Here is an 81,644-nt window from a genome sequence, read left to right as displayed (position 1 = left end):
CGTCCCACGTCGAGGCCGCCGTCGGCCGCGATGGCTGCGCCCTTGAGGCCGCCACCCCAGACCACGCAGCGGGTGGCGACCGTCGTGCCGTCAGACAGGAGCGCGTGGCCGGTGCCAACCTCCTTGACGCCGGTGCCGAGGTGAAGCTCGACCCGCTTCTCGGTCAACACCTTGGAGACGTAGCCGTGAGCCTTGTCGGAGAACGGCTTGAGCAGCGCGTCACCGTAGTCGAGCAGGTGGACGTGCGCCGCGCCGGCGTCGAGGTCGCGATACTCGGCCGGCACGGTCACATTGATCATGTCGGCCAGCGCTCCGGCCACCTCCACACCAGTTGGGCCACCGCCGACGACGACGAAGTTCAGCGCGCCTCGCTGCACGAGGCTTGGGTCCCGGTCGACCTGCTCGAACAGACCCAAGACGCGTGACCGCAGCCGGTTGGCGTCGTCGAGTGAGTACAGCGGGAAGGAGTTGCCGCTGGCGCCTGGCGTACCGAAGAAGTTCGGCTGTGAACCGGCGGCCAGCACGAGCGCGTCGCCGCTCCAGGTCTGACCGTCAGCGGCGGTCACCGTCCGTGAGGCGAGGTCCACGCCCGTTATCTCGGCCAGCTTGACGTCGACGTTCTTGCTGTCGGCGAACACGGTGCGCAGCGACTGCGCGATGTCGCTCGGGGCGATCTGCGAAGTGGCCACCTGGTAGAGCATCGGCTGGAACTGGTGGTAGTTGTTGCGGTCGATCAGCGTCACGCGGACGTCGTCGCGGCCGGCCAGCCGGCGGGCGCAGCCGACACCGGCGAAGCCGCCGCCCACGACGACGACGTGCCAGCGCGGGTCGCCGATCTCACGCGACATGAGCGCGCTCGGCGCGGCGCTCGGACACGCCCAGCCGCTCCAGCAGGTGGTCGCCGACGCGCACGGCGTTGGCCATCGCCGTCAGCGCCGGGTTGACGGCGCCGATGCTCGGGAAGAAGCTCGTGTCGACGACGTAGAGGTTGTCGACCTCGTGCGCGCGGCAGTCGGTGGTCAGGACCGACGTCGCGGGATCGGTGCCGAACCGGCACGTCCCGGCCTGGTGGGCGCACCCGGCCACCGGGATCTCGTTCTTGAGGTAGGCGTGGCGGGGGAGCAGGTGGTCGTGGTGCATCCCGAGGTGCTTGAGCATCGACTTCAGCTCGTGCAGCAGCCGCTGCTTGGGCACGTCGTTGCTCGGCGCGTAGCGCAGCGCGACGCTGCCGTCCTCGCGCAGCGTCACGCGGTTGTCGGGCCGTGGCAGGTCCTCGGTCGACAGCCAGAAGTCGACGGCGTGGCGGGCGACGTGGTCGAGGGTCCACTCGGGCGCGAGCCTGGTCTGCAGCGGCTTCTCGCCGCGGTACATCTCGGCCGACGACTTGCCGACCATCTGGATGTTGCCCAGGGGGAAGTCGATGTCCTTGGTCGCGAAGTAATAGGTGTTGACCCCGAGGGTCTTCTGGAACACCGTCGGGTTGGGCTCCTTGGACAGCGCAAGGACCGCCTGGCTGTTGTGGAACATGTAGTTGCGTCCGACCTGGTCGGAGCCGTTGGCCAGGCCGCGCGGATGGCGGTCGCTGGCCGAGGCGAGCAGGAGCTTGGCGCTGTTGGCCGCGCCACACGCCACGACGACGAGGTCGCCGGTCATCGTCTCGCGGCGGCCGTTGTGCTCGACCACGACGCCGGTGACGGTGGTGCCGCGCTCGTCGGTCTCCAGGCGCAGCGCGCGGGCGCCGGTCAGCAGCGTCACGTTGTCGTGCTCGAGCGCCGGGCGCACGCCGAGGACCTCGGCGTCGGACTTGGCGTGCACCAGGCACGGGAAGCCGTCGCAGGTCGAGCAGCGCACGCAGGCGCTGTAGGGCCTGTTGCGCTCGTCGAGCATGACGCCGCACGGCGCGTGGAACGGCACGTGGCCGGCCGCCTCGAGGTCGTCGGAGAGCTGCTGGATCCGGGGCTCGTGCGAGACCGCGGGGTGGGGGTAGGGGGCGCTGGCCGGCGGCTCGGTCGGGTCCTCGCCGCGTGCGCCGTGGACGTTGTACAGATGTTCCGCGCGCGTGTAATACGGCTCGAGCTCGTCGTAGGAGATCGGCCAGGCCGGAGAGATCCCGTCGTGGTGGCGCACCTCGCCGAAGTCCTCGGCCCGCAGGCGGTACAGCGCTGCGCCGTAGAGCTTGGTCGCGCCGCCGACGAAGTAGTGGACCTGTGGCTGGAAGGGCCGGTCGCGCTCGTCGTACCACGTGTCCTGCGACACGTAGCGGTTGTCGACGAACACGTCGTGGCTCTGCCAGTTCTGCGGCTCGCGGGCCAACCAGTCGCCCCGCTCCAGCAGCAGGATGCGCTTGCCGGACGCGGCGAGCTGGCGGACGAGCGTCCCGCCGCCCGCGCCGCTGCCGATCACGATCACGTCGTAGGAGCTCATCGCAGCTCGTCCACGCGCTCGCCGACGATGATCTGCGCCGCGGCCTCGATCAGCGCCAGGTGCGAGAACGCCTGTGGGAAGTTGCCGAGGTGCCGGCCGGTGTCGGCGTCGAACTCCTCGGCGTACAGGCCGAGCGGAGAGGCGACGCGCAGCAGGCGCTCCATCAGGTCCCGTGCCCGCTGGCGCTCGCCGACGATCGCCAGCGCGGACACGAGCCAGAACGAGCAGATCAGGAACGTGCCCTCCTTGCCCGACAGGCCGTCGTCGGTCTCGCCGGTCTTGTAGCGCAGGGCGAAGCCGTGCTCGGTCAGATCGCTCTCGATCGCCAGGACGCTCGCGCGCAGCCGCTCGTCGCCGGGGGGTAAGAACCCGAAGATGGCGGCCAGCAGGGTGGAGGCGTCCAGCGCGTCGGTGTCGTAGTGCTGGCGCAACACGCCGTCGGCGGTCAGGCCGTGCTCCAAGATGTCGGCCTTGATCTCGTCGGCGGTCGCCCGCCAGGTCACGGTCAGCTCGGGGTCGCCGCGGATCTCGGCGAGCTTGGCGGCGCGGTCCATCGCGACCCAGCACATCAACTTGGACGAGACGTAGTGCTGCGGCGCGCCGCGCGCCTCCCAGATCCCCTGGTCGGGCTCGCGCCAGACGCGGATGGCGCCCTCGGCCTGAGCCTGGACGACCGGCCACAGCCGCCGCGGCAGCCGCGCGCTGCGGCGCGTGTGCAGCAGGATCGAGTCCAGCGCCGCGCCGAAGACGTCGTTCTGGCGCTGGTCGAACGCGCCGTTGCCGATGCGGACCGGACGCGCGCCGGCATAGCCCGACAGCTCGTCGCGGGTGGTCTCGGTGAGGTCGCGGCGACCGTCGATCCCGTACATGATCTGCAGCGAGCCGTCCTCGTTGCACGCCAGGTCGCCGATGAACTGCATGAACTCGTCGGCCTCCCAGTCGAGGTTGAGCCAGTGCAGCGCCTGCAGCGTGAACGTCGAATCGCGGATCCAGGTGTAGCGGTAGTCCCAGTTGCGCTCGCCGCCGGGCGTCTCGGGCAGCGAGGTGGTGCTCGCGGCGACGGTCGCGCCCGTCGGCATGTAGGTCAGGCCCTTGATCGCCAGCGCCGAGCGCTGGATGTAGGGGCGCCATGCGTGGTCGGGGACCCGGGCGCGCTCGAGCCACGTGCGCCAGAACTTCTGCGTCGTCTCCAGGCGCGCGTGCGCGTCGTCGCCGTCGACGGGCGAGGCCAGCCCTGCCGCCCACGACAGCGAGCAGAAGATCCGGTCGCCGGCCGACAGCACGTGGCGGGCGCGGACGCGGTCGCCCTCGATGCCGAGCGCCATGTCGGTGGAGAGGCGGATCGTCAGGCCGGCGCCGGTGGCGTCGGCCTGGTGGCGATCCTCGTCGGCGAGCGTCCACTCCGCGGGCACGCGCCCGTAGTCGAAGACCGGCTCGCAGACCAGCTCCACCTCGGCGGTGCCGTCGATGCACTCGATCGTGCGCACAAGCAGGTGCTCGGCGTCGTCGTCGGTCGGCGGTCGCGTGTGCGGGGTGATGGTGTCCTCGTGCAAGCGTGGCCCCATCGTCAGCGCGTCGCGCACGACGAGCCAGCCGCCCGGCACGTGCCACGTGGTGACGAGCGTGTTGGTCCCGGGCTCGTACTCGCGCGACGAGGGCACGTTGATCCCGAACGGGCCGAGCCGGAAGAAGCCCGCCTCGCGATCGAGCAGCGTGCCGAAGATGCTCGGCGCGTCGAAGCTCGGCACGCACAGCCAGTCGATCGCGCCGTCGGGCGCGACGAGCGCGCTCGTGTGGCAGTCCGACAGGAACGCGTACTCCGCGATGGGAGGAAACGGTGAGGGTGCGGCAGCGCTCTGTGGTGCTGCGTCGGACTTCGGGGTCACTGCACTCGCCATCGTGGTCTGCCTTTCGCGGGTCGCTTGCCGGAGTGTGCGTGGCAGCCACCCGTGCTCGCATCACCCGTTTGGGACGATGCCGCCGTGGGGCGCTCGGTGGTCGCATCCCTGGATGCACCGCTCCCTCCTCTCCGTCCGGAGCGCCGTCGTCGGCGTCGCCGGCCTCCTCGCCGTCGCTCTGCCGGCCCCAGCGCCGGCCGCCTCGTCACCCAAGGTCGACTACGGGCCGATCTCGCACCAGGGACTGGCGAGCGCGGGGCCGGCGTCAAACGCGCTGAAGCTCACGCTGCAGCTCGGGCTGATCGCGAACCAGTCCGGGTTGCAGTCGGCGGTCAAGGCGGCGAGCAACCCGGCGTCGTCCTCCTATGGCAAGTACCCGTCGCTGTCGACGCTGGCCTCGTCTTACGGCGCGTCGTCGTCCAAGCGCAACGCCGTCGCGAACGCGTTCAAGCGCTACGGGGTCACCGCGAAGGCCGACGTGACCCATCTGCGCATGAGCGCGACGATCTCGATCGGCAACGCGGAGCACCTGTTCGGGACCTCGTGGACGCAGTACCGCACGGGGACCGCGGGCCAGTTCGTCGTGCTGCCGACGCACACGCCCAAGCTCCCCAGCGGGTTGGCCGGCAACGTCGACACGATCGCCGGCATGCGCCTGACCGTCTCCCAGCAGGCGACGTCGTCCCGTGAGCCTGGCCCGCCCGTCGGGCCGGTGGCCCATCAGGCGCAGGCCGCCGCCTTCGGTGGGACGCCGACGCGGACCGGCACGCCCGCGACCGGCTGCCTGGCGAGCCAGTACCCGTTGCAGGCCGCCGGGACGGCCGGGCTCATGCCCAACCAGATCTTGTCGGCCTACGGGATCGCCCCGCTGCAGGCCTCGGGCCTGCTGGGCCAGGGCGTCCGGCTGGCCATCGTCGGCGAGGCGCCGACGCCGGCGGCCGACGTCAACGCCTACCGGTCGTGCTTCGGCGTGCAGGGAACGGCGCTGGCCATCCACGGCGCCGGCGCGATCCAGCCGATCCTCGAGAGCTCGCTCGACGCGATGATCGCCTCCACGGTGGCGCCGCAGCTCGCGGGCTTCGACTTGTGGGTCTCGCCGCTGAGCGAGAGCGCCGACGACGGCGACGTGCTCGGCTTCCTGACGATGCTCGCCGCACCGCTGCAGGCGACGGCGAGCGGGCACCCGCTGCCCGACGTGGTGTCGGTCTCCTATGGCGAGTGCGAGTCCACGGTCGCGCCGTACACGGCGTCGCGCACGATCGTCGAGCGCGAGCTCACGGCGATGGCCGCGCTGGGCATCACCGTGGTGGTGGCCGCGGGCGACACCGGCTCGTCGGCGTGCGCCCGTGGTGTTCCCGCCGGCCAGTTGACCAGCGCCGAGAAGCAGCCGCAGGCGTCGTGGCCGGCGACCTCGCCCTGGGTCCTGGCCGTCGGCGGCACGAACCTCACGCTCGACGCGTCCAACGCGATCGCGTCCAGCGGGCCGTGGAACGACACCGTCTACGCCGCGCCGTACACCGCGACCGCCGGCGGCGGGGGCGGGCAGAGCACGCTCAACGCCCGGCCGTGGTGGCAGACGGGCACGGCGAGCAAGCGCCGCGTCCCGGACGTCGCCGCCTTCGGCGATGCTGCGCCGGGCTACCCGATCATCTGCTCGTCGGGCGTGCAGAAGTGCGGGCCGGGGGCCCAGAGCGTCGCGTTCGTCGGCGGCACGAGCGCCGCGACGCCGCTGGTGGCCGGGATGATCGCCCTGTGGACGCAGCAGGCCCGGGCCCAGGGCCTCCCGCGCCTCGGCTTCGTCGCGCCGCTGCTCTACCTGCTCTCCCAACGCTCGCCGGGCGCGTTCCTCGACATCACGCAGGGCACCAACGCGCTGTTCGGCGGGTCGTGCTGCGCGGCGGGCGGCGGCTACGACATGGCGACCGGGCTCGGCTCGCCGCGCGCCGACCAGATCGCCGGGCTGCTCGCGACGCGTTAGCGAGTCAGGCCATCAGGCGAGCGTCACGAGGTTCACGCCGAGGCACAGGCTGCACAGCAGCGCCACGCCGAACAGCGGGAGCTGCACGCCGAGGATCCCGGCCTCGAGCTCCTCGATCCCCTGCAGGTCGGCGCTGACCGAGCGGTCGTCTGACAGCAGGCGCTCGGCGCCCCAGAGGCCGGCGACGATCCCGAGGACGGCCAGCCCGACCGCCATCCACCCGGTCCACAGCGGACCGTCGAGGATGATGAACAGCGCCACGAACACGAGGCCGCCGATCGCGGCGACGGCCTGCAGGGCCAGGCCCGGGGCGCCCGACAGGGCGCCGAGCGCCACCGGCATCGCCAGCAGCGCGATCACGATCCACACCATCAACGCAACCCATTCCATGGCGCTAGCCCCGGAGGCCCTGGAACAGGCTGCGTCCCAGAACCCAGGTCACGAGGTCGAAGAGTAGGGCCAGCCCGACGCAGATCCACTCCCAGCCGAAGACGCCGTCTGACGTCAGGGCCCACATCAACGCGTACACCATGGTCGTCCACGGCAACACGAGGAAGCCGACGACCTGGATGACCCAGCTGTCGTGAAACGCGTCGTCCATGAAGCGGCCGAAGATCCAGAACCCCAGCAGGCAGAGCCGCGGCCAGAACAACGAGCTGACGAAGAAGAACCAGCCGTACCAGTGGGTCACCAGCTCGTCGGACTGCGACCGGGGCACGTTGGCCGTGAGCGGCGTCATCGGGTTCGTCGGCATGGTCCCGGAAGGCTGGCGCCGCGCCCCCGGACGGACATCATCCGTTCCGGATGAGATCCGTCTCCATGGTGGTGCCGGCCTCCCCGCCGCGCGCTGGTCGGCCCCCTTGCCCGGCCACGTCCGGCTCAAGACAGTGGAGCGTGCCCCTTCCCCCACGGATTCAAGGTGCTCGTGTCTGGACCGTCCTCTGCTCTGCTGGTGCCCGCCGTCGTCGAGCCGCCCCGGCCCGTCACCTTCCTGGCCGTCCCGCGGCCACCGGTGCCCAAGCGCGTCGAGCCGCGCGCGCGCCTGGTGCGCCGGCTGCTGGCCACCGTCGAGACGCGTGCGGTGGTGCTGAGCGCCCCGGCCGGCTATGGCAAGACGGCGCTGCTGGAGGCGTGGGCGGCCGCGGAGCCCCGGCCCGTCGTCTGGGTCGGCGCCGGCCGCAAGGACGACGCGGTGGCTCTCGGCGTCACGGAGCTCGAGGCGGCGGTCGACGACCTGCGTGCCGCGGCCGCGCCCGCCGTGCTCATCGTCGACGACGCCGACGTGGCTGGCGGCACCATCGCCGTGCGGGCCCTTGACGCGGCCGAGCGTGGGCTGCCCGCCTGCGTCACGCTCGTGCTCTCCGGCCGCTGCGCCCCGCCCGAGGCGCTCGGACGGCTGCGGTCGGCCTGGCCGCTGCTCGAGCTGGGCGCCGACGACCTGGCGATGACCCACAACGAGGCGGCGGCGCTGCTCGCGGCGGCGGGCGTGGAGCTCGATGGCCGGGCCGTGGCCACGCTGATGACCCGGACGGAGGGCTGGCCCTCCGGTCTGCGGCTCGCGACCGTGGCGCTGAGCGCCCAGGCCGACGTCGACGCCGCCGTGGCCGGCTTCGGCGGCGGCGACCGTGTCGTCGCCGACTACCTCCGGGGCGAGGTCCTGTCGGAGGTGGTTCCCGAGCGCCTGGAGTTCCTGACCGACACGGCCGTCCTCGACACGCTTTCGGGACCCGTGTGCGACGCCGTGCTCGAGCGCCACGACTCGGGTCAGCTGTTGTTCGACCTTGGCCGCTCGGCGGCGCCGGTGCGGTCGACCGATCGCAGCGAAGAGCACTTCCGGCTGCATCCGCTCGTGGCCGACATGCTGCGGACCGAGCTGCACCGCGCGGATCCGGAGCGGGAACGCGCGCTGCACGCGCGCGCGGCGACGTACTACGAGGAGGCCGGCCAGTTCGCGACGGCGATCGACCACGCGATCGCCGGCGAGGACTACGACCGGGCGGCGCAGCTGCTGTGGGAGGTCGCGCCGAGCGCGCTGTTCGACGGCCGCTCCCACGAGCTGCGGACGTGGTTGGCCCACATCGGAGACGCGCAGATCGGACGCCGGCCCGCGCTGGCGTTGACCGCCGCGCTGACCGCCCTGGTCGACGGCGATCGGGACCAGGTCGAGCGCTGGGTGGCGGCGGCCCGCCGCGGGACCGACGCCTCCGACGTCTCGTCGCTGGCTGCCGCCGCATCGCTCCTGCGCGCCGCGGTCGCGCCCGGCGACGCGGCGGCCCTGCGCGATCGCGCTGCCGAGGCGATGGCCGTGATCCCCGAGGGCAGCTCGTGGCGTGCGGTCTGCTGTCTGCTGCGAGGGGTGGCCCACGGCCTGCTCGGCGATGAGCAAGCGGCGCAGTGCGACCTCGAGGAGGGCATCCGCCACGGCGCCGTGGTGATGCCGGCGATCGAGGCGCTGTGCTTGGCCCAGCTGGCCCTCCACGCCCTGCTCGAAGGCGATGCCGACGAGGGGGCGGTGCTGGCCGAGCGGGCCCGGACGCGCATCGACGCGCGTGGCCTCGCCGAGCCGATGGTGCGCGGGCTCGTCTGCGCGGTGTCGGCGTTCGCCCGCGCCCACCGGGGACGGGTGGAGGAGGCGCGCGCCGATGCAGCCGAAGCCTGGGGGATCTTCGGCACGCACGAGGGGCTCATGCCGTGGTACGACACCCAGGGTCGTCTCGCCCTCGCTCGTGCGCAGCTGCGCCTCAGCGACGTCACCGCGGCGCGGGTTCTCACCGCCGCGGCGGCGCGCGGCGCAGCGCGCATCCCTGACGCCGTGCGGCTGCGCGCGTGGATCGATGACGCTTGGGGCCGTGCCGACACGTTCGCCGTCCAGGCCCTTGCCGGGCCAGGTTCGCTCACGACGGCCGAGCTCCGGGTGCTGCGGTTCCTGCCGAGCCACCTGTCGTTCCGCGAGATCGCTGAGCGCCTGCAGGTGTCGGCCAACACCGTCAAGACGCAGGCCCACGCGGCGTATCGCAAGCTCGATGCGTCGTCGCGCTCGACCGCGGTGACGCGGGCCCGCGTCATCGGGCTGCTCGATCCGTGAGCGATTCACCCGCATAGGGGGATAGACGGGGCCGCGAGTCGGTCGTAGCGTCGGAATCGTGACGACGATGCGCCCCGGGTCCCGTGACAGGGGCCGGCCCGTGCGGGGGCCTTGGCCTCCGGTGTCGCCGCTCGGGCTGTCGGCGCTGATCTTGGCTGGGGCACTTGCCTCGGGGGCCGCCGTCGCGATCGCGCTCGCCGCTGCGGCCCCGGGCCGCCAGTCGACGGCCGTGCTCCTGCACGGCGCGGTCGTGGCCGTTCCGGTGGCGCTGGGCTGCGCGGCGCTGGCGCGCCGTCCCGCGGATCGCTTCGCGCTGCTCATGGTGCTGGCCGGGCTGCTCTGGTCCACGACCGCGCTGGCGGAGTCGGGCGACGCGGTGCTCTACAGCCTGGGCCGCCTGCTGGCCTGGGGCTCGGACGCGATGGTCCTGCTGCTCCTGCTGACGTTCCCGACCGGGCGGCTGCGCACCGCGCGCGAGCGGCGGCTCATGCAGGCCCTGTTCGTGCTCGTCGTCCTGGGCTTCATGTCCTCGGGGCTGTACGCGAGCGGCTACCCGTTGCCGTCGCCCTACACGTCGTGCCGCGCCGGCTGCCCGGGCAACGCCTTCAACATCGTCTCGTGGAACGGCCTCGAAGGCGTCGTGCGGCCCGTTCGCGAGGCGCTCGCCGTCCTGATCTACGGCGCCGGACTCGTGCTGCTGGTCCAACGCAGCCGGAGATCGGGCCGCCTGCTGTCGGTCGCCCTCGGCCCCGTGGTGGCGATGGCCGCGTTCCGGACGGCGGCGCTCGTCGTCTACTTCGTCGCCCGGCGCGCCGGGGTGTCGGGCGACGCGATCGACGCCATCGGCTGGGTCTACATCGCCTCGCTGCCGCTGATCGCGATCAGCTTCGCCGTCGGGATCGGGCTGCGGCGGCTCCACGTCGCCGGCGTGCTGCGACGGCTGGGGATGCGGCTGAGCGCCCACCCGTCCACGACCGATCTCAGGGACGCGCTCGCCGAGGCCCTGGAAGATCCGACCGTCCGCGTCGTCTACCGCGTCCTCGGCGACGACGACCGCTGGGTGGACGACACGGGGTGGCCGATCGCCGCGCCGGCCGCCGGTGGCGACGTCGGCCTGCTGGAGCTGCGCTCCCAGAACCAGGTCCTCGGCGCGCTGCTCTACGACGTCGGCGCGGGACCGGATCCGGCGCTGGTCGACGCGCTGGCGTCCTTTGCGGTGGTCGTGCTGGAGAACCTGCTCCTGGTCGATCGCCTGCAGACGTCGCTCAACGACCTCTCGGCGTCGCGCGGACGGATCGTGGCGGTCGCCGACGCGTCGCGTCGTGCCATCGAGCGTGACCTCCACGACGGCGCGCAGCAGCGCCTCGTCGGGCTGCGGCTCAAGTTGGCGGTGCAAAGCGACCGGTTGGTCGACAAGGCGCCGGCGGAGTCCGCCGCGCTCCGGCAGCTGGGCGGGGAGGTCGAGGAGGCGATCGACAACATCCGCGAGCTGGCGCTCGGGATCTACCCGTCGCTGCTGGCCGAGCAGGGACTGCCCGAAGCGCTGCGCTCGGCCGCCCGTCGCTCGCCGCTCTGGACGTCCGTGCGGGCCGAGGGCATCGGTCGCTTCCGCCGCGAGGTCGAGAGCACGGTGTACTTCGCCTGCCTGGAGGCGATGCAGAACGCCGTCAAGCATGCTGACGGGGCGACCGCGGTCTCGGTCGTGCTCACCATGGACAACGGCGGCGGCGACGGGCTGGCGTTCGAGGTCTGCGACGACGGGCGCGGGTTCGACCAGGCCGCCGTGCCCGCGGGCAACGGGCTGCTCAACGTGCGCGACCGCGTGGCCGCGATGGGTGGCTCGCTCCGTGTCCAGTCCACGCCGCAGGTCGGCACGGTCGTCGCCGGCGTGTTGCCGGTGCGGGATGAACCGGCGTGAGCGGGTTCGGCGTGCGACGCGGGCGCGAGTCCGATGCTGGCGTGGCGTCCGACGCTTCCAGCCCGGCCGTGCATCCGGAGGTCCTGCGTCACGCGCCGGACGGCATCGCGGTCATCTGCGCGGCGACCGGGACGTTCGTGTACACCAACGACGCGTGGACGAACGCTCTGGGCTACGCCCCCGGCGACCTGGTGGGGCGTCACGTCTCCTCGGTCAACTCCCCGAGCTTTCGCCTGCCGCAGGAGATTGCCGGTGAGATGCTCGATGTTCTTGATCGTGGAGAGATCTGGCGCGGTGAGATCGAGATGCGGCGCCGCGACGGCGTGACCGTCTGGTGGGAGCAGACGGTGGTCCGTTACGACGACGAGCAGGGACGGCCGACATGGATCGTCGTGGGCCGCGAGGCGACCGCGCGACGCGCCACGGCGATCGAGCTGGGCGCCACCGAGCGCCGGTTTCACGCCGCGTTCGACGCGCTGCCGACGGCGGCGGCGATCTGCGACGAGGACGATCGCGTGCTCGCCGTCAACGACGCGCTCGTCGCGCTGACGCGGACGGGGCGGACCGAGCTGCTGGGCCGCAGCCTGGAGGCCGTGCTGCCGCCGCTCGACGTCGACGCGGCGCGCGCGCTGGCGGCCTCCGCACGCTGTGGCGACGTCTCGCGCTACCGCTATGACGCCCAGGTCGCCGGAACTCAGGGGATAGGGGTGACGACCACGGTCGTACGGCACGTCGACGGGCGGTTCCTGGAGGCGGTCGTGCTCGTGGAGCCCGATCAGCCGTCGTCGACGTCGTAGCCGATCGCGAGGGCGAGTCGCGGCGCGACGGCGACGAGCCGCGCGAACCCGATCGCCGGCCCGACGGCCACAAGGGCGCCGACGATCTCGTCGTCGTCGGCACCGGCCGCCCGGGCGAGGTCCACGGCGAGCCGGCACGAGTCGGTGGCGGCGTCGATCGACAACAGCGCCCCGAGCCGGACCAGGCAGTGGGTCTTGAAGTCGAGGCCGACGCAGTCCCTCCGTGAGCCGGGGACGGGGGTGTCCTGCAGCACGATGCGCACGGCCTTCTCGTCGTTGAGCGCGAGGCGCCGGAGCAGGTCTTCGCTGCGCTGCACGGATCCTCCGAGCGGACGCGGGGCGGGTAGGTCCAAGTGACCGTCGCAGGCGCGGGCCAAGCGGGCATCGTCTGAACCGGGTGATGCCCCGCGGCCGCTCCGAGTGCGACGGTCGGCGGCATGGCGCACGCCCACGTGCACGTCCCGCACGAGCTGACCGAGAAGGAGGAGCGCGACGCCACGGTCTCGCGGATGGAGCGGTGGTTCGAGCTCGGCGCGGTCCTGCTGCTCTCGCTCACGACGCTGGCGACGGCGTGGAGCGGCTACCAGGCGGCGCGCTGGTCGGGCGAGCAGTCCCAGCACTACGCCCGCGCGTCGGCGACGCGCATCAAGGCCCAGCAGCAGTCCACGGCGGCGGGCCAGCTGCGCATCGACGACCTCCTGTACTTCAACGGCTGGCTCGACGCCCGCCAGGCGGGCAACACGAAGCTCGCGGCGATCTACGAACGTCGCTTCCGCCCGGCGTTCGTCCCGGCCTACCGCGCCTGGCTCGCGCAGAAGCCGTTCACGAACCCGAACGCGGTCCCCGGCCCGCTCTACATGCCGCAGTACCGGCCGGTCGAGATCGCGATCTCCAAGCGCCTGGACGCGCGGGCCGACGAGCTGTACCAGGAGGGCACCGAGGCCAAGACCAACGACGACAAGTACATCCTGTCGACGGTCTTCTTCGCTGCCGTGCTGTTCTTCGCGGGGATCTCACTGCGCCTGGAATGGCGCCCACTCCGCGGCTTCGTGCTCGGGATGGCGAGCCTGCTGCTGATCAGCGGCCTCGTGTTCGTGGGGAGCCTGCCGGTGGCGTAGGCGCCAAGGGTGCCTGCCTCCCACGCCGGCGATCCGCGCTGGCGCAGTCCCGGAGCAGCTGCGCTGGGCCTTCGCCTAGCTCCAGCGGAACCCCGGCACGCGGGCGCCCGGGATCAAGGGGCTCGGCGGTAGCCCCGCCGTCAGGTCGGGCTGGTTGTAGGGCGATGGCGCGACGTCGTTCGTGGCGTCGGGGTGAAAGAGCGAGGCCAGGAGCTCGATCTGGCCGCGCGCGGTCTCGCGCTCGCCCATGCCACCGCCGTACATGCGCACGCCGGCCTGCTCGCAATGATCGTAGATGTTCAACAACGCGCGCACGCTGCCGATCCGCGATGGCTTGATGTTGACGATCTGCGTCGTGATGTCGGCCGCCGTGGCGATCGGCGCGTCGAAGGAGACACGCGCCGCATGGGGCTTGAGCAACTCGGCCACCTCGGGCAGGTCGTGCGGGTCTTCGAGGATCGCATCCGGGAAGCGCGCGACGACCTCGCGGTACATCGCCACCAGCGCCGCTTCGTCTTCGACCTCGATCCCGTAGCGGCCCTTGAAGTCGATGACGTCGACGGCGCTCGTCGCCGCGACCTGCGCGATGAGCGACGCCGACCACGACGGCTGGGCGTCGAGCTTGAAGCGCAGGGCCGGGTAGCGCTCCAGCCGGCGACCGATCGTGTCAAACGACGGCGGGTCCTCGAGCCCGAGCGAGTTGACGAAGCGCACCGGCCTCGGTGCGCGGCCGAGGGCCTCGGCGAGCGAGAGGCCGTTCTGCGCGAGGGCGAGGTCCAGCGCGGCCGATTCGAACGCCCACCGCCGCAGCCGGCGCGCCATGTCCCACTCCGGCGGCTCGGGCCACAGATCCAGGCCGGCGACGTGGTCGCTGAACGACGCGAGCGTCCACGAGCCCCCCAGCGCCAGCGACGGCGCGAGCGCGAGAAACGCCCCGTCCTCGTCCATCATTTTGCCGCCGACCTCCTCGCCGAGCCCCTCGATCCTTCCATCGCTCAGGTGCAAGATGTAGCGGCCGTGCTCCGGCTCGCCGGGCGGCATCACGCTCTGCCAGCGATGCTCGGCGATGGTCAGGGTGAGGTCGGCGACACGGCTCCAGAGGGACTCGGACATGTCCCCAAGACCATGCCGAAACCAAGAACTCATCGGCATCGCCGCTGCACGCCATGCCAGAGATAGCATCGGCCGGGTGACCGGATCCGAGCGCGCTGTCCCTTCGTGGCTCAACACGCCACCTGACAATCGCTGGGGTTGGGAGAGCGAGGCGGTCGCTTGCGAGCGACTTGATGCAAGGGCGCTCTCGTTCGTCAGACGTTTGCTCGCCGAGTTCGGACGGCACGAGGCGACGGCGGTCTTCGTGCGCAGGCACTCACAGCCCGACGACGTCGTCATCGTCGTCGAGCAAGCCGGGATCGGGCTTGGCATCCAGCTCGACGAGGCGATCGAGGTGGTGGTCGTGTTCGATGAGCAAGACACGCACCGAGAGTTCGGCGACTGGTCTCCGACCGACGATCGCTTTGCGGCGGCGTTTCACTACGTCGTCAGCGAGTACTTCAGTGAGTGAGGAGGCGCTCACGACCCCGCGTGCGCGCGCCGTCGGGCCGCTGGTTCGAGCGCCGGGCTCTGCCAGCCTCCATCGGCCGGGTTGAGGTTGCTGCCGGGCGCGACGATCTCGTCGATGCGGTCGAGCACGTCGTCGCCGAGGACGACGTCGGCCGCGGCGAGCTGGCTCTCGAGGTGCTCCATCGTGCGCGGGCCGATGATCGGCGAGGTCACCGCAGGGTGGTTGAGCACGAAGGCGAGCGCCAATTGGATGAGCGTGATTCCGGTCTCTTCGGCCAGTTGTGCGAGCTGGTCGGCGGCGTCGAGCTTGCGCTGATTGGCAGGCAGCGACAAGTCATAGCGGTTGGTCAGTCGCTGGCGCGCCGCCGAGGTCGGGCCAGCGACGTCGGCGTCTTTGCGGTACCGGCCTGAAAGCCAACCGCCCTGCAGCGGGCTCCAGGGGATGACGGCCATGCCGAACTTCTGGGCCGTGGGCAGGACCTCGTTCTCGATACCGCGCGTCAGGATCGAGTACGGCGGTTGCTCGCTGACGAAGCGCTGCAGGTGGCGGTCACGTGCCACCCACTGCGCCTCGACGATCAGCGACGCCGGGTAGGTCGAGTGGCCGAGGTACCGCACCTTGCCCTGGCGGACGAGATCGCTCAGCGCGCCAAGGGTCTCGTCGAGATCGGTGTCGGGCGTCGGACGGTGGACCTGGTAGAGGTCGATGTAGTCGGTGCCCAGTCGGCGCAGCGAGTGCTCCACCTCCTCGACGATCCAGCGGCGCGACGTGCCGCGGCGATTGGGGTCAGCGTCCTCGCCGACCGGCATGTACAACTTGGTCGCCAGGACGACATCGTCGCGGCGGTCCTTCAGCGCCTTGCCGACGATCTCCTCCGACTCGCCGGCCGAGTAGACGTCGGCGGTGTCAATGAAGTTGATGCCGGCGTCAAGCGCGGCGTGGATGATGCGGATCGACGCGTCGTGGTCAGGCTCGCCCCAGGCGCCGAACATCATCGCGCCGAGACACAGCTTGCTGACCGAGACGCCGGTGCGGCCGAGATTGCGGTGCTCCATGATCGTGCTCCTTTGTACGAGGTGTCAGTAGAGGACTCGTTCCCGTTGCGCTAGCTTCCCCCCACGAAGCGTTCGGAACCTCTCGAAGGCCCCGCTTCATCTCCTGTTTCTTCTACCGAAGGAGATGTACCCCGTGTTCATCACGGATCTGCCTGCCACGGCTCAGAACGTCGTGGCCAATCAGGCGATCACGATCTGCTGCTCGGCTGTCGGTCCCAACTGGGAGCGCGATTTCCAGATCTGCCTCGACAACGGCATGTGGGGGTCGAAGTCAGCCACGGCTGACCGCATGAGCCACCGCGCGGTGTTCGAGGCGATCCAGCCAGGACAGCTCGGCATCGCGGTCCATGGCTTCCATTGGCAGGATCCCGCGAACCCGCCGCGCAATGCGAACGGCGCCGCGTACGGTCCGCGCGCTCCCGAGAAGGTGTTCGGGCACGCGTGCTTCACGCGCTTCGTCCTCTTTGAGGTCGACGGCCGGCCGTACCGCTCCAATCGGCCGGTGTGGAGTCGCGAGGCCGTTGACGAGTGGGATCTCCGCCTGCCGTTCAATCCGCTGCACGTGGCCGAGAACGTCAGGTTGCGGATGGACGAGATCAACCCCGCCGTCCGCGAGGGCATCCGCATGAGCGGCATCTTCGCCTCGATGCCGTATGTGATCTCGCCGGCGCTCGTCGGCATGCCTGGCAACGGGCACGATGGCGGTCTCCTGTACCCCACGACCAAGGCGACCGACGCTGTCGCGGTGAGCTTCGTGCGCGTGGAGGCGTCGCTGCTGCGCAAGAAGCTGCTGGGAGGACGCGAGTCGGCCCCGTGCGCGTTCTGCGGACGCGAGTCGCTGGACCGCGACCTTCACGTCACCCACCTCAAGCAGCGGGCGGTCTGCGGGGAGACCGAGCGTCTGGATCCGAACGTCGCGGTGCTCGGCTGCGTCGCGTGCCATCACGGCTTCGACGCTGGCGTGTTCTTCGTCGACACGAGCGGCAGGATGCGGATGAACCCGTCGGCGCCGACCAGCGAATGGCGCTCGGCGTTCTTTCAGCCGCTGGAGGACCGACCGTTCAGCGCCTGGTCGGCGCCCGTGCAGGCGTACCTGAGCTGGCATCGCACCAACGTCGCCCGGCAGTAGCCAAGCGACTACTCGTCGTCGAGCTCCGTCCACTTGGCGGCGCTGCCCCGAGCCTTCTCTGCGGGGTAGCGCCGCCCGTTGTCTGCGATCTTCCGACGCACGGCGGCCTCGACGTCGATGCCGGTGGCGTTGGCGAAGTTCAAGCACTGGATCAGCACGTCTGCGAGCTCGTCCTCAACCGCCTGCCGGCGGTCGGCGAGCACCTCCGCGCCTCCGGTCTGAGACCACAAGAACAACTCCTGCAACTCGGCGGCCTCCACGGCGATCGCGGCCGACAGGTTCTTCGGGGAGTGGAACTGCAGCCAGTCCCGAGCGTCCCGGAACAGCGCAAGTTGGCGTTGCAGCTCGACGATCGACACGCTGCCTACCGTAACCGCGCTGACGGGCCGGGAACTTTGTCGCCGCCGCCGATGAGTCTCGCCGGCTCGCGTCGTCTGGGGGACATGACCGACACCAAGCAGGCTTCCACCACCCTTTCGAACATCGGCGTCGCCATGTTCACCGTCGCCGACCAGGACGCCGCGATCGCGTTCTACACCGAGAAGCTCGGCTTCGAGCTGCGCAGCGACACGTCCTTCGGCGAGAACGGCGAGATGCGCTGGGTGGAGGTCGCTCCGCCCAGCTCACGCGCCCGTCTGGCGCTCAACCCGCCGATGCGAGACACGCCGGGCGGCGGCGGGATCGGCGTCGAGACCAGCGACGTCCTGGGCGAGCACGCGCGCCTGAAGGCCATCGGTGGCATCGACCTTGACGCCGAGCCGATGCAGACCCCCGGTGCGCCGCTCATGTTCATGCTGCGCGATCCGGACGGCAACACCGTCGTCGTGGTGGAAGCGCCGCCCGCCGCCTAGAAACCTTCCGCGGCTAGCGTAAGCACCGATGCCCCAGCTGCGCGCGATGGATGCGACCCTCGACGGCTACGCCTGGCTGCCGCGGATGATCGACAAGTCGCGCGCGGCGCGGGCGCGCACGCTCGGCGACGGCGTGCACCCGTGCCCGGTGGATCGGCGCTGCCTGGCGCTGCTGGGGATCGACTTCGCGACGTTCAGCGAGGTCGTGGCGCACGCCGCCGACGATGCGGAGGTGCTGGCCGGTCTTCGTGCCGCCGGCATCGCGTCGGCCGAGGCCGCGTGGTTTGATGCCCCGGCGTGGGAGGATGCGCTGGCGGAGATGGTCTGGCGCTCAGACGGCGAGACGATCAGCGACCGCGATGCTCGCAACATCATCATCTTGCATGCCGAGGACGCGGTGACCGTGACTTGGTCGCGGTACTCCAGCGGCGAGCGCGGGCCGGAGCTCCACCTGCACCGTGAGCACACCGACGCGTTCTATGTGCTGACCGGCGCGCTGCGGTTCGCGCTCGGTCCCGAGGGCGAGCGGATCGTTCGAGCGTCGGCCGGAACGCTGGTGTCAGCCCCGCCGGGCGTCGCTCACAGCTTCATGAACGACGAGGCCGACGACGTGACGTGGCTGAACATCCACACGCCGGACGCCGGCTTCGCGGCGTTCCTGCGGGGCGGGCGCGACGGACAGGCGCGGCCGTTTGACTCCTTCGACGTCCCGGCGCAGACCGGCGGCGATGGGGGACGGTCGGCTGACGAGGCGGTTGTCATCGCGCCTGGCGCCGACATGGGTCTGGCGTACGAGGGCCCGGATCTCCGCGTGACCGCTGACCGGTTCCGTGTGGACATCACGGTGCCCGGCGGCGCCGCGCCGGTGTCCTATTGCAGGATCTGAGCGGCGACCCCTGCGCTTGAGATCTTGCTCAGATCGACCGTTGTAGCCGTTCGCTCGTTCCGTCCCCATCCGCCCCGGCGTCGTCCGGCCACGGCGTGAACTCCCGCCCCTCAGCAACCGCCTGCACCTCGAGGCCCGTCTCGTCGAGCAGGTAGTCGTAGCCGATCGGCTGCCAGATGTTGTCGGGGTCGATGCGGCGGTAGCGCTCGCGGCGTGCGGCGCGGTCCTCCGGGTGAAGCATGCGCAAGTGATAGATGTTGAGATCGGCCTGGGGCCAGTCCTCGGGCGGCGGTGGCATCGAGGCCCAGAAGGCGTGGACGCGGCGCTCGTCGAAGTGGTGGTCGGGCGTGCAGCGAAACAGGCAGGCCTTGCGCTTGGTGGCCCAGATGCCGTCGGCGCGGTACTGGTCCGGGCTGCCCCAGAGCTCGCGGAAGTGCAACCACATGGCGTTGGCGCCGGCGTCCTGCGCGCGGCGCAGCTCGACCTCCGCGCGGGCGCGGAAGTCCTGCTCGAGGCGCTCGTCGGCGTCGAGGCCGAGCAGCCAGTCGGCTCCGTGCTTCCAGGCGGCCTCGGTCAGGGCGCGGTGGTTGCGGCCGTCCTCGAGCTCGTCCTGATCGCCATGCGCGACGGTCAGCAGCTCGAGGACCGAGGGCTGCGCGGCCACGAACTCCGCCGATCCGTCGATCGACTGGTCGTCGAGCGCGACGATGCCGTCGACGTGCGGGGCGACGTTGGCGAAGAAGTCGGGCAGGTGGTCCATCTCGTCGCGGAAGGCGACCAGGGCGATGATGCGGGGGCGTTGACGCGACGTGTCGGCCGCCGTTGATCGAGAGGCGACCGTCGCCTTGCGCGCCAGGGCAGGCCGCTCGACGTAGCGCCATGACGCGGCGGCCACGCAGATCGTCAGCACGAACGCGGTGATGGCGATGCCGGCGTCACCGAGCCCGATCGCCTCGGTCAGGATCACCTGCTGGATGACGAACCCGTACAGGTAGATGCCGTAGGAGAGGTCGCCGAACGGCGTCGGCAGCAGGCGGCGCAGCAGCCGGCTGTGGCCGACGGCCAGGACGCCGAGTGCGATCACCACCGCGGCGAGCGTCCGATTGCCCTGGAAGGTCAGCGACCCCCACGTGACCGTCGCCGCAGCGGCGATCGCGATGGCGATCAGCAGCACACGGCGGCGCCGGCCCAGGAGGCCGGCGGCAGCCACCGCGGCGCCGAGCGCGAACGGCACGGCGAACTTGGTGGCGGTGCCCCAGTCCCAGGCGGTGAAGCGCACGGGGGACGCGGCGAAGGCGTGCTGGACGCCGACGACGATCACGCCGGCGGCCACCGCGACCAGGACCGCCACGCGCGGGCGCCGCCCGAGCAGCAGCGTCCACAGCGCGAGCAGCGCGACATAGAAGACCAGCTCGTAGCGCAGGGTGTAGAGCGGCGTGTCGACCACGGGCCAGATCGAGGTGGTGAACACCCCTGGCAGATCGAGCTGGGTGTGCGAGGCGAAGATCGTCGCGTTGCCCAACACGTACTGGTAGCTCGACCAATCGCCGAGGTAGCTCCCGATCCCGACGCGCGTCACGATCATCCCGATCACGAACGTCACGCCGAGGCAGACGAGCAGCCCGGGGTAGATCCGCAGAAAGCGGGAGCGCAAGTAGCGGCGCGGGCTCGATGAGCGCTGCAGGCTGGACGTCACCAAGAAACCGCTGAGGACGAAGAACGTGATCAGGCCGCCGTCGCCAAGCGTGAGCGTCTCTCGCGTTCCCGGGATGAGCACGCTGCCGTGGCCGAGGACCGCGATCTGGTGAAACCAGAAGACGCTGAGCGCGGCCAGCAGGCGCATGGCGTCAAAGGAGTTCTCGCGGTGCCCGCGGGCATCGCCGCCGGCAGCCGCGGCGCGTGCGATCGGGCGGGCGGCCACACCGACGGCCCGCGCCCGCGCCCGCGCCCGCAGCGGCACGCCCACGGCCCGCGGCAGCGCCCGCCACAGCTCCCGCGGCCGCGACGCCGACAGCCCACGGTCCTGCAGCCAACCCGCGACGAAGACCGCCAGCGCCGCCCAGATCGCCCAGCGCAGCGACGTGTAGAGGTCGTTGCGGACGCCGAAGAGCGCGAAGGCGCAGACGGCCCAGACCGCGTAGACGCGCGCCGCGCTGCGTCGGTCCACGGCGCGCCGCCAGCCGCGGCCCAGCAGGAAGCCGAGCAACCCCATGCCGAGCCCGACCCCGGGGAGGCCGAAGTTCAGGAGCAGCTCCGCGATGGTCGAGAACCCCATCGTGTAGCCCTGGCTGGCGTACCGATGCGGGAAGTAGATCTGCGCCCACTCGCGGCCTGGTCGAGGTGCCGTCACGCCGAGCAGGTGCTCGCCCGACGGGATGATCGCCACCAGCGGCATCACGAGCGTCTTGCCGAATTGCAGCTGCTGACCGGCGGGATGTCCCGGCGGCCGTCCCAGCGCGCCGATCGTGCCGCCCACGGTCAGAAAGGTCTGCCCGAGCTCCTGGGGAAGGTCGATGACCGGGTTGACCTTGCGGTCAAACAGCACGCCGGGGACGTCGCCTGGACTGTTCACCAACCCTGAGCGCACGTTCTTGACGATCGTGCCGCCGGCGATCAGCAGCAGCGCGCCGACGAGCATCCACGCGACGCGGATGCGCCCGCCGCGCACGGTCGTGGCCGCCAGCGCGATGGCCACCGCGGTAAACGCGACCCAGCGCGAGCCGAGCGCCGCGGTGACGACGAGCGCGGGCAGCACGATGACCCCGAGGAAGACGAGCCGCCGGCGACCGGAGGGCTCCGCGAGGAGGATCGGGGCGAGCGCGCCCAGGAGCAGGACGATCCCGAGGTTGTAGAGCCGCCGCAGGCCCGAGTCCTGCAGGTAGACCCGGCCGTAGTCGCCGACGTCGTGCAACCCGCTGCTAGCCGCATAGGCCAGGACGAGCAGGCAGCCGGCGATCGCGATCGCCCAGATCAGCCGTCCGGGGCGGTGGTCGAGCAAGGGGCGCCCGCCGCGCGCGGGCGCGGTCGGCTCGCGGCCCAATCCGGCCTGCACGCCGCCGACGATCGCCAGGACCCCGACCAGCGAGGCGAAGAACGCGCCGGAGGTCGCCGTCGGCACGAAGCCGAGGTAGAGCGCCTTGCGCCCGGCGGAGGCGAGGCCGAGGAAGTACATCGGCCAGAAGGCGAAGTGCCAGGTCGCGACCGCGATCGCCACCAGCACCGGCGGTTCGAGCACCCAGCGGCCGTGGGCCCGGCGGCGCGACCAGACCAGCTGCCCCACCGCGAGGATCGCCAGCGCGGTGGCGAAGCCGCCGATCCACAGCCGGCCGTCGCTGGGGCTGTCCACGATCGCCCAGAGCACCGAGACGGCAGCTGCGGCCCACAGCAGTGGGCGCCCGGAGCGCGCTCGCCCCAAGCGATCGCTCACTGATCGCAAACGTTGACGGAATCTCATGGAAGCGGCCGGTAGAAGCGCTTGTTCGACAGTGAACCGTTCCGGCGCTGGCGCCAGCCGCGGACCACGGCGCGCACGCTTAGCGGCACGCGGCGGCGGCTTGACCGGAGCTCGTGGCCGCGGCCCTCGCGCCAGCGCGCCGCGTAGTCGCTCTGCTGTGGCGGTTCGGCAAACGGGTCCTCGTGATGAACGAGCTTCTCGGCCTGCACCAGCAGCATCATCGGGCGTCGGCCGGTCAGCGTCACCCGTTCGGCCACGGCGTCGGGGTCGACGACGGCGACCGCGCGCCGGGCCGGGCGCAGCTCGATACCGGGGTAGACGGCCTCGACGAGCGCGACGTGGTTGGCGCGAAACCCGCGTTCGGCAACGAAGACGCGGTGCATGAGCTCCGGGCTCAGCTGGTAGAAGCCGTGGCCGCAGAGGTTGTTGGCCGGCGTCGACAGGAACAGGCTGCCGCCCACGCGCAGCATGCCCATGTAGGCGCGCAGCGCGGCTGGGACGTCGAAGACGTGCTCGAGCGTCCCGCCATCGATGACCGCGTCAAAGCGCTGCGTGAGCTCGGCCGGAAGCGGGCGGTTGAGGTCGTGCAGGACCGTCGCGCCCTCGTAGTCGGAGGCATCGAGGACATCCAGCTGGATCACGCCGAGGGCCTCGCGCAGGAACGCGTCCGCGTACGCGCCGTACGGCCTGTCCGCCCATGGACCCAGAACGTCGGGACCGAACTCGTCGGCCAGCGCGCGCACATCGCGACGATGCAGCGCCAGCACCTGACGGCCGATCGTCACGACTTCCTGCAGCGGCCGGGAGGGCGGGCTCGCGTACCGCGCGCGCAGCAGCGGGCGGACGTCGTGATAGGTCAGCGCCATCGGCCGCCAGGATCGCAGCCGGCCGCGCTCCGGCGCCACGCGGTGCCGAGTTGCGCCGGCATCAGGCCGGCCAGGCGCAGGCCGCCGAGGTACAGGCCGAGCGCGGGGAGGAGGCCGACGGCGGCGGCCACCGGGCCGAGCGCCAGGAGCCCGCCGAGCACCACGATCGCCGGTGCCAGCGCGACGAGCAGCCGCAAGCCGGCGGCCGCGGCACGATCAAGGCCAAAGCCGAAGGTGGCCGAGCAGCCATGCAGCAGCAGGGCGACGAACAGCGCGAAGGCCACGTCGGTCGCCACCGCGGCGACGAGGATCCCGTGCGCGCCGAGCAATGTGACGTCGATCGCCGCGTTGACGGCCAGCGCCGCGCAGCTGGCGACGACGACCAGCCGTCCCGCTCCGGCGTAGGTGGCCGCCAGCGACAGCAGCGGGGCGGCGCCGGCGAGCAGGAGATAGGGGCTGAGCACGAGCAGGACGTCGCCTGACGGCTCATAGCGCGCGCCGAAGATCCGCACCGCGTTGGGCACGATCAGCGCCAACCACACGAGCAGGATCGCGCCCTGCGCAGTGCTGACGACTCGCACGGCGCCGACGAGCGTCGCGCGCGCCCGGGACCGCTCGGCGCGCGCCAGGCGCGGGGCGACCGACAACGCCACCGCGTAGCCGAGATAGCCCGCGACCACCAGCAGGCGGGCCGGCGCCTCGAAGAGCGCCACGTCGCGGGCGCTGCGCAACGCACCGATGAGCAGCACGTCGATCTGGGTGAAGAGCAGGAACGCGCCGTCGGCGACGGCGAGCGTCAGGCCGTAGGCCGCCAGGCTGCGGGCGGTGGCGGCCGATGGCGCGGGCAGCGGCCCGAGTCGCCGTCGCAGCAGGAAGAAGCCGAGTCCGGCGCCGACGAGAAAGCCGACCGCGCGGCCTGACATGGCGGCCGCTGCGGTCCCGCCGGCAACCGCGAAGCCGACCACGGCCAGCGTCTCGATCGCGCTTTCGCCGAGGACGAGGCCCACCATCGCGCGTGTGTCGCCGACGGCGTTCAGCCCGTGGCGGTAGAGCATGAAGATGCTCTGCGCCGCCAGCGCCACGGCGGTCGCACGCAGGACGGCTGCGAGATCGGGATGGTCATAGGCCGCGGCGATCGCGGGAGCGGCGAGCGCGAGCGCGAGCGCTACGGCGATCGAGACGCCGCCCTTGATCGCCAGCCCGGAGCTCGCGGCACGGGCGCGCTCCGCACCGGTGCTCGCGGCCGCGAGCGCGCGCGCCGTCGAGCTGGCCAGGCCCGCGTCGGCCACGACGAAGGCCACCTGGTTGATGGCGAACCCCAGCGCGAAGAGGCCGTACTGCGAGGGCTCGAGCGTCCGCACGAGGACGAGCAGCGCGACGAAGGTGAGCCCAGCGCTGCCGACCAACCCGATCAGCGCGTGCAGCGACCGGCGGGCCGTCGAGCCCGTGCCGGGGCCGAGCTCAGGGCCGACCTCGGGTTCGCTGATGGCCTGGGATGATGGGGGCATGCGAGACACGGCGCTGGTGGAGCTGTTGCGGTGTCCGGAGACCCACCAGCCCCTCGAGCCCCGCGGCGATCGGCTGCAGACGCGCGACGGGCAGCGATCGTATCCGGTGGTCGGTGGCGTCCCGGTCCTGCTGCGCTCTGACAACGTGCTGTTCGACGCCTCGGAGATCGCCGTGCGCCAGGCAGCGGAGGCCGGCGGCCCCGGCGCGGTGCTGCGGCGGACCTTCGCGCAGCTGCGCTCGCGCAACGTCGCGGCGGGCCGCAGCGCGCACCTCGTCCTCGACCAGTTGCGGCCGCAACTCGATCGCGGTGCGCGCCCGCGGTTGCTCGTGGTCGGCGGCCGCGTGGTGGGGCGCGGGATGGCGCCGCTGCTCGACCATCCCGGCCTGGATGTCGTCGAGACCGACGTCGCGCTGGGGCCGAGAACCGGTCTGGTCTGCGACGGCCACGACCTGCCGTTCGCCGATGCGAGCTTCGACGCCGTTGTCTGCCAAGCGGTGCTCGAGCACGTCATCGACCCGCCGCAGGTCGCCGCCGAGATCCGGCGTGTGCTGCGGCCCGGCGGCATCGTGCTCTCAGAGATCCCGTTCCTGCAGGGCGTGCACGAGGGCGCCTATGACTTCACGCGCTACTCGCTGCTCGGCCACCGCCTGCTGTGGCGCGACTTCGAGGAGCTCGACGCGGGCGTCGCATGCGGGCCGGGCATGGCGCTCGGCTGGGCGACGGGCTACTACCTGCGCGCGGTCGCCGGTTCCAGCCGGCCGTTGCGGGCGGTGTTCGGCGCGTTCTCTGCTGTGCTCACCGCGCTGCTGGCGCGCACCGACGGGTGGCTGGCCAAGACGCCGGGCGGGGAGGACGGCGCGTCAAGCACCTACTTCATCGGCCGGCGCGCGGAGGCGGCGGCCAGCGATCGCGAGCTGCTCGCTCGCTACAGCGGCGCGGGTCCGCGCGCGGACTGGTCGGCCAGCAGCTCCTTGTAGAGCGCACGCACCTGGCCGCCGACGGTGTCCCAGTCGAAGTGCGCGCGCCGCCGGGTCCGCGCGGCGGTCGCTCGCTCGCGCGCCGCTTCGCGATCGGTGAGGGCATCGTCGACCGCGCGCGCCAGCGCGCCTGGATCGTCGGGTGGTACGACCAGCGCGTGCACCCCGTCGGTCACCAGCTCCCGGACGCCGCCGACATCGGTGGCGACGATCGGCGTCCCGGCCTCCATGTACTCGAGGACCGCGAGCGGCAGGTTCTCGCCGCGGCTGCAGAGGACCGCCACGTCGGCGGCCGCGACGACCCGCGCGACGTCCTCGCGGCGGCCGAGGAACCGGACCCGGTCGGCGATGCCGAGCGTGGCGGCCAGCGCCTCAAGCTCGTCCTGGGTGCCGCGCGGGCGCTGCGGCGTGCCGCCGCCGAGGAGCAGCAGGCGCAGGTGCGGGCGCGACGGCGCGAGCTCGGCGACCGCGCGGATCAGCACATCTTGGGCCTTCTCGGGACGCAGCATCGCGGCCACGACGACCAGCTCTGCTTGGTCTGGCGCGGCGGCGAGCTCGGCGCGCGTGGCGTCGAGCTCCTCGCGGGTGAACGCGACGGCATGGGCGGCGTTTGGGATCACGTGGATCTTGGCCGCCGGGACGCCCTCGTGCTCAATCAGCGCAGCGCGCGACCAGGCCGACGGGACGACGATCGCGTCGGCCCACGGTCCGGCGATCCAGCGGTTGACGATCGCTTGGGCGCCCCAGCGCCGGACGCCGCCGATCCGGGCAAACGGCGTCTGCTCGTGAGCGACGACGGCCCGTACGCCGCCGAGGGCGCCCAGCGCGGGCGCCCAGAAGTTCGAGCCCCACGAGTGCGAGTGCAGGATGTCGACGTGCTCGCGCCGCAACAACGAGACCAGCGCCCGCCACTCCCAGAAGCGAGCGGTCGACGTGCGGCCCAGCCCGATCCAGCGCACGTCGGCGGCTTCGAGCTCGGCGATCGTCGCGGCGTACTTGGGATGCGTGCGGGCCGACCCATCGAGCCGGGAGCTGACGACGGTGGACCGCACCTCCGGGCCGAGGCGCATCGCGATCTCCATCGCTGCGCGTTCAGCGCCGCCGCCGGTGACGTAGTCGACGAGCGTGACGGCGGCCAGGGGCAAGGCGCCGCCAAGCTACCAGCATCGACCGGTCGCTAGGCTGCCGCGGATGACGCGGGTCGCGTACCTCGTATCGAGGTTCCCGCTCACCACCGAGACGTTCGTCGTCCGTGAGCTCGACCGGGTCGCGCAGCAGCCGGACATGGACGTGGAGCTGCTGTCGCTCTTCCCCGCCGGCGACCAGGTCGTCCACGAGGAGGCCGGCCGCTGGGTCGGCCGCGCGCGCCGCGCTTCATTGCCGCGCGGCGCCGTCGCGTTCGCCCGTGAGCTCGTCCGGGCGCCACGGCTGGCGGCGTGGATCGTCGCCCGCGTGGTCGCCGACCACATCGCCGAGCCGCGCGTCCTGGCCAAGGCGCTGGTCACCACCCTGCTGGCGTTCGATCATGCGGCGACCGTCCGCCGCCGCAAGGTGGAGCACCTCCATGCGCACTTCGCGACCTATCCCGCGCTGGCGGCCTGGGTCATCAGCGCACTGACCGGCAGCTCCTACAGCGTGACGCCGCACGCCCACGACATCTTCGTCTCGCAGCGCGGGTTGCGGACGCGGTTGGGAGACGCCGCGGCGGTGGTCGCCGTCTCGGACTACCACTGGCGGTTCTTACAGCACTTCGGAGCATCCCCCGACCGGCTTCTACGCCGGTCCTACGGCCTCGATCTCAACCGCTATGCCTTCGTGCCGCGCGAGCTGCCCGCGGCAGGGCCGGTCGACGTCCTCTGCGTGTCGAGCTTCCGCGACTACAAGGGCCAGCGAGTTCTCCTCAGCGCGCTCGCGCTCGGCGGGCCGGCGCTCGAGCGTCTGCGGGTCGAGTTCGTCGGTGCGGGACCGCTGCTGGAGTCGTGCCGCACCCAGGCGGCGGCGCTGGGCCTGCAGGACCGCTGCACCTTCTCGGGCGCCCGCGACCAGATCTATCTCCGGGGTCGGCTTGCCGAGGCGCACCTCCTGGTCCAGCCCAGCCTGGTGCAGGCCGACGGCGACACCGAGGGCCTGCCCAACACGCTGATCGAGGCCGCGGCCTGCGGGGTCACGATGGCGGGCACGCGCGTCGCTGGCGTCCAAGAGCTCGTCGAGGAGGACGTCACGGGGTTCTTGGCCGACCCTGCGTCGGCCGAGGATCTCTGCCGCGCGCTCGTCGCTGTCCTCGACCGGCAGGGCAGCGCCGCGACGATGCAGCTCGCGGCCCGTGATCGTGTGGAGGCCCGCCACGACCTCGATGCGCTGGCGAGCGCGCTGGCGGCGATGTTCAGGAGCGCGGCGCAAGCACCAGGTGCACGGTCCGCGCGCCCAGCTCCTCGAGGCTGAACGACGCAAAGCGCCGGGCAACGTGCAACTCGCGCAACGCCGCGAGATCCTTCGGCAGCCCCGGCTCCCGGACCTCCAGCAGCACCTCGAAGCCCGCCGCCTCGGCCAGCGCGCGGTACTCCGGCGCGCGCAGGCGGCTCTGCCATTGCAGCTTCGGGTTGACTATTGAGAACGCTTTATCGGAGAAGCGCAGGAAGTTGTAGGGCGAGAGCGACGGCTCGAAGTAGGAGAAGTGGTCCTTGAGGTCGACCAGGCAGCTCACGAGGCCCTCGGGCGCCAGCAGCCGGCGCATCTCCCGCAGGATCCGGACGATCTCACGCGGCGGGATGTGCTCGAGCGTCCAGGTGCTGGTGACGAGCTCGAAGCTCGCGCCGGGCAGGCCGGTCGCGGTCGCGTCGCGCGGCGCCTCGTAGCGGATGCCGAAGCGCTCCTCGAGCTCGGCGAGGTCGGTCACGGGCTCGGCGGATGGGCGGCGCAGGGGCAGCTCGGCCGCCGCCTCGAGCTCGGCGTGCCAGCTGTGGAACTTGCCCAGCGTGTCGTTGACGAGCTCCAGCGCCAGGACGGGCCGCAGGTCGATGAGGGTCTGCGCGTCGACGCCCGCGCTCCAGCGGACCATCGGCCCGAGCAGGTCGTAGCCCGCGCCGAACTCGAACGCCCGCAGGCCGGGGGTCATGAGCGCGGGCCGCAGGTCGGCCAGCACGCGCTGATGGCGAGCCTGCTCGGCGATGTGCGCGACGAAGACCTCCCCCTGGCGCGGCAGCCGCCCCGTGACCCGCCGCTGCAGCAGCGCGTTGACCCGATGGCCGCGCGGCAGCGCGCCGACGGCTTGCTGCACGAGCGCCTTGCCGACCCAGCGCGCGTCGGTGCGGACGCTCAAGCTTCGTCGCGCTCCAACGGGCGCGGCCACGCCTGCAGCGCGGCCCGTCGCGGGAGGTGCTTGGCCAGGCTGAGGAGGAAGCCCACGCCCCAGGAGACGTGCATCGTCACGTAGACCACGGGCAGGAAGGGCGTGTGGCGCCCGGCGCGCGGCGCGGCGCGGGCGGTGATCGCCGCCACGGCGGCGAGGTAGACGCCGGTCGCGGTCCGGCTCGGCCAGGAGATCAGCCGCACGGGCACGAGGCTGCCGAGCAGCGCGAGAACCACGCCGACCGACAACCACCTGCTGCGCGGCAGGCTGCTGGGGTGGCGTAGGAACGTCTTGGCCCGGTAGAAGCCGTAGCGCCCGTACTGACGTGCCAGTCCTCGCGGCGAGTTGCGCGGCACGTACTGGGCGCCCATGTCCGGGCGACAGACGATGCCGCCGCCGGTGGCCAGGATCCGCGCGGCCATCTCGGCGTCCTGGTTGACCGGCCAGCCCTCGTCCCAGCCGCCGAGGCGGTCGACGTCGGCCCGGCGCCAGACGCCGGTGAAGACGCTGGTGGTCAGCGGGAACTCGTCGTGGGCGTCGCCGTCGACCGCACCGGGCCACTTGTCGGCCTCGCCACCGCGGCCGATCCAGCTCGACAGGGCGAGCACCACGCGCTCTGACCATGGCCCGTCGCCAACGGGCAGTTGCGGGCCGGTGACCCAGACAACGCCATCGTCGTCGCCACGCTCGAGCCGGTCGACGCCGCGCTGCAGATAGCGCTCGGGGTAGACGCTGTGGGCGTCCATCCGCGCGATGTAGCGCCCGCGCGCCGCGCGCAGCCCGACGTTCAGCCCGGCCGCGGTCCGGCGTGCCGGGTTGTCGAGGACGCGGATGCGCGGGTCGGCGGCGGCAAGCTCCTCCAGGATCGCTCGGCTGGCGTCGGTCGACCGGCCGTCGACGAAGAGGAACTCCAACTGCCCGTCGAACTCCTGGCGCTGCATCGCCGCTGCGGCCGTGCGGAGATGACGCTCCTCGTTGAGGACCGGAATCAGCACCGAGACGCTCACCTCGGGCTCGGACCCGGCTCCCTCCTCACGCATCGCGGGCGACTGTAGCAATGGCGGTTCCAGCGGCTGCGTCCATCGGTCAGCCGTGCCGGGCGGCCAGCAGCGAGCGGCGAATCGTGGGGTCCAGCGGGTTGAGCGCGGCGGCCCGCGCGTAGGCCGAACGAGCGGCCTCAGTGTCCCCGCGGCGGGTCGCGAGGTCTCCGAGCAGGACGTAGGGCAGGAAGTTGTGGGGCTCCAGCGCGGTCGCTTCGAGCAGGGCGCCACGGGCGGCGCGGTAGTCGCCGGCGCGGGCCGAGGCCGCCGCCTCGACGACCAGCGCGTCGACGTCGCCGGGTCGCAGCCCGAGCGCGGCCTGACTGCGATCGATGGCCTTCTGCGGATCCTGGGGCAGCGCGTTGCGCGCGTCCTTGAGCAGGAACGTCGCCAGGGTGGTGCGCCCCACGCCGGCCGCGGCGAAGCAGACCACCACGACGACCGCGGCGGTGATGGCCAGCGGGCGCGAGGACACCGTCGCGGGGTCAGGCGCCGCGGACTCGCGGCGTGGCAGGACGATCACCGCGCTGACCAGCGCCACGCAGGTCAGGCCGGGGAGGAGGTGGAGCCAGTCGACGCTGGTCTGCAGCAGCCACCAGGTGAAGGCGCCAAGGCCGGCGACGGCCAGCAGGCGCTGACGCTCGCTCTGCGCGACCCACGCCGCGCGCCCCACGCCGACTGCCGCCGCTCCGAGCGCTGCGAGGATGAGCAGCAGGCCGACGATCCCGGTCTCCGCCGCGGTCTGAAACCACAGCGAATGCGGCTGGCGCACGTTCTCCTGGGATTGGCGCAGCTGGAACCAGGACCGCGGGTAGTTGCCGGCGCCGACGCCGTCGAGCGGGTGGTGCTTGAACGCGTCCACCGCCACTCGCCAGTAGTCATAGCGGTTGCCACTGCCGCTCAGCAGCCGTGAGTCGCCGGGCGCGTAGTTGGTGTCCAACGAGGTGAACTGATCGGCTGCGTGATCGATCCGGTCGACGGGATTGCCCACGACGGCGACGCCACCGATCAGCCCGATGAGCGCCCCGGCGCAGAGGATCGCCGCACCGGCGCGCTGGACGGTGGGCCGCTCCCACCGCGGTCGCAATATGGCGGAGGTCAGCCCGCCCCAGACGAGTCCCACCACCGCGGCAGCCAGCAGCAGCGGGATCAGCGCGTCGCGGATCTCGCCCGAGCTCGGCGGCGTGGTGATCGGCGCGGCGCCGTAGAGATCGAGGAGCGGCGCGGCCACCGCCGCCACCCCGGCGCCGATCACGACGAGCAGCCATGCCCGGCGCAGGCGACCAGGCACGAGCACGAGGACGACGACGAGGGTCCCGACCAACGCCAGCACGGCCCCGCGGCTCTGGGTCAGGAGCAGGAGGCCGAGCAGCAGGCAGGCGCCGGCCGCCCCGGCGCCGCGCAGCACCGCGACGCGGCCACGTTCGCCCCAGGCGACGCACGGCCACACCAGAAGGCCGAACGCCGCAGCCTGGCCGTTGATGTAGCCCACGGGGTAGGACAGGCGCCGGGCGAAGAACTCGTCGACGCCGTGGTCGCCGAGCAGATGGACGACGAGCACGGCCACGGCCAACAGTCCGCCCACCGTCATCCCGACGAGCACGACGGTCCGCTCGCGCTCGCTGCGTGCGAGCACCGCCACCAGGCCGACGACCATCGCGTAGAGGGCCCAGCGCTGCCCCTCGACCGCGGCCGACGCGCTCGACTCCGCCCACCAGCCCGAGGCCAGCGACCACGCTGCGAACGCGCCCAGCCCGACCACCAGGACGCGGCCCGCGCGCGGCAGCGGCTCGGAACGGAGCACGATGGCGGCGACGAGGACCACCGCGGCGACGATCGCCAGCGGACCCCAAAGTGTGACGTCGTAGAAGCTCTCCCACCCGGCGCTGACCCCGAGCGCCACCCCGAACGGCGCAAGGACCAGCGACGCGTCGCTGACACGCTGTGATCGAGCAGGATCCAGGGCGACCAGACGCACGATTCGAGAGGGCCGACCGGGAGCTGGCCGGTGACCGCGTCCGGACCCTAGCGGCCTCCGCGGTCCGGATGATGGTGGCTGCCGCCCGTTCAACCGATACGGTTGGCGGAGTTTGCTTGGCCAGGCTGCAAATATCGTCCCTCGAGCGATGCCGGAGACGTCCTGAGGGTGCAGATCGCAGGTGCTCGCCGCTGGGGCGGGTGGCTTGTCGTCGTCGTGAGCCTTGCGGGGCTCGGCGGCGTGTCCGGGACGGCTGCGGCGGCCCAGGCGCCCAGCTACCAGCCAGACAGTCCGGCGGGCACCGAGTACGCGATCCCGCTCGACGAGGCGCGCAAGACCGGCAGCGCGTCGAAGGACAGCGGTGCTCATCGCGGCTCGGCGGCGGCGCAGAACAGCGGTTCGTCGTCGTCGTCGAACACCGACGACCAGTCCGCGTTGTTCGGCGAGGGCATCGCGCCGGCCAAGAAGTCTGCTGCCGCTGCCGGCACGGCGCGCAAACCGTCCAAGACGACCGCGAAGACCACGCCTGCTGCTGCTGCTGCTGCGGCCGCGGCGCCGACGACCGGACGGCTCCGGCCGGCCGCCTCCAGCATCTCGGGCACCGCGGTCGCGCTCGGCACCGGCGGCCTCGTCCTCCTCCTCGGGGCAGCGCTGACCGGCGCCGCCGTCCTGTCGCGCCGCGTGCCCCGGAGCCGCTGATGGCGGTCTCCGAGCACGGGGTCCAGAGCCCGCCCGCGACGACGGCCGGCCAGACCAGCCGGCCCGCGATCACCTCCTGGCCCACGGCCGACGTCCTGCGGCGCCGCCTGCTGCTGGGCGCCGATGTGGTGGCGGTGCTCTGCGCCACGATGGCCACCGGCACCGCGAGTGGCAGCGCGCTCGAACGGGCCGCGGCCACGGCGATCGTGACGCTCTGCGCCGCCGGGTTTGCCAAGACGCTCGGCCTCTATGACCGCGACCACCAGTCGATGCGCCACACCACGGCCGAAGAGGTTCCCGCCCTCCTGAGTTGGACCCTGCTCGTGGTCGCCGTCGCCGTCATCGCCACGCGGATCGTCGGCGGCGGCGAGCCCTCGGTGCTGACCCTCTCCACGCTGGTCGTCGCGCTGCTTGGCGGAAGCATCGGCCTACGTGCCGCCGCGCGCGCGGCCTGGCGCCGATCCACTCCGCCGGAGCGCACGGTCATCGTCGGCACCGGACCGCTCGAGCGCGGCGTCCGGCGCAAGCTCGAGCTCTTTCCCGACATGCATCTCGAGGTTGTCGCGGTCGTCGAGACGACTGCGGCGTCCGACGCCGAGGGCCTGTTGGCCAGCATCGAGGAGACGGCCGGCGGCCAGGTGCAGCGGATCGTCATCGCCTCGACCGCCATCGACGAGTGGCTCATCCGCGAGCTCGTGCCGGCCTGCCGGGCGCGCGGCACCAAGCTCGGGATGGTCCCGCCCGCGCGCGGCATGTTCGGCACGGCCGTCCGCCTCGATCACATCGCCGAGCTCCCGGTCCTCCAGTACAACACCTGGCACGTCTCGCGGTCCACGGCGGTCGCCAAGCGAGCCATCGACATCCTCGTCGCCGCCATCGGCCTGCTGCTCGCGAGCCCACTGCTAGCCACTGTCGCGCTGGCCATCCGGCTCGATTCCCGCGGACCGGCGATCTTTCGCCAGTCGCGCGGAGGACGCGAGGGCAAGCCCTTCACCTTGCTGAAGTTCCGCACGATGGTCCGTGGCTCCGAGGAGCGGGTCGGCGAGGTCGTCGACGTCGCGGCGCTGGCCACGCCCGTGTTCAAGCTGCACGACGATCCGCGCGTGACCCGGGTCGGACGGCTGTTGCGCAAGACGAGCCTGGACGAGCTGCCGCAACTCTGGAACGTCCTGCGGGGAGACATGAGCCTCGTCGGTCCGCGCCCCGAGCAGCTCGACCTCGTCGCGCGCTACGACGCCGAGGCGCGGGCGGTCCGCCTCGTCGTCCGCCCGGGTCTGACGGGCCCGATGCAGGTCTACGGCCGCGGCCGCCTGGACTTCGAGGAGCGCCTCGCCGTCGAGCGCGAGTACGTCGAGAACCTCTCGCTCGGCCGTGACGCGCGCCTGCTGGCCTTGAGCTTCGCGGCGGTGATCCGCGGTACCGGTGCGTATTAGAACGCTCCTGGTCGTGCTGGTCGCCGGACTGTGTCTGGCGATCACGGCCACCGGCGCGGGCGCACGCGACTCGGCGAAGAAGGGGCTCTGGGCGACCTACGAGCCCAACCCCGAAGCCACCTTCCCGATCTACCGCGACCTCGGCGTCCGAACGCTCCTGCTCAGCGTCGGCTGGGATCAGGTGGCCCACGACAAGCCGGCAGACGTCCTCGACCCCAACGACTCGGCCTATCACTGGCCGGCATCGATCGATGCCGCGATCCGCCTGGCCCCGCAGTTCGGCATGCGGACCATGGTGCGTGTCATGTACACGCCGGGCTGGGCCAACGGCGAGCACGCGCCCAACGTGCCGCCGACGCACGATGCCGACTACACCAACTTCCTGCGGGCGGCGGCGCGCCGCTGGCCCCAGGTCCATCTGTGGCAGATCTGGGGCGAGCCGAACCTGAGCCGCTGGTGGGCGGCGACGCGCTTCACCGGCTACCGCCCGCCGCGCACCAAGGCCGAGCTTGCGGGTCCGCGCCGGTACGCCCGGCTGCTCGACGCGTCCTACGGTGCGCTGAAGGCCGCGTCCTCCAAGAACCTCGTGATCGGCGGCAACACGTTCACGGCCGGTGACATCCGACCCCTGTTCTGGATTCCGGCGATGAAGCTCCCCAACGGCCGGCCGCCGCGGATGGACCTCTACGGGCACAACCCCTTCACCGGCCGCAAGATCGACATGGATGCCGCATCGCTCGGCCCCGGCTATGCCGATTTCAACGACCTCGACACGCTCGGGAGCACGATCGACCGCTACCTGCGACGCGATCCCAGCAAGCCCGGCCCACGGCTGTTCCTCTCGGAGTTCACGGCGCCGACGAACGCCAACGATCAGTTCACCTTTCACTTCAGTGAAGCGGGTGCCGCGCGGCAGATCACCGACGTTCTGCGGGTCGTCCGCGCCAACAAGCGCATCGACACGCTGGGCTACTACACGCTCTACGACGCGCCGGCCCAGGCCGATGGGCATGAGGACCGTCGCGGGCTCATCGACCCGGCGGGCCGCAAGCGCCCGGCGTATGCCGCGTTCCGCGACGGATAGGGTGCGCCGTTCGCGGCCGCTGACCTGACGGGGCCCTTGTCATGCGCATCCTTCTTGGGACATATCAACTGGACGCGTGGGCTGGCAGCGAGACCTACCTGCTGACGCTCGCCGAGCAGCTCCAGCGCCTCGGGCATGACACCGCGATCTCCGCGCAGGTCCTCGGCGGGGTGGCCGACGAGGCTGCGCGCCGTGGCATCGAGGTGCGCACGGGCGCCCATCCCGGAGGTGAGCGGCCCGACGTTGTCATCGCACAGGATGCGGCGACCTCCTATGAGCTCGCGGCGGCCTTTCCGGACGTGCCGCAGCTCTACGTCGCCCACAGCGAGGTCCACGACCTCCAGACGCCGCCCCAGCTTCCCGATCTCGTCCAGACGGTCGTTGCGATGAACGGGCGCGTGGCCCGATGGGTCACGGCGACGGCGGTGAGCCCCCCGGTTGTCCGCCTCCACCAGCCGGTGGATCTGGATCGCTTCAGGCCCACGGGGGCGCTGCCGGCCCGCGCACGGCGCGCGCTGCTGCTGGGCAACTACCTGGACGGCAGCCGGCGCGATCTGGTGGTGCAGGCGTGCGCGGCGGCGGGCCTCGAGGCACAGCAGCTGGGCGCCCACGTCGGCAGTCCGACCGCCGACGCCGCCTCGGCCATTGCCGGCGCCCACGTCGTCATCGGCCAGGGCCGCGCGATCCTCGAGGCGATGGCCTGCGGCCGTGCCGCCTACGTCTTTGACCAGCGCGGCGCCGGCGGCTGGGTGACCGGCGAGTCCTACCCGGCGCTGGCAGAAGACGGCTTTGCGGGCGTGACGACCCCGGCCGCGCTCGACACGGCCGATCTGCGTGCCGACCTCGAGCGCTATGACCCCGCGATGGGCGCGGTCAACCGCGGACTGCTCAGCGCTCATCACGACGCGCGCCACCACGCCGTTGCCATCGTCGGCTTGCTGCGCGAACTGGCGCCGGCTGCGCCGCGCACCGACGTGGCGCTGCGCGAGATGAGCCGGCTGGTGCTCCTGCAATGGATGGGCTGGAGCCGGGAACAGGCATTGGTGCGCGAGAACGCGCTGCTGCGCGAGAGCCGCGATCGCGCCGAGGCCGAGTACGAGGTGCTCGCAGGCGTCCACGCCGAGACCGTCGCCGAGATGGAGCGCACGCACGAGATCGTCCGGATGCGCGACGAGGAGCTGCGCGATGCCGAGCGGCGGCTCGCGGCGGCCGACCGGCGATCCGGCGGCCTCGTGGAGTCCGTTCACCGCATCGCCGCCCGGCTGCGCCAGCGCTTGGGCTAGACCGATGACGCTTCTGAGGTTGGCGGTCGTCCGGCCATCAGCCGAGGTGCGCCTGCGCGCCGAAGGTCAGCCGCTCGGACCCGTGCATCGCGATCCGATCAACCGTGACGCGCGGGTCGGAGAACAGCGCGATGTGGACCAGGCCGCCGGCCAACGCTGACGGCGCGAGCACGAGCTGGCCGTCGCGGACCCGGACGACAGCCTTCACGCGCGCGACCTGGCCGAGCGCGTGGACGGTGGCGGTGAAGTTCACGTCGCCGCCCGCGGCTGGTCCGGGGTCGAGCCGGATCGCGTGTGGCAGCGCGGCACGGATCGCGCTGCGCGTCACCGATGCCTGTGCGGTGAGCATGCCGTGGCGCTCGTGAAGCAGGACGTGCTCCAACGCCAGCCCGTGCGAGCTCATGAGGTCGACCGTCGCATCGACGGTGCCAACGCGGCCGGTACGCGCGAGAAGATCGCCGAGCTTGCCCCGGCCTGCGCCGAGGCGGTGGATATGCACGTTGACGGTGTCCGCGTGACCGGTGAGCAGCTTCAGCGCGGGTCGCGCGGTGATCGAGACGCTCACGCCGGAGCCGTTGGTGCTCAGCTTGCCGCGCAGCCGGCGCTCGGCCAAGGAGGGCAGCAGTAGCTCCGAGGTGACGGAGACCAGGACGAGCGTCGCCACGAACCATGTGGCGAGGAGCCGTGGGCGGATGCGGAACCGCTGTCGCGGGGGTGCATCCAGCTGTGCGCCTGCGCCGTCGCTGGCGGTCTCCCTGACCGCCGCGCTCATGGGGTGCCGGTAGTGGGGGGCTGCGTGGACGAGGGCGGCTGGACCGCGGCCGGCGGTGGCGTCGTCGAGGGCGCCGGCTGTGTCGACGACGGCGCGGGGGTCGGTCGCGTGGGCGCTGGCGCCTTCTGCGTTTTCGCCGGTCGGGGTGCCGTCTTGACGCGCCCCACCGTCGTCTTCTCCGGGCGTGCCGGCGAGTCCGAGCCGAGCAACAAGACCTCCGTGCCGACGCCGAACATGAGGCCGACGACGGCGGTCAGCGCCATCATCGCGAGGAAGTGCCGGTCGACCTGAGGCCCGCGGCGCGGCGGCACGGCGGGCCTTGCACGGCCATCGCCCGTTCCCTGACGCCCCGACGGGCACTCCTCCAGCACCGCGACCTGGCCGCCCCGCCAGCCGAAGACACCCTCGGTGCCGGCGTGCGGATCGACGACGTAGGCGATCTGCCGCGGATCGGAGAAGAAGTTCTCGTGGATGAAGAGGTCGTGGCGCGACAGGAAGATCCCGAAGCCCGGATGGCTGTGGTACCAGCCGACGATCTGCTGTTCGGCGAAGCTGCGTTCGAGCTGGTCGTGGACGCTGGCCCACGCTTCGTGTGTGAACGTCACGCTGGCACGCTCCCCGCGGGCTTCGAGCGCGGCGATGGAGCCGGTGACGGTCGGGAGTTCGCCGTCGCCCAGGTGGCCGACGAGGACGCCGCCGACCTCGTGCGTCGCGTTGGCGTAGACGTGGTCGTAGATCGCCGACTTGATGCGCCGCGACAGTCCCGGGACCGTGACCCCGCCGCTGCTCATGGCGTCCCGAGCTCCGCGAGCGAGCCGAACGGGCCGCCCAGGAGGTAGTGCTGGCGCCGGGTTCCCGACCGGCCGGTGACGATGTCGCGTGGCGGCAGGCCCAGCGCCTCGGGCGTCATCGCCAGCAGCCCGGCGTCGCCGCTCGTGACGCCGTGTGCCAGCTCGGCGCGGCGCTCGCCGCCGCAGGCCGGACACACCGCCGCGCCGACGGTCAGCCCGTCGAGCGGGCGCATCACCGAGACGCTCTCGTCGCACGCCGCACAGGTCATCGCCGTCACGATCTCGCGCTCGAAGTCGAGCACCGCGTCGTCGCCGAGCCCCTCGCGCGCCTGATCCAGCAGTGCACCGAGCGTGGTTCCCGCGGGGACCTCCGATGCGCAGGTGAAGTCGTAGGTGTCGTGGCTGAGGCAGTCGTCACGCCGTGGGTAGGTCACCACATAGGAGTCGTGCGTGATCCCGTTGTAGGCGACTCCACGGCCTGCGAAGTCCGCATCGAGGCGGTCGCGGTGCAGGAGCTTGACCGCCTCCTGGACCTGCATCGCGGCGATGATGCTCGCCGACGTCGCCGTGGTCGGCACCTTGCCCTCGAGCATCTGGTCGCGGGTCAGCAGCGAGCAGGCCTTGCGTGCCGCGAGCAACTCATGATCACGCTCGCCCATGGTGCACTCGTAGCAGGCGCTGTCAGGCGGCGAAAAGACCCGCATCGTGCCGAGCAGGCCCTCGATCGCGCCGTCGATCCACGGCGTGGTGGCCTTCCAGCAGCTCTGGTTGACGTACAGCCGCGCTTCGCGGTTGTCCAGGCCGCCGATGACCAGGTCGACCTCGCGAAAGAGGCGCAGCCCGAAGGCGGTGCGTACGTCGCCGACGACGGGAACGATCCGGACGCCGGGGTTGAGCGCGGCGGCGGCGCGCGCCACGGCCGTCGCCTTCGGCGCGCCTTCGTCGCTCTCGCGCAGCAGCACGCAGCGCGACAGGTTGGAGTTCTCCACCATGTCGAGATCAACCACGACGATGGTCCCGACGCCGAGCAGCGCGAGGTTCTTGACCAGCTCGTTGCCCAGGGCCCCCGCACCGACCACCAGTACCTTGGCCGCGGCCAGCCGGTTTTGGTCCCACCACGAGATCAGCGTTTGGCGGTGATACCGGCCGTCGGTGTCGTCGAGGTCGACGACGACACGATCGCCGGCGTCGGCCGTCATCGGGCTCCGGCCGTGATCTCGGCGACGAGGCGCAGCACGTCTCCATCGGTGACACCGGCCTGCTCGAGCGTCTCGTGGTCGCCGATCTGGCGCCCGCTCTGCTTGTGATGGAACTTGTAGGAGAGCGGCTGGCCGTCAGGCCCGCTCACGGGCAGCTCGAGCAGCTCGACCAGCCTGGCGATGATGCGACCGCTTGCCACGGTCGGCGGGACGCTCGCTTCCTCGGTCTTGTTGCCGGTCGCGTCGACGACGGTGATGTCCACGGGATGTCCTTCCCTTCGGCCTTGCGGCGCTGTCGGTGCTTGCTCAGATGGTTCGCTCGGAATACGCGATCGCCGTGGCACCCACGGTGATCGTGTCTCCCGAGCGCAGGACGTGATGGCCCACCGGCGTCCCGTTGATGGCGACGGAGGCGCCCTCGTACGGCGTGATCGATCTCCGCCCGTGTCCGTCGTCTGCACGGATCACGAAGTGGAAGGGCGCGATCGCGGGATCCTTGATCAGCGTGATGCCGCACTTGGGCGAGCTGCCGACGGGCGTCTCGACCTCATAGAGGACGAACTCCTTGCCCGCCATGCCGCCGCCGACGACCCGCAGCCACGCCTCGCGCCGCAGCGTCTCGACGAGGCCGATGGCGAGGCCGTTCCCCGCGCCGATCACCACCAGGCCGAAGAGCCGGCTCATCGTCTCGGAGTGCACGTGCTCGCCGACGTACTCGAACAGCAGGCCACCGGCAGCACCACCCATGACGCCGCCCAGCGCGCCGTTGATGAGCTTCTCGCGCGCACGGACCACCGCGGCGGTCGTCGCGCCCATCCCGAGCCCGAAGATGGCCCAGCCGAGGCCGCGCGCGACGTAGAGCAGCGCGTGGCTGTTGCTCTTGATGGCCTGGATGAGCAGGGCGTGGAAGATGACGTTGGCCAAGAAGCCTGCGACGAAGCCCAGGCCCGCTCCCCACGGTCCGGCCTGGCGCAGGCGCAGCAGCAGACCCTCGCCGTCGCGTGCCTCGATCTGCTCCCAGCCGGTGTAGATCACCGCGAAGAACAGGCCGAGGACACCGACCCAGACACCAGCCTTGAAGTTCAATCCGGCTTGCGTGGTCGCGGTGCCGCCGGCGATCCCGGTGATCTCGGTGATCGCCCAGCCGGCGACGATGCCCGCGGTGGCGGCGATGAGGCTGCGGCCCTGGACGCTGCCGGGGCTGAAGCCCCCGGCCGTGAGTAGCGCAGCAGATGGTGCGCCGGCTGCCGGCGCCCGGCCTGAGGCGTTGCCGCCGACGGTGGGCAGCGCTGGTGGTGGCGCGACGGGCGTCGGTGGGGGCGCCGCCTTGGGCGGGGTCGCATCGTCCTCGTCAAACGAGACGACGAGCTTGGGACGCTCGGGCGTGGACACGATCAGCCGTCGCGACGCAGGCTGACGAGGAGCACGTCGTCGCTGGCCTCGGACTCAGGCTCGTGGACCTCGGAGAGCTCGGCGCTCGGCCACGCGGCCGGCGTCGGCATCACCACCGGCGCGGCCGCGGGCAGCGCCGCGGGCGGCGCCGCCCGGCCACCGATCGTGATCTGCACCTCCGGCGTGCCGAGCGTGACGTTCCCCAGTGGGAAGAGGTTCGCGTTCTGCGACGCCCAGCGCGCAGCGAGCGCATCGAGCGGGCTCGCCGGGTTGTAGACGCGGAACTGGATCATGTCGGCGATCTTGGCGATCGTGTCGACCAACGACTGCCCGGCGGCCCAGTGATCCTGGATGCAGTAGTAGTCGCGCACGTTGGGATGAAAGAGCGGCGTGAGCGGCGTGCAGAGTGGCTTCTCGCGGGGGTAGCCGAGCGGCAGCCGGATCTCGACGTGGTGCTCGTCGACCGGTTCGGGCTGATTGCCGTTCAAGCGCAGGCCGCGCACGCGGAACACGACGCGGTAGGCCTCCGGCGGACGATGCGGGCCAAGTGGCTCGACATGGACATGGGGATGGCCTGAGAACTCCGTGCGAACGGATTCGTAGTCGGCGGCGAGACGTCGAAGGCGGGGTGCACTCACGTGAGCTCCAGTCGAAAGATGCGACGGGCGCGTCGACCGCCGCTCCGTGGCCCGCGCAGAATAACTGACAATAGCCTGTCGGTGGGACTGATTGAATACGACTGAACGAACGTGTCGGACGATCTTGACCTTGATATCAGCCTCCGCCGGCGGCACGAGCCGGCCGATGGCGTCGTGCTGCGCAGCGACCGGCCCCAGGGCGAGGCGGCCCTGCTGTACGCGGGCCAGCGCGTGCCGCTCCGCGAAGCGGCGTTCACCATCGGGCGCGAGCCGGCGTGCGACCTCGTGCTCACCAGCGGGCTGGTGTCACCGCTGCACGCGCGCGTCGAGCGTCGCGACGGCGTCTTTCAGGTCGCCGACCTCGACTCACGGATGGGGACCTATATCAACGGTGAGCGCTTCGCCGGTGCGGCACGTCGGCTGCGCTCGGGTGACAGCATCGCGATCGGCGACGAGATCCTGCACTTCACGACGATCGAGCCCACCGGTCTGCCGCCCGTCGAGATTCTGCCGGACACCGCGACGCTGCGGATGGACCGGCCCCGCGTCGTCATCGGTCGAGCACTCGGAAACGATATCGTTCTCGACCATCCGACGGTCTCGCCCGTCCATGCCGAGATCATCGCGGGGGAGACCGGCGTCCGGCTCAAGGACATCTCGCGCGGCGGCACCGGCGTGCGCGTCAACGGCCAGCTGGTCTCGCGGATGTTCCTCAAGATCGGCGACGAGATCGCGATCGGCCCGTATCGCCTGGTGTTCGACGGGGCGCTGCTGCAGCAGCGCGCCGCCGGGCTGGGCATGCGCCTCGACGCCGAGGACATCCGCTTCGACGTGACCGGCGCCACGATCCTGCAGCCGACGAGCTTGAGCGTGCTGCCCGGTGAGCTCGTCGCGGTCATCGGTGAGAGCGGCGCCGGCAAGAGCACGTTGATGAAGTCGCTCTGCGGCGTGCAGCAGCCGACCGGTGGGCGCGTGATGCTCAACGGCGAGCCCGTCGTCGCGCGGCGTGCCGACATCGGCTATGTGCCGCAGGACGAGATTGTCCATCGGCTGCTGACCATCCGTGAGGCGCTCGGCTACGCGGCCGAGCTGCGGCTGCCACAGGACGCGACGGCGGCCGACCGGGCCGCGGCGGTCGCACGCGTGATCGAGGAGGTGGGCCTCGCCGAGCACGCCGACACTCGGATCGGCTCGCTGTCGGGCGGCCAGCGCAAGCGCGCCGGCGTCGCGGTCGAGCTGATCGACGAGCCGGGTGTCCTGTTCCTGGACGAGCCGACGACGGGTCTCGACCCAGGGCTCGAGCAGCGGATGATGCGGCTGTTTCGCTCGCTGGCCGATGCGGGCCGCCCGGTCCTGCTGGTGACGCATGCGACCGGGAGCCTGCGACTCTGCGACCAGGTGGCCGTGATGGGTCGCGGCGGCTTGCTCTGCTTCTATGGGCCGCCGTCGGAGGCGCTGGAGTTCTTCGGCGTCGAGCGCTTCGACGATCTCTACGTCGCGCTGGAAGAGGGTGGCGCCGCCCTCTGGCATGAGCGCTTCGCCGCGGAGCGAATCGCGGGCACGCCCGCCGCCGCGCCGCCCGCGCAGGCGGGCGCGCCACCGCCGCCGCGGGAGATCGGGCCGCAGGCGGCCGTGCTCGTGCGCCGCTACTCCAAGCTCTTCCTGCGCGACCGCAAGAACCTGCGCATCCTCGCGGCGCAGGTGCCGTTGCTCGCGCTGGCGACGGCGTTGCTGTTCAAGCGCGACGTCTTCCTCCGTAGTGGCGGGGAGTCCCATGCGGGCGAGTCGGCACAGCTGCTGTTTCTGCTGGTGACCGTCGCAGCGTGGTTCGGGGCGATCGCGTCGGCGCGCGAGATCATCAAGGAGCGCACCGTCGTGCAGCGCGAGCTGACGGTCGGCGTGCGACCGTCGTCCTACCTGATCTCCAAGGCGGTCCTGCTCTTCGCACTGACCGGTGTGCAGACGGTGACGATGGCGATGATCGTCCTGCTGCTGCGCCCGCTGCACGAGCCGGCCAGTGCGGCGATCACCGTGATGTTCCTCTTGGTGCTGACCGCATGGGCCGGCGTTGGCATGGGCCTGCTGGTCTCGGTCGTGGTGCGCAGCGAGGACCAGGCTTCGAGCTTCATTCCGCTGATCCTCGTGCCGCAGCTGCTGTTCGGTGGCGCGATCGTGCCGGTGCACGAGATGGGCGCGATCATGGGGCTGCTGTCGAAGGTGATCGTCGCGCAGTGGGCGTTTGCCGCGGTGGGTCATACCATCCATCTGCAGCAGCGCATCGATGAGGACGAGGTGTTCCGGCAGGCGAGTCGCTACGGCCATCACTTCTTCGGGCTACCGACCGTGGCGGGGACGTTCGTGCTCGTGCTCTTCTTGGCTGCGTTCGCGGTCGCGCTCCATCGCCGGCTGCCGGCGTTCGCCGCTGAGGGCGAGGGCTGAGCGATATCGCGCCCGGCGTAATCCGGGGCCTAGTCCTTCTTGTGGATGATGTCCTGGGCGAGCTTGGAGTCGACCGGACAGTGGGCCGTCAGATAGGTGTCGACACGCTGGAAGGCGCCTGCTGACGTCATCGAGTTGATGAGGCCCTTGCCCATCGCCAGCAGCGGGTTCGACAGCGCTTCGCCTTCTGTGTCAGCCAGCTTCTTGAAGCTGTCGCGGACCTGGACCGTGTCGGACTTGATCTCGTCGGGTGCGTGGTCGACCATGCTGTCGAAGATCGACTCCAGGTCGCCCGGCGCCTGCAACAACTTGAGGATGCCGGTGAGCGGGTCGGCCTTCATGTTGGCATCGGCATCCATGTAGCTCTGGCGGATTGGCGCGGCCTTGGAGTAGAACGCGCGGCAGTACGCCTCGGGGCTGCGGTCCTCACTCCTTGCGCAGGCTGACAGCGCGAGCGCCGAGACGCCGGTGGCGACGGCGGCCAGCAGCGCTGAGCCGAGCGTGTGCTGCGGGGGCCGGTGCAGATGAGCGGTCACGGGTCCTGATCTCTCAGTCGTCGTCGAAGTCGATGATCAGCTTGCGGGGCGCGTCAGCCGCGGGCAGCGGCGCGCGGGCGGCCGGCGGGTTGCTCGCGGCCGGAGCCGGGGCCCAGAGCGACTGCGGCTGGGCCGGGGCGGGAGGGGCAGGATGAGGAGGCGAAGGCCGAGGGGCGCTCACCGGCTGCTTGCGAAACGCCTTGTCGGGCCCTCCTGCGCCGCCGAGCTGCGGCACGACCGACATCAGGTAAGCGGCCGCTGCGATGAGGCCGAGGCAGAAGAGGCTGGCGATGATGGTGAGCGACACCCAGTAGCTGCGGTCGCGGTCGGCCGCGACCCACTCCGAAGCGGGCCGGCGCAACTGGTCTCCCAGCGCGACGCCGCCGGAGAGCAGCGAGATGATCCAGAGCGCGGTGACCATCGCTCAGGTCCCGAGACCGAAGCGCGCGCTTCGGTGCGCGACGGGCCAATGGCTGGGGAACTGGTGGCCGGCGAGCTGGTTGTCGGCCTTGCGCCAGACCAGCGGTGGCACGGAGGCGAGCTCATGCAGGCGCTTGATCTCGGCGTCCTCGCGGTCGGGCTCGTGTGCGAGGCGGAACTGGGCGGTGCGGCGGATCAGCTCGGTCGCGATCGCGGTGGCGTCGACGTCCTTGGGGAAGGTGAGCTCCAGGCGCAGGAGCTGGCCGCGCGCCTTGACGATCACCCGCAGCAGCTCCGAGCCCGACCAGCCGCTCTTGTTCTGGGCGTAGACGGCGTGGATCCAGGGGTAGCGGATCTGCCCGACGAGCATCTTGCCGCGGCGGCGGTTGGCGGCCAGCAGCTTGCTCCCGGCGTTGAGCGCGATCATCGCCACCGGGCCGCCGACCCATCCGCCGCCCTTGTCGTACTTGGTGCATGCGATGGTCAGCCGCGCGTCGGTGAGCAGGACCTGTGCACGGATATCGGCGGCGCGCAGGATCCGCTTGTTGGCCTCGCCCGCCTTGACGACGATCTCGTTGCAATGGAGGCGGCGGACATCGGCGCCGTCGCGCGGCTCGAGCAGCACCGTGTCGGTCTCCAAGCCCGGGACGGGAAGGAAGTAGCCGTCCTCGGCGTCGAAGGTGCCTTCCAGAACCTCGCGCACGCCGCAGATGGCGTAGTCGGGTGGGGGCGGGGCCGGTGCGGCGGGCGAAGGTGCGGCAGGCAGGGACGCGGCAGGCAGGGATGCGGCATGCGCCGGCTCTGCGTCGTCGAAGGTGATGACGAGCCTCGGCTTGTGCTCGGGCTCGGGAAATTCGGACATGCTGATTTCCGTCCTCTCCTCAGTATCCGGACGACTCGCAGGTGTAGCCCAGGGTCTCGGTCCTTCGTGGCCGCCACCTTGCGGCGCGTGTCGCGTTCTGCAGGTAACCCTGGTCGTAGCGCCAGCGGCTCCCGTCGCGGCGCGCCCAGGTGACGCCCTCGTAGGCGCACCGCGATGACGTCGGGCTGCGGAAGTGCATCCCGGTGACCGAGATCGTCGCGACGTCGCCGTCGATGCGATCGACCTCGACATGCAGGCCGCTGGGGTCGAGCCGGTCACGATTGACGCGCTCCTGCTCGAGCCATTTCGCATGACCCCCGTTGCCGGCCTTCCACGTCGTGTAGGTCGGGCTCAGCAGCGCCCATGCGGCGTCGAAGTCGCTGGCGACCACGTGCTGGTAGTACGCGGTCAGCACGCGCTCGATCGCGGTCTGCTCGGTCTCGGACTTCGTCTCGTCGGCGCCGGCATCGGCCGGGCGGGGCGGTGTTGCGACCGTCGTCGTGCCGGTCACCGGCGGTGCGGCGGCGGCGGTGGCGGTGATGACGGTCGTGACGACGTTGGCCACGGCATGCGAGCCACGGCTGCGGGAGAGCACGAGCGCCACCGCCGAGCCGGCGACGACGAGCGTCGCCACGATCACGGCCACGAGGAGCCCGCGGCCGCCGGGCGATCCGGAGCGCGTGGGTGGCGGCGGGGCCACGCCCGCGCCCGCGGTGGGTGCCGGCGCGACGCGCGGTGGAGGCGGCAGTGGTGGTGGCGCGGGCGCGGCGGCCCGTTGCCCGGGCGCCGCGGTACAGCCCATGATCGCGCAGCCGCCGTTGTCGGCCCAGCACTCGGCATGGTGGACGGCCGAGCATGCCGGGCACTGCGCCGCCTGGGCGCCGGCCTTGAGCGCGAAGCGGCAGAATGGGCACGCGCGCCCGGCATCGGCCGCGGTGGCCCGGCGGGCGATCGCGGTCACGCGCACGACCCCCGGAACCGCTGTTTGAGCTGCTGCTTGAGCGACCCGAGCACCGACGCCAGCGCCTGGTCGGCGTGCGCCAGGCCGGGATCGTCGCTCGGCGGCTGGGTCGCCGGATGGAACATCACGGCAAAGGCGATCCAGTGGCCGCCCGGCAGGTCGACGGCACCGATCTGCCCGGCCAGGAAGCGCCCCTGCGCGTGACCGCCCCAGCCCGCCTTGTAGGCGAGGTGCCAACAGGCGGCGCCGAACACTGCGCCCGCCCCCCACGATGGCGCGGCCGTGAGCTGCGCCTCGGCCCCGGGCTCCTGGCTGTTGCGCTTGGGCAAGCGCAATGTCGCGAGGATCTTCTTCGAGGCGGCCGTCCCGAACGCGATCTGGCCACGCAGGGCGTGGATGAAGCGGATCGCGTCCTGCACGCGCCAGTGCGTCGTGCCGAGCAGCAACGCGGGGTAGCTGGCGTCTGCGGCCGGCAGGCCCTTGTAGGTGGGGGTGATGCAGTACCGGCCGTCGGCGTTGTGCTGGGCCGGGCCAATGTCGATCGCCGCACCGACGCGGGCCAGCATCGCGCGGATGGCGGTGCCGGTGGCCGCGAGGCTGCCCCCGAGGTCGCGCTCCAACTGCACGGTCATCTCGCGCTGGGCGCAGTTGTCAGACCGCGTGAGCGCGCGCGTCAGCGGCTCCTCCACGCTGGCGGTCGACGTGCCGCGTCCCAGGCGCTCGCTGAACAGCGTCACGGCCGTGACCGCCTTGACCATGCTCCAGGGCCGCATGTCATCTGCGAGCCGCTGGCCTGCGAGCACGGGCGCGTTCCAGCCGTCCATCATCACGGCCGCTTGGACCGTGCCCGGGATGCCCTTGATGCCGGCGTTCAACGACAACTGCAGCGCTGCCGCCAGCGCGGGATCGGGCCGGGTGCCGCTGACCGTCTTGCCGACGCCGTCGCCGCCCGCCGGCGTGCCGTCGACCGGCTGCGTCGTCACCGAGGCCGCCGGAAGCGTCGCCGTCCTCGCGGGCGTCGCTGCGGAGGACGACGGCGGCACCTCGGCGACGGTCTGCACGATGGCGGCCGACACGGATGGCGGCGCGCCGCGATCGACCGCCCAGCCGAACCCGACACCCAGGAGGATCCCGAGGGTGACGGCCACCGCCGCGTAGCGGAGTCCGACGGCTGGACGGCCTGCCGGCATCAACAGCCCCAGCCGAGGAGCTGTTCGCGGCGTGGCTGCCACTGCGCGCGGCGCTGGTCGGAGATCGAGTAGCCGGGTTCATAGCGCCAGTGGTCGTTCTCGTACTTCGCCCAGGTGATGCCCTCCCACGAGGAGCAGGACGAGCGCGGCGCGCCCCAGCCCATGCCGCTGACCCTGATGGTCGCGACCCCGGAGCGCGAGTCGGTGCTCGTGACCGACACCTGCAGGCCGGACGGGTCGAGGTAGCGCGAGAGGCTGGCCTGCGCGGTCTCCCAGGCGCCGTAGCCGCCGGGCTCACGGAGCTTCTTCGCGCGGTAGCGCTCGCTCGTCAGGACCCAGGCGGCGCGGAAGTCCTGCCGCACGATCGCCTCGTGATGGGCCAGCAGCACCGACTGGATGTCGGAGGCCATCTGCGCCTCGTCCTCTTCGGGAAGGGCGCCGTTGGACGATGGCGGCTCGTCGACGGTCGTGCCGTCGGGCGGCTCCTCCTCGCCGGTGGTGGTGCCGGCCGGCGAGTCGGTCCCGACCGGCGCCTGGGCCACGACCTGGGTGACCGTGGCGGGCGAGGTGGCTGCGCCGGTCGAGTTGCCGGAGCTGACGACGAGCGCGGTGGCGCCGCCGGCGACGGCGAGCGCGAGGACCAGCACCGCGAGGATGAGCGCGGTGCTCGAGCGTCCGCGACCGGAGTCCGGCGGCGGGGGAGGCGAGGCGTAGGCGGCGGGCTGCTGCTGGACCGGCGGAGGCGGCGGCGGTGGCACAGCGGCGGGTGCCGTGGCCCCTGGCGATGCGGCTCCGGCACAGCCCATGATCGAGCAGCCACCGTTATCGATCCAGCACTCTGCGTGATGCAGCGCGCGGCAGTAGCCGCATTCGACAATGCTGGAGCCCTGCTTGAGCGCGAACCGGCAGTAGGGGCACGAGCGGCCGGCTTCGTCGACCGAGGTCGCGCGCGGCTGCTGCGCGGGGGAGGGGTGCGTCATTGTTGCGTGGTCCTCTTCGCTAGGGCAGGGGCGGTGGGATGGCACTGGGGTCGTGGACCGTGTAGGTCTTGACGGTCCGGCCGCTGTGGGTCTTGCGGCTGTGCGTCGTCACGTGCTCGGCCGGGGCGGTCGTCGCCGGTGAGGCCTTCGACGGCCCGGTGGACCGGGCCGCAGGCTGGATGACCGTCGTGGCGGCCGTGGGTCGCATGGCGTCACCGCGCAACGCGACCTCCCAGAGCGCGAAGCCGATCAGGACGCCGGCGAGGAGCAGGCCGAGGAGCGGGAGCACCGGACGGTTGTCGATGCGAGCGGGGGCCGACGCGTAGGCCGGCGCTGCCGCACGTCTCGGAGGGCCGATCGTCCCAGGGGGCGGGGACGACGGCGCCGGAAACGGCGTGGCGGCACGGCGCCGCGGCGTCACTCCCGGCCAGCTCGTCGGCCGCGTGTACCACTCGGCGACCTTGCCCGCGCTCCAGCCGAAGACGCCTTCGGTCCCGGCGACCGGGTCGACGACCCACGCGATCTGCGACGGGTCGCCGAAGAAGTTGTGGTGGATGAACAGATCCTGCTCGGAGAGGAAGATCCCATGCCCCGGATGGCTGTGGTACCAGCCGACGATCTGGTCCTGCGGGAAGCGCGCCGCCATGAAGCGGTGAACGTGCTCCCACGTGTCCTGCGTGAAGGTGAGCGTGGTCGACTGTTCGGTCGCCTCGGTCGCGGCGATCGCCCCGGTCACCAGCGGCGGTCCGCCACGGCGGCCGGTCCGGCCGACGAGCACGCCGCCGACCTCGCGGTCGGTGGCCTGGAAGACGTGCGCGTAGACCTGCTCGCGGGTCGCGCCGTCGAGGCCCGGGACCTCCATGGCCGCGTCGTCGAGCATCAGCTGCTGGCCACGAGCGTCGTGAGATCCTGGCCGGGCGTGATGCCGGCGGTACAGACCCAGTCGGCGGTGGCCGGGTCCAGCGCATCGCTGACGTTGAACGACCGGTAGGTCAGGAGGTCTACGACGCGCTCGATCAGATCCGCGAGGCTCTCGCCCGCGCTCCACGCGCCGATGCAGACGCCGCCATTGCGCTCCGGCGGCAGGATGTTCGGATGCAGCACCGGCGTCGACCAGGCGAGCACCGGTGGGCGGCGTGGATAGTCGAGGTGCAGATAGACGGTGAAGCGGTGCAGGTTGCGCACCACGAGGCCGCCGTGGGCGTCACGCGCCAGTCCCGGGGCCTGGACCATCACGTGATAGACGTCAGGCGGCAGGCCCTCCGTGCGGAAGGTGACCGTGCCGCGTTGGGCGAGATCGGACATGTGCTGCAGGTCGGCGTGGAGTCGGCGAAGGCGCGGGTTCATGAGGTGCAGGTGGTCAGCAGCTCGCGCCGACATGCGAGATCCGCCAGGCGGCGGCCGGGATCAGGTGCAGGTCGAACTGGACACTGCCCGAGCCGCCGCCCCCGATGGAGTAGGTCAGCGGCACGGTTGCGCGCGAACCGGTGAGCTCCACTGCGTCGGGGCTCAGGCCGTGCAGCGTGTAGCTGCCGGTGCCGGTGGCGAACTGCTCGGAGTAGGTCTCCAGGACGGCGGCACGTCCGCTCGTGTCGCTGCAGCCGCCGGAGCGCAGACCGTGTCGCGTGACGGACGGCACCATGATCGCCCGCAATCCGGCGATCTCATGGCCCGAGTAGGCGGCCTCGTACTCGCGCAGGACGCCGACGATCGCCTGCCGCTGTTCCGAGGGCGACGGTGCGGGCGCCGGCGACGGCCCCGGCGCCGGCGTGGGGTCGTCCGTCGTCGTGTCGGGGGGATCGGTGGGGATCGGAGCCGCGGTGGTGGCCGTCGTCGTGTCGTTGCTCTTCTGCGTCGCGACGACGGCGGCCGCGGCGCCCGCCGCAGCGAGTCCGCCGACGAGCAGGACGGCCAGCAGGGGGGTGATGCGACGGCCGGAAGACGGCTGGGACGACGGTGGCAAAGGCGGGGCTGGGGGCGGTGGCGGAGCGGCCGCGCCGAAGGCCGGTGGCGGGACGGCGGGGGATGGAGAGGTCGGCTGCCCGGCAGGCGCCGCGGAGGTCGCGTGGGAGGGCGCGGCACTGCAGCCGACGATCGCGCAGCCACGGTTGTCGCCCCAGCACTCCTCGTGGTGGATGGCGCGGCAGGCCGGGCACGAGGTGACCGGAGCGCCCTGCTTGAGCGCAAAGCGGCAGTAAGGGCAGTTGCGGCCGGTCTCCTCCGCGGTCGCCGGGCGGCTCTCTGGACGGTCCGCGGTGCTCATCGGCCAGCCCGCGACATTGGCGATCCCTCGTCAGACATCTGCATCCTTGCCATGGCGGCGGGTATCGTAGCCGCCGGCGTGGCCTACTGCACAACAACTTTGACTGACCGATGAGTGGCAAGAGACGATGACCCCAGTCGTTCGTACAGCTCTTCCCGTAGTGCTCACGTTCGTTTTTGCGTTCGGGGCGGGTGCAGCGGGCGCGGCGCTCCTTCGCGGCGACGACGGCGCAGCGCAACCGACCGGCGTCACGTCGCCGACGACGGCCGTCCCCACGACGACGATCGCGACGCCCAAGCCCATCCCGAACGCGCAACCTGCCAGGCGGCTTCTCCCGTCGCAGGCCAGATCCTCGTTTGGCAGCCTTGGTCCCGGGCTGGCGCTCGCCGTGGCGCCGGTGGGTCGTGGCTCGATCCAGGTCTTTGGCGACCGCTCCCTGCGTGCGAGCCCCGGTGGGCACGCCTGGAGCACGATGAAGATCGCGCTGGTCGCCCAGCTCGTGCTTGACCGTGGCAGGGTCTCCCGGCTCACCGCTGTGCAGCGTGGACACGCCAAAGCGGCGCTCACGGTCTCTGACAACGCGGCCGCGGCCGCCATCTTCGAGCAGCTCAAGGCCGACCACGGTGGCCTGGAGGGCGCGAGCGCGAAGGTCACGGAGCTGCTTCAGCGCGCCGGTGACGGCGCGACGCAGGTCAGCCAGACGACCGATGGCAACCCGAATGCCGTCTCTACCTACGGGCAGACCCACTGGCCGGCCTCGGCGGCGGTGCGGTTCCTGCGCGCGCTCGCCCGCGGCTGCATCCTCGGCGAAGACGGGACCCGGTACGAGCTGGGGCTGATGGCCGGCGTGCGTGAGGAGCGTGGCTGGGGCATCGGCGCAGCCGGTTACGACGGCGACATCCGGGTGGCCTTCAAGGGCGGCTGGGGGCAGGAAGCGGACAACTCCTGGCTCGTGCGCCAGCTCGGCGTCGTGGGGACCGGTCCTGGTGCCGTTGTCATCGCGATCGTGGCACGGGCGCCGTCGCTGGCGGTGGGCCAGGCACGGGTCACGGCCGCCGCGCAGTGGCTACGGGCGCACGCGGTGACGAGCGCACGCGCCGCCGCCGGCTGCGGCTGAGACATGTTCGACACACGAGCGAGGAGAAGGCGTTGAGCGCACAGCCGGTGCAGCGGATCGCGGAAGCCGAGCACGTCGGGCGTAACTGCCCGTACTGCCGCTTCACATTCAAGGAAGGTGCCCAAGCGGTCGAGTGTGGGTCCTGTCACGCACTGCACCATCTCGAGTGCTGGCAGGACAACCAGGGCTGCGCGGTGCTCGGCTGCCCGTCGGCGCCCAGCGCGCCCGGCGCCGCCCCGCCGCCTCCGCCGGCCGGCATGCCGGGTGCCCCGGTTCCGCCTCCGCCTCCGCCTCCCTACGTCGCGGCATCCGCCGGACCAAGTGGGAGCGCCCAGCCGGCACCCGCGCCGAGGATCGCGGATCTCGCCGGCCAGGTGCGCTCCTGGCTCAGCACGCCGGTCGCGGTCGCGATCGGCGAGGCCGCGCTGGTCGCCTTCGCCGTGATGGTCGTCGTGGCGCTCGCGCTCGCCCTCGTGACGCCGGACCGCTCTCTCTTCGGTATTACGGGCGCCGGCACGGGTCTGTTCAAGGAGCTGACACGCGACATCGTCGCGATGACCCAGGCGCGCTTCGGCATCTCCGGGTTTCGCTTCACGTGGCTACCCGTTGTGTTCGCACTGGTCCCGGTTCTGGGCGCCGGGATCGGCGTCCGCCGCACGGCGCGACAGCTCACTGGCCTGCCCCAGCGCCAGCAGTTGCTGGTCGCGGCTGCCACGGGTGTCCCGCTAGCCGTCTTGCTGCTGTTCGTCGCGGCCTTCGGGGACGAGTCGGATGCGGGCTTCTCCGCTGTGTCGGTGATCTTCTACGCGATCCTCTGGGGCGGCATCGGCGGCGTCGCGGGACTGGCGAGCGTGACGGGTGGCTCGATCCTGTGGGCCGGGTCCGGTGCGGTGCCACCGGTAGTGTCGCGCTGGCTGCGCATCGCCGGCGTCGCGGTGAAGCCGCTGCTCGCGCTGCTGCTCGTGGGTGCGGTGGCCGGCGTGGCGATCTGGGAAATCCAGATCCTGCGCGGTCAGCAGAGCGCGAAGCTCGGCCGCCCGGAGGTGACCGCGATCGTGGAGACGCCGTTCCTGGCCGGCGAGTTTGCCATCCAGGACGTCGGGCTCGGCGCCCTGTCGCAGTTCCGGCCGCTTGGTGGCGCGGACGCGACCGGCACGTCGATGGCGCTGCCGATCGACGACAGCCGCGATCTCAGCGCCTTCGGCCATCACTACCGGATCTTCGCCTATCGGCATGCGTATCCGATTGCGATGTACGTGGTCCTGCTGATCGTGCTGCTCGGTGCAACGCTCGTCGCGGCGCTCTTCGCCGGCTATGGCGCGGCCGTGAGCGGCGGGGCGAAGGCGCCGCTGCCGGGCGCCGCGTACGGCGCGTTCGCGGGCGTCGTGTGGGCGGCCGCGATAGCGCTGTTGCGGGCGGTCGCCGCCGTCGACACGCTGGCGGGCGACAGCCTGTTCGGTGCAGTGCTGGTGGTGGGCTGCGTGGCCGGAGCGGCCGGCGGGCTGATCGCCACCAGCCACCCGGCCGTGGAGATGGACGTGTCCGCTGAGCATTGACATGGATCTGAGCGGCCAAGAAGATGGGCGTGGTCCGGATCGCAGCGCGCACGATGGAGAGGGCATGGAAGGCGAGACGCCACCGGCGCCGAACCGCAAGATCGTCATCGAGCTCGAGGATCTCGAGGGCCCGCCAGCCGCACCGGTGACCGCGCGCGCCAGCCTCACCCTACCGCCGGCCACTCCTCCATCGGGCCCGCCGCTGCCGCCCGTCGCAGGCCTTGGTGCGGCCTCGCCGAGGCCGGCGGCGCCGCTGCAGAGCTCTCAGACCGGCTATGCCGGGCCCCCGCGGCGGCCGGCGCCGTCGGCGGGTGACTTCCTGCTGGGCTCTGCGGCCGTCCTGTGGAAGCTCGCGACCCTGGCGCTGGTCGCCCTGGCTGTCGGCGGCTACCTCTGGGGCGGCAGCAACGCTGCGCACGAGCGCTGCTTCGTGCACCGGCTGACCGGCGACAGCAGCCCCGTCAACACGTTCGCCTGTGTCGTCGAGCACTGAGGACGCAGGCGGGGTCCGCACCCGCGGCCGCAGGGCCGCTTAAGGCGGTGGCGCAGGCCGCCGATGACGCGGGTATGCCCGCGCTCGCCGACAACATCTCGATGTGGAACGAGTCCTATGACTGGTCCCAGCAGGGTGATGAGTGGTCGGATGCGTGGGGCGGGGTCGCGTATCAGTGGTGGGTGACGCTGTTCTCGCGGATCCAGGGGTTCGTTCCGGCGGGCCGGATCCTGGAGATCGCGCCTGGGTACGGGCGCTGGACGCACTTCCTGCGTGATCTGTGTGACGAGCTGGTCGGGGTCGACATCGCCGAGACCGCCGTGGCCCACTGCCGCAAGCGCTTTGCCGGCGACGAGCACGTCAGCTTCCACGTCAACAACGGCACGTCGCTGGCGATCGCCACGGATCGATCGATCGACCTGATCTTCAGCTTTGACTCCTTGGTCCATGCCGAGCACGACATCCTCGCCGGCTATCTCGAGGAGTTCGCACGGGTGCTCGCCGACGATGGCGTGGCGTTCATCCATCACTCGAACATGGGCTCCTACGAGCCGGGCTCCTACGACCCGCACAACATCCACTGGCGGGCGACCACGGTGTCGGCGGAGCTCGTCGAGCGCCTCGCGCGCTCGGTCGGGCTGCGCTGCGTCAGCCAGGAGACGGTTGCCTGGGGCAACGAGAAGCTGCTCAACGACTGCTTCTCGGTCATCACCCGCGCGGGCTCGCGCTGGGATCGCGAGAACGACACCGCCGCCAACATCGACTTCACGCGCCACGAGATGGCCACCGCGCGACGGATCTCCGCGCTGTATCCGCGGGCCCGGCCGGCGCTCGCGTTCGGCGCGCAGGAGCGCTCCGAGACGGCGCGGTCCCACACCACCGCGCTCGAACTCGCAGCCGGCGGCGACGCCGCGACCGCTCGGTCGTTGCTGCGCGACACGGTGCGCGGCCAGTTCGATCCGGAGGCGCTCAACGACCTCGCCGTGCTCGCCCACCGCTGCGGCGACTCCGATGAGGCCGTCGCGCTGTTGCAGGCCTTGATCTGCCTGCACCCCGAGCACACCGCGGCCCACGAGAACCTGGCCGCGCTGCGCGAAGCGCGCCCTGAGTGACTACGTTCCGGGTGCGAGCAGCTGGAGGCCGGCTGCCGAGGCGGCGGCACCCAGGCGGCGGTCGTAGGCGACGAACGTCGAGAGATCCGCTCGCAGCGCCAGGGCGCTAGCCAGGTGGATGGCGTCCAAGCTCCGGAGCGTTGTCTCGCCGACGTCGGCCGCCTCGGCGATCACCGCACCCGTCAGCGGAACGAGGTCCAGGCCAGCGAGCAGCGTCTTGGCCTCGGGGAGCGCGTCGGGATTGATCCGACGGCACGCCCGAACCACTTCGACCTTGGCCAGTTCGCTGCTGAGGATCGGGCTGCCTGCCTGTGTCGTGAGCCAGTCGGCGAGGGCGGCGCTCTCGGCCTCCTCGTGGAGCAACTTGAGCAGCGCTGATGAGTCGAGGTAGATCACGCGCGGTCGGCGCGCAGATCGTCCAGAACCGTTCCGCTGTCGGGGCTTGCGGATGTCGCGGGCGTGCGCTGTGGCAGCCGGAAGGAGTGTGCGGCAGGGACGAGTTGCCCGGAGGCGATGAGGCGCTCCCGGGCACTGCTCGCGGGATCGGGCGGAACGAGCAGCGCGACGAGCCGGCCTCGCTCGGTGACTTCGACGGTCTCTCCAGCCTTGACGCGGGAGAGATAGCGGGTGGCATGCTGGCGCAGTTCGCGGACCCCGATGCGTTCCATGGGGCCGAATGTAGCACATATGGTGCTACCTTGAGGATGGGTCGCGATCAGCGCTGAGGGCGACCGCTAGCGTGACGGGCGCCAGATGTCTCTCGTCGACGCCCTTCCCGCCCGGCCCAGCGCCGACTCCCTCTATGACGCCTTCACCGCGTGGGCGGCGCAGCAGGGGCTGAGCCTCTACCCCCATCAGGAGGAGGCGGCGATCGAGCTGTTCAGCGCCAACAACGTGGTGCTGGCCACGCCGACGGGCTCCGGGAAGTCGATGGTCGCGGTCGCCGCGCACTTCGCCGCGCTCGCCGAGGACCGCCCGACCTTCTACACGGCGCCGATCAAGGCGTTGGTGTCGGAGAAGTTCTTCGCGCTCTGTCAGATCTTTGGCGCGGAGAACGTCGGGATGTTGACCGGGGACGCGTCGGTCAACAGCGGTGCCCCGATCGTCTGCTGCACGGCAGAGGTGCTGGCCAACATCGCGCTGCGCGAGGGTGCCGAGGCGGACGTCGGCCAGGTCGTGATGGACGAGTTTCACTACTACGCCGACGGCCAGCGCGGCTGGGCCTGGCAGGTGCCGTTGCTCTGCCTCCCGCAAGCGCAGTTCCTGTTGATGTCGGCGACGCTGGGCGACGTCGGCGAGATCGCGACCGACCTGACGCGCAGGACGGGTCGCGAGACGGTGCTGATCGACGACGCGCAGCGGCCGGTCCCCTTGACCTACTCGTGGTCGGTGGAGCCCCTGCACGAGTTGTTGGAGGAGTTGGTCGGCGCCGATCAGGCCCCGATCTACGTGGTGCACTTCACGCAGGCCTCGGCGCTAGAGCGCGCGCAGTCGCTGCTCTCGGCCAAGCTCTGCACGCGTCAAGAGCGCGACGCCATCGCCGAGGCGATCGGCGGCTTTCGCTTCACCGCCGGCTTCGGCCGCACGCTCTCCAAGCTGGTTCGGGGCGGCATCGGCGTCCACCACGCGGGCATGCTGCCGCGCTACCGGCGGCTGATCGAGCAGCTCGCCCAGACGGGTTTGTTGAAGGTGATCTGCGGGACCGACACGCTCGGCGTCGGCATCAACGTCCCGATCAGGACCGTGGTCTTCACCGGCCTGGCGAAGTACGACGGCTCCCGCCATCGGCTGTTGAAGGCGCGGGAGTTCCATCAGATCGCCGGGCGCGCCGGTCGCGCCGGGTTCGACACGTCGGGCTACGTCGTGGTGCAGGCGCCCGAGCACGTGATCGAGCGGACGCGCGCGCTGGCCAAGGCCGGCGACGACCCCAAGAAGCGCCGCAAGGTTCAGGCCAAGAAGCCGGTCGACGGCGCGGTGAGCTGGACCGAGGAGACGTTCGAACGGCTCAAGGACGCGGCGCCCGAGGCGCTGGTGTCGCGGATGCGCGTCGATCACTCGATGATCCTCAACGTCGTCAACCAGCCGGGGAACCCGATCGCGACGATGCGGGCGTTGATGGAGGACAACCACGAGGACGAGCGCGGGCGCCGGCGGCTCTCCGAACAGGCCCAGGCGCTCGGGTCAGAGCTGGTCGACGCGGGCGTCCTGGAGTGGCTGGCAGAGCCCGACGCGGAGGGGCGCACGCTGCGGCTGGCGGTCGCGTTGCAGGAGGACTTCGCGCTCAACCAGCCGCTGGCGTCGTTCGCGCTGGTCGCCTTTGCGCTCATCGATCCGGAGTCCGAGCACCACGCGCTTGATGTGCTCTCAGTCGTCGAGGCGATCCTCGACGATCCGTTCCCCGTGTTGATGGCCCAGGCGAACAAGGAGCGCGGTGAGGCCGTCGCCCAGATGAAGGCCGAGGGGATCGAGTACGAGGAGCGGATGGAGCTGCTCGAGCAGGTCACCTACCCGATGCCGCTGGCCGAGCCGCTGCAGGACGCGCTGCGGGTCTTTCGCGAGACCCATCCGTGGGTGCGCGAGTCCGACCTCTCGCCGAAGTCGGTCGTGCGCGACATGTATGAGTGGGGGCGCACGTTCACCGAGTTCGTCGCGCACTATGGCCTGGCACGCTCAGAGGGGCTCGTGCTCCGCTATCTGAGCAACGCCTACCGAGCGCTGCGTCAGACCGTGCCCGAGCAGGTCAAGACCGATGAGCTCGACGACATCATCGAGTGGCTCGGCGAGACGGTCCGCCAGACCGACTCCAGCCTCCTGGACGAGTGGGAGGCGCTGACCGATCCGGAGTCGGTGGCTCGCGCCTCGGCGGCGATGGCGGAGAACGCAGGGCCGCCTCCACCGCGGCCGATGACCGCCAACGAGCGGACCTTCACGGTGATGATCCGCAACGCGATGTTCCAGAAGGTCATGCTCGCCTCCCGGGACCGTTACGACACGCTGGCCCAGTTGGAGGCCGCCGCAGCTGCGCTCACCGATGAAAGCGGTCCCACCCACCCCAAGGTCGCGATGGGGGAGGCCGCATGGGAGGCCGCGCTTGGCACCTATTGGGACGAGCACGAGGTGATGCGCACCGGTGCGGATGCCCGCTCGCCGCAGCTGCTGATGATCGACCGCGGGAGGGCGGGGGATGGGTTTGACGGCCCGCGGACCTGGACCGTGCGCCAGATCATCGACGACCCCGAAGGCCATCACGACTTCGCGATCGTGGCGACCGTCGACCTCGACGCCTCCGATGCGGCCGGTGAGCCGGTGATCCGCACCACCGCGTTCGGCGATCAGGCTGACCGCTTCACCGAAGCGTAGGAGCTGAATGGCTGAGCGGTGACGTTGTGGTGATGGTCCTCCACCATGCCGCCGCATGCAGAAATACGAACGGCCCCGGAGCGCATCGCTCACGTAAGCCAACGCTCCGGGACCGAACCATTCATCTCAACCGAGGTCGAGACTCGCCGGAAAGTATGTCAGAAGCAGACGAAGCTCAGGTCAGCAGACCCCGGCGCATCGCCGCTGCGACCGCAGCGGCGGGCTCGGAGACCTCGAGCTTGGCGTAGAGGCTGCGTAGATGCGTCTTGACCGTCGCCTGGCTGAGGTACAGCCCCTCGGCGATCTCGGCCACTGACTGGCCCTCGGCGATGCGCTCGAGCATCTGCTGCTCGCGGACCGTGAGCGGCGGGCTCTCGGGCAGCCGCTGGCGGCGCAGCTCGGCGGTGAGCTGCCGTCCCGCGGTCGGCGCCAGCACCAGCTCGCCGCGCATGATCCCGACGATCGCACGCCGGATCTCCGTGCTGCCGGCATCCTTGGCGCTTCCCGACGTTCACGTTGCCCGCCGGGATCGACCTGGACCAGCGCTGAGGCACGCGGCCTTCGGCCACGACTCGACGCCGCCTCCGGGCGGCGTCGAGGCCGAGGGTTCAGCCGACCTTCGTGAAGTGCCCCGCGAGTACGGTGGCTCGACCGGTGCAGGCGGCGCTGCCGTCGCTGACGCGGGTGAACGTCAGCTTCTTGCCGCTGAGCTTGAACGTGTAGGTCCCGCTCCCGGGGCAGGCGGCGGGGCCGCTCTCGTGGGCGAGCGTGAGCTTGCCGTGCGAGATGGTGTACTTGCCGTGGACGACGGCGGTGCCGTTGTCGCTCACCTTGTAGTTGCCGTGGCTGAACTTGATCGTCCACGTGCCCTTGAGCCGGCCGCCCAACGGCTTGGCGCCGATCTTCGTCTGGTAGGTGCCGCTCAGCGTTCCGGCTGCTGAGGCCACTGACGCCGCGGCCAGCATGGCGAGGAGCACGGCGACGACGGCGAAGCGCTTCATCTGCATTCGATCCCTTCGGGTTGAGCGACGAAGGGTGAGCCTACGGGCCTTAGGTGACGTCGCGCGCCGAGGGTCGCCGGCCGCGCAGCAGCAGCGTGAGGCCGACCGCGGCGAGGCCGAGGAGGCCGACCAGGGTCAGGATCCGCCCCAGCACGACCGGGAACGGGTGCGCGGCCGTCACGACGATGCGCGCGGCGCCGGGCTTGGCGTCGGAGTCGACCTGCAGGAACGCGTTGCCGAGCTGGTCGCGCGCGACGATCGAGGCGCCCTGCACCTTGATCAGCGGGTTGGACACCTTCAGGTTGCTCGCGACGTATTCGCCTGGCTGCGCGTCGACGACGGCGACGCCGCGGTCGTTGTGCTCGGCGTCGCGAGCGGAGAACAACGCGTACTCGTAGCGCTGCTGGGCCTGGAACTCGGGCACGTCGGAGTTGACGTAGTCGGCCATCCCCAGCCGCACGTCGTTGGTCAGATACGGCGCTGCGGTGTTCCACTGGGGACCGAAGGAGCCGGGCCCCCACGACTCGCGGAGTTGCGCCCCGACCTGCAGCAGGACGAGCACCAGGATCGGGAGCATGACCCAGCTCCAGCGGCGCACACCCGATCGCGAGCGGGCAAGCAGCGCCAGCGTGGCGATCAGCGCGCCGGCGACCGCGATGTTGATGTAGGACTCGAGGCGGTACGGCGCCTGGATCTGGTCGTAGGGGTGCGGCAGGCCGAGGATCCACGAGCTGTGGGTCATCAGCTGCCACATCGCGACCCCGGCGGCGAGCATGAGCACGGCCGTGCGCAGCCACTGCGACCGCCAGTGCGGGCGGACGAGCACCAGGCCGATGACGAGCCAGATGGCGGCGAGCAGGGGCAACTGCAGCGCGAGATGCGGCGAGCCCGGATCGGCGCGCGTCCGCGTCAGGGCCAGGATGTGCTGGGGTTCGACGTAGTACATCGACGTGAGCAGCAGGCCCCGGGCCATGTCGTAGTTGGTCCCGATCCACGTCTTGCCCTGATAGGCGATGGCCGGCACCATGAACCAGGCGTTGACCAGGCCCGCCGGGATGGCGACGGCCGCGATCCTCAGCAGCCCGCGGCGGTTGAACATCCTGCGGAAGGCCGGAACCAGCGCGAGGAACACCAGGCCCAGCACCGTCATCGCGGTGCTCGCCCAGGCCAGCGTGAGGCTGTGGCTGCCCGTGAAGAACAGGACGCCCACCGCCAGCGCCAGCGCCGGGAAGAACCTGAGCCGGTCCGCGCGCATGATCGAGAACCCCGCCGCGAGGACGAGCAGGAGCGCCGAGAACGCGGTGTTCTGGCCCCAGCTTCCCCAGACGTAGATCGAGGACAGGTACCACGGCGACGTGACGAAGACGATGCTCGGGATGTGGGCGGGCCACGCTCTGACCCCGGCCTGGCGTGCCATCCAGTAGAGGCCGCCGTAGGCCATCATGAACGCCCAGATCCATGATGCGACGTACGCCGCGTCGTGGCCGAGCACCAGCGCGACCGCGCCCGTGATCGTGTAGAGCGTCCCGCCGTAGAACGCGAAGTGCGGGTCAAAGACGCCCGTGCTGTTGTGGGCGAAGAACGACGGCAGGAGGTGCGCCTTCAGCGACCCCTCCTGATGCCAGACGTACCAGAGGTGCGCGAACCAGTCGTAGCCGACGAAGCCGCCTCCGCGGATCTCGCCGGCGCGACCGTCGATCATCGGATAGGTGCAGACGTAGATGACGACTGCGGCGAGCGTGAGGCCGCCGGCGACCGTGAACCAGGTCGAGGACAGCAGCGTCGACAACCGGCGCGTCCGCGCGGGTTCGCCGATGGTCGTGGGCGAGTCGGTGACGGTGGCGGACATCGTGCGACTTCGAGTCTCTCAGCGCTCACCAGAGCCGTTTGGCAGGTCTGAGACCATCGGTGCCATGAGCACCCACGTCGACACCGCCACCCTGCACCACTGGATCGACGGCGCGCCCGACGCTGCGGGCTCCGAGCGCTTCGGGGAGGTGACGGAGTCCGCTACCGGACAGGTCACGGCGCGGGTGCCGTTCGCCGGCGCGCAGACCGTCGATCGCGCGGTGCGATCGGCCGCCGCGGCCGCCGCCGCGTGGGGCCAGAGCTCGATCAGCCAGCGCAGCAAGGTGCTCTTCGCCTTCCGTGAGCTGATCCACGCCCACCGCGAGGAGCTCGCGGCGATCGTCACGCGCGAGCACGGCAAGGTGCTCGCCGACGCGCTGGGCGAGGTCCAGCGCGGCCTCGAGGTCGTCGAGTTCGCCTGCGGCGTGGGGGAGATCCTCAAGGGCGACATGACCCCCGGCGTCTCGCGTGGGGTCGACTCCTACACCTTGCGTCAGCCGGTCGGGGTGATGGCCGGCATCACGCCCTTCAACTTCCCGATCATGGTCCCAATGTGGATGCATCCGATCGCGATCGCCTGCGGCAACGCGTTCGTGCTCAAGCCGTCTGAGCAGGATCCGTCGGTCTCGCTGCGCGTCGCCGAGCTGTGGGCGCAGGCGGGCCTGCCGGACGGCGTCTTCACGGTGGTCAACGGCGACAAGGAGGCCGTCGACGCGCTGCTGACCCATCCGCAGGTCGATGCGGTCTCGTTTGTCGGCTCGACGCCGATCGCCCGCTACGTCCATGAGACCGGCAGCGCGCACGGCAAGCGCGTGCAGGCGCTCGGCGGCGCCAAGAACCACGCGGTCGTCCTGCCGGATGCCGACATGGAACTGGCCGCCGACGGCCTGGTCTCAGCCGGCTACGGCTCGGCTGGGCAACGCTGCATGGCGGTGTCGGTCGCCGTGGCGGTCGGTGACTGCGCCGATCCGCTGCTCGAGCAGATCCAGGAGCGGATCGCGGCGCTGAAGGTCGGCGACGGCACCGGCGCCGGCGTCGACATGGGGCCGTTGGTCAGCGAGCGCCATCGCGCCCGCGTGGCCGAGTACGTCGATGCCGGCGTCGCCGAAGGCGCGAAGCTGCTGGTCGACGGTCGCACGCTCACCGTCGAGGGTCGCGAGGGCGGCCACTTCCTCGGCCCGACGCTCTTTGACGACGTGCGCCCCGGTATGCGGATCTACGACGAGGAGATCTTCGGGCCGGTGCTCGTCGTCGTCCGGGCCGAGAGCTACCCCGAGGCGATCGCGCTGGTCAACGCCAACCCGTTTGGCAACGGCGCGGCGATCTTCACCAACGACGGCGGCGCCGCGCGCGCCTTCGAACAGGACGTCACCGCCGGCATGGTCGGCGTCAACGTCCCGATCCCGGTGCCGATGGCCTACCACTCCTTCGGCGGCTGGAAGGCCTCGCTCTTCGGCGACGTCCACATCCACGGCCCCGAGGGCGTGCGCTTCTGCACCCGCGCCAAGGTCGTCACGCGCCGCTGGGCGGATCCGTCGCACCGCGGCGTGGACCTGGGCTTCCCGACGGCGGGGTGAGGCGACCCCGCGCTATTTGCCGCGCTTCGCCTTGCCCGGCTTGAGCGTCACCGACGAGGTGTGGCGCACGGTCTTGTGGCCCTTGGCGGCCACCGAGACCGACACGGACACCTTGAGCTTCTTCCTGGCCTTGACCGCGGCGCGCATGAGCTTCATCCCCGCCTTGGTCAGCTTCACCTTGAACTTGTAGGTCCCGAGCTTGGCGAAGTTCTTCTTGAACGAGAAGAGCACGACCGGCTTGACCTTCTTCTTGGCCGCCGAGTCATAGCCGACCGGTGAGCCACCGCCGACGCCCTGGCCGTTGTAACCCGGGATGCCCGATGGGCTGGCGCTGCCCGAGCCGCTGTAGGCGCCCGGATAGGCGGGGTAGGTCAGCGGGATCTGCACGCTGAAGCCACCGTTGGCCAGCAGGCGCGCCATGTCGTCGCCCGTCAGGCCGCCGAGCAGGTGGCGGTCCAGTTCCGCGTAGGCCTCCTGTCCCTCAGCGGTCTTGACGGTGATCGTCTCGCCCTTGGAGGTCGTGAGCGTGAGCACGAGGCCGGGCGCCGTCGCCGTGGGGCCGGGCGTGCCGGGGGGATCCGTCGATGGCGAGCCGCCGCCGGTCCCGGTGCCGGTCGTGATGGTCCCGCCGCCTCCGCCGGGTACCGGCGCGCCGATCTCGGCGACGAACGCGCCCGAGTTCGCGGTGGTGTCCGCCGCGCCGACGGTCACCGGGAACGGCCCGCCCGCGCCGCCGGCGACGAGCACGTTGCCGTTGGGCGCCATCGCGGCGGCGTGGCCGCTGTCCTGGCCGTTGCCGCCGAGGTAGGTCGAGAAGACCAAGGAGCTGCCGTCGGCCGCGAGCTCGGACACGAACGCGTCCCCCGAGCCGCCCGCGTAGTAGTCCTGCGCGGCGTCGCCCGTGACCGGAAAGCCCTCCGCCGCCTCGCCGGTGACGTAGGCGTGACCCGCGCCGTCGACGGCGATCCCGTAGCCGTGATCGGTGTTCGAGCCGCCGAGCAGCGTTGCGTAGACGATGGCGCTCGCGCTCGGGTTGAGCTTGATCACGTAGGCGTCGTTGCCGCCGGGCGACGTGGTCTGCAGCGCGCCGGCCGTCGTCGGGAAGGGCGCCGTGCTGACCCCCGTGAGGTAGGCGTTGCCCGCCGCGTCGACGGCGATCGCCTCGCCGCTGTTGCTCGCCGTCGTGCCGCCGCCGAGGAAGGTCCGGTAGACCAGCGTGCCGCCGGAGGTGAACTTCTCCACGAACGAGTTGTTGGCGTACATCGGGCCTTGGAGGGTGGCCTGCACGACGCCGCTGGTCGTGGTCATCGCGGCCTGTGCGAGGCCGCCGACATAGACGTTGCCGCTGGGATCGATCGCGACGCCGTGGCCGACGGCGCCGGGCGTGCAGGCAAACCAGCTGAGCGCGGTGCCCGATGGCGAGATCTTGCCGGTCGCCAGGCCATCGCAGCCGTGGAAGTTGGGGAAGTTACCCGTGAAGTACGCCGAGCCGTCGGTGCCGACGGCGATGCCGTAGCTGCCGTCCTGGTCGGCGCCGCCGACCAGCGTCGAGTAGACCAGGCCCGTCCCGGACGGGTTGAGCTTGGCGACGAAGCCGTCGGCGTAGCCGGTGCCGTAGGCCGTCTGGAAGGCGCCAGCCGTGGTCGGGAAGGCGCCGGCGCCGCTGGGCGCGTTGGTCGTACCCGTGATGTAGGTGTTGCCCGCACCGTCGACGGCCAACCCATAGGCGTAGTCCTCGTGCGCGCTGCCGAGGTAGGTCGCGTACTGGACCGCGGTACCGCTCGGGTTGAGCTTCTCGACGAAGACGTCGTCGTAGCCGCCGCCGTAAGCGCTCTGGACGCTGCCGGCGGTCGTGGCCAGGTCGTCACCCTGCGCGGCGTTTCCGGCGATGTACACGTTGTTGGCGGCGTCGGCGCCGACGCCGGTGGCGATGCTCGAGTGACCGCCGCCGAAGGTCGAGAACGCGACCGAGGGATCGATGACCAGCGCCTTCGAGCGGTCATAGGAGCCGAGCGCCACGCGGATGTGACCGCGACCGACGACGAGCCGGCTCGCGACGGGCGTCTGGCCGGTGGTCCCGTCCTGGAAGGAGATCGGCGGCGCCATCCGCAGCGTCGCGCCGCCGCGGGCATGCACGATCGCCCCGCCGTGCCCGTCGCTGCGGACGCTCGTGGCGCCGGGAAGCGTGAGGTCGATCGTGCGCGGATCGGCATGGGCCGCGACGGCGAGGTCGTACTCCAGCGAGCCGTTGGTCCCGCGGAAGGCCAGGTCGATCCCCGGCCAGACACCGCGGTAGCGCACGCCGGCGAAGGTCGGCACGTCGCGCAGCCAGCGGGAGCGGTCGCCGACGAGGTAGCTCACACGGCCGGCGTGCGGGCCGACCGCGCGGGGCGTTCCGAGCGTGCCGCCCGTCGCCGCGAGCCGCACGTGGGAGAGGCGCCCTTGCGGCGAGGAGAGCGCGACGCGCACCTGGCCGCGCCCCAAGCCGACGGCAAAGCCGTCACCGTGGGCCAGGAAGTCGACGGAGCGCGGCGCCTGTCCGCGGTTGGCCTCGAAGCTCATCGCCAGCCGCGTGGGGCCCGCCGTCCGCGGAGCTGGGGCGGCGTGGCGTGGCGCCGAGGACGATCCACCGATCGCCACGGCGCACGCGCCGCCGACCGCGACGGTCGTCAGGGCGCCGAGCGCCGTCCATCCACTCATCCACCGCTGTGCGCTCACGCGGGCGATCATAGGTCCCGTTTTCCGTGCATTCGCTGCGCTTTGGGGCGGCGTACGCGGTCTTGCGTACCGAGATCGCACCCGCCCACCCGTCGCCTCCCGGGCGCTGACCTGCGAGCGTGGTGCCATGCCTCTGCACCACGCCTCGCCCGCGCCCCACGACGAGGACGCCGGCCTGGCGATCCGCCCGCAGTTCGCACCGGCGGGAGCGCCGGCGACGGTCCCCAAGCTGCGCCTGGGCGACCGCGAGCTGTCGCCCGAGGCGGCCTACCAGGTCGTCCACGACGAGCTGCTGCTCGACGGCCGCTCGCGGCTGAACCTGGCGACGTTCGTCACCACCTGGATGGAACCCCAGGCGCGCGTGCTGATCGACGAGTGCCTGGACAAGAACATGATCGACAAGGACGAGTATCCGCAGACCGCGGAGCTCGAGCGGCGCTGCGTCGCGATGCTCGCCGCGCTGTGGGGCGCCGAGGAGGCCAACGGCGACGCCACCGGCTGCTCGACCACCGGCTCCAGCGAGGCGTGCATGCTCGGCGGGCTGGCGCTGAAGTGGCGCTGGCGCGAGCGCCGCCGCACGGCAGGCCTGGCGACCGACCGCCCCAACTTGGTCATGGGCGCCAACGTCCAGGTCTGCTGGGAGAAGTTCTGCCGCTACTGGGACGTCGAGCCGCGGCTGGTGCCGGTCAGCGCGGACGCGACCCACCTGACGCCGGAGGGTGCGGTCGCCCAGTGCGACGAGAACACGATCGGCGTCGTGGCGATCCTCGGCTCGACCTTTGACGGCAGCTACGAGCCGGTGGCCGAGATCGCCGCCGCGCTCGATGCGCTGCAGGCCGAGACCGGCCTCGACGTGCCGCTGCACGTCGACGCCGCGTCGGGTGGCTTCATCGCACCGTTCCTCGACCCCGAGCTGGTCTGGGACTTCCGCCTGGCACGCGTGCAGTCGATCAACGCCTCGGGCCACAAGTACGGGCTGGTCTACCCGGGCGTCGGCTGGGCCATCTGGCGCGACAAGGCCGCGCTGCCGCAGGACCTCATCTTCGACGTCGACTACCTCGGCGGCCGGATGCCGACCTTCGCGCTGAACTTCTCCCGTGGCGGTGCGCAGGTCGCTGCGCAGTACTACAACCTGATCCGGCTCGGTCACGAGGGGTATCGCCGCGTGCAGCAGGCCTCGCGCGACACGGCGCTCTGGCTCTCCGGCGAGATCGCCAAGGTGGGGGACTACCGGTTGATCAGCGACGGCGGCGAGCTGCCCGTCTTCGCCTTTGCCCTCGCCTCCGAGGACGAGGGCTTCAGCGTCTACGACGTCTCCGAGAAGCTGCGCGCGCGAGGGTGGATCGTCCCCGCCTACCCGATGCCACCAGGCATCGAGGAGCTCGCCGTGCTCCGCGTCTGCGTCCGCAACGGCTTCTCGCGCGACCTCGCATCGATCTTCCTCGCCGATCTGCAGCACGCCACCGCGCATCTGCGCCATCGCGCGGACGGCCCGCCGCCGGATGAGGTGCGTGCGTCGTTTCATCACTGAGCATGCGGAATATGTGCGACGATGCTGTTTCCGTGGCCGACCGCAAGCACATCATTCTCGACGCGGCCATCAGCGTCATCGCGCGCAAGGGCTTGGGCGGCTTGCGGGTCGAGGAGGTCGCCGAGCGGGCCGGCGTCGCGGTCTCGTTGCTCTATTACCACTTCGACAATCGGCGCGGCCTCGTTCGCGCCACGCTCGAGCACGCCAACGAGCGCGCTGCGCAGACGATCAAGGACCTGAGCGCCGACCAGCGCACGGGCGCCGAGCTCATCATCACCATGTTGCTCGCCGAACTGGAAGACCCGGCGCAGGCCCGCGAGCTCTCGGTGCTGTGGAGCGAGGTGATGGCCTCGGCGTTCTTTGACCCGAGCCTGCGCGATCAGTTGGCCGAGGCCAGCGATCGCTGGGCCGCACTGGTCGCCGACGCGGTGTGGCGCGGCCAGGAGGACGGGTCGATCGGGGCGTTGACGGCGCCGGCGGATCTCGCCGCCCTGCTGACGTCCATGGTCGACGGCCTCAGCGCGCGCTGGCTCGCCGGCCTGATCACGCGCGAGCGGGCGCGGGAGCTGCTGGCGATGAGCGTCATGTCGATGCTGGGCATCCACCATGCCACCGTCTCCCGGCCATGAGTGGCGCCACGGCGGTCCGCGCGGTGGTCCAGGGCAAGGTCCAGGGCGTCGCGTTCCGTGACGCCGCCGTCCGGCGCGCCCGTGCGCTCGGGGTGCTCGGCTGGGTGCGCAACGACGACGACGGCACCGTGGCGGTCCACGCCGAGGGTCCGCCCGACGCGCTCGACGCCTTCACCGCGTGGCTGCACGAGGGGCCGGCGGCGGCGCGGGTGGACGGCGTTGCGATCGCCCCGGTCAAGGTCGAGGGCCACGAGCAGTTCGCGATGCGCGGTGTGAGCGCCGGCGTCTTCGTCGTCCAGGAGCACCAGGCGACCGCCCACCACTACGACCTGCGGCTGGAGGTCGACGGCATGATGCGCTCGTGGGCGGTCCCGAAGGGCCCGTCGATGGATCCCGCGGTCAAGCGCCTGGCGGTCCAGGTCGAAGACCACGGGCTCTCGCACAACGACTTCGAGGGATCGCTGGGCGACGGTGGCGTGATCATCTGGGACCGCGGCAGCTATGAGCAGGGCGGCCGGGTGCCCTGGCCCGAGGCCATCGAGCGCGGCCACGCCGTCTTCGTCTTGCACGGCGAGAAGCTCCGCGGCGGCTTCGCGTTGCAGCGCACCGGCCCACCAGACGCCGCCAAGCCGCAGTGGCTGCTGATCAAGCGTCGTGATGATGATGCGCAGCCCGGCTCCGACGTGACCGCTGAGCAGCCGCGCTCGGTGGCCAGCGGTCGCACGCTGGGAGAATCGCTGGGTCGTCCGGCCTCGAAGCGCGCGTAGAGTTGCGGTCATGAGCACCGTTGAAGCCATCGTCACCGGCGTCGACTTCGTGTCGATGCCCACGCAGGACATCGAGCGCGCCGTCGCCTTCTACGGTGAGACCCTCGGCCTGGAGCGCTCGGCGTACGTGCCGGAGCGCAACTACGCCGAGTTCGAGACCGGGACGGTGACGATCAGCGTCGTCGACCCGGTGAAGATGGGCATCGGCGCGTTCGCGCCGAACACCAGCATGCTCGCGCTCCGCGTCGAGGACGTCGCCCAGGCGCGTGCCGCGCTCGAGGCGCGCGGCGTGAGCTTCGGCGGCGACACCTTCGACACCGGCGTCTGCCACATGGGCTTCTTCGCCGACCCCGACGGCAATCCGCTGCTGCTGCACCACCGCTACGCGCCGCGGGTGCCGGAGGGCTGAGCGCCCGGCGGCGCGCGGACGCTCAGCGCCCGCGGAGCGCGCGGTCTTGCGCGTCGACTGCGCCAAGCTGCTCTTCGCCGAGCAGCGTCGGCGTGCCGAAGACGTGCGCGTGCCAGAAGACCGACGCGAGCCACTCGAGCTGGCGGGCCTGCTCGACGGCGCGATCGAGCGTCGTCGCGGTGACGACCGCGCCGTGGTTGGCCATCAGCGCGGCGGACCGGCCGGCCAGCGCGGCGGCGACACCTTCGGCCAGTTCGACCGAGCCGTAGGTCGCATAGGGCGCGACGCGCACCGGCCCGCCGAACTCGGTCGTGACGTAGTGGATCGGCGGGATCTCGTCGACGAGCGTCGAGAGCACGGTCGCGAAGTGCGAGTGGGTGTGGACGATGGCTTGGGCCTCCGGTGCCGCCGCGTAGACGGCGAGGTGCAGGGGGAGCTCGGACGAGGGCAGCGAGCTGCGCGCATGGTCGGGCGACACACGGCCATCGGCGAGCGCGGCGCAGACGCAGTCGGCGGGGTCGATGGCGTTGAGCCGACTGCCGCGCGGCGTGATCAGCAGATGCTCGCCGCGGCGGATGCCGAGGTTGCCCGAGGCACCGACGACCAGGCCGCTGCCGGCGACGTCACGTGCGGCCTCGACGAGCGCGACGCGGTCGGCGAGGGTGAACGGGTCGGGCATCACGGGATCCTCGCACGCGCGCGCGTCGATGCTGAGGTACGCACAACCGCGTACCGCAAGCCGAGCGGGCCCCGTGCGAGGCTCCGGGAAGTGGTAGGTACTGGCCATGCGACGGAGCGCGTGGTTGGTCCTAGCCCTGGCGATGCTGGTCTGGGCGCCGGGTGCTGTGGCCGCAGCACCCGCCACGCCGGAGTACTTCACCTTCCCGGCGGGCTACGGCGTCGACGACTGGGGGGTGACCTCCGACGGCGCGGGCAACGTCTGGTTCACGGCGAAGGGGCCGACGCACGCCTCGACCGCCAGCTCGACCCAGCCGACACCGTCGCTCGGGCGGCTGATCCCCGCGCAGGCCTCGCCGGGGACCAGCGACGGCATCGCCTTCTTCCCGCTGCCCGATCCGGACTCGGTCAACTGCTGCGCCAACCAGGCGCGGGGCGTCACCTTCAACCCGGTCGACGGCAAGCTCTACTACGTCCGCGACGACGGCGGCATCGGCTCGGCGCTGCCCTCCGCGCTCGTCGCCGGGACGACCAACGGCTTCAGCTCGGTGACGCTCCCGGGCAACGTGGACCTCTGGGACATCGCGCCCTCGCCCGCGGGCGGCGCGTGGTTCACCGAGCACAGCTCGAGCAACGTCAGCCCGACCTTCTACGGCGATCGCATCGGCTACTACAACGGCAGCGTCACCGAGGGCCCGAACATCGCGGCTCAGGACGGCGCCTCCGCGCTCAGCCCCACGCGCTTTCCCGCCGACCCGTCCGGCATCGGCGTCGATGCTGCAGGCCGGCCGTGGTTCGTCGAGGAGAACCCCGGCAACCCCGGGTACCGCATCGGGACCTACGGTGGCAACGGTCAGCACTACGACGAGTACCAGGTCAGCCCGTGCGAGGCCGTCTCGCCGTGCTCGGGCTCCTACACCGGCCAGGGCCTGACCGATCTCGCGATCGCCCCCGACGGCGGCGTCTGGTTCACCAACTACCTCAACAAGAAGTTCGGGCGCTTCGACCCTGGCAGTCATCAGATGGTGCAGTACACGCTGCCCTCGATCGACCCGACGCTGGCGGGCGGTCAGCCCTGGCACATCACGGCCGCGCCCGACGGCACGCTGTGGATGACCGTCCGGCCGTCGTCCTATGCCGGTCCCGGCAACGCGATCGTCCGGATCGTGCCGAGCGCCACGCCGACCGCGACCGTCACCCATCTCACGACCGACGCGTTCGCGCTGGGCATCGGCGCCGACAACGCGGGCAACATCTGGTTCGGCACCACCGACAACAAGCTGGGCCGCCTGGCCGGCGTGGTGGGCGCGACGCCCCCGCCGCCGGCCGATCCGGGGACGGGTGGTGGCGGCGGCACGACGCCCGCCGCGCCCACGCCCGCCGCGCCCGTCAACCCGCCCACGACGCCGCCGGTCGTCCTCAAGCCGGCGACCGTCGGCACCTCCAGCCTCACGCCGCCGCAGACCGACAACGGCGCGATCAACACCAACCAGATCTGCGTCGGTCCGCCCGAGGCGCGCTGCTCGCTCGTCTACCTGATCAAGGAGCACGAGTACGTCACGGGCTTCCCGTCGTCGGTCAACAAGAAGCGCAAGAAGCACCAGCCGCGCGTGCTGGGGACCAAGACCGTGACGCTGCATGGCGGGCAGAAGGCCAAGGTCACCGTCAAGCTCAACAAGCTGGGCAAGCGGATCCTCAAGGGCAAGCACAAGCTCAAGATCGACTTCAGCGCTACGCAGAAGCTCGCCAACGGCAAGACCAAGACCGTCACCAAGAAGACCCTCACCCTCCGGAGCAAGTGAACCCCATGACCCGTCGTGCCCTCGTCCTCGCCCTGCTGACCGCGTTCGCGCTGCTGGTCCCCGCCGTCGCCCTGGCGGGCGTCAAGCGCGGGTACTACATCGAGGTCTTCAGCCAGACCTACATCCAGACCAACAAGGCCGCGACGTCGATCAAGTCCTTCAGCTTCCCGTGCATGGTGAACGGCACCCAGCAGGGCGGCAGCAACATCACCAAAGGCCTCAAGCTCTCCTCGACCGGCGCGTTCTCCTACAGCGGCAAGACGACGCTGCGCAGCTCCAGCAACTCGGTGATCTCGGTCAAGATCACCGGCAAGTACGTCAACGGCAAGCTGAAGGGCACCATCAAGTACCTGACCGACGGCGTCGCCTGCGCCGACCGCAGCTACTCGGCCAAGTACTACGGCGTGAACCCGCAGGGCTGACATAGTCGGAGGCATGGACCTCCAGCTGCAGGACAAGGTCGCGGTCGTCACCGGCGCCGGCAAGGGCATCGGCCTGGCCATCACGAAGATGCTGGTCGACGAGGGTGCTTTTGTCGTGGCAGCCTCGCGCACGACAGACACCCTGGAGGGCTTGGAGCGCGTGACGCCGGTCGCGATCGACCTGATCGCGCCCGATGCGCCGGGTCGGCTGATCGCCGCGGCCGTCGAGGCCCACGGCCGCGTTGACATCCTGGTCAACAACGTTGGCGCAGTCCGCCTGCGGCTCGAGGGCTTCCTCGGCACCAGCGACGAGGAGTTCGAGTGGTCGCTGCAGATGAACTTCCTGACGGCGGTGCGCGCGACGCGCGCGGCGCTGGGGCCGATGCTCGACCAGGGCCGCGGCACGATCGTCAACACCGCGTCGGTCAACGCGTTCTACGAGCCCGACGCGGGCGTCATCGACTACGGCGCGGCGAAGGCGGCGCTGGTCAACTTCTCCAAGTCGATCGCCCAGGAGTTCGGCCCCAAGGGCATCCGCATCAACTCGGTCTCGCCCGGCCCGGTCGCGACGGACCTGTGGCTGGGGGAGGGCGGGGTGGCCGACACCGTGGCCAAGGCCAGCGGCACCGACATCGCCTCGGCGCGCGAGCAGATCGTCGCGGGCATGGGCGGCTTCCCGACCGGCCGCTTCACGACGCCTGAGGAGGTCGCGACGCTCGTCGTCATGCTCGCCTCCGAGCGCACCGCCAACGTGACGGGCTCGGAGTACGTGATCGACGGCGGGCTGATCAAGACGACCTGACCGCGGCCTCCAGGTTTCGGTCTGAGCCGCAGACGGGTATCCGGGCGCCGCAGGGTCAACGGTCGGAGGGAGCTGTCCCATGCGGTCCAAGGCGGTCGCGGCGCTCGTCGCGCTGTTGGTGCTCGTCCCCGCTGCCTCGGCGGCGGCCGGGGGTGGTCACGGCGGCGGTGGCGGCGGTGGCGATCAGCAGCAGTTGCGCCAGTACGCGCAGCGCACCTGGGCCTCTATGGCGGCGATGACCGATCCCGGGTCCGGCCTTCCGGCCGACATCCTCAACGCCGACGGCTCGACCAGCGTGCAGACGTCGACGACGAACATCGGCGCCTACATGTGGAGCGCGGTCGCCGCCCGGCGGCTGGGGATCATCGACCGGCGCGAGCTGACCGCGCGCTTGACCAAGACGATCACCACCCTGGAGGGGATGGAGCGCTTCGGCGACACCGGCCAGTTCTACAACTGGTACGACCACAGGACCGGCGCCAAGCTCACGGCCTGGCCGCCGGCCCCGACCGACGAGTTCCACCCCATCTTGAGCTCGGTCGACAACGGCTGGCTCGCGGTCGGCCTGCGGATCGTGCAGCGCTCGGTTCCGGAGCTGTCGCAGCGCGCCGGCGCGCTCTATGACGCGATGAACTTCGGCTTCTACTACCGGCCGGACGTCAACCGCGTGCTCTTCCATTACCGGCCCGATGATCCGGCCGCGTCGCCTTGTTGCTACGACACGCTGGTCAGCGAGAGTCGGATTGTCGATTACCTCGGGATCAGCAAGGGGCAACTGCCGCAGAAGGAGTACTACGGCCGGGTGCGCACCTTCCCCGAGACCTGCGACGGCGCGTTTCAGGAGGCGCGTCCGACCGGGGTGACCCGCACGTACTTCGGCGTGCCGGTCTACGAAGGAGTGTATGACTACAACAACACGACGCTCGTGCCGTCGTGGGGCGGCAGCATGTTCGAGGCGTTGATGCCCGATCTCTTCGTGCCCGAGGAGCGCTGGGCGCCGGCCAGCTGGGGGACCAACCATCCGCGGACGGTGGCGGCGCAGATTCATCATGGTCTGGTCGAGGCGGGCTATGGGTATTGGGGCTTCTCGCCGTCCAACACGCCGGAGGGCGGCTATGGGGCCTACGGGGTCGACGCGGTGGGGATGGACCCGAACGGCAACCCGTCCAACGAGGACCGCACGCTGGTCGACCACGGCTTCCCGGGGTGCCCGGACGCCAATCGTCCTGCGGTCCCGGACCCGCCGCCGTCGGCGTACACCAACGGTGTCGTCACGCCGCACGCGGCGTTCTTGGGGTTGCGGTTTGCGCCGCGCGCAGCGATCGACGACCTCGGCCGCCTCGCCCGCAACTTCCCGGACATGTACGGACCGTGGGGCTTCCGCGACAGCGTCAACGTGCAGACCGGCGTCGTGTCGGGCTCGTACCTGTCACTGGACCAGGGCATGATCATGGCCTCGCTCGGCAATGCGCTGGGCGGGGACGTGCTGCGGGATGCGTTCGCGGGTCGGGAGGAGGAGCGGGCGCTGCGGCCGGTCATTGGGATCGAGCGCTTCGGTGGCTGAGCCGCGGGGCGGGTCCCGCAGGGCGACCGCTGCCCTCGGTCGCTGCGGTGCGCTCCGGACTCTGTCGCAGGTTCGTCACGGTCCCGGGCACGTTGACCGGGACATTTCCGGTCACGTGCCCGGCTTTCGGGAGGCCTAGGTGCTTCGGACCTTGATGGCCTTGGCGTAGGCGCCGAAGAGGCGGTCCAGCGCCTGGGCCGCGAGGCGGTCGACGGTGATCTCGGCGAGGAGGTCGGGGTCGATGGGCTTGTCGACGGGCAGTCCGTCGAGGCGGTCGTTGTTGCAGCGGGCCAGGTCGTAACGACGATGGCGCAACTGCTCGATCAGATCGTCGGTGAGCGGAACCTCGAAGGTCGTCGCGTCGGCGTCGACCTTGTCGGGGTCCCAGCCGACCGCGGTGATGAGTGCTGTTGCGTCGCAGAAGCGCATCGCCAGCACGTATTGGGCTTCGGGGCCGTAGAGGAGGAAGTCCTCGAAGAGCTCGTGGCCGAGGTCCATGACCGTCTTGGCCTGGAGGCGGAGGACGTCGGCGGTCTCGCGATCGACGACGACCGTCGTGCGAGCGTGGGTACGCTGCGGGGTACTCATGGGAGGTACTACTCCTTTGGGTCATGCCCCCGGGCCGTTACAGCGGTCGCGGGGGTCTTGATTTGGTTGGAGGCGGAGCCTAGCTGGCCGGTCGGACGGAATTGGTCAGGTGCGCACTATTGGTGCAACGTCGCAATCCCGTTACATACCGACCACACCAACAACTCTGGGTGCCGACGTTTGGGTGCCCAGTGCAGGCGGGGTCGCGGCTCGCGGCGTGGGCCTGTCGTCCGCTTCGGCCCGTGCTCGGACGTCCGCGCGAGCGGTCCGGGTCGTCTCACCCTCATATGCAAGGGCCAGGCGCCCCGGAACGATCCGGGGCGCCTCACGGTGAACTATTCACCATGAAACGCCCCGCATCTCCCGCGCCCCGGCGCCCGCGGACAACAGACCAACGCCGCGAGCCACCGACCCCGCTCACTCCCCTCGATGCCAAACAGACCACGCCGCGAACCCCGACCAACGTCCGCACGGAACACCACCGACAACACGCGCCACCCAAGCGCCGCAACACCAGCGCACGCCTCGCGACCAACGCCCCACGACGTCAGTCTCAGGCGGTCCGCCACCCGAGCCGAATCACACGCTCACCGCGCCCGATTCACCTCATCCGCCACCTCCATCAGCGCCCCCTGCTCATAGAAATCCGTGGCGATCAGCGACACCGGCATCCCACGCGCCTTCTCACATTCCGCTATCCGCTTGCGCAGGAACGCGCGCGTCAGGATCGCCCCGTTGGCACTCGCCGGCGGCGGGAAGCGGTCGATCCAGTGGTTGAGCATCAAGAACGGGCTGCTCGCGGTGCCGCGGTAGCGCTTGCACTGCAGCTGTCCCGGCTGCTGGGCGCCCAGGGGCGTGTCCTGGATCCAACTGAACGCGTCGTTGAGCCAGGGGACCGTGCCGCTCGGCGTCTTCTCGGTGAAGACCACGAGGCGGTGACCGCTGGCGATGAGCTCGCCAAGCGTCGGCAGCGGCTGGTCGTGGCGCAGCGTCGCCGCGTACTGCGCCGTGTCGGTCTCGTCGAAGGACCGCTGCAGGTCGGCGTCGGTCACGTAGGACTCGAGGATCAACACCAACACGGTCGACGGGTTGGCGCGCAGATAGGTGCGCATCGTCTTCAACGTGTCGGTGAAGCGCGTGGCGCCGAGCTCGCAGACCGTGTGGCAGAGCCAGACCTCGCGCGGCCCGCGCGCGTTGCCCGACCTGCTGAGCGAGACGCCGAGGCGGTCCAGCGCGGCGATCGCCGCCGGACTCAGCTCGCGCGCGACCTTGTTGGCGTCGCGGTTCTCATCGTCGAAGTCGGTCTGGACGCGGCCGCCGCGGAGCGTCCGGCCGTAGTGCGGGTCCAACAGGAACAGGCGGATGCCGTCGGTCAGCTGGCGTCCCACCGAGCGGCGCTGGTTGGGCAGCGACCAGCCGGCGACGTCGGCGGCCGCCATCGCGTTGTGGGTTCCGGGGAAGAGGACCTCGTTGAGGCGGCGGTTGCAGAGCTGCGGCAGACCGTTGCAGCCTGCGGTCGGGGTGATGGCTGCACGCACCGGGCTGTCGTCGTGCAGGACAAGCGCGGCGGCGCCGGAGGCGGCGAGCACGGTGATCAGCGCGGTCGCGGCCGCGACCGCGACGCGACGGCGGACCGCACGCGACGGCGTGGCGGTGCCCTGTGGGGCGGCCGAGGGCGATCGCCCGAGCGCGGTCAGCAGCTCCGTGCTCCCCACCAGGACAAGCCCGGCGCCCAACATGTAGGCAATGGCCCGCAGCGCCAGGCTCGGGAAGAGGAGGACGGCGACGCCGAGCACGCCGATCGCCGCGCCGCGCAGCCCCAGTGCCCACGGCGTCTCCGGTCGCCGGGCGAGCTGCTCGAGCCGGCGCCGCACGGCGCCAGGGTCGAGCGCCGAGAGGATGCCGGCGGCCAGCAGGAAGCCGACGACCGCCCCGATCAGCAGCAGGCCGGCGAGGTCGCCGAGGAACGCGTCCCAGACGCCGCCGACCGCGGCACGTACATCGTCGGTCGGGATCTCGTTGGTGCCGTCGACCGACCCGATGACGATGGTGCGCGCGGTCGACAGCGCGATTGCGGCAACGGTCGCCACGACGCCGACCGTCAGGCCGTAGCGGGCCAGCGCGCGGCCGCGGTCGCTTGCGGTGACCAGCGCGCTGATGAGCAGGACCAGGGCGAGCGCCGGCAGGAGGATCGACCAGTGCCGCAGACGGTCGGCGGCGTTGAGCGTGTCGTCGGCGAAGGGCCGCTCGCGGAGGTCGATGAGCGTCGCGTCGGCGTGCTCGGGCAGCCTGGCGGCGACGTTCGGCGCAAGGCTGCGCACCCCGGAGAGCACGACGGTGCCGGTGTCAGCGAGGTTGAGGACGAACGCGTCGCCGCGATCGAAGAGCACATGATGGCCTTGGAGCGCGGCGGTCCGCACGATCGAGCGAAACGGCCCGGTGCCGACGACCGTCTGCACCACGCTCTCGAGCAATGGACGCGCCGACAGGAGGTCTGGTTGGCCACGCTCCAGGACACCGACAACGACCTGGCGTGCCACGACCTGCCGGACGGCCGGCTCCTCGAGCGCCGTGACCGCACGATCGGCAAACGCATCCCGGTCGGCAATCTCCGCCCGCAGATACACGGCGAAGATCGCAGCCACCGTCGCGAGCGCCGCAAGCAGCGACAGGACCACAGAGACGAGATCCCGGCCGGACCAGCGCATGGCGCAGACCCTACTGCGCCGCAGCCGACGCGCCGTGTTGGTCAGGCCGGAACAGAGACCGACGACGCGAAGACGGTCTCGCCGACCGTGTTGCCGTCGTCATCCTGCGCGATGAGGAAGACCTCGCCGGCCGACTCTGGTTCGGCTTGGGCGATCCCTGCGAGGCAGTCGAGAGCAGCAGCGCGATCATTGAACGCGTCGACGAGGTTCCCGGTGCTGTCGAAGATGGAGTAGGTCATCGCTTGCAGTGCCAAGGGTAGAGGTCAGTCGCTGACATCACCGTTACGGCGGCGGCGAACGAACGCTCGTCGTTTTGTGAGGTGCATAGCGTTACGAGACGACGAGCATCGTCGAGCAGGCAGGACGCGGCGCCTATGCGGCGCCCGGAACCGCGATGGCCGCGCGCTCCAGCGCGGCCGCGAACTGGTGCACGTCGTCCTCGGTCGTGTCCCAGGAGCACATCCAGCGGACCTCGCTGGTGGCCTCGTTCCAGGTGTAAAAGGGGAAGTCGGGGCGGACGGCGTCGGCGAGCTCCCGGGGGAGGGTCGCGAAGAGGGCGTTGGCTTGCGGCGGGCGCGTGACCCGGATGCCCGGGATCCCGGCGACGCGCTGTGCGAGCAGCAAGGCCATGGTGTTGGCGTGAGACGCCGAGCGGCTCCAGAGGTCGCCCTCGAGCATCGCGACGACCTGCGCCGAGAGGAAGCGCATCTTGGAGGACAACTGCGCATGCTGCTTGCGCATCCAGGCGAAGCCCTCGGGTGCGGGATCGCGCAGGAAGATGGTGGCCTCGACGCCGAGCGCGCCGTTCTTGGTCAACCCGAAGGAGACGGCGTCGGCGCCGATGGCGGTGGTGATGTCGCCCAGGGAGGACCCCAAAGCGACCGCCGCGTTAGCCAGGCGCGAGCCGTCGATGTGCAACAACAAGCCGTTGGCGTGGGCGACGTCGGCCAGGGCACGGAGCTCGTCGACCGCGTACACCGTGCCCAACTCGGTGGTGTTGGCCACCGAGATCACCCGCACCTGCGGCGCATGCTCATCGCCCTGGCGCGCGAGCAGCGGCTCGATCTGCGCTGGCGACAGCTTCCCGTCGGGCGTCGGCAGCGTCAGCAGCTTCACGCCGGCCATCCGCTCGGGCGCGGCCGCCTCATCGACGTGCAGGTGCGAGGTCTCAGGCGTGACCACGCACTCCCAGGACCGCGTCAGCGCGCCGAGCGACAGAACGTTGGCGGCGGTGCCGTTGAAGACCAGCCACGGTTGGGCGTGCTCACCGAAGTGCGCCCGGATCAGCTCGGTCGCGCGGGCCGTCCATGGATCGGCACCGTAGGAGACGGCGTGGTCGGCGTTGGCCTCCGCGATCGCCGCCAGGACCTCGGGGTGGGCACCGGCGTAGTTGTCGGAGGCGAACGCGCGCATGCGCTCCAGCCTAGGACGTGTGCAGGCTCAGCCGCTGCCCGTTCATCTTGCGCGCCGCATCGGAGCACAGGTAGACGAGCGCGTCGGCGATCTCGTCCACGTCGGTGAACGTCTTATAGGCCTTGTCCGGGTTCTCCGCGCGCATCTGCGGCGTGACGATCGCCTGGACGACCGCGACGTTCGCGGTGCCCTCGGTGTCGGCCAGCTCGGCGGCGAAGGTGAGCGTCCAGGCCTCGGCCGCGGCCTTGGTGGCCGCGTAGGCGCCGTTGCCGGCGACCGGCTTGCCGGCCACCGAGGAGGAGACCAGCGCGAAGCGCCCGCGCGAGCCGGCGGCCTTCAGCAGCGGCGCGAACGCGCGCGTCGTGTGCACGACGCTGTGGAAGAGCAGCGACTCCAGGAAGTCGAGGTCCTCCAAGTTGGTGTCCTCGATCGTCTGGCCGCCGCGCCAGCCGCCGACGAGGTGTAGAAGGCCGTCGACCTCGCCGAGTGCGTCGGCCCAGGCCTGCGCGCCCTCGGCGGTGATGAGATCGGCCGCGCGAGCGTCGCCGGTGATGTCGCGCACGACGTCGAGGTGGCCGTCGGTGCGGTCGGCCGCGGCAACCCAGGCGCCGGCGTCGGCCAGCGCGCGGACGACCGTCGGGCCGAGGCCGCCACCGGCGCCGGCGACCGCGATGCGGCGGCGGGCCAGGACACCCTCGGAGGTCATACGGCCACCGCGGCGGCCGGGGTGGCGCCGGTGGGCCGCGCGATCACGGGCTCCAGCTTCTGCTTGAGCGAGGTGTAGAACATGGAGAGGGGAAACTCATCTGGGTTGACGTCGTCGATGTAGCTGCGCGGATCCTCGACATCTGGGTAAGCCCGCACGGCCGCCGCCCACGTCGAGCCCGACGTCGCCGGCACGTAGCGCGCGACGAGATCATGCGCCGCGCCCCACTGCGCGAGCTTGGAGCGGTCGATGCCCTCGCGGTAGAGCGTCTCGACCTCGGCGCGCAGGCCTGCGACGCCTTCGGCGAGGCGGTCCCATTCGATGGTGAGGCGGTTGTCGGTCCAGTGCACGAAGCCGTGGCGATGCAGGTAGGCGAAGAGCAACTGCCCGCCGAGGCCATCGTAGTTGCGCACGCGGCTGCCCGTCACCGGGAAGCGGAAGATGCGGTCAAAGAGGATCGCGTACTGCACGTTGCGCGCGAAGGCCATGCCCTCGGCCTCGAGCTTGACGGCCTCGCTAAAGGCGGTCAGGTCGCAGCGCAGCTCTTCCAGCGAGTACATCCAGTACGGCATGCGCTGGCGGATCATGAAGGGGTCGAACGGCAGATCGCCGCGGCTGTGGGCGCGGTCGTGGATGAGGTCCCACATGGCGTAGGCGTCGATCGACAGCCGCTCGGAGGTGATCAGCGCAGCGGCGTCGGGCGGGAGGTTGACGCCGACGGTGTCGGCCGCGGCGCCGACGGTCCGGCGGAAGCGCTCGGACTCGCGGTCGCAGAAGATCGCGCCGAAGTGGTTCACCTCGGGCTTGACGGCGACGCTGACCGTCTCGGGGAAGAGGACCGCGCACTCGGAGTCATAGCCCGCGGTGTGATCGGTCAGCGTGACCGGGACGAACTTGGCGTTGTCATAGCGGTCGCCTTCGAGCTCGGCGAGCCAGTCCGGCCACGGCACGGCGACCAGCAGCGCCTCGAAGCGCCTGTCGCGCGAGCCGTTCTGGGTGTACATGGGGAAGAGCACGAGGTGCTCGATCCCGTCGGCGCGGTGGCGCTCCGGGCGGAAGAGCTCCAGTGAGGCGCCGAAGTCCGGCTTGGGGAAGTCGGCGGAAGCCCAGGCGCGGAGGTCGGTGACCGCCGCGGTCAGGTAGTCGGCTTGGTGGGCAAAGCGCGGCGCGAGCGCTTCGACCGCGCCGGCCATCGTCTCCACGTGCGCGCGAGCAGCGCCCTCGTCCTGCGCGGCAAGGTCGACCGAGCCGTCGGCCTCCTGCAGGACGCGCAAGGCGTCGGTGGCGTCGCGCAGCGTCGCCCACGCCAGGTCGGCCACGGCCTCCGAGCCGCTGTCGCCGGCGGCCCGCGCGAAGGCGGGCGCGGCGGCCCAGCCGACGAGGTTGGCCCACAGCGCCTCGTGACCGAGGTCGCCGAGGCAGTCGTCGCCGAAGAGGTCGGAGTCGGCGAGTGCCACGACACGGCCCGCGCTGTGGCGGACGGCCACGGCCAGCGCTGCGCCGGGCGTCGAGGCGCTCGGCGCGGTGCGCGCGAGCACCTGCACGTCGGTGCGGGCGGCGACCGTCAGCGTGCCGGCGCGATAGAAACAGACGTCAGTCACGCCGGCCAGGAGATCACCGGCCGCGCCGCGCTCGCTTCGCCCCAACTGCGCGCGCACCCATGACGGCGTCGCGTTGAGGTTGCGCTCGTAGTCCTGGACGGTGTCGTGCTCGATCGTGATGTCGAAGCGGGCGAGCAGCATGTTGAGGTTGTTGCCGTACTTGTCCTGTTCGCTCTCGCCGAGGACGATGAGCCCGCCGCCGGCGGTGACGAAGGCCTCCAGCGCGTCGAGCTCGGCGTTGGTGAGGACCGGCGAGCCCGTGCCGGTCGTCGCCTCCCACTTGGGCTCGCTGGGGTGGGCGAGGACGACGACATCGGTGCCGTCGAGGGCCGCCGCGTCGAGCGCGCCTGCGGTATGTGTGTCGACCGCGACCCTCCGTGCACGGAGGGTGTCAGCCGCGCGCGCGTACGAGACGTCGGCGGG

74 protein-coding genes and 1 pseudogene are annotated in these 81,644 nt (G+C 71.3%); 31 read left to right on the top strand and 44 right to left on the bottom strand.

Going from position 1 to position 81,644, the window contains the following annotated elements:
* From VGO10_RS06325 to VGO10_RS06315, 3 genes are all read right to left on the bottom strand, one after another.
* A partial coding sequence (locus tag VGO10_RS06325; protein ID WP_327466314.1) for an NAD(P)/FAD-dependent oxidoreductase occupies positions 1 to 848 on the bottom strand: 848 nt, incomplete at its 3' end.
* Complete coding sequence (locus tag VGO10_RS06320) at positions 838 to 2,424, bottom strand: GMC family oxidoreductase (protein WP_327466312.1); 1,587 nt, start codon at positions 2,422 to 2,424, stop codon at positions 838 to 840. The genes VGO10_RS06320 and VGO10_RS06325, both read right to left, overlap by 11 nt.
* A complete protein-coding gene (locus tag VGO10_RS06315; RefSeq protein ID WP_327466310.1) occupies positions 2,421 to 4,322 on the bottom strand; it encodes a glycoside hydrolase family 15 protein in 1,902 nt (633 codons plus the stop codon). The genes VGO10_RS06320 and VGO10_RS06315 overlap by 4 nt, the downstream gene beginning before the upstream one ends.
* 112 nt (positions 4,323 to 4,434) lie before the next feature.
* Here VGO10_RS06315 and VGO10_RS06310 point away from each other — a divergent pair, with 112 nt between their 5' ends.
* Positions 4,435 to 6,300: a S53 family peptidase gene (locus tag VGO10_RS06310; protein ID WP_327466308.1), complete on the top strand. Its 1,866-nt coding sequence runs from the start codon at positions 4,435 to 4,437 to the stop codon at positions 6,298 to 6,300.
* A gap of 12 nt (positions 6,301 to 6,312) precedes the next feature.
* On the opposite strand, the gene VGO10_RS06305 is transcribed toward VGO10_RS06310, so the two are convergent.
* Positions 6,313 to 6,690 carry a hypothetical protein gene (locus VGO10_RS06305; RefSeq protein WP_327466306.1) on the bottom strand — a complete coding sequence of 126 codons (378 nt, stop codon included), beginning with the start codon at positions 6,688 to 6,690 and terminating at the stop codon, positions 6,313 to 6,315.
* A 4-nt stretch (positions 6,691 to 6,694) separates the two neighbouring features.
* On the bottom strand, positions 6,695 to 7,054 hold the full coding sequence (locus tag VGO10_RS06300; RefSeq protein WP_327466304.1) for a hypothetical protein: 360 nt from the start codon (positions 7,052 to 7,054) through the stop codon (positions 6,695 to 6,697).
* 198 nt (positions 7,055 to 7,252) lie between these two features.
* On the opposite strand from VGO10_RS06300, the gene VGO10_RS06295 reads away from it, so the two are divergent.
* From VGO10_RS06295 to VGO10_RS06285, 3 genes are all read left to right on the top strand, one after another.
* Positions 7,253 to 9,385: a LuxR C-terminal-related transcriptional regulator gene (locus tag VGO10_RS06295; protein ID WP_327466302.1), complete on the top strand. Its 2,133-nt coding sequence runs from the start codon at positions 7,253 to 7,255 to the stop codon at positions 9,383 to 9,385.
* A gap of 121 nt (positions 9,386 to 9,506) precedes the next feature.
* A complete protein-coding gene (locus VGO10_RS06290; RefSeq protein ID WP_327466300.1) occupies positions 9,507 to 11,303 on the top strand; it encodes a sensor histidine kinase in 1,797 nt (598 codons plus the stop codon).
* A 41-nt stretch (positions 11,304 to 11,344) separates the two neighbouring features.
* On the top strand, positions 11,345 to 12,100 hold the full coding sequence (locus VGO10_RS06285) for a PAS domain-containing protein (RefSeq protein ID WP_327466298.1): 756 nt from the start codon (positions 11,345 to 11,347) through the stop codon (positions 12,098 to 12,100).
* Here VGO10_RS06285 and VGO10_RS06280 read toward each other — a convergent pair.
* Positions 12,079 to 12,417 carry a hypothetical protein gene (locus VGO10_RS06280; RefSeq protein WP_327466296.1) on the bottom strand — a complete coding sequence of 113 codons (339 nt, stop codon included), beginning with the start codon at positions 12,415 to 12,417 and terminating at the stop codon, positions 12,079 to 12,081. The two genes, VGO10_RS06285 and VGO10_RS06280, sit on opposite strands and share 22 nt — an antisense overlap.
* A gap of 120 nt (positions 12,418 to 12,537) precedes the next feature.
* On the opposite strand from VGO10_RS06280, the gene VGO10_RS06275 reads away from it, so the two are divergent.
* Positions 12,538 to 13,218, top strand: coding sequence for a hypothetical protein (locus tag VGO10_RS06275; protein WP_327466294.1), 681 nt, complete (start codon positions 12,538 to 12,540; stop codon positions 13,216 to 13,218).
* A 75-nt stretch (positions 13,219 to 13,293) separates the two neighbouring features.
* Here the strand turns inward: VGO10_RS06275 and VGO10_RS06270 are convergent, their stop codons facing one another.
* The gene (locus VGO10_RS06270; protein WP_327466292.1) at positions 13,294 to 14,331 is read right to left on the bottom strand and encodes a hypothetical protein; all 1,038 of its coding nucleotides are present in this window, start codon (positions 14,329 to 14,331) and stop codon (positions 13,294 to 13,296) included.
* 202 nt (positions 14,332 to 14,533) lie between these two features.
* Between VGO10_RS06270 and VGO10_RS06265 the strand changes: the two genes are divergently transcribed.
* Positions 14,534 to 14,782 carry a hypothetical protein gene (locus tag VGO10_RS06265; protein ID WP_327466290.1) on the top strand — a complete coding sequence of 83 codons (249 nt, stop codon included), beginning with the start codon at positions 14,534 to 14,536 and terminating at the stop codon, positions 14,780 to 14,782.
* An 8-nt stretch (positions 14,783 to 14,790) separates the two neighbouring features.
* Here VGO10_RS06265 and VGO10_RS06260 read toward each other — a convergent pair whose 3' ends face one another.
* Complete coding sequence (locus tag VGO10_RS06260) at positions 14,791 to 15,837, bottom strand: aldo/keto reductase (protein WP_327466288.1); 1,047 nt, start codon at positions 15,835 to 15,837, stop codon at positions 14,791 to 14,793.
* Positions 15,838 to 15,970: 133 nt separating this feature from the next.
* Between VGO10_RS06260 and VGO10_RS06255 the strand changes: the two genes are divergently transcribed.
* Entirely contained in the window at positions 15,971 to 16,966 is a 996-nt protein-coding gene (locus VGO10_RS06255) for a hypothetical protein (RefSeq protein ID WP_327466286.1), read from the top strand.
* A gap of 8 nt (positions 16,967 to 16,974) precedes the next feature.
* Here the strand turns inward: VGO10_RS06255 and VGO10_RS06250 are convergent, their stop codons facing one another.
* Positions 16,975 to 17,325, bottom strand: coding sequence for a nucleotide pyrophosphohydrolase (locus tag VGO10_RS06250; RefSeq protein WP_327466284.1), 351 nt, complete (start codon positions 17,323 to 17,325; stop codon positions 16,975 to 16,977).
* Positions 17,326 to 17,409: 84 nt separating this feature from the next.
* Here VGO10_RS06250 and VGO10_RS06245 point away from each other — a divergent pair, with 84 nt between their 5' ends.
* Positions 17,410 to 17,817 (top strand): VOC family protein, encoded by a 408-nt coding sequence (locus tag VGO10_RS06245; protein ID WP_327466282.1) that lies wholly within the window; start codon positions 17,410 to 17,412, stop codon positions 17,815 to 17,817.
* A 28-nt stretch (positions 17,818 to 17,845) separates the two neighbouring features.
* Positions 17,846 to 18,703 (top strand): DUF5069 domain-containing protein, encoded by an 858-nt coding sequence (locus VGO10_RS06240; RefSeq protein ID WP_327466279.1) that lies wholly within the window; start codon positions 17,846 to 17,848, stop codon positions 18,701 to 18,703.
* A gap of 28 nt (positions 18,704 to 18,731) precedes the next feature.
* On the opposite strand, the gene wzy is transcribed toward VGO10_RS06240, so the two are convergent.
* The 3 genes from wzy to VGO10_RS06225 are packed head-to-tail and all read right to left on the bottom strand — an operon-like array spanning position 18,732 to position 24,531.
* A complete protein-coding gene (gene wzy / locus VGO10_RS06235; protein WP_327466277.1) occupies positions 18,732 to 22,130 on the bottom strand; it encodes an O-antigen polysaccharide polymerase Wzy in 3,399 nt (1,132 codons plus the stop codon).
* A 23-nt stretch (positions 22,131 to 22,153) separates the two neighbouring features.
* Positions 22,154 to 23,023, bottom strand: coding sequence for a hypothetical protein (locus VGO10_RS06230; RefSeq protein WP_327466274.1), 870 nt, complete (start codon positions 23,021 to 23,023; stop codon positions 22,154 to 22,156).
* Positions 23,014 to 24,531, bottom strand: a complete 1,518-nt coding sequence (locus tag VGO10_RS06225; protein WP_327466272.1) for a lipopolysaccharide biosynthesis protein — start codon at positions 24,529 to 24,531, stop codon at positions 23,014 to 23,016. The genes VGO10_RS06230 and VGO10_RS06225 overlap by 10 nt, the downstream gene beginning before the upstream one ends.
* On the opposite strand from VGO10_RS06225, the gene VGO10_RS06220 reads away from it, so the two are divergent.
* Positions 24,530 to 25,510 carry a methyltransferase domain-containing protein gene (locus VGO10_RS06220; protein WP_327466270.1) on the top strand — a complete coding sequence of 327 codons (981 nt, stop codon included), beginning with the start codon at positions 24,530 to 24,532 and terminating at the stop codon, positions 25,508 to 25,510. The genes VGO10_RS06225 and VGO10_RS06220 overlap by 2 nt on opposite strands.
* On the opposite strand, the gene VGO10_RS06215 is transcribed toward VGO10_RS06220, so the two are convergent.
* Complete coding sequence (locus tag VGO10_RS06215) at positions 25,459 to 26,655, bottom strand: glycosyltransferase family 4 protein (protein ID WP_327466268.1); 1,197 nt, start codon at positions 26,653 to 26,655, stop codon at positions 25,459 to 25,461. The two genes, VGO10_RS06220 and VGO10_RS06215, sit on opposite strands and share 52 nt — an antisense overlap.
* Positions 26,656 to 26,701: 46 nt before the next feature.
* On the opposite strand from VGO10_RS06215, the gene VGO10_RS06210 reads away from it, so the two are divergent.
* Complete coding sequence (locus VGO10_RS06210; protein ID WP_327466266.1) at positions 26,702 to 27,952, top strand: glycosyltransferase; 1,251 nt, start codon at positions 26,702 to 26,704, stop codon at positions 27,950 to 27,952.
* On the opposite strand, the gene VGO10_RS06205 is transcribed toward VGO10_RS06210, so the two are convergent.
* From VGO10_RS06205 to VGO10_RS06195, 3 genes are read right to left on the bottom strand one after another with little or no spacing between them, the layout of a single operon-like run.
* Complete coding sequence (locus VGO10_RS06205) at positions 27,894 to 28,829, bottom strand: class I SAM-dependent methyltransferase (protein WP_327466264.1); 936 nt, start codon at positions 28,827 to 28,829, stop codon at positions 27,894 to 27,896. The two genes, VGO10_RS06210 and VGO10_RS06205, sit on opposite strands and share 59 nt — an antisense overlap.
* The gene (locus VGO10_RS06200; RefSeq protein WP_327466262.1) at positions 28,826 to 29,899 is read right to left on the bottom strand and encodes a glycosyltransferase; all 1,074 of its coding nucleotides are present in this window, start codon (positions 29,897 to 29,899) and stop codon (positions 28,826 to 28,828) included. The genes VGO10_RS06205 and VGO10_RS06200 overlap by 4 nt, the downstream gene beginning before the upstream one ends.
* Positions 29,900 to 29,945: 46 nt before the next feature.
* A complete protein-coding gene (locus tag VGO10_RS06195; RefSeq protein ID WP_327466260.1) occupies positions 29,946 to 31,877 on the bottom strand; it encodes an O-antigen ligase family protein in 1,932 nt (643 codons plus the stop codon).
* Between the two features lie 216 nt (positions 31,878 to 32,093).
* Here VGO10_RS06195 and VGO10_RS06190 point away from each other — a divergent pair, with 216 nt between their 5' ends.
* Genes VGO10_RS06190 through VGO10_RS06175 form a run of 4 tightly spaced genes read left to right on the top strand, consistent with a single transcriptional unit; the run spans position 32,094 to position 36,376 of the window.
* Positions 32,094 to 32,576 carry a hypothetical protein gene (locus VGO10_RS06190; RefSeq protein ID WP_327466258.1) on the top strand — a complete coding sequence of 161 codons (483 nt, stop codon included), beginning with the start codon at positions 32,094 to 32,096 and terminating at the stop codon, positions 32,574 to 32,576.
* Positions 32,576 to 34,009: a sugar transferase gene (locus VGO10_RS06185; protein ID WP_327466256.1), complete on the top strand. Its 1,434-nt coding sequence runs from the start codon at positions 32,576 to 32,578 to the stop codon at positions 34,007 to 34,009. Before VGO10_RS06190 ends, VGO10_RS06185 begins: the two co-directional genes overlap by 1 nt.
* On the top strand, positions 33,999 to 35,093 hold the full coding sequence (locus VGO10_RS06180; protein ID WP_327466316.1) for a hypothetical protein: 1,095 nt from the start codon (positions 33,999 to 34,001) through the stop codon (positions 35,091 to 35,093). The genes VGO10_RS06185 and VGO10_RS06180 overlap by 11 nt, the downstream gene beginning before the upstream one ends.
* 41 nt (positions 35,094 to 35,134) lie before the next feature.
* Positions 35,135 to 36,376: a hypothetical protein gene (locus VGO10_RS06175; RefSeq protein ID WP_327466255.1), complete on the top strand. Its 1,242-nt coding sequence runs from the start codon at positions 35,135 to 35,137 to the stop codon at positions 36,374 to 36,376.
* A 37-nt stretch (positions 36,377 to 36,413) separates the two neighbouring features.
* On the opposite strand, the gene VGO10_RS06170 is transcribed toward VGO10_RS06175, so the two are convergent.
* The 6 genes from VGO10_RS06170 to VGO10_RS06145 are packed head-to-tail and all read right to left on the bottom strand — an operon-like array spanning position 36,414 to position 41,168.
* Positions 36,414 to 37,148 carry a hypothetical protein gene (locus VGO10_RS06170; RefSeq protein ID WP_327466254.1) on the bottom strand — a complete coding sequence of 245 codons (735 nt, stop codon included), beginning with the start codon at positions 37,146 to 37,148 and terminating at the stop codon, positions 36,414 to 36,416.
* Positions 37,145 to 37,939 carry a Mov34/MPN/PAD-1 family protein gene (locus VGO10_RS06165; protein WP_327466252.1) on the bottom strand — a complete coding sequence of 265 codons (795 nt, stop codon included), beginning with the start codon at positions 37,937 to 37,939 and terminating at the stop codon, positions 37,145 to 37,147. Before VGO10_RS06165 ends, VGO10_RS06170 begins: the two co-directional genes overlap by 4 nt.
* Positions 37,936 to 39,138, bottom strand: coding sequence for a ThiF family adenylyltransferase (locus VGO10_RS06160; protein ID WP_327466250.1), 1,203 nt, complete (start codon positions 39,136 to 39,138; stop codon positions 37,936 to 37,938). The genes VGO10_RS06165 and VGO10_RS06160 overlap by 4 nt, the downstream gene beginning before the upstream one ends.
* Complete coding sequence (locus VGO10_RS06155; protein ID WP_327466248.1) at positions 39,135 to 39,401, bottom strand: EsaB/YukD family protein; 267 nt, start codon at positions 39,399 to 39,401, stop codon at positions 39,135 to 39,137. The genes VGO10_RS06160 and VGO10_RS06155 overlap by 4 nt, the downstream gene beginning before the upstream one ends.
* A gap of 43 nt (positions 39,402 to 39,444) precedes the next feature.
* Complete coding sequence (locus VGO10_RS06150; protein ID WP_327466246.1) at positions 39,445 to 40,530, bottom strand: FHA domain-containing protein; 1,086 nt, start codon at positions 40,528 to 40,530, stop codon at positions 39,445 to 39,447.
* Positions 40,531 to 40,532: 2 nt separating this feature from the next.
* Positions 40,533 to 41,168, bottom strand: coding sequence for a hypothetical protein (locus tag VGO10_RS06145; protein ID WP_327466244.1), 636 nt, complete (start codon positions 41,166 to 41,168; stop codon positions 40,533 to 40,535).
* A gap of 111 nt (positions 41,169 to 41,279) precedes the next feature.
* On the opposite strand from VGO10_RS06145, the gene VGO10_RS06140 reads away from it, so the two are divergent.
* The gene (locus tag VGO10_RS06140; protein WP_327466242.1) at positions 41,280 to 43,607 is read left to right on the top strand and encodes an FHA domain-containing protein; all 2,328 of its coding nucleotides are present in this window, start codon (positions 41,280 to 41,282) and stop codon (positions 43,605 to 43,607) included.
* A 29-nt stretch (positions 43,608 to 43,636) separates the two neighbouring features.
* Here the strand turns inward: VGO10_RS06140 and VGO10_RS06135 are convergent, their stop codons facing one another.
* The 9 genes from VGO10_RS06135 to VGO10_RS06095 are packed head-to-tail and all read right to left on the bottom strand — an operon-like array spanning position 43,637 to position 50,819.
* The gene (locus tag VGO10_RS06135) at positions 43,637 to 44,143 is read right to left on the bottom strand and encodes a hypothetical protein (protein WP_327466240.1); all 507 of its coding nucleotides are present in this window, start codon (positions 44,141 to 44,143) and stop codon (positions 43,637 to 43,639) included.
* A 13-nt stretch (positions 44,144 to 44,156) separates the two neighbouring features.
* Positions 44,157 to 44,564: a hypothetical protein gene (locus VGO10_RS06130; RefSeq protein ID WP_327466237.1), complete on the bottom strand. Its 408-nt coding sequence runs from the start codon at positions 44,562 to 44,564 to the stop codon at positions 44,157 to 44,159.
* A gap of 3 nt (positions 44,565 to 44,567) precedes the next feature.
* Entirely contained in the window at positions 44,568 to 45,425 is an 858-nt protein-coding gene (locus VGO10_RS06125; protein WP_327466235.1) for a hypothetical protein, read from the bottom strand.
* A gap of 19 nt (positions 45,426 to 45,444) precedes the next feature.
* Complete coding sequence (locus tag VGO10_RS06120) at positions 45,445 to 46,386, bottom strand: RING finger protein (RefSeq protein WP_327466233.1); 942 nt, start codon at positions 46,384 to 46,386, stop codon at positions 45,445 to 45,447.
* On the bottom strand, positions 46,383 to 47,534 hold the full coding sequence (locus VGO10_RS06115; protein ID WP_327466231.1) for a hypothetical protein: 1,152 nt from the start codon (positions 47,532 to 47,534) through the stop codon (positions 46,383 to 46,385). Before VGO10_RS06115 ends, VGO10_RS06120 begins: the two co-directional genes overlap by 4 nt.
* Before the next feature lie 41 nt (positions 47,535 to 47,575).
* A complete protein-coding gene (locus tag VGO10_RS06110; RefSeq protein WP_327466229.1) occupies positions 47,576 to 48,556 on the bottom strand; it encodes an RING finger protein in 981 nt (326 codons plus the stop codon).
* A 19-nt stretch (positions 48,557 to 48,575) separates the two neighbouring features.
* On the bottom strand, positions 48,576 to 49,436 hold the full coding sequence (locus tag VGO10_RS06105; protein WP_327466227.1) for a Mov34/MPN/PAD-1 family protein: 861 nt from the start codon (positions 49,434 to 49,436) through the stop codon (positions 48,576 to 48,578).
* Positions 49,436 to 49,903: a ubiquitin-conjugating enzyme E2 gene (locus tag VGO10_RS06100; protein WP_327466225.1), complete on the bottom strand. Its 468-nt coding sequence runs from the start codon at positions 49,901 to 49,903 to the stop codon at positions 49,436 to 49,438. Before VGO10_RS06100 ends, VGO10_RS06105 begins: the two co-directional genes overlap by 1 nt.
* Positions 49,904 to 49,916: 13 nt before the next feature.
* Positions 49,917 to 50,819 (bottom strand): RING finger protein, encoded by a 903-nt coding sequence (locus VGO10_RS06095; protein WP_327466223.1) that lies wholly within the window; start codon positions 50,817 to 50,819, stop codon positions 49,917 to 49,919.
* A 388-nt stretch (positions 50,820 to 51,207) separates the two neighbouring features.
* On the opposite strand from VGO10_RS06095, the gene VGO10_RS06090 reads away from it, so the two are divergent.
* The 5 genes and pseudogenes from VGO10_RS06090 to VGO10_RS06075 all read left to right on the top strand — a co-directional run bounded on the left by VGO10_RS06090 (position 51,208) and on the right by VGO10_RS06075 (position 55,097).
* On the top strand, positions 51,208 to 51,936 hold the full coding sequence (locus VGO10_RS06090; protein WP_327466220.1) for a serine hydrolase: 729 nt from the start codon (positions 51,208 to 51,210) through the stop codon (positions 51,934 to 51,936).
* Positions 51,882 to 52,121 (top strand): annotated as a pseudogene (locus VGO10_RS21790) (RING finger protein); the annotation flags it as partial. The gene VGO10_RS06090 and the pseudogene VGO10_RS21790, both read left to right, overlap by 55 nt.
* Positions 52,122 to 52,376: 255 nt before the next feature.
* Positions 52,377 to 53,492 carry a hypothetical protein gene (locus VGO10_RS06085; RefSeq protein WP_327466218.1) on the top strand — a complete coding sequence of 372 codons (1,116 nt, stop codon included), beginning with the start codon at positions 52,377 to 52,379 and terminating at the stop codon, positions 53,490 to 53,492.
* Between the two features lie 64 nt (positions 53,493 to 53,556).
* Complete coding sequence (locus VGO10_RS06080; protein ID WP_327466216.1) at positions 53,557 to 53,985, top strand: hypothetical protein; 429 nt, start codon at positions 53,557 to 53,559, stop codon at positions 53,983 to 53,985.
* A gap of 47 nt (positions 53,986 to 54,032) precedes the next feature.
* Entirely contained in the window at positions 54,033 to 55,097 is a 1,065-nt protein-coding gene (locus VGO10_RS06075) for a class I SAM-dependent methyltransferase (RefSeq protein ID WP_327466214.1), read from the top strand.
* Here VGO10_RS06075 and VGO10_RS06070 read toward each other — a convergent pair whose 3' ends face one another.
* Together VGO10_RS06070 and VGO10_RS06065 are read right to left on the bottom strand one after the other, a co-directional pair.
* On the bottom strand, positions 55,098 to 55,493 hold the full coding sequence (locus tag VGO10_RS06070; protein WP_327466212.1) for a type II toxin-antitoxin system VapC family toxin: 396 nt from the start codon (positions 55,491 to 55,493) through the stop codon (positions 55,098 to 55,100). It abuts the gene before it with no gap.
* Positions 55,490 to 55,765: a type II toxin-antitoxin system prevent-host-death family antitoxin gene (locus VGO10_RS06065; RefSeq protein ID WP_327466210.1), complete on the bottom strand. Its 276-nt coding sequence runs from the start codon at positions 55,763 to 55,765 to the stop codon at positions 55,490 to 55,492. The genes VGO10_RS06070 and VGO10_RS06065 overlap by 4 nt, the downstream gene beginning before the upstream one ends.
* An 85-nt stretch (positions 55,766 to 55,850) precedes the next feature.
* Here VGO10_RS06065 and VGO10_RS06060 point away from each other — a divergent pair, with 85 nt between their 5' ends.
* Positions 55,851 to 58,457: a DEAD/DEAH box helicase gene (locus VGO10_RS06060; RefSeq protein WP_327466208.1), complete on the top strand. Its 2,607-nt coding sequence runs from the start codon at positions 55,851 to 55,853 to the stop codon at positions 58,455 to 58,457.
* A gap of 175 nt (positions 58,458 to 58,632) precedes the next feature.
* Here the strand turns inward: VGO10_RS06060 and VGO10_RS06055 are convergent, their stop codons facing one another.
* The 3 genes from VGO10_RS06055 to VGO10_RS06045 form a co-directional block, all read right to left on the bottom strand.
* Entirely contained in the window at positions 58,633 to 58,908 is a 276-nt protein-coding gene (locus tag VGO10_RS06055) for a response regulator transcription factor (RefSeq protein ID WP_327466206.1), read from the bottom strand.
* A gap of 157 nt (positions 58,909 to 59,065) precedes the next feature.
* A complete protein-coding gene (locus VGO10_RS06050; protein ID WP_327466204.1) occupies positions 59,066 to 59,458 on the bottom strand; it encodes a hypothetical protein in 393 nt (130 codons plus the stop codon).
* A gap of 49 nt (positions 59,459 to 59,507) precedes the next feature.
* A complete protein-coding gene (locus VGO10_RS06045; protein WP_327466201.1) occupies positions 59,508 to 61,307 on the bottom strand; it encodes a hypothetical protein in 1,800 nt (599 codons plus the stop codon).
* A 64-nt stretch (positions 61,308 to 61,371) separates the two neighbouring features.
* On the opposite strand from VGO10_RS06045, the gene VGO10_RS06040 reads away from it, so the two are divergent.
* The gene (locus VGO10_RS06040; protein WP_327466199.1) at positions 61,372 to 62,883 is read left to right on the top strand and encodes a CoA-acylating methylmalonate-semialdehyde dehydrogenase; all 1,512 of its coding nucleotides are present in this window, start codon (positions 61,372 to 61,374) and stop codon (positions 62,881 to 62,883) included.
* Between the two features lie 12 nt (positions 62,884 to 62,895).
* Here the strand turns inward: VGO10_RS06040 and VGO10_RS06035 are convergent, their stop codons facing one another.
* Entirely contained in the window at positions 62,896 to 65,601 is a 2,706-nt protein-coding gene (locus VGO10_RS06035) for an SBBP repeat-containing protein (RefSeq protein WP_327466197.1), read from the bottom strand.
* Positions 65,602 to 65,728: 127 nt separating this feature from the next.
* On the opposite strand from VGO10_RS06035, the gene VGO10_RS06030 reads away from it, so the two are divergent.
* From VGO10_RS06030 to VGO10_RS06015, 4 genes are read left to right on the top strand one after another with little or no spacing between them, the layout of a single operon-like run.
* Entirely contained in the window at positions 65,729 to 67,132 is a 1,404-nt protein-coding gene (locus tag VGO10_RS06030) for a glutamate decarboxylase (protein WP_327466196.1), read from the top strand.
* 32 nt (positions 67,133 to 67,164) lie between these two features.
* Positions 67,165 to 67,761, top strand: a complete 597-nt coding sequence (locus tag VGO10_RS06025) for a TetR/AcrR family transcriptional regulator (protein ID WP_327466194.1) — start codon at positions 67,165 to 67,167, stop codon at positions 67,759 to 67,761.
* Complete coding sequence (locus VGO10_RS06020; protein WP_327466192.1) at positions 67,758 to 68,528, top strand: acylphosphatase; 771 nt, start codon at positions 67,758 to 67,760, stop codon at positions 68,526 to 68,528. The genes VGO10_RS06025 and VGO10_RS06020 overlap by 4 nt, the downstream gene beginning before the upstream one ends.
* Positions 68,529 to 68,538: 10 nt before the next feature.
* Positions 68,539 to 68,937 carry a VOC family protein gene (locus VGO10_RS06015; protein ID WP_327466190.1) on the top strand — a complete coding sequence of 133 codons (399 nt, stop codon included), beginning with the start codon at positions 68,539 to 68,541 and terminating at the stop codon, positions 68,935 to 68,937.
* 22 nt (positions 68,938 to 68,959) lie between these two features.
* On the opposite strand, the gene VGO10_RS06010 is transcribed toward VGO10_RS06015, so the two are convergent.
* Positions 68,960 to 69,616: a class II aldolase/adducin family protein gene (locus VGO10_RS06010; protein WP_327466188.1), complete on the bottom strand. Its 657-nt coding sequence runs from the start codon at positions 69,614 to 69,616 to the stop codon at positions 68,960 to 68,962.
* Positions 69,617 to 69,722: 106 nt separating this feature from the next.
* Here VGO10_RS06010 and VGO10_RS06005 point away from each other — a divergent pair, with 106 nt between their 5' ends.
* The 4 genes from VGO10_RS06005 to VGO10_RS05990 all read left to right on the top strand — a co-directional run bounded on the left by VGO10_RS06005 (position 69,723) and on the right by VGO10_RS05990 (position 74,205).
* A complete protein-coding gene (locus VGO10_RS06005; RefSeq protein ID WP_327466186.1) occupies positions 69,723 to 71,417 on the top strand; it encodes a hypothetical protein in 1,695 nt (564 codons plus the stop codon).
* 5 nt (positions 71,418 to 71,422) lie between these two features.
* Positions 71,423 to 71,839, top strand: coding sequence for a hypothetical protein (locus VGO10_RS06000; RefSeq protein ID WP_327466184.1), 417 nt, complete (start codon positions 71,423 to 71,425; stop codon positions 71,837 to 71,839).
* Positions 71,840 to 71,852: 13 nt separating this feature from the next.
* A complete protein-coding gene (locus VGO10_RS05995) occupies positions 71,853 to 72,641 on the top strand; it encodes an oxidoreductase (RefSeq protein ID WP_327466182.1) in 789 nt (262 codons plus the stop codon).
* 79 nt (positions 72,642 to 72,720) lie between these two features.
* Positions 72,721 to 74,205, top strand: coding sequence for a glucoamylase family protein (locus VGO10_RS05990; RefSeq protein WP_327466180.1), 1,485 nt, complete (start codon positions 72,721 to 72,723; stop codon positions 74,203 to 74,205).
* Positions 74,206 to 74,340: 135 nt separating this feature from the next.
* Here VGO10_RS05990 and VGO10_RS05985 read toward each other — a convergent pair whose 3' ends face one another.
* From VGO10_RS05985 to VGO10_RS05960, 6 genes are all read right to left on the bottom strand, one after another.
* Positions 74,341 to 74,793, bottom strand: a complete 453-nt coding sequence (locus VGO10_RS05985) for a hypothetical protein (RefSeq protein ID WP_327466178.1) — start codon at positions 74,791 to 74,793, stop codon at positions 74,341 to 74,343.
* A 587-nt stretch (positions 74,794 to 75,380) separates the two neighbouring features.
* Positions 75,381 to 77,501, bottom strand: a complete 2,121-nt coding sequence (locus tag VGO10_RS05980; protein ID WP_327466176.1) for a hypothetical protein — start codon at positions 77,499 to 77,501, stop codon at positions 75,381 to 75,383.
* Between the two features lie 41 nt (positions 77,502 to 77,542).
* Positions 77,543 to 77,740, bottom strand: a complete 198-nt coding sequence (locus VGO10_RS05975; RefSeq protein ID WP_327466174.1) for a hypothetical protein — start codon at positions 77,738 to 77,740, stop codon at positions 77,543 to 77,545.
* Positions 77,741 to 77,873: 133 nt separating this feature from the next.
* Positions 77,874 to 78,914, bottom strand: a complete 1,041-nt coding sequence (locus VGO10_RS05970) for a threonine aldolase family protein (protein WP_327466172.1) — start codon at positions 78,912 to 78,914, stop codon at positions 77,874 to 77,876.
* A 10-nt stretch (positions 78,915 to 78,924) separates the two neighbouring features.
* Entirely contained in the window at positions 78,925 to 79,620 is a 696-nt protein-coding gene (locus tag VGO10_RS05965) for an SDR family NAD(P)-dependent oxidoreductase (protein ID WP_327466170.1), read from the bottom strand.
* Positions 79,617 to 81,644: DUF6421 family protein (locus VGO10_RS05960; RefSeq protein WP_327466168.1), on the bottom strand; the 2,028-nt coding region annotated here is incomplete at its 5' end. The genes VGO10_RS05965 and VGO10_RS05960, both read right to left, overlap by 4 nt.

This window comes from Baekduia sp., from assembly GCF_035996765.1.
Lineage (GTDB): Bacteria > Actinomycetota > Thermoleophilia > Solirubrobacterales > Solirubrobacteraceae > Baekduia.
This window is presented reverse-complemented; position numbering and strand designations above follow the sequence as displayed.

Coding starts and splice junctions, on each gene's coding strand:
- VGO10_RS06320 (WP_327466312.1), bottom strand. CDS start 2,424: ATGAGCTCCTACGACGTGATCGTGATCGGCAGCGGCGCGGGCGGCGGG.
- VGO10_RS06315 (WP_327466310.1), bottom strand. CDS start 4,322: ATGGCGAGTGCAGTGACCCCGAAGTCCGACGCAGCACCACAGAGCGCT.
- VGO10_RS06310 (WP_327466308.1), top strand. CDS start 4,435: ATGCACCGCTCCCTCCTCTCCGTCCGGAGCGCCGTCGTCGGCGTCGCC.
- VGO10_RS06305 (WP_327466306.1), bottom strand. CDS start 6,690: ATGGAATGGGTTGCGTTGATGGTGTGGATCGTGATCGCGCTGCTGGCG.
- VGO10_RS06300 (WP_327466304.1), bottom strand. CDS start 7,054: ATGCCGACGAACCCGATGACGCCGCTCACGGCCAACGTGCCCCGGTCG.
- VGO10_RS06275 (WP_327466294.1), top strand. CDS start 12,538: ATGGCGCACGCCCACGTGCACGTCCCGCACGAGCTGACCGAGAAGGAG.
- VGO10_RS06270 (WP_327466292.1), bottom strand. CDS start 14,331: ATGTCCGAGTCCCTCTGGAGCCGTGTCGCCGACCTCACCCTGACCATC.
- VGO10_RS06260 (WP_327466288.1), bottom strand. CDS start 15,837: ATGGAGCACCGCAATCTCGGCCGCACCGGCGTCTCGGTCAGCAAGCTG.
- VGO10_RS06245 (WP_327466282.1), top strand. CDS start 17,410: ATGACCGACACCAAGCAGGCTTCCACCACCCTTTCGAACATCGGCGTC.
- VGO10_RS06240 (WP_327466279.1), top strand. CDS start 17,846: ATGCCCCAGCTGCGCGCGATGGATGCGACCCTCGACGGCTACGCCTGG.
- VGO10_RS06230 (WP_327466274.1), bottom strand. CDS start 23,023: ATGGCGCTGACCTATCACGACGTCCGCCCGCTGCTGCGCGCGCGGTAC.
- VGO10_RS06220 (WP_327466270.1), top strand. CDS start 24,530: ATGCGAGACACGGCGCTGGTGGAGCTGTTGCGGTGTCCGGAGACCCAC.
- VGO10_RS06225 (WP_327466272.1), bottom strand. CDS start 24,531: ATGCCCCCATCATCCCAGGCCATCAGCGAACCCGAGGTCGGCCCTGAG.
- VGO10_RS06210 (WP_327466266.1), top strand. CDS start 26,702: ATGACGCGGGTCGCGTACCTCGTATCGAGGTTCCCGCTCACCACCGAG.
- VGO10_RS06200 (WP_327466262.1), bottom strand. CDS start 29,899: ATGCGTGAGGAGGGAGCCGGGTCCGAGCCCGAGGTGAGCGTCTCGGTG.
- VGO10_RS06185 (WP_327466256.1), top strand. CDS start 32,576: ATGGCGGTCTCCGAGCACGGGGTCCAGAGCCCGCCCGCGACGACGGCC.
- VGO10_RS06175 (WP_327466255.1), top strand. CDS start 35,135: ATGCGCATCCTTCTTGGGACATATCAACTGGACGCGTGGGCTGGCAGC.
- VGO10_RS06170 (WP_327466254.1), bottom strand. CDS start 37,148: ATGAGCGCGGCGGTCAGGGAGACCGCCAGCGACGGCGCAGGCGCACAG.
- VGO10_RS06165 (WP_327466252.1), bottom strand. CDS start 37,939: ATGAGCAGCGGCGGGGTCACGGTCCCGGGACTGTCGCGGCGCATCAAG.
- VGO10_RS06160 (WP_327466250.1), bottom strand. CDS start 39,138: ATGACGGCCGACGCCGGCGATCGTGTCGTCGTCGACCTCGACGACACC.
- VGO10_RS06130 (WP_327466237.1), bottom strand. CDS start 44,564: ATGGTCACCGCGCTCTGGATCATCTCGCTGCTCTCCGGCGGCGTCGCG.
- VGO10_RS06125 (WP_327466235.1), bottom strand. CDS start 45,425: ATGTCCGAATTTCCCGAGCCCGAGCACAAGCCGAGGCTCGTCATCACC.
- VGO10_RS06110 (WP_327466229.1), bottom strand. CDS start 48,556: ATGACGCACCCCTCCCCCGCGCAGCAGCCGCGCGCGACCTCGGTCGAC.
- VGO10_RS06105 (WP_327466227.1), bottom strand. CDS start 49,436: ATGCTCGACGACGCGGCCATGGAGGTCCCGGGCCTCGACGGCGCGACC.
- VGO10_RS06100 (WP_327466225.1), bottom strand. CDS start 49,903: ATGAACCCGCGCCTTCGCCGACTCCACGCCGACCTGCAGCACATGTCC.
- VGO10_RS06095 (WP_327466223.1), bottom strand. CDS start 50,819: ATGAGCACCGCGGACCGTCCAGAGAGCCGCCCGGCGACCGCGGAGGAG.
- VGO10_RS06080 (WP_327466216.1), top strand. CDS start 53,557: ATGGAAGGCGAGACGCCACCGGCGCCGAACCGCAAGATCGTCATCGAG.
- VGO10_RS06065 (WP_327466210.1), bottom strand. CDS start 55,765: ATGGAACGCATCGGGGTCCGCGAACTGCGCCAGCATGCCACCCGCTAT.
- VGO10_RS06060 (WP_327466208.1), top strand. CDS start 55,851: ATGTCTCTCGTCGACGCCCTTCCCGCCCGGCCCAGCGCCGACTCCCTC.
- VGO10_RS06055 (WP_327466206.1), bottom strand. CDS start 58,908: ATGCGCGGCGAGCTGGTGCTGGCGCCGACCGCGGGACGGCAGCTCACC.
- VGO10_RS06050 (WP_327466204.1), bottom strand. CDS start 59,458: ATGAAGCGCTTCGCCGTCGTCGCCGTGCTCCTCGCCATGCTGGCCGCG.
- VGO10_RS06045 (WP_327466201.1), bottom strand. CDS start 61,307: ATGTCCGCCACCGTCACCGACTCGCCCACGACCATCGGCGAACCCGCG.
- VGO10_RS06040 (WP_327466199.1), top strand. CDS start 61,372: ATGAGCACCCACGTCGACACCGCCACCCTGCACCACTGGATCGACGGC.
- VGO10_RS06030 (WP_327466196.1), top strand. CDS start 65,729: ATGCCTCTGCACCACGCCTCGCCCGCGCCCCACGACGAGGACGCCGGC.
- VGO10_RS06020 (WP_327466192.1), top strand. CDS start 67,758: ATGAGTGGCGCCACGGCGGTCCGCGCGGTGGTCCAGGGCAAGGTCCAG.
- VGO10_RS06015 (WP_327466190.1), top strand. CDS start 68,539: ATGAGCACCGTTGAAGCCATCGTCACCGGCGTCGACTTCGTGTCGATG.
- VGO10_RS06010 (WP_327466188.1), bottom strand. CDS start 69,616: ATGCCCGACCCGTTCACCCTCGCCGACCGCGTCGCGCTCGTCGAGGCC.
- VGO10_RS06005 (WP_327466186.1), top strand. CDS start 69,723: ATGCGACGGAGCGCGTGGTTGGTCCTAGCCCTGGCGATGCTGGTCTGG.
- VGO10_RS06000 (WP_327466184.1), top strand. CDS start 71,423: ATGACCCGTCGTGCCCTCGTCCTCGCCCTGCTGACCGCGTTCGCGCTG.
- VGO10_RS05995 (WP_327466182.1), top strand. CDS start 71,853: ATGGACCTCCAGCTGCAGGACAAGGTCGCGGTCGTCACCGGCGCCGGC.
- VGO10_RS05990 (WP_327466180.1), top strand. CDS start 72,721: ATGCGGTCCAAGGCGGTCGCGGCGCTCGTCGCGCTGTTGGTGCTCGTC.
- VGO10_RS05985 (WP_327466178.1), bottom strand. CDS start 74,793: ATGAGTACCCCGCAGCGTACCCACGCTCGCACGACGGTCGTCGTCGAT.
- VGO10_RS05980 (WP_327466176.1), bottom strand. CDS start 77,501: ATGCGCTGGTCCGGCCGGGATCTCGTCTCTGTGGTCCTGTCGCTGCTT.
- VGO10_RS05975 (WP_327466174.1), bottom strand. CDS start 77,740: ATGACCTACTCCATCTTCGACAGCACCGGGAACCTCGTCGACGCGTTC.
- VGO10_RS05970 (WP_327466172.1), bottom strand. CDS start 78,914: ATGCGCGCGTTCGCCTCCGACAACTACGCCGGTGCCCACCCCGAGGTC.
- VGO10_RS05965 (WP_327466170.1), bottom strand. CDS start 79,620: ATGACCTCCGAGGGTGTCCTGGCCCGCCGCCGCATCGCGGTCGCCGGC.